This window comes from Streptomyces sp. RKAG337, assembly GCF_023701715.1.
In the GTDB taxonomy this organism is placed as follows: domain Bacteria; phylum Actinomycetota; class Actinomycetes; order Streptomycetales; family Streptomycetaceae; genus Actinacidiphila.
Window position 1 is genome coordinate 5,672,782 of sequence record NZ_JAJOZA010000001.1, and the last position, 114,603, is coordinate 5,787,384.

Here is a 114,603-nt window from a genome sequence, read left to right on the forward strand (position 1 = left end):
GTCCACCCCGGCAGGTCTAGCGTTGGCCGCCGGGACCGGACGGATGCGAGGACGAGGACGACATGGCTGCTGCGCTCGGCACCACGGCGGCGGCTCTGCCGGAACTGACGGTGTCCACGTTCCTCGGCGCCTGGCAGCTGGACGGCGTGGCGCTCGCCGCCGTGGTCCTGCTGGGCGGGTTCTACGTGGCGGGCGTGCGGCGGCACCGTCGCGCCGGCGGCCGCTGGCCGGCCGCACGGACCACGGCGTTCCTCGTGCTCGGCCTGGGTGCGATCGTGGTCGCCACGATGTCCGGCCTGGCGGTCTACGGGCGGGTGCTGTTCTGGCCCGCCGCCGTGCAGAACATCGTGCTGGACCTGATCGCCCCCCTGGGCCTGGCCCTCGGCGACCCACTGGCCCTGGCGGCCCCGGACGGCCCGCTGCACGGCGTCCTGACCGGCCGGGTGGTGCGCCTGCTGACGTATCCGCTGGTCAGCTCGGCGGCGGTACTCGGCTCCGAGCTGACGATCTACTTCACGCCCTACTTCGAGACGGCGCTGCGCCATGACGCCGTCCGCCAGCTGATGCATCTCCAGCTGCTGCTGACCGGCTGCCTGTTCGTCCTGCCGATGCTCACCCACCAGGAACTGCTGCCCCGCTGGTGCACCCACCCGGTCCGGGCCGCCCTGGTCTTCCTCGACGGCCTCTTCGACTCCCTCCCCGGCATCGTCGTCATGACCAGCGGCACCCTGGTCGCCGGCCACTGGTACGCCTCCCAGCCCCGCACCTGGGGCCCGACCCTCCAGCAGGACCAGCTGATCGGCGGCGGCCTGATGCTCACCCTCGCCGAACTGGTCGGACTGCCCTTCCTGATCGCGGTCTTCGCCCAGTGGTGGCGCACGGACCGAGCCAAAACCGCCGAACTCGACGCCCGCCTGGACCTGGAGCTCCTCCCGGCAGCCCCAGCAAAGCCCGCGACCACGACGACGCCCGCGTCCGCCCACGAGCCCGCCCCCGCCGTCCCGGAAATGACCCGCCCCTGGTGGGAGACGGACGCGGGCGAAGTGGGCCAACGAATGAGGCGGCGCTCCTAGGGCCTGCGGGAGCTCAGCGGGTTCGAGGCGCGAACGGCTCGCGGTCGCGGAAGCGGAGGCTGCCGGTGGTATCCGCAGGGTGTTCCGGCAACGGGATCACTCGGTAGGCGACGACGCAGGACCCACAGGCGTACATCGGCCAGCCAGGACCCGACGCGGCCTCCTTGAAGCCGACAGTCACATACGTGTCCTCGTCGAGCTCCAACGTGCAGAACAGGCACCAGCCGACGAAGGGCTCCCTCATCGGACGGCCCCCCGGTGGCTCGGGCAGGCGCAGGCCGCAAGGGTGCAGCGCTCGTGCAGGAACGCGGCGGCCGGTCCGGGCTGCTGGCCGGGGCTGGCGGGGCAGGCGGTCCGGCAGTGCCCGGACATGTGGGTGGGCGGCGTGGGTGCCTGCTCCTTGGTGTCGGTCATGGCCGGTCTTCCTTGTCGATGGTTGCCCACACGTACTGTTCGTCGTCGGTGCGGCCATGCCCATAGCCGTCGGCGTCGGCGAGCGCGGCGAGTACCGCGCTCCGACCAGCCGCGCTGATGTCCTCGGGCACAACTACCTCCAGGCGGATGGCTCCACCGGGAAGCCGGGTGTGCGCAACCTCTTTGCCGCCGGTGGCTGCAAGAAGTCGGGCGGCGATGTGCGAAACCCTTGCGCGCACAGGTATCCCCCTGGTGAACGCGTGATCACGGTGAGTGGTGCCACTTCATTGGCTTGAACCTGATGGAGTAGCTTGTCAATGTCATCAGCAGCCGTACAGCCCGCTCCGACATACCGGGGCAGCACGGAGAGCCGCATGCCGCGAGAGGCGCCCTACCTGCACGTCGCAGATGACCTGCGCCGTCGTATCAAGGCTGGTGAGTGGGCCGTCGGCGAGAAGCTGCCGTCCCGCGCCCAGCTCGCTGAGCACTACGACACCGGCCGCAACGTTCTGCAGCGCGCGATGGAACGCCTGATCATCGAGGGCGTTCTCGAAGGTCGCGCCGGATCCGGTACCTACGTCCGCCAGCCTCGCGAGCGACTGCGCATGGTGCGCTCCCGCCATCGTGAGCGTCGCGGAGGCTCGCCCTTCCGTGCTGACATGAAGGAGCAGGGCCGGGACGGCAGTTGGGAGTCGCACTCCCAAGCCCGGGTTCCCGCGCCTGAGGGCATCGCGCAGCGCTTGGCGATCCAGCCCGGCGACTTGACCGTCCACACCCGGTACGAGTTCCTTGCCGACGGCCTGCCGGTCCAGGTGTCGCAGTCATGGGAACCGATGGCGATCACGGACGGCACCCCGGTCGTGCTGCCGGAGATGGGGCCGCTCGCCGGCGCCGGCGTCGTGGAAAGGATGCGGAGCATCGGCGTCCTCATCGAGACGGCCGTCGAGGTTCCGCGTCCGGCACGGGCTACGCAGGAGCAGGCGAACCTGCTCGGGATCTCCGTCGGCGACATGCTGCTGGAGATCGAGCGCACCTACTACGACACCGAAGGCCGGCCCGTCGAGACGGCGGACATCACGGTCCCGGACGTGCGCTGGGAAGTCGCCTACGAGATGGCGATCGACCAGCCGTAGAACGACCGTCCGGACGTTCTGTCGCGGTAGTGAAATACCGAGATGGGGCCGACCCGTTGCCGGGCAGGCGTACAGCTGGACGTCATCTGTGTGCACCCCTTCGCCGACGCGCACGACGTCGATGAGCCGGGCCCGGTAAAGGCGGGCAGCGCAGTACGCGCAGTCCAAGCCCCGGAGCTGGTCGACGGTGAGCCGCTTCGGGTCGATGGCCGACGGCTGGGATGTCTCGGTGTTGGTGGCGCCACCAGTGCTCATATCCGAGACGGTAGGGAGCTTCGTTGCTGCAATTCCCGGGAGTTGCTCGGTGTTGCTCCGGCTACAGGGAGGGTTGCTGGGTGTTGCTCATGCAGTGTCCAGGGCGGCGCGCGCTCGGGCGATGAGCCGCTGGGCGGCCGGCCCGTACACCGCGGCCTCGTCGAGCCATTCCCAGGCCCGGACGTACAAGGCGATGTCGTCGGCCTCGTCGAGCCACAGTTCCGCGTTGATGTTCTCGACGATGACGAGCCGCTCGTCGTAGATCCAGAACCCGTGCGCCGGTGTGCGGCGCATCGGCACACCGAACGGAATGATCCCCAGCTTCACCGTGTCGATTCCGGCGAGACCCGCCAGTCGGTCGAGCTGCCCGCGCATCGTCTCCGGCGGGCATACGAGGGTCCGCAGAGCTGCCTCGGAGACGAGGAATCGGAAGGCCTTTCCGGGCTCGTACAGGGCTTCCTGGCGGCGCAGGCGGGTGCGTACCGCAGCCTCGGTGTCCCGGGGCGTCTGTCGGAACTCCGCGTTGAGGATGAACAGGCTGCGGGCGTACTCCGCGGTCTGCAGCAGGCCGGGGATGCGGGCGACCTCGAACGCCCGGATCATCCGGGTCTGCTCGGTCTCGCGGATCCCGGCTTCCTGGCGGGAGCGGTGACCGCCGGCCAGCTGCCGGCGCCACGACCGGTAGCGGGTCTCCATGCCCCGCACCCGGCCGGACAGTTCCGGGGCTAGGTCCGGACGGCCCACGGCGGTTACGAACGCCTCGACGTCGGCCAGCGACAGCGTCTGCTTGCCGTTCTCCAGCTTGGACAGCTTCGAGGGCTGCCACCCGCAGGTCAGGGACACCGCCCGCGCGGTCAGCCCGGCCTCGACGCGCAGCTCTCGCAGCCGCACGCCGAGGGAGATCCGGGCGTTCTGGAAATCGGTGCTCACCCGATGGAACGTACCCGCGCGCTGAACTCGGCGGTGGGTACTGCGTGATGCCATGCAGCATCACGGATCCGGCAGGCCGCTACGACACTGGCCGGATCCTCCAGCAGCTCCACGCCCACCGTGCGCTGCTCCTCGTCGAAGTGGAACCGAGCGACCGTGCGGGAGTCGAAGAGCCAGAAGTCGTACCCCGGCAGCGCCAGTCGTTCGGCATCCGCCCGCCACATGTTCCGGATGTCCTCGCCGGCCTCGACGTTGCCCAGGCCGCTGGCGAGCAGGAACCGTTGCCCCTCGGTGGGCGGGCTGTCGACGACCCGCACCCGCTCGAAATGCCTGCCCTCGCGGGTCTGCGCCCGGACGTTGGCGTGCCACGCGTGCCCCGGGTCGTAGCCGAGAGTTTCGCCCCGCTGCCAGCGTTCCCACTTCGGGCCGCCCCGGTCGGAGGCGTACCCGTGCTGCGTTTCCAGCCGCCAAGCCGAGTCCTTGAACTCGGTGAACAGATGGGCGACCTCACGGAAGGGAATGATGTCGGGCACGCCGGCTACTCCTTGGGGGCAAAGCGGACGAGCAGCTCGCGCGGGATGACGACGAACGTCTCCGAATCCTTGACGTCCCGGAGTTGCGCGAGGGCTTCGGGGTCGATGAGACGGTCGCCTTGGACGACGATGTCGCCGGTCTCGGTTGCGTACAGCGTCGGGCAGTCGCCGTCGTCGGACGTGGTTCCGATGAAGGTCAGCTTCACGGGGCCTCCTGGGTCGCCGGTCCTGCGCGTAGTTGTTCCGTTGCGCACCGTAATCGTGGCGGTGCGGTGAGGGAAGGACGCCGACATCGCCCGGACCTGGTGCCACCAGCCGTAGAACGCCCGCCACGTTGCCGGGCGGCCCCGCCGGATCACCAGCCGCGCTTGCGCCACTCCGCGAGGTGCGGGCGCTCGGTGCCGAGGGAGGTGTCGTTGCCGTGGCCCGGGTAGACCCAGGTCTCGTCGGGGAGGGCGTCGAAGAGCTTGGTGGTCACGTCGCCCAGGAGGCGGGTGAAGGCCTCGGGGTCGTCGTGGGTGTTGCCGACGCCGCCGGGGAAGAGGCAGTCGCCGGTCCACAGGTGCGGGTGGCCGTGCGGGTCGTCGTAGACGAGGGCGATGCTGCCGGGGGTGTGGCCGACCAGGTGGCGGGCGGTCAGTTCGATCCGCCCGACCTGGATGGTGTCGCCGTCCTCGACCAGCACGTCGGTGGGGACCGGGATGCCCTCCGCGTCGTAGCGCCCGGCGTAGGTGCGCGCGCCGGTGGCGGCCTTGACCTCGGCGAGGGCGCCCCAGTGGTCGCCGTGCTGGTGGGTGGTGACGACGGAGGCGATTCCGTCGTCACCGATCAGGCCGAGCAGCGTCCGGGGCTCGGCGGCCGCGTCGATCAGCAGTTGGTCGCCGGAGTCCCGGCAGCGCAGTAGGTACGCGTTGTTGTTCATCGGGCCGACCGCGACCTTGGTGATGATGAGGTCGGTGAGCTCGTGCACGTCCGGCGCGCCGCCGACCTTCACTTCTCCGTTATAGGGCATGCCGCCCAGGTTAATGGCGCCCAGGTCAATGGCGTCAGATGAGCGGTGGGAGGACGGGCAGCGGGTGGTCCGGGGCGGTGGTCAGGCCGTCGCCCTTGGCGCGGCCGCTGACCCAGGCCAGCAGGGCGTTGCCGGTGCCGCTGACGGTGAGCTCCGGCTCGGTGGCGGCGCCGAGGTCCCAGGAGGATCCGCTGCCGGTGTCGTGCAGCCGCACGGCGGCGACGCCCTCGTGACCGGAGAGGCCGTCGAGGAGCGCCTCGAGCTGCCGCCCGGTGAAGTCCGCCGGCAGATCGTCGAAGCCGCAGCCGATTCCGAGATCCACCTGGTGGAAGTTGATCTCGACGAGCCGCCGCCACGGGATCTCGGCCGCGGCGATCACCTTGCCGGACCGCATCCGGACCTGGGTGGCCCAGGCCTGCGGCGGAATCTCCCCGGTGGCCAGCGCGAAGCGCTCGGCGGAGCTCCGCAGATCGTCGAGGTGCTCGGCGAGCGGGCGGCCCGCGCCGTCGGCGATGTCCTTGTCGCGGACCTCGGTGCTGATGTACTGCGGGGTCTCCTCGCCGGTGCGCGCCCAGGTGAGGAGGTTGACGAGCGAGTCGGCGTTGCGGGCGAGGTGGGCCAGGACGTGGCCGCGGGTCCAGCCGGGCAGCAGCGAGGGCTCGGCGACCGCGGCGGCGGGAAGCGCCGCGACCGCCTCGATCAGCCGTTCGGTGGCTGCCTGCACGGCGGCCGCATCGCGGGCGGGGTCGGGTCGTTGGACGGACACAGGGCCTCCTGATCGACAACGTGCTCGACAGCTTGATCGACGGTGCACGGACGACGCTAGCGCGATCACTCGGTCGGGTGAACATGGCGGACGCCCTCCGTAAATCGAATGCGCGTGCTATAGGCTCGGTGTGTCACAACAGGAAGAAATGTTGACGGCGCCCCGTTTAGGCTGACTGGGGGTGCCGACCCTCTCCTTTTCTATGAAAGGTGCGCACTGGCGTGGCCGATCGACTCACAGTCCGTGGCGCTCGCGAGCACAACCTCAAGAACGTCTCGCTCGACCTCCCCCGGGACGCGCTCATCGTGTTCACCGGGCTCTCCGGTTCGGGCAAGTCCTCCCTCGCGTTCGACACGATCTTCGCCGAGGGGCAGCGCCGCTACGTCGAGTCGCTCTCCTCCTACGCCCGGCAGTTCCTGGGCCAGATGGACAAGCCCGACGTCGACTTCATCGAGGGCCTCTCACCGGCCGTCTCGATCGACCAGAAGTCCACGTCGCGCAACCCGCGCTCCACCGTCGGCACCATCACCGAGGTCTACGACTACCTCCGGCTGCTCTTCGCCCGGATCGGCAAGCCGCACTGTCCCGAGTGCCGCCGGCCGATCTCGCGCCAGTCGCCGCAGGCCATCGTGGACCGGGTGCTGGAGCTGGAGGAGGGCAGCCGCTTCCAGGTGCTCTCCCCGCTGGTGCGCGAGCGCAAGGGCGAGTTCGTCGATCTCTTCGCCGACCTGCAGACCAAGGGGTACAGCCGGGCCCGGGTGGACGGCGTGACCATCCAGCTGACCGAGCCGCCGGTGCTCAAGAAGCAGGAGAAGCACACCATCGAGGTGGTCATCGACCGCCTCACCGTCAAGGAGAGCGCCAAGCGGCGGCTCACCGACTCCGTCGAGACCGCCCTCGGGCTGGCCGGCGGCATGGTGATCCTGGACTTCATCGACCTGCCCGAGGACGACCCGCAGCGTGAGCGGATGTTCTCCGAGCACCTGTACTGCCCGTATGACGATCTCTCCTTCGAGGAGCTGGAGCCGCGCTCCTTCTCCTTCAACTCGCCCTTCGGCGCCTGCCCGCAGTGCAGCGGCATCGGCACCCGCATGGAGGTCGACCCGGAGCTGATCGTCCCGGACGAGGAGAAGTCGCTGGAGGACGGCGCGGTCGCGCCGTGGTCCGGCGGGATGTCCAAGGGGTACTTCCAGCGGCTCGTCGAGGCACTCGGCGAGGAGCTCGGCTTCCGTACGGACATCCCCTGGGCGGGTCTGCCGGTCCGCGCCAAGAAGGCGCTGCTCCACGGGCACAAGACGCAGATCAAGGTGGCCTACAAGAACCGGTACGGCCGCGAGCGCGCGTACACGACCAACTTCGAAGGCGCGATCCCGTTCGTCAAGCGGCGGCACCAGGAGTCCGAGACGGACTCCAGCCGCGAGCGCTTCGAGGGCTTCATGCGCGAGGTGCCGTGCCCGACCTGTGAGGGCACCCGGCTCAAGCCGATCGTCCTCGCGGTCACCGTCCAGGGCCGGTCCATCGCCGATGTCTCCGCGATGTCGATCAGCGACTGCGCCGACTTCCTCTCCGCGATGAAGCTGGACGCCCGCGACAAGAAGATCGCCGAACGGGTCCTGAAGGAGGTCAACGAGCGGCTGAAGTTCCTGGTCGACGTCGGCCTGGACTACCTCTCGCTCAACCGCGCCTCGGGCAGCCTGTCCGGCGGCGAGGCCCAGCGCATCCGGCTCGCCACCCAGATCGGCTCCGGTCTGGTCGGCGTGCTGTACGTGCTGGACGAGCCGTCGATCGGTCTGCACCAGCGGGACAACCACCGGCTCATCGAGACCCTGGTGCGGCTGCGCGACCTCGGCAACACCCTGATCGTGGTGGAGCACGACGAGGACACCATCAAGATCGCCGACTGGATCGTCGACATCGGCCCGGGCGCCGGTGAGCACGGCGGCAAGGTCGTCCACTCGGGTTCGCTCAAGGACCTGCTGGCCAACGAGGAATCGCTGACCGGCCAGTATCTGTCCGGCAAGCGCTCGATCCCGATGCCGGACGTGCGCCGGCCGGTGGACCGGGACCGGCAGCTGACCGTGCACGGCGCCCGCGAGCACAATCTGCAGGACATCGACGTGTCCTTCCCGCTCGGGGTGCTCACCGCCATCACCGGCGTCTCGGGGTCCGGCAAGTCGACGCTGGTCAACGACATCCTGTACACCCACCTGGCGCGCGAGCTGAACGGGGCGCGCAGCGTCCCGGGCCGGCACACCCGGGTGGAGGGCGACGACCTGGTGGACAAGGTCGTGCACGTGGACCAGTCGCCGATCGGCCGCACCCCGCGCTCCAACCCGGCGACGTACACCGGTGTCTTCGACCACGTCCGCAGGCTCTTCGCCGAGACGATGGAGGCGAAGGTGCGCGGCTATCTGCCGGGCCGCTTCTCCTTCAACGTCAAGGGCGGCCGCTGCGAGAACTGCTCGGGCGACGGCACGATCAAGATCGAGATGAACTTCCTGCCGGACGTCTACGTCCCGTGCGAGGTCTGCCACGGCGCCCGCTACAACCGCGAGACGCTGGAGGTGCACTTCAAGGGCAAGTCCATCTCCGAGGTGCTCGACATGCCGATCGAGGAGGCGCTGGACTTCTTCGAGGCCGTTCCGACGATCTCCCGTCATCTGCGCACCCTGAACGAGGTGGGGCTGGGCTACGTCCGGCTCGGCCAGTCGGCGCCGACCCTCTCCGGCGGCGAGGCGCAGCGCGTCAAGCTCGCCAGCGAGCTGCAGAAGCGCTCCACCGGCCGGACGGTCTACGTGCTCGACGAGCCGACCACCGGTCTGCACTTCGAGGACATCAGCAAGCTCATCAAGGTGCTGTCGGGCCTGGTCGACAAGGGCAACACGGTCATCGTCATCGAGCACAACCTCGATGTGATCAAGACCGCCGACTGGGTCATCGACATGGGCCCGGAGGGCGGCAACGGCGGCGGTCTGGTGGTGGCCGAGGGCACCCCGGAGGAGATCGCGGGGTCGACGGCCAGCCACACCGGCAAGTTCCTGCGGGACATCCTCGGTGACCGGGTGAGCGACGCCGCGGTGTCGCCGCGGAAGAAGCCGGCGGCGAAGAAGGCCCCGGCCAAGCCGGCCAGGAAGGTCACCGCGAAGAAGGTCACGGCGAAGAAGGCCGCGGTCGCGGAGGCCGTCGCGGCTCCCGCCAAGAAGGCGGCGCCGCGCAAGAAGGCAGCGGGCAAGGCCTGACACCGGTACACCGGTACACCGGTAGATCGGGTACAGCGGTACACAGGTAGGCACAGGTTCGGGACGTAGGGTACTGGTCGCAAGATCAGTCCCTGCGTCCCTTTCCGCGTCCTGAGCCTGGAGCACCACGATGACCGAACCGCACGCCGCCTGCCGCCGTACCGTCCTGCGGGGCGCGGCTCTCGCCGGAGTCGCCGGCCTGGGCCTCACGGCCTGCGGCGGATCCGGCAAGGACAAGGCGGCGGCCACCGGTCCCGTCGACCTCGGCCCGGCCACCGAGGTCGCCGTCGGCGGCGCCAAGCTGTTCCGCGACGACAAGGTCGTGGTCTCGCAGCCCACCCAGGGCGCCTACAAGGCGGTCAGCGCGGTGTGCACGCACGCCGGCTGCGTGGTGGACAAGGTCGAGGACGGCATCGTCTCCTGCCCCTGCCACGGCAGCCGCTTCAACGCCACGACCGGCGCCGTCGTCCAGGGCCCGGCGACCGAGCCACTGCCCGCCGTCGAGGTACGCGTCGAGGGCGGCAAACTGATCACCGGCCCCAAGGCCTGACCATCCCAGGGCATGAGGAACCGCACGGCCTCGCAGGCCGGCCCCACCCCGACGGATCCGTCCTGCGTGCGTCGGCACTACCCCTCAGGACCAGTCCCACGCGATCCCCAGCAGGCCCGGCCGTACCGTCTCCTCCACGAAGTGGACGGTGCCGCGGCCGTTGAGGAGCAGTTCGGCCACCGCCTGTTGGGGGGCGCCCTGGGTGGGCTGTTCGAAGCGGCGGCAGCGGACCGGGAGGGTGGTGGGGGCGAAGGCGGCCTGGAGGACGTACTGGCCGCCTCCGAAGGGGAAGCCGCGGACGTACTCGCCGCTCGGCGGGCCGCTGCCGTCGTCGAAGCCGTAGCCGAGCAGGGCGGTGTCGCCGGCGCGGAGCCGGCCGTCGAAGAGCAGCTCGGCGACGACCACGCCGGACTCCTGGTGCCGTCTGACGCGCCCGACGCGGCAGTTGTCGGCCGCCCGCACCCGGACCCGCTCGACATCGCAGCCGGGGTCCCCGTGGTGGATGGCCACATAGCGGTCCACACCGTCGCGGTGTGCGCGGACCACATGCTGTGAGTCGTGGGCGAGCAGCTCGCGTGCCTCCCCGATCCGCACCCGCTCGTAGTGCACGACGGTGTGGAGCCCGCCGTCCGCCGGGGAGCCGAGCTCCGCGAGCAGGGTCTCCAGGGCCGCGGCGGGTTCCATCAGGTACTGGTACGAGCGGGCCGGCGGCCGGTCGGGCGTCGTGCGGGGGACGAGCAGCCGGCTCAGGGAGTGCGCGGGCAGTTCCAGGACGTCCTCCAACGCCTGGACGGCGCGCAGCGATTCGGCCCGCTCCGGTCTGCGGATGCCGCTCTGCCAGTAGCTGAGGCTGGTGACGGAGACCCGCACGCCGCGCTGCGCCAGCCGGTGCCGCACCCGTTCCAGGGCCAGACCGCGGGCTGCGACGGCCGTCCGCAGCGCGTGGTGGAAGGGTCCGGTGCGCAGCGCCTCGGACAATGCGGTTCTCTGCGACATCGCGCTCCTCCGGCCGCGCGGTCTGTGAACGTTCACCCACGTGGTGGCCGGTACGTCTCGCGGCACGCTGCTGACCTGCTGATCCGCGCCCTGTGTTCACACCCGTACCGCGGGCGTTCACACCTGGCTCGCCCCCACATTGAAGCCCGTTGACCGGTCCCCGACAACACCCGATGCTCTGATCCAGCGTCCGGACGCGCTCCTCCACCCCCCACTTCCCGACAGGGAGGAACGCCATGCTCCATCCCCTCCGCATGCGGTTGCGCGGCCGCGGGCGCCTCGCGGCGGTCGTGCTCGCACTCGCCGCGACCCTCGGCCTCGGCATCACCGGCACCCCCACAGCCGGTGCCGCAACCGGTGCCGCACCCGGTCCCGCGTCCCATGCCGCACCCCTCTCCGCACCCCTCTCCGCACCCGCCGCCGCGACCAGCACCCTGGCCGGCGCGAAGCAGCTGAACATCACCATGCAGGCGCAGCAGAACACCAACTGGTGCTGGGCCGCGAGCGGCAACACCATCGCCACCTGGTTCGGCCGCTCCTACTCGCAGAACCAGTTCTGCAACGCGGCCTTCAACCGGGCCCAGGGCTCGACCTGCGGCAACTGGCAGGCGTCGCTGGACAACGTGCAGAGCGCGCTGGACTGGGCCGGCATCAACCCCGGCAGCTACGTCACCGGCTATCTGCGCTACGCCACCGTGCAGAGCGAGATCAGCGCCAACCGGCCGGTGGAGACCCGTATCGCGTGGAGCTCCGGCGGCGGGCACATGCATGTGCTCTACGGCTACGACACCGCCACCAACTTCGTCTACTGGGGAGACCCGTGGCCGTCCAACTACCGCTACAACTGGGCGGATTACTCGTACTACGTCAACAACAGCTCGTTCTCCTGGACCCATTCGCTCTACCGGATCGGAGCGTGAGGCGCCGATGAAGACGAGCACGACACACAAGATCGCGGCAGGCGCCGCCGCCGTGCTGGCGTCCGGCACGCTCACTCTGGCCGCAGTCCCCGTGGCGCACGCCGACGACACACCCGCCGCTTCCGCCGCTTCCGCCTCCACAGCCCCCGCCGCCGCCCGCGAAGCCGCCGCGGCGCCGGCCACCCTCGACACGCTCTCCCGCTTCTTCGCCCGTGACGGCGGCACCGCCCTGAAGGGCGCCACGAAGGCCGCGGCGCCGCACCTCGAAGGCGCGACCGTCACCGTCAACACCCTCAACCCCGGCTTCGTCGCGGGGGACAGGGGCGCGGCCGTCGCGCTCCCGGAGTTCGCCGCCACCAAGGCGGTCTCCGCCGACGGGCACACCGCCTCCGTGTGGACGGTGCGCAGCGGGGCCGGCTGGAAGGTGGTGAACATCGCCACCGGGAGCGACGAGACCGACTACGTCGCCAAGGGCGGTGCGCAGCCCGGTTCCACGGTCTTCCGGGAGCCGCAGATCGACGCCTGGTACGTGGTGCGCGGGGCAGGGTCCTGCCGCTCGATCCGGACGCCGTCAAAGCCGTCGGCGCCGCCGGCACGACCCTGGCCGGCTACCAGCAGCTCGTCCACCGAAGGTACGGGGACAAGCTGCCCGGCTCGGCGTACGACAGGGCGGGTCTGGGCGGCGGCTACGACACGGGGGCCGCTCCCGGAGCCGCTCCCGGAGCCGCTCCCGGGACCGTTCCCGCAGCAGTCGGTCCGGCCGCCGCTCCGGCTGTCGCAGCGGCCCCCGAGGAGCAGGCCGCCGGGGACAGCGCGGCGGACGGGCACCTCGGGAAGGGCGCCCCGCTCGGCGCGGTCGGCGCCGGTCTCGCGCTGATCACCGCCTTCGCCTTCGGCGTACGCCGCCGCACCATGCGGCGTAGCTGAACCGTCATTCCCGGTCCCCGCGCGTGACCCGTGCCGGGACCGGGAATGTCACCGCCCGCCAGTAGGGTGGTGGCATGGCAGACCCCTCCAGTTACAGACCGAAGCCGGGTCAGATCCCCGACTCGCCGGGGGTCTACAAATTCCGGGACGAGCACGGCCGGGTGATCTACGTCGGCAAGGCGAAGAGCCTGCGCCAGCGGCTGTCCTCGTACTTCCAGGACATCGTCAACCTGCACCAGCGCACCGCCACCATGGTCACGACCGCCGCGTCCGTCGAGTGGACCGTGGTCGGCACCGAGGTCGAGGCGCTGCAGCTGGAGTACTCCTGGATCAAGGAGTTCGACCCCCGGTTCAACGTCAAGTACCGGGACGACAAGAGCTATCCGTCGCTGGCCGTCACCATGGGTGAGGAGTTCCCCCGGGTGCAGGTGATGCGCGGGCCCAAGAAGAAGGGCGTGCGCTACTTCGGGCCGTACGCCCACGCCTGGGCGATCCGCGAGACCGTGGACCTGATGCTGCGGGTCTTCCCCGTACGGACCTGCTCCGCGGGGGTGTTCAAGCGGTCCGCGCAGATCGGCCGGCCCTGCCTGCTCGGCTACATCGGCAAGTGCGCCGCCCCCTGCGTCGGCCGCGTCACCCCGGACGAGCACCGCGAACTCGCCGAGGAGTTCTGCGACTTCATGGCCGGCCGCACCGGCACGTATCTGCGCCGCCTGGAGCAGCAGATGCGGGAGGCGGCCGGCGAGATGGAGTACGAGCGGGCCGCCAGGCTGCGTGACGACATAGAAGCGCTCAAGCGTGCCCTGGAGAAGAACGCGGTGGTGTTCAACGACGCCACCGACGCCGACCTGATCGCGGTCGCCGAGGACGAGCTGGAGGCGGCCGTCCAGATCTTCCACGTCCGCGCCGGCCGGGTCAGGGGACAGCGCGGCTGGGTCACCGACAAGGTCGAGGCGGTCGACACCGCCGGCCTCGTCGAGCACGCCCTGCAGCAGCTCTACGGCGACGAGAAGGGCGAGGGCGTCCCCAAGGAGGTGCTGGTCCCGGCGATGCCGCAGACCGCCGAGGCGCTCACCCAGTGGCTCGGCGAGCGGCGCGGTTCGCAGGTCAGCCTCCGGGTCCCGCAGCGCGGCGACAAGAAGGACCTGATGGTCACCGTGCAGCGCAACGCGCAGCAGGCGCTCGCGCTGCACAAGACCAAGCGCGCCTCGGACCTGACCACCCGCTCCCGGGCGCTGGAGGAGATCTCCGTGGCGCTGGAGCTGGAGACGGCCCCGCTGCGGATCGAGTGCTTCGACATCTCGCACCTCCAGGGCGACGACGTCGTCGCCTCGATGGTGGTCTTCGAGGACGGTCTGGCCCGCAAGAGCGAGTACCGCCGCTTCCAGATCAAGTCCTTCGAGGGCCAGGACGACGTCCGGTCCATGCACGAGGTGATCTCCCGGCGCTTCCGCCGCTATCTGCAGGAGAAGCAGAAGACGGGCGAGTGGGACGTCGGCGCGGCCGGCGGCGAGGTCGGCGCCGAGGGCGGCGAGGTCACCGAGGCGGTGGGCGGGCCCATCGACCCGGAGACCGGCCGGCCGCGCAAGTTCGCGTACCCGCCGCAGCTCGTCGTCGTCGACGGCGGACAGCCGCAGGTCGCGGCCGCCCAGCGGGCACTCGCGGAGCTGGGCATCGAGGACGTGGCCGTCTGCGGCCTCGCCAAGCGCCTGGAAGAGGTCTGGCTGCCGGACGACGACGATCCGGTGATCCTGCCCCGCACGAGCGAGGGCCTGTACCTGTTGCAGCGGATCCGGGACGAGGCACACCGCTTCGCGATCTCGTACCAGCGCACCAAACGATCGAAATCGATGAAGGCGGGCGCCCTGGACGCGGTGCCGGGCCTCGGCGAGACACGCCGCCAGGCGCTGCTGAAGCATTTCGGCTCGCTCAAGCGGCTGCGGGCCGCCACGGTGGAGCAGATCTGCGAGGTGCCGGGCATCGGCCGCCGCACGGCCGAGACGGTCGCCGCGGCCCTGGCCGGAGCCGCGCCCGCCGTTCCCGCGGTGAACACCGCCACGGGAGAGATCATTGAGGATGAGTAGACGGCCGCACCCGGGGGCCGCCTCAGTGGAACGGGGGAGACAGCGATGACAGAGAACGACGGAGACGGAGCAACCGTGACGACCGGTGGAGCGGGTGAGGACGCCGAGGCCATCCCCGAACTGGTGATCATCTCCGGCATGTCCGGAGCCGGCCGCAGCACCGCGGCCAAGTGCCTCGAGGACCTCGGCTGGTTCGTCGTGGACAACCTGCCACCCGCCCTGATCCCCACCATGGTGGACCTCGGCGCGCGCTCGCAGGGCAACGTGGCGCGGATCGCGGTCGTCGTGGACGTCCGCGGCCGCCGCTTCTTCGACAACCTGCGGGAGTCGCTGGCGGACCTCGACACCAAGGGCGTCAAGCGCCGCGTGGTGTTCCTGGAGGCCTCCGACGACCTCCTGGTGCGCCGCTTCGAGTCCGTCCGCCGCCCGCACCCGCTGCAGGGCGACGGCCGGATCGTGGACGGCATCGCCAAGGAGCGCGACCTGCTGCGCGAGCTGCGCGGCGAGGCCGACCTGGTGATCGACACCTCCAGCCTGAACGTGCACGAGCTGCGGTCGAAGATGGACGCCCAGTTCGCGGGCGACGAGGAGCCCGAGCTGCGGGCGACCGTCATGTCCTTCGGCTTCAAGTACGGGCTCCCGGTCGACGCGGACCTGGTGGTCGACTGCCGGTTCATCCCGAACCCGCACTGGGTCCCGGAGCTGCGCCCGTACACCGGGCTGAACGACGAGGTCGCCCAGTACGTCTTCAACCAGCCCGGCGCCAAGGAGTTCCTGGACCGGTACGCCGAGCTGCTGCACATCATCGCCGCCGGCTACCGCCGGGAAGGCAAGCGGTACGTGACCATCGCCGTCGGCTGCACCGGCGGCAAGCACCGCAGTGTCGCGATGTCCGAGCGGCTCGCCGCGCGGCTCTCCTCGGACGGGGTGGAGACCGTCATCGTCCACCGGGACATGGGGCGCGAGTGATCCGGACGGCACGGCGCCTGCGTCGCACGAGCCGTCGCTCCGGAGTACCGCCGAAAGTGGTCGCCCTGGGCGGCGGCCACGGCCTGTCCGCGTCGCTGAGCGCCCTGCGCCGGATCACCGGCGACCTGACCGCTGTCGTCACCGTCGCCGACGACGGCGGTTCCAGCGGCCGGCTGCGCGAGGAGATGGGCGTCCTGCCCCCGGGTGATCTGCGCAAGGCGCTGGCCGCGCTGTGCGGGGACGACGAGTGGGGGCGGACCTGGGCGCAGGTGATCCAGCACCGCTTCGTCAGCAAGGGCGATCTGCACGGACACGCCGTAGGCAATCTGCTGATTGTCGCCCTCTGGGAGCAGCTCAACGACGAGGTCGCGGCACTCGAATGGGTCGGCCGGCTACTGGGTGCGCACGGCCGGGTGCTGCCCATGTCCGCGGTGCCGCTGGACCTCCATGCGAGCGTCCGCGGGCACGACCCCGAGAAGCCCGACGAGACCACCACCGTACGGGGCCAGGCCACGGTCGCCCTCACCCCCGGTGACGTGCAGGAAGTCTGGTTGCTGCCCGCCGATCCGCCGGCCGTTCCGGAGGCCGTCCAGGCGGTCCTGGACGCCGACTGGGTGGTCCTCGGACCGGGCTCCTGGTTCTCCTCGGTGATCCCGCATCTGCTGGTCCCGGAACTCGCCGACGCACTGGTGAACACCCGGGCTCGCAAGGTCCTCACACTGAACCTCGCACCCCAGCCGGGGGAAACCGACGGCTTTTCTCCGCAGCGTCACTTGGAGGTTTTGGCCCGACACGCCCCTAAACTCACCATCGACGTGGTGTTGGCCGACGAGGCCGCCGTGCCCGACCGGGAGAGCCTGGCCCAGGCTGCCGAACGGTTGTGCGGCACGGTCGAGCTGGCGCGGATAGCGGCCCCTGACGGGCCGCGGCACGATCCGGAGCTGTTGGCCACCGCGTATGACCGGATTTTTCGTATGCGTGGAAGGATCGGCCCATGGCGATGACGGCAGCGGTGAAGGATGAGATTTCCCGGCTCCCCGTCACCCGGACCTGCTGCCGGAAGGCGGAGGTCTCGTCGATCCTGCGGTTCGCGGGCGGTCTGCACCTGGTGAGCGGCCGCATCGTGATCGAGGCGGAGCTGGACACCGGGATCGCGGCCCGGCGGCTGCGGAAGGACATCCTGGAGATCTTCGGCCACTCCTCCGACCTGGTGGTGATGGCCCCCGGCGGGCTGCGCCGCGGCAGCCGGTACGTGGTCAGGGTGGTCGCCGGCGGTGACCAGCTGGCGCGGCAGACCGGTCTGGTGGACGGCCGCGGCCGCCCCATCCGGGGCCTGCCCCCGCAGGTCGTCTCCGGCGCCACCTGTGACGCCGAGGCGGCCTGGCGCGGCGCCTTCCTGGCCCACGGCTCGCTCACCGAGCCGGGCCGCTCCTCGTCGCTGGAGGTCACCTGCCCCGGCCCCGAGGCGGCGCTGGCGCTGGTCGGCGCGGCCCGCAGGCTGCAGATCCCGGCCAAGGCCCGCGAGGTGCGCAACGTCGACCGGGTCGTCGTACGGGACGGCGACGCGATCGGCGCGCTGCTGACCCGGCTCGGCGCCCATGACTCCGTCCTGGCCTGGGAGGAGCGCCGGATGCGCCGCGAGGTCCGGGCCACCGCCAACCGGCTGGCGAACTTCGACGACGCGAACCTGCGCCGTTCCGCGCGGGCCGCGGTCGCGGCCGGCGCCCGGGTGCAGCGTGCCCTGGAGATCCTCGGCGAGGAGGTCCCCGAGCACCTCGCGGCGGCCGGCCGGCTGCGGATCGAGCACAAGCAGGCGTCGCTGGAGGAGCTGGGCTCGCTCGCCGAGCCGCCGCTGACCAAGGACGCGGTCGCCGGCCGCATCCGCCGGCTGCTGGCGATGGCCGACAAGCGCGCCTCCGACATGGGGATGCCCGGCACCGAGGCGAACCTCACCGAGGAAATGGTCGGCTGACCGCGCCGCCGTTCACCCACCGCACGCCCCGGTGTTCCGCACAGGACACCGGGGCGCGGTGCGTCCGGGTGCCGCCGCCGCGGCGGAACCGGCGGGAAGCCCAACCGCCGTGCGGACGCGGCCCGGTGGCGGCGCCGAACGGTTTGTTGAATTGTGGGACCGGCCGTCTCAGCATCCGGAGCGGTTACCGACGGCTTCCACGGTGACACTCCGTGACAGGCGGGGTGAACTGGGAAAACGGCCGCTGAGCGGGCGCTCAGAGCCCGTCCGGGCGCCGTCGATGTCACTGGGAACACGTGGGCGAGGTAGGGTCGTGGGTGGTCGGGGACATCCCATATTTCGCAGCCGGAGTGTATTCCGGCACATCAGCGAGGAGATCGGTTCGTGACGATCCGGGTAGGCATCAACGGCTTCGGTCGTATTGGTCGCAACTTCTTCCGTGCCGTGCTTGAGCAGGGCGCGGACATCGAGATCGTCGGTGTCAACGACCTGACCGACAACGCGACCCTGGTGCACCTTCTTAAGTACGACAGCATCCTGGGCCGTCTCAAGGCCGAGGTCACGCACACCGACAACACCATCACCGTCGGCGGCAAGACCTTCAAGACGATGGCGGAGCGGGACCCGGCGAACCTGCCGTGGGCCGAGCTCGGCGCGGACATCGTCATCGAGTCCACGGGCTTCTTCACCAAGCGCGACGACGCCGCCAAGCACCTCGCGGCCGGCGCGAAGAAGGTCCTCATCTCGGCTCCGGCCAAGGACGAGGACATCACCGTGGTCATGGGCGTCAACCACGAGAAGTACGACGCGGCGAAGCACAACATCATCTCCAACGCCTCGTGCACCACGAACTGTGTGGCGCCGATGGCGAAGGTCCTCCTGGAGAACTTCGGCATCGTCAAGGGCATGATGACCACGGTCCACGCCTACACGAACGACCAGAAGATCCTGGACTTCCCGCACAGCGACCTGCGCCGTGCGCGGGCCGCCGCGATCAACATCATCCCGACCTCCACGGGTGCCGCCAAGGCCACCGCGCTGGTCATCCCCGAGCTCAAGGGCAAGCTGGACGGCACCTCGCTGCGCGTCCCGGTCCCGACCGGCTCGATCACCGACCTCGTGGTGACCGTCGAGCGCGACGTCACCAAGGAAGAGGTCAACGCGGCCTTCCAGAAGGCGGCCGAGGGCCAGCTCAAGGGCATCCTCGAGTACACCGAGGACCTCATCGTCTCCACGGACATCGTCAACGAGCCGGCCTCGTGCACGTTCGACTCGCAGATGACCATGGTCCAGGGCGACCAGGTCAAGATCTTCGGCTGGTACGACAACGAGTGGGGCTACTCCAACCGCCTGGTGGACCTGACCACCTTCGTCGGCGGCCAGCTCTGAGTCACGGCCTAGCCACGCAGATGTGAGTGACAGGGCTCGGCCGACGCGATGACGCGTCGGCCGGGCCCTGTCCCTTGTCGACCACGAGGAGCCCACCGGATATGAAGACGATCGACGACCTCCTGAACGAGGGACAGGTCGCGGGCAAGCGGGTGTTCGTCCGCGCCGACCTGAACGTGCCGCTCTCCGGCGACACCATCACCGACGACGGCCGGATCCGTGCCGCCGTCCCGACCATCACCAAGCTCGTCGCCGCGGGCGCCAAGGTGATCGTCGCCTCCCACCTGGGCCGCCCCAAGGGCGAGCCCGACCCGCAGTTCTCGCTCGCACCGGTCGCCGCACGCCTCGGCGAACTGCTCGGCACGGACGTCGTGTTCGCGGCCGACACCGTCGGGGACAGCGCGCAGGCGGCCGTGGCCGGGCTGGCCGACGGCGGCGTGGTGCTGCTGGAGAACCTGCGGTTCAACGCGGGCGAGACCGCGAAGGACGACGCCGAGCGCGGCGCCTTCGCCGACCGCCTGGCATCGCTCGCGGACCTCTACGTCGGTGACGGCTTCGGCGCCGTGCACCGCAAGCACGCCTCCGTGTTCGACCTCCCGGCGCGCCTCCCGCACGCCGCGGGCGGTCTGATCGCCACCGAGGTCGACGTACTGAAGAAGCTCACCTCCGAGGTGAAGCGGCCGTACGCGGTCGTGCTCGGCGGGGCGAAGGTCTCCGACAAGCTCGGCGTCATCGACCACCTGCTGGAGAAGGCCGACCGGATCCTGATCGGCGGCGGCATGGTCTTCACCTTCCTCAAGGCCCAGGGCCACGAGGTGGGCAAGAGCATGCTCCAGGAGGACCAGATCCCGGTCGTCCAGGAGTACCTCAAGCGCGCCGAGGCCAAGGGCGTGGAGTTCGTGCTGCCGGTCGACGTCGTCGCCGCCGGCGCGTTCCCCGACCTCAAGGCGCAGGCGCCGACCAACCCGGTGACCGTGGACGTCGACGCCATCCCGGCCGACGTGATGGGCCTGGACATCGGTCCGAAGTCCGGTGCGCTCTTCGCCTCGAAGCTCGCCGACGCGGCCACCGTGTTCTGGAACGGCCCGATGGGTGTCTTCGAGCACCCCGACTACGCCGAGGGCACCCGCGCGGTCGCCCAGGCACTGATCGACAGCCCCGCGTTCACCGTGGTCGGCGGCGGTGACTCGGCCGCGGCCGTGCGCATCCTCGGCTTCGACGAGAACGCTTTCGGCCACATCTCGACCGGTGGCGGCGCGAGCCTCGAATACCTCGAGGGCAAGACGCTCCCCGGCCTCGCCGCACTGGAGGACTGACCCAGCATGAGCACCCGTACCCCGCTGATGGCCGGCAACTGGAAGATGAACCTCAACCACCTCGAGGCCATCGCGCACGTCCAGAAGCTCGCCTTCGCGCTCACCGACAAGGACTACGACGCCGTCGAGGTCGCCGTCCTGCCGCCCTACATCGACCTGCGGTCGGTGCAGACCCTGGTCGACGGCGACAAGCTGAAGATCAAGTACGGCGCCCAGGACCTCTCCGCGCACGATTCCGGTGCGTACACCGGTGAGATCTCCGGATCGATGCTGGCCAAACTGAAGTGCACGTTCGTGGCCATCGGTCACAGCGAGCGACGCCAGTACCACGGTGAGGACGAGGAACTCGTCAACGCCAAGATCAAGGCCGCCTACCGGCACGGGCTGACCCCGATCCTGTGCGTCGGTGAGGGCCTGGACGTCCGCAAGGCCGGTCAGCAGGTCCCGCACACCCTCGCCCAGCTCGACGGCGCGCTGCGGGACATCCCGGCCGAGCAGGCCGAGACGATCGTCGTCGCGTACGAGCCCGTGTGGGCGATCGGCACCGGCGAGGTCGCCACCCCCGAGGACGCGCAGGAGGTCTGCGGTGCCATCCGCGGCCGCCTCGCCGAGCTGTACAGCCAGGAACTGGCCGAAAAGGTCCGTATCCAGTACGGCGGCTCGGTCAAGTCCGGAAACGTCGCGGCGATCATGGCGCAGCCGGACGTGGACGGCGCCCTGATCGGTGGCGCGGCGCTCGACGCGGAGGAGTTCGTCAAGATCGTCCGCTTCCGGGACCAGTAGGACCAGCAGGCGGTGGGCCTAGCGGGCCCGCACGAAGTACCCTGTCGGGGCCGGACCGGCGCACTGGCGCCCGGTTCGGCCCTGCGCCGTCCATTTGTAGTCGAGAGAGTTGGTCCAGCCGTGGTAGTCGGGTTCTCCATCGCCCTCATCATCTTCAGCCTGCTGCTTCTGCTGCTGGTGCTGATGCACAAGGGGAAGGGCGGCGGCCTCTCGGACATGTTCGGTGGTGGCATGCAGTCCTCCGTCGGCGGCTCCTCGGTGGCCGAGCGCAACCTCGACCGGATCACCGTGGTGATCGGTCTGTTGTGGTTTACGTGCATTGTCGTACTTGGTCTGGTGCTCAAGTTCCAGAAGTAACCCCCGCGGCGTACTCCCCTGAGTCCAGGGAGAACTGACGCCTCGTCGCAAACGCGGCTTATCATGGGAGGGCGTCCTACGGGGCCGGGTACACCACCTGCCACTGGACGGCACGTAAGGTCTCCGTAAACTGGGCGACCTCGCAGCACCATCACGCAGGGAGTTACGACCGTGGCAAGTGGCAACGCGATCCGTGGCAGTCGGGTCGGAGCGGGGCCGATGGGAGAGGCCGAGCGCGGCGAGTCCGCGCCACGCCTCCGCATCTCCTTCTGGTGCTCGAACGGGCACGAGACCCAGCCGAGTTTCGCCAGCGACGCGCAGATCCCGGAGACCTGGGACTGCCCGCGCTGTGGTTTCCCGGCAGGGCAGGACGAGGAGAACCCGCCGGCGCCGCCGCGGACCGAGCCGTACAAGACGCACCTGGCCTATGTGCGGGAGCGGCGCAGCGCGGCCGACGGCGAGGCGATCCTCGCCGAGGCCCTCGCGAAGCTCCGCGGCGAGATCTGAGAGATCTCCTCGCGTACGGCACGCGGATATCCCCCTTGTTCGCCGGGCGGGCCCGACCGTGGCCTCAGCCGTCGGCCGAGCTGGACCTTCCCAGCTCGGCCGACGACTGAGGCCGGGAGTCACCCGGCGAACGGGGGTATTTTTTCTGCCCCCTGTCGACCGCTCTCTGCCCTCTGCCGCCTACGGCTGTGCCGGGTCAGCGGCGGCGGGCGCGGGCGGTGTGGCTGTCGGCGATGTGGGCGGTCAGTGCGACCGCCGCGGTGGCCCGCTCGTAGGTGAGCTGGGCGACCCGGGCCGACAGGCAGTCGATGATCAGCAGGACCGAGTGCCGGGTGCCGTAGCCGCCGCGCCGGAAGCTGGTCTCCGCCGAGGCCGAGGTGAGCCGGATGTCTGCGGCCTGGGCGATCGGTGAGCGCGGGTCGCTGGTGACGGCCACCGTGGTCGCGCCGCGCTCCGCGGCCAGCCGCAGCGGGTCCAGGGCCTCGCGCGTCGTGCCGGAGTGCGAGATCGCCACGGCCACGTCGGAGGGCGTCAGCAGTGCCGCGGAGGTCTCCGCCGCGTGCACCTCGGTCCAGCCGCGGGCGGCGCAGCCGATGCCGAACAGCCGGGCCTCGGCCTCCCGGGCGGCGATTCCGGAGCCGCCGACTCCGTACACATCGATCCGGCGGGCCTTGGCGAGCGCCTGGGCGGCCCGTTCCAGGCTCTCCCGGTCCAGTTTGTCGACGGTGTGCCGCAGGGCCCGCAGATCGGCCTGGGCGACCACCGCGACGACATGGTCGAGATCGTCGTCGGGGCCGATGTCCGGGCCCAGCACCGGACTGAGCGGCCCCTCGCCGTCGCGGCCCTGGCTGCGGCCCTGCTCCTGTGCCAGCTCGATCAGCAGATGCTGGTAGGAGTCCAGGCCCAGCGCATGGCAGAAACGCGTGACGGTGGCCTGTGACGTGCCCGTACGGCGGCCCAGTTCGGCCGCGGAGCCACGGGTGGCCGCCACCGGATCCGCCAGCACCAGCTCGCCCACCTTGCGCAAGGAATCGGACATGCGGGGGAGTTCGGAGCGGATCAGGGCGATGACCATGACGACTCGTCTCGGCTGGGGTCTTGTCGGTCAGTGAATCTATCAATCACCATGCGGTGTGATGAATGAAATTCACAACCGAAGCCATCGCGGTGACGACGGCCGCCGGCGCACTCCGGCCGGACGGTCGCTGGTGGTCGGCATCGACGCGGGCGGGACCCGGATCCGCGCCTATCTGGCCGAGGCGACGGCCGGGGCGACGGCCGGGACCGGGCCGGCGGAGACCGACGGGGCCGGCCGCGCCGGCGGGGTGATCGGCGAGGGCGCCGGCGGTCCCGGCAACGCGATGAGCGTGCCGCGGCCGGAGCTGACCCGGCACCTGGCCGCCGCGCTCGGCGCCGCGGTCCCGGTGGAGCTGCGCGGTTCGGTGGCCGCCGTGCTGGGCGGCTTCGCGGGCGCCGCCCCGGACACCGGTCCCGACGCCGGCCACGACCTCGCCCTGTCCTGCCTCGGGGCGGCGCTCGCCGAGACCGGCATCGACGCCGCCAAGGTGGCGGTCCGCGGCGACATCGAGATCGCCTTCGCCTCCGCGCCGGGCATGCCCGCCGACGGACTGCTGCTCATCGCCGGGACCGGCGCCGCTTCGGCACGCATCACCGGGCGCCGGCAGGAGCTGACGGTGGACGGTGACGGGTGGCTGCTCGGTGACGAGGGCGGTGGCTTCTGGCTGGGCCGGGAGGCCGTCAGGGCGGCGCTGCGGGCACTGACCGGGCGCGGGCCCTGGACCTCGCTGGTCGGCGCGGTGGCGGCGCACTACCTGGCGTCCGGCGGCGAAGCGGCGGGCCTCCCCGGGCCGGTGGCGGAGACGGACCGGCAGCGGCTGGGGGAGCTGCGGGATCTGATCGTGCCCCTGGTGTACGCGCAGCCGCCGGTGCGGCTGGCGGCACTGAGCCCGCTGGTCGTCGCCGCCGACCGGGCCGGCGACCAGGTGGCCGGGGAACTGCTCGACGCGGCGGCCGCTGAACTCGGCAGGACCGTCGCCGCGTTGCGTCCCGTGGCGGGCGAACCCCTGGTGGTCACCGGCGGTCTGCTGGCTCCGGCGGGGCCGTTGCTGGGCAGGCTGTCGCGGCGTGCGCTGGCGATGGGGCTGCGGGTCGTCCCGGTGCCGGACGGCGGTGCGGGCGCGGTGGCGCTGGCGAGGCTCTTGACGTGACCACGATAGTCGGCTCATTGTTTCAATGATTCGTCGGAGTGATGGTTAATTCAACCAAGGAGGGTCGGCCATGGCCGAACCACAGCTCAGCGCCGCCCAGTTCGCCGAGCACGGCCGCGCCGCCGTCGAGCGGGCCATCGGAGCCAACACCGACTCCGTCGCCGCCGCGGCCCGCCTCATCGCCGACAGCGTCGCCGCCAACGGTGTCGTCCACGCCTTCGGCACCGGTCACTCGCAGGCCACCGCGCTGGAGATCGCGGGCCGGGCCGGCGGTCTCGTCCCGACCAGCCGCATCGGCCTGTCCGATCTGGTGCTGCGCGGCGGCGAGGACCGCTCCGTGCTCGCCGACCCACTGCTGGAACGCTCCCCGGGCCTGGCCAAACGGCTCTACGAACTGGCCACCCCGCAGCCGCAGGACCTCTTCGTGATCATCTCCAACTCCGGTGTCAACAACTCCATCGTCGACATGGCCCTCCAGGTCAAGGAGTCCGGGCACCGGCTGATCGCCCTCACCTCCCTGGAGCACACCCACGCGGTGCCCGCGCTGCACAGCAGCGGAAAGCGGCTCGCCGACCTCGCCGACGCCGTACTCGACAACTGCGCGCCGGCCGGCGACGCGCTGCTGCCGATGCCGGACGGCGGCGCGCTGTGCGGGGTCTCCACCATCACCTCGGCGCTGCTCGTGCAGATGGTCGTCGCCGAGGCGGTCGGCATCCTGACCGCCGAGGGGCACGAACCGCCGGTCTACATCTCGGCCAACCTGCCCGGCGGATTCGAGCGCAACGCCGTTCTGGAGGCCCGCTACGAGGGCCGGCTGCACCGCGGCGGTTTCTGAACCGGCTATTCCCACCGGCGCCACGGGCGTTGTCAGTGGCCGCCGTTACGGTGCCAGGACCGATCACATCCTGGCCCGGGGGGAGCTTTGACCGCGAACGACAGCGATCTGCGGCCGGCCGTGGAGAGCGCCGTGCCGTCCTGGCGCGGCGGCTTCGGCCGGCTGTGGAGCGCCGCGGTGGTCTCGCGGCTGGGCGACGGACTGCGCACGGCCGCACTGCCGTTGCTCGCGGTCGGGCTCACCGGCTCCCCGCTGCTCGTCTCACTGGTCACGGCGGTCGGATTCCTGCCCTGGATCCTGTTCGGCCTGCTCGGCGGCGCGATCGCCGACCGGGTGGACCAGCGGCGCGCCATGTGGGCCGTCGACGCGGTGCGCTGCGCGCTGATGGCCTGCTTCGCGCTCGCCGTGTGGCTGGACGAGGTGAGCGTCGCCCTGCTGCTGGTGCTGGCGTTCGTCCTGACGACGCTGCAGACCCTCTTCGACAACGCCGCGACCGCGCTGCTGCCGACGGTCGTCCCCACCGCCGGCCTCGGCCGCGCCAACGCCAGGCTGATGACCGGGCAGACCATCGCCGGCACCTTCCTGGGCGCGCCCCTGGTGCCGCTGCTGATCGGCCTCTCCGCCGGGCTGCCGTTCGCGGTGGACGCGGCGACGTATCTGCTCGCCGCGGCGCTGGTCGCCTCCATACGGACGGCCCCACGCGAGCGCGCGCCGCGCCCGCCGGGCCGAACGTTGCGGCAGGACATCGCCGAGGGCATCCGGGTGCTGTGGCGGGACCGGGTCCTGCGGTCACTCTGCACGGCCAACACCGTCGTCAACATCGGGATGGGCGCGCTCATCGCCACCCTGGTCCTGCACGTCACCGGGTGGCTGCACGCCGGGCACTCCGGCTACGCGGCGGTGCTCACCGCCTACGGCGCCGGCAGCGTGGCCGGCGGTCTGGCGGCCGGCCGGATCTCCGAACTCGTGGGCAGGACCCGAGCGCTGGTGGCCGGACTGGTGCTGCAGAGCTGCGCCCTGATCGTGCTCGGCACCGTACGGTCGCTGCCCGTCGCGGTCGTCGTGCTGGCGCTCTTCGGCGCCATGGGGATGCTGTGGAACGTCAACGAGGTCACCCTCATGCAGGAGCGGACGCCCGCCGCCCTGCTGGGCCGGGTCAGCGCCGCCAACCGCACCCTGTCCACCGCCGGGGCCCCGCTCGGCGCCCTGCTCGGCGGCGCGGTGGCGGCGGCGTGGGGACTGAACACCCCGGCGCTCGCCGCCGCCGCGCTCTTCGCCTGCGGGGTGATAGCGCTCCTACCGGCCGTCATCAATTAGTTTGGACCCATGTCCGACACCAATACGCACGGCCGTGCCCGGCTCGACCAGCTGCCCGAATGGCACGCCCTGGGCAAACACCGCGAAGAGCTGGGGGAGGTGCGGCTGCGCGAACTGTTCGACCAGGATCCGCAGCGCGCCGACCGGTACTCCCTGCAGGTCGGTGATCTGCACCTGGACTACTCCAAGCACCTGGTGACCGATGAGACCCTGCGGCTGCTGCGTGAGTTGGCGGCGTCGAGCGGCGTGGCCGAACTGCGCGACGCGATGTTCCGCGGCGAGCGGATCAACGTCACCGAGGACCGCGCGGTGCTGCACACCGCGCTGCGCGCACCGCGCTCCTCCGTCATCCAGGTCGACGGCCATGACGTCGTGCCCGCCGTCCACGCCGTCCTCAGCAAGATGTCCGTCTTCACCGACCGGATCCGCTCCGGCGAGTGGACCGGCCACACCGGCAAGCGCATCACCAACATCGTCAACATCGGCATCGGCGGCTCCGACCTGGGCCCGGCGATGGCGTACGAGGTGCTGCGCCCGTACGCCGACCGCGGGCTGACGCTCCGTTTCGTGTCCAACGTCGACGGCGCGGACCTGCACGAGGCGGTGCGCGACCTGGACCCGGCCGAGACGCTCTTCATCATCGCCTCGAAGACGTTCACCACCATCGAGACCATCACCAACGCCACCTCCGCCCGCAACTGGCTGCTGACCGGCCTGAACGCCGACACCTCCGCCGTCGCCAAGCACTTCGTCGCGCTGTCCACGAACGCGGAGAAGGTCACCGAATTCGGCATCGACCCGGCGAACATGTTCGAGTTCTGGGACTGGGTCGGCGGCCGGTACTCCTTCGACTCGGCGATCGGCCTGTCGCTGATGCTCGCCATCGGCCCGGACCACTTCCGCGAGATGCTGGCCGGCTTCCATCTGGTGGACGAGCACTTCCGCTACGCCCCGCCGGAGGAGAACGTCCCGCTACTGCTCGGCCTGTTGGGCGTCTGGTACGGCGGCTTCCACGACGCGCAGTCGCACGCGGTCCTCCCGTACAGCCACTACCTGTCGCGGTTCACCGCGTACCTGCAGCAGCTGGACATGGAGTCCAACGGCAAGTCCGTGGACCGGCAGGGCAATCCGGTGGCGTGGCAGACCGGGCCGGTGGTCTGGGGCACCCCGGGCACCAACGGCCAGCACGCCTACTACCAGCTGCTGCACCAGGGCACCAAGGTCATCCCGGCGGACTTCATCGGCTTCGCCAACCCCATCGGCGAACTCGGCCCGCTCGCCGGCCAGCACGACCTGCTGATGGCCAACTTCTTCGCGCAGACCCAGGCGCTGGCCTTCGGCAAGACGCCGGAGGAGGTCGCCGCGGAGGGCGTGCCCGCCGAACTGGTGCCGCACAAGACGTTCCGCGGCAACCACCCGACGACCACCATCCTGGCCACCGAGCTCAGCCCGTCGGTGCTCGGCCAGCTGATCGCGCTCTACGAGCACAAGGTGTTCGTCCAGGGCGCGGTGTGGAACATCGACTCCTTCGACCAGTGGGGAGTCGAGCTGGGCAAGGTGCTCGCCAAGCGGATCGAGCCCGCGCTCAGCGAGGGAGCGGCCATTCCGGGCCTGGACGGGTCCACGGCGGCGCTGGTCCGGCGCTACCGGGAGCTGCGCGGCCGCTGAACGGCCGCTGAAGCTGAACGGCCGCCGGCCGGGCCGATGTTCCAGCCCGGCCGGCGGCCGATCACCACACCCGAACGACCGCTACGCCGAAGCCGGCGGGTACAGCTGCGGTGGCAGCTTCGCCGCGGCGGTCCGGTCCAGCAGCCACAGCGTGCGGCGGCGGCCGCGTGCTCCGGCCGCCGGCGCCTGGATCTCGCCCGCGCCGGACAACGCCATCGCGACCGCGTTGGCCTTGTCCGCACCGGCCGCGAGCAGCCACACCTCGCGCGCCGAGCGGATCGCCGGAAGGGTCAGCGAGATCCGGGTCGGCGGCGGCTTGGGCGCTCCGTGCACCCCCACCACCGTCCGCTCCGTCTCCCGCACCGCGGGGTGCTCGGGGAAGAGCGACGCGACATGGGTGTCGGGGCCGACCCCCAGCATCAGCACGTCGAACGTCGGCACCGGGCCGTGGTCCTCCGGCCCGGAGGCCTTGGCGAGCTCGGCCGCGTAGCCGGCCGCCGCGGCGTCGACGTCACGGCCGTGGGCGCCGTCGGACGCGGGCATGGCGTGCACCCGCGCCGGATCGACCGGCACCGCGTCGAGCAGGATCTCCCGGGCCTGGGTGACATTGCGCTCGGGATCACCCTCCCGTTCGAACCGCTCGTCGCCCCACCACAGGTCCAGCCGCGCCCAGTCCACCGCGTCCCGTGCGGGGGACCCGGCCAGGGCGGCGAGCAGCGCGTTGCCGTTGCGCCCGCCCGTCAGGACCACCGAGGCGGAGCCGCGGGCGGCCTGGGCGTCCACGATCTTCGTGATCAGCCGGGCCGCCGCGGCCTGCGCCATCAGTTCCTTGTCGCGGTGGACGACGACCTGCGGGGTGCTCATCAGGAGCTCGTCCCCTTGCCCGTCGCCGCCTTCTTCGCCGGCACGGTCTTCTTGGCGGGAGCCTTGGCCGCTGACTTGGCCGCGGCGGTCCCGGCCTGCTTGGCGCCCTTGGCCGGGGTGATCACCTCGATCGCCTCGACCGGTTCCTCCGAGTCCTTCGGACCGGAGTCGGTCAGCCGGCCGACACCGAACTTCACCGTCGACCGGTAGATGTCGTCCGGGTCCAGCCGCCGCAGCTCCTCGGCGATCAGCTCGGAGGTCTCGCGGCGCTTGAGCGCCACATGACGGTCCGGCTGCCCCGGCATGGCCAGCTCGGCCAGCAGGCCGTCGGCCCGGTCCAGCCGGATCTCGCCGTCGGCGGTGACCAGCTGGACGCCGGTGATACCGGGCCCGTCCGAGACCTTGCGCTCCACCGAGACCTTCAGCCGGTCGGCGAGCCACAGCGCGAGCAGTTCGGTGCTCGGGTTGTAGGCCTCGCCCTCCACCGTCGCGGAGACGATCCTGGAGTGCTTCTGGTCCAGGGCCGCGGCCAGCATGCTGCGCCACGGCGTGATCCGGGTCCAGGCCAGGTCGGTGTCGCCGGGCGCGTACGCCTCGGCACGCTCACCGAGGGCGAGCACCGGGTCCTCGGCCGCGGCGGCGTCGGTGATCCGGCGCTGCGCGAGCCGTCCCAGCGGGTCCTCGGCGGGCTTGTCGGGCGACTCCTCGGGCCACCACACCACGACCGGGGCGTCCGGCAGCAGCAGCGGCAGCACCACGGACTCGGCGTGGTTGGCGAGTTCGCCGTGCATCCGCAGCACGACGGTCTCTCCGGTGCCCGAGTCGGAGCCGACCAGCACCTCGGCGTCCAGCCGCGCCATCGCGCGGTCGCGCGGTGAGCGGCCGGGCCGCTTGATGACGGCCAGGATCCGGGACGGGTGCTCCCGTGACGCGTCGCTGGCCGCCTTGAGGGCGTCGTAGGCGCTGCCCTCGTCGGTGACGATGACCAGGGTGAGCACCATGCCGACGGCCGGGGTGCCGATGGCGCGGCGGGCCTCGATGAGCCCGGCGTTGATGCGGGACGACGTGGTGTCCGTCAGATCGATCCTCATGGCCGGCGCCAGCTCCTACCGTCTCGTGCGAGCATCTCGTCCGCCTCCGCCGGCCCCCAGGTACCCGAGGCGTACTGGGCGGGCTTGCCGTGCGTGTCCCAGTACTTCTCGATCGGGTCGAGGATGTTCCAGGACAGCTCGACCTCCTGGTGGCGGGGGAAGAGGTTGGCATCGCCGAGCAGCACATCGAGGATGAGCCGCTCGTACGCCTCGGGGCTGGACTCGGTGAAGGACTCGCCGTAGGCGAAGTCCATCGTCACGTCCCGGACCTCCATCGAGGTGCCGGGCACCTTCGAACCGAAGCGCACCGTCACGCCCTCGTCCGGCTGCACCCGGATGACCAGGGCGTTCTGCCCCAGCTCCTCGGTGGATCCGGCCTCGAAGGGCAGATACGGGGCCCGCTTGAAGACCACCGCGATCTCGGTGACCCGGCGGCCGAGCCGCTTGCCGGTGCGCAGGTAGAAGGGGACTCCGGCCCAGCGGCGGTTGTTGATCTCCAGCTTGACCGCCGCGAAGGTGTCGGTCTTCGACTTGGGGTCGATGCCGTCTTCCTCCAGGTACCCCACGACCTCCTCGCCGCCCTGCCAGGCGTGCGCGTACTGGCCGCGTACCGTGTGCGCGCCCAGGTCCTTGGGCAGCTCCACGGCGCCGAGCACCTTGAGCTTCTCGGCGACCAGCGCCTTCGGGTGGAAGGAGCCGGGCTCCTCCATCGCGGTCAGCGCGAGCAGCTGCAGCAGGTGGTTCTGGATGACGTCACGGGCCGCGCCGATGCCGTCGTAGTACCCGGCCCGGCCGCCGATGCCGATGTCCTCGGCCATCGTGATCTGGACGTGGTCGACGTACGACCGGTTCCAGATCGGCTCGAACATCGTGTTGGCGAAGCGCAGCGCCAGGATGTTCTGGACGGTCTCCTTGCCCAGGTAGTGGTCGATCCTGAAGACCTCGTTGGGCGGGAAGACGTCGTGCACCAGCTGGTTGAGCTCCTGGGCGCTCTCCAGGTTGTGGCCGAACGGCTTCTCGATGACCGCGCGCCGCCAGGAGTCGCCCTGCCCCTCGGACAGGCCGTGCTTCTTGAGCTGCTGCACGACGTTGGGGAAGAACTTCGGCGGTACGGAGAGGTAGAAGGCGAAGTTGCCGCCGGTGCCGCGCGCCTTGTCGAGCTCGTCGATCGTCGACTTCAGCTTCTCGAAGGCGGTGTCGTCGTCGAACTCGCCCTGCACGAAGCGGCAGCCCTCGGCGAGCTGCTGCCAGACCTCCTCGCGGAAGGGGGTGCGGGCGTGCTCCTTGACCGCGTCGTGGACCTCCTGGGCGAAGTCCTCGTCCTCCCAGCTCCTGCGGGCGAAGCCGATGAGCGCGAAGCCCGGTGGCAGCAGACCGCGGTTGGCGAGGTCGTACACGGCAGGCATCAACTTTTTACGGGACAAATCGCCCGTGACGCCGAAAATGACCAGGCCGGACGGCCCCGCGATACGCGGGAGCCGCCGGTCCTGAGCGTCACGCAGCGGATTGCTGCTGGTCAACTCATGCCTCCACGGGCGTCAGACGCTTGAGTACCGCCGAAGTGGACTCCAGCAGCTCGTTCCAGGAGGCCTCGAACTTCTCGACGCCCTCGTCCTCGAGCAACTGCACCACGTCGTCGTACGAGATACCGAGGGCCGCCAGCGCGTCGAGCTCGGCCTGGGCCTGCTCGTACGTGCCGCGGATGGTGTCGCCGGTGACCTCGCCGTGGTCGGCGGTGGCCTCCATGGTGGCTTCCGGCATGGTGTTGACGGTGTTCGGGGCGACCAGCTCGGTCACGTAGAGCGTGTCCGGGTAGGCCGGGTCCTTGACACCGGTCGAGGCCCACAGCGGACGCTGCTTGTTCGCGCCCGACTTCTCCAGCGCGTTCCAGCGGTCCGAGCTGAAGACCTCCTCGTACGCCTGGTAGGCGAGCCGGGCGTTGGCCAGTGCGGCCTTGCCCTTGAGGGCCTTCGCCTCGTCGCCGCCGAGCTTGTCGAGGCGCTTGTCGATCTCGCTGTCGACCCGCGAGACGAAGAAGGACGCGACCGAGTGGATCTTCGCGAGCTCCAGGCCGGCGGCCTTGGCCTTCTCCAGCCCCGCCAGGTAGGCGTCCATGACCTCGCGGTAGCGGGCCAGCGAGAAGATCAGCGTCACGTTCACGCTGATGCCCCGGCCGATGACCTCGGTGATCGCCGGCAGGCCGGCCTTGGTCGCCGGGATCTTGATGAGGGTGTTCGGCCGGTCGACGAGCCAGGCGAGCTGCTTGGCCTCGGCGATGGTGGCCGCGGTGCTGTGCGCCAGCCGCGGGTCCACCTCGATGGAGACCCGGCCGTCCTGGCCCTCGGTGCGGTCGAAGACCGGCCGCAGGATGTCGGCGGCGTCGCGGACGTCCGCCGTGGTGACCATCCGGATGGCTTCCTCGACCGTGACCTTGCGGACCGCGAGATCGGTGAGCTGGCTCTCGTAACCCTCGCCGCCGACGATCGCCTTCTGGAAGATCGACGGGTTGGTGGTGACGCCCACGACGTGCTGCTGGTCGATCAGCTCGGCCAGGTTCCCGGACGTGATCCGCTTGCGGGACAGGTCGTCCAGCCAGATCGCGACGCCTTCGTCGGAGAGGCGCTTGAGTGCGTCTGTCATGGAAATTACATCTCCTACTGGTCGGGTGCGGGGCGTCAGCGGGTGACCGCGTCGACGGCGTCGATGGACTGCCGGGCGGCGTTGGCGACGGCGTCGGCGGTGAAGCCGAACTCACGGAAGAGGATCTTGGCATCGGCCGAGGCACCGAAGTGCTCCAGGCTGATGATCCGGCCCTGGGCGCCGATGTAGCGGTGCCACGTCAGGCCGATACCGGCCTCGACGGCGACCCGGGCGTGGACGTCCGGGAGCAGCACGCTGTCGCGGTACGCCATGTCCTGCTCCTCGAACCACTCGACGGACGGCATCGAGACGACCCGCGTCGGGATCCCGTCGGCCTGCAGTGCGTCGCGGGCCTCGACGGCCAGCTGCACCTCGGAGCCGGTGGCGATGAGGATGACCTGCGGACGGCCGCCCTCGGAGTCGAACAGCACGTAGCCGCCCTTGGCCGCGTGCTCGTTCGGCGCGTACGTGGGCACACCCTGGCGGGTGAGCGCCAGGCCGTGCGGAGCGGGCTTGGAGTCGTGGCGCTTGAGGATCTCGCGCCAGACGATCGCCGTTTCGTTGGCGTCGGCCGGACGGACGATGTTCAGGCCCGGGATCGCGCGCAGCACGGCCAGGTGCTCGACCGGCTGGTGCGTCGGGCCGTCCTCGCCGAGGCCGACGGAGTCGTGCGTCCACACGTACGTGACGGGCAGCTGCATGAGCGCGGCCAGTCGCACGGCGGGGCGCATGTAGTCGGAGAACACCAGGAAGGTGCCGCCGTAGATGCGGGTGTTGCCGTGCAGCGCGATGCCGTTCATCGTCGAGCCCATGGCGTGCTCACGGATGCCGTAGTGCACCGTGCGGCCGTACGGGTCGGCGCCCGGCAGCGGGTTGCCCACCGGAAGGAAGGACGAGCCGCTGTCGATCGTGGTGTTGTTGGAGCCCGCGAGGTCGGCCGAGCCGCCCCACAGCTCCGGTACGACCGCGCCGAGCGCCTGCAGGACCTTGCCGGAGGCGGCGCGGGTCGCGAGGCTCTTGCCGGTCTCGAAGGACGGCAGCGCCTTCTCCCAGCCGTCGGGCAGCTCGCCCGCGGCGATCCGGTCGAAATCGGCCGAGCGCTCCGGGTTGGCGTCCCGCCACTCCTGGAACCGCTTGTTCCACACGGCGTGCGCCTCGCGGCCGCGGTCGGCCACCTCGCGGGCGTGCTTCAGCACCGCGTCGTCGACCTCGAAGGTCTTCGCCGGGTCGAAGCCCAGCACCTTCTTGGTCGCGGCGACCTCCGCGTCACCCAGCGCCGAGCCGTGCGCGGCCTCGGTGTTCTGCGCGTGCGGGGCCGGCCAGGCGATGATCGAGCGGGCCGCGATGAACGACGGCCGCGAGGTCTCGGCCTGGGCCGCCTTCAGCGCCTTGTACAGGCCCTTCGGGTCCAGGTCGCCGTCGGGCAGCTGCTCGACGCGCTGGACGTGCCAGCCGTACGCCTCGTAGCGCTTGAGGGTGTCCTCGCTGACGGCCGTCTCGGTGTCGCCCTCGATGGAGATGTGGTTGTCGTCCCACAGCAGCACGAGGTTGCCGAGCTTCTGGTGCCCGGCGAGCGAGGACGCCTCGGCGGAGATGCCCTCCTGCAGGCAGCCGTCGCCGGCGATGACCCAGATGGTGTGGTCGAACGGGGAGGTGCCCGCCGCCGCGTCCGGGTCGAACAGGCCGCGCTCGTAGCGGGCCGCCATGGCCATGCCGACGCCGTTGGCGATGCCCTGGCCGAGCGGACCGGTCGTGGTCTCCACGCCGACCGTGTGGCCGTGCTCCGGGTGGCCGGGGGTCTTGCTGCCCCAGGTGCGGAACGCCTTCAGATCGTCCAGCTCCAGGCCGTACCCGGACAGGTAGAGCTGGGTGTAGAGCGTCAGGCTGGAGTGACCGGCCGAGAGGACGAAGCGGTCACGGCCGGTCCAGTCGGGATCCGACGGATCGTGCCGCATCAGCTTCTGGAACAGCAGGTACGCGGCGGGCGCGAGGCTCATGGCCGTGCCGGGATGGCCGTTGCCGACCTTCTGCACGGAATCCATGGCCAGGACACGAGCGGTATCAACGGCCCGCTTGTCCAGATCGGTCCACTCAAGGTCTGTGGTGGTCGGCTTGCTGCTCACCCTGGTTCAGGGCTCCTCTCCACATGTCGAAATGCCGGTGACGTGGCGCCTACCCGGCGTTGTCGAGCCTACCGCCGCAGGCGCGTGCACCTTTTCGAGCGTTCGACCCTCGGGACGACGGCCGGACCGCTGCTCGGGGCAGCGTTCCCGGCGGCACTCCCGGCAACCAGGACCCTGGCACGGCCATTCCCGGCATGCCGGGATACTGACAGCCTGCCCCGGCCCGGCCGCGTTCGCCTCCTGAACACCCGGCGAAGGACGGGCGGCAACACGGGTCACCCCCCGGGGCAGGCGGAGTATTCCGTACGTCTACAGTGGCGTGGTACGCGCAAGGACTTACCGGACCTTCACGTCCGGGACCGGGACTTGCTGGACTTAATCCTCTCCAGGGGTGTTTGTGACGGCCGTCGAATCCCGACCCGCAGGGGTCATCGGGACGAGCTCCGGACAGCGGCCGTTCGCGGCTCGTGTCATGGCGTTCGTGGCGCTGACCAAGCCACGCATCATCGAACTGCTGCTCATCACGACCGTTCCGGTGATGTTCCTGGCGGCGGGTGGCGTCCCCGATCTGTGGCTGGTGCTGACGACCGTCGTGGGCGGTTATCTGTCGGCGGGCGGTGCCAACGCGCTCAACATGTACATCGACCGCGACATCGACGCCCTGATGCACCGCACCGAGCAGCGTCCGCTGGTCACCGGCATGGTGTCGCCGCGCGAGGGGCTGATCTTCGGCATCACGCTCTCGGTGGTCTCCACCGTCTGGTTCGCGGTCCTGGTCAACACGCTCTCGGCGGCGCTGTCGCTGACGGCCATCCTCTTCTATGTCTTCGTGTACACGCTCGGCCTCAAGCGCCGCACCGCGCAGAACATCGTGTGGGGCGGCATCGCGGGCTGCATGCCGGTGTTCATCGGCTGGTCCGCGGTCACGAACTCCGTCTCGTGGGCCGCGCTGGTCCTCTTCCTGGTGATCTTCCTGTGGACGCCGCCGCACTACTGGCCGCTGTCGATGAAGGTCAAGGACGACTACGAGCGGGTGGGCGTGCCGATGCTGCCGGTCGTGGCCGGCAACCTGGTGGTCGCGCGGCAGATCGTCATCTACAGCTGGGCCATGGTGATCGTCTCGCTGGCCCTGTGGTGGCCGCTGGGCGAGACCTCCTGGCTGTACCCGGTGGCCGCGGTGCTGCTCGGCGCGATGTGGCTCAAGGAGGCGCACGGCCTGTACAGCCGGGCGAAGGCCGGGGTCAGCGGCGCGAAGCTCAAGGAGATGCGGCTGTTCCACTGGTCCATCACCTATCTGTCGCTGCTCTTCGTCGTCGTGGCCGTGGATCCTTTCCTTCACTGATTACCGACGGGTAGCATCTGCCTCATGGCTGAGACCGCGCAGAACACCGTGGAAGAGACTCCGAAGGCGGACCCGCGCGCCGAGCGCCGCACCGCCAGGCTGGCGAAGCAGATCGGTGCCTTCGCCAAGAGCCACGGCGGCGGCGCCGAGGCGAACATCGCCTACATCGGTGAGATCGGCGCCCGGATCGTCCTCGTCGGCGAGAACGGCGAATGGGGCGACCTGGTGGCCCCGACGTACGCCATGGCCGTCGCGGCCGTCGAGCGCGCCGGAGTCACCGTGCACGAGGACTTCGACGGCGAATTCGCCGCCAAGGTGCGCACCGGCCCGTACGAGTGGTCGCGGATGGCCGGAATCCAGATCGGCGGTCCCAGCAACACCTGACGCCCCGCCCGCCCGTTAGGGACCATGGGAAACGGTCCCGGCCGGCGGTGCGAGGAGTCAGTGATGCTGGAGCTGCCACCTTTGGTGGACGCGCACTGCCACGGGGTCGTCCCCGGGGAGCTGGGCCTCGGCTCGTTCGAGGCGCTCCTCACGGGGGCCGCCGCGCCCGGCACCACGCTCTTCGACAGTCCCGCCGGCTTCGCCGTCCGCCGCTGGTGCCCGCCCCTGCTGGGCCTGGAACCGCACTGCACCCCCGCGCACTACCTGGCGGGGCGCCGGGAGCTGGGCGCGTACGAGGCCACCCGGCTGCTGCTGCGCGGCACCGGGATCGGCGGCTATCTGGTGGACGCCGCGGTGGGAGCCGGAGCCCGGGACGGCGCCGCTGGTCCGGGGTCCGCCGCACTGCCCGCCGACCTCACCTCGCCCAAGGAACTGGGCGCGGCGGCCGCCGCCGCGGCGTACGAGATCGTCCGGCTGGAACCGCTGGCGCAGCAGGTCGCCGACACCTCGGGGACCGCGGGTGCGTTCCTCACCAATGTCGCCGAGGCGGTGCACGGAGCGGCACGGACGGCCGTCGCGTTCTCGGTGTCCGACACCTGTCCGCCCGGATTCCCGGCCGGGCCGCCCGACGCCGGCCTGGTACGGCGCGCGGCCGGCGCCTGGCTGGCGGGACGTACGGCCGGTGAACCGCTCGACGACCCGGTGCTGCTGCGCCATCTGGTGTGGAACGCCGTCGCGACCGGCCTGCCGCTGCAGATCCGCGGCCCGGCGGGCGCCGACCCGCTGCGGCTCACCGGGTTTCTGCGCGCCACCGCGGGTCTCGGCACCGATGTGGTGCTCTTACGGAGCTTCCCGAACCACCGGCCGGCCGCCCGGCTGGCGGCCGCGTTCGCGCACGTCCACACGGACATCGGCTCCGCGCCGGCGGCGCCGGCCCTGGCCGAGACACTGGAGCTGGCGCCCTTCGGCAAGGTGCTCTTCTCGACCGGGGCGTACGCGCTGCCCGAGCTGTACGTGACCGGGGCCCGGTTCTTCCGCGAGGCGCTGGAGCGGCTGGTCACCGACCGGGTGGCCGACAGGGCCTGGACGCCGTCCGACGCGCGGCGCGTCGCGGGCATGATCGCCGCGGGGAACGCGCGGCGGGTCTACGGGCTGGAGCGGCGCGCGGACCGCGCCGGGTCAGGCCGTGGACGCGAGCGCTGACCCGGACTGCGCCGGGCCCGGGATGCCGGGCTGTACCGACGGGCGTTCGCGCATCGACAGCACGACCCGCAGCACCCCGATCCAGATCAGCGCCGAACCGAGCATGTGCAGCCCGACCAGCACCTCCGGCAGGTGCGTGAAGTACTGCACATAGCCGATGACGCCCTGCGCCATCAGTACGACGAACAGGTCCCGGGTACGGGCCTTCGGCCCGGCCGGCGCGTCCACGGCGCGCAGCACGAACCACAGCGCGAGCGTGAGGGCCACCACGACCCAGGCGAGATCGGCGTGCAGCTGCGCGACGGTCTTCCAGTCGAGGTCGATCCGGTGCACCTTGGACGAGGCGCCGGGGTGCGGGCCCGCACCGCTCACGATCGTGCCGGCCGCGATCAGCGCCGCGCTCGCGGCGGTCAGCACCCAGGCCAGCTGCTGTACCGGCTTGCCGACCAGCGGGCGGGGCTCCGCATCGCCCTCACGGGCCCGCTGCCACATCAGGACCGCGACGGTGATGAGCGCGGTGCTGAGCAGGAAGTGGGTGGAGACGATGTACGGGTTGAGCTTGGTCAGCACGGTCAGGCCGCCCCACACCGCGTTGCCCATCACCACCCAGAACTGCGCCCAGCCCAGCCGGGTCAGGCTGCGCCGGTGCGGTTTCGCGCAGCGGGCGGCCACGATCGCCCAGCCGACGGCCGCGCTGAGCACGTACGTCAGCAGGCGGTTGGTGACTTCGATCGTGTGATTGATGCCCATCGCACGGGTGCCCAGCAGGCTGTCCCCGTTGCAGGTGGGCCAGGTCGGGCAGCCCAGCCCCGAACCGGTCAGCCGCACCGCGCCACCGGTGGCCACGATGACCACCGACATCACCAGGGCGGCCAGCGTCGCCCGGCGGACCGTCACGGCGGACGGAGTCCAGCGCTGGTCGAGATAGGCGAGCGGATTACGGGCGACTTCGGGCAACTTCGGCACGCGCCCATCGTAAGCGGCGGCTTGTGCAACTTTTCACGAGGGGGTCGGGAGGCGCCGGGCACACTTAACATCGAGCGGAGGATCCGCGACTGGGGGAAATATGACAACCGACAAGAGCGGTTCGGTCAACCGGCGGAGAATGCTCTACGGGGGCGCCGCGGTGGTCGCGGGAGCGGGCATCGCGGGATACGCGAGCGGGGAGTGGAACGCCCCCGCGGCGGCGTCGGAGAACTCCGACCATCCCGGTGTGGCGGACGTCATGGCGGACTTCGGGGCCAAGGGCGACGGCAGGACGGACGACAGCGCGGCCTTCGCCGCCGCGTACGCCTACGCCGAGTCACGGATCTCGAACGGTGTGGGGCACACCGTGATCGACGTGCCGCCGGGGGTGTACCTGATCACGAAGCCGGGTGCGCTGCTCGCCGGTGACAAGGCGGACAAGCGCGCGAGCGGCCTGCGATTCCGCGGCGGCGGGATGCGGATCAGCGAGATCGTCTTCGCGCCGAAGTCGCCCAAGGACGCCTACCTGTGCCGCAACAACAACATGTGGAGCAACATCTCGTTCGAGGGCCTGCGCTTCACCTCGGGCACGCCCGGCGCCTCGTTCTTCTCCTCGTACTCCACCGGCTGGGCCCAGAACTACCGCTTCTCCGAATGCGAGTGGATGGGGGAGTGGGAGTACGGCCTCGCCCTGGACGGCAGCAACAACAACTCGGAGATGCGCTGGGAGGCCTGCCGGGTGGGCGGCGCCTACCGCAAGGCGTTCCTGTACTCCGGGCTCTCCCAGCGGTCGGAGAAGCGCGAGCAGCAGGACCAGTTCCTCAACTACTGGTTCACCGACATGACGGTCACCTACGAGTGGGGCAACTTCCTGGAGTTCCCCTACGGCGGCTCGATCACCTGCCGCAGCGGCAGCTACATCATCACCGGCCGCCGCCCCACGCCGCACCCGGAGTACGGGTTCGAGAGCGCCTTCTTCCGCTTCCCGCGCGCCTCGCACTTCGACTCCGTGCAGCGCTTCCACGCCGAGGACATCCGCTTCGAGATACGCGACCCCTCGGTCGTGGTCATCGACTGCGAGTGGAGCAGCGGCACGGTGCACTTCAACGACTGCGACGACACGTCCCAGTCGTACAAGCAGTACTCCGACGGCCTCACCGCGCACCGCTACAACATCGGCGCGAGCGGCCCGCTGGTGCGGTACGACATGTGCCAGCTCTCCGGGGCCCACCAGTACCGGCCCGCCGCGGGTGCGCAGCTGCCGACCAGCGTCCGTTACGACATGTGCCGGATCGTCGACCACCCGGCCGACGCGTTCGTCGCCGCGGGCTCGCACGACAAGAAGTTCGCCCGCTTCGTCGACTGCATCATGCCGGGCTGAACGGGCTCCGGACGGGGGCGGCGCCGGCCCCCGTCACTCCCACTTGAAGAAGCGCGCCGCCGCGCCGAGCCCCACGACCGCCCAGGCCAGCAGGATCGCGAGATTGCCCCAGGGCATGCCCGCGCCGTCCCGCAGCACGTCCCGCAGCCCGTCGGACAGGGCGGAGACCGGCAGCAGCGCCAGCACGTCCTGCGCCGGGCCGGGGAACTTGTCCAGCGGCACGATGATCCCGCCGCCGACCAGCAGCAGCAGGAAGACGAGGTTCGCGGCGGCGAGCGTCGCCTCCGCCTTGAGCGTGCCGGCCATCAGCAGGCCGAGCCCGGAGAAGGCGGCGGTGCCCAGCACGAGCAGCAGCACCACGAAGAGCGGGTTTCCGTGCGGCGACCAGCCCAGCGCGAACGCGATCGCCGTCAGCAGCACGATCTGCAGCACCTCGGTGACCAGCACCGAGCCGGTCTTCGCGGTCATCAGCGCCCAGCGCGGCAGCGGCGAGGCGCCGAGCCGCTTCAGCACGCCGTAGCGGCGCTCGAAGCCGGTCGCGATGGCCTGGCCGGTGAACGCGGTGGACAGCACGGCGAGCGCCAGGATGCCGGGAGCCAGGAAGTCGACGGCCTTGCCGGTACCCGTGTCGACGATCGAGACGGCGCTGAACAGGACGAGCAGCAGGGCCGGGATCACGACGGTCAGCAGCAGCTGCTCACCGTTGCGCAGCAGCATCTTCGTCTCGAACGCCGTCTGCGCGCCGATCATGCGGGACAGCGGCGCCGCGCCCGGGTCGGGAACGAATGTTCCGCCCGCTCCGGATGCCGTGTCCGCTGCCGTGTTCTCTGCCGTCGTCACGCCCGCAGCTCCTTGCCGGTCAGATCGAGGAAAACGTCCTCAAGGGTGCGGCGCTCGACCGCCAGCCGGTCCGGCATGACGCCGTGCTGCGCGCACCAGGAGGTGACGGTGGCGAGCAGCTGGGGATCGACGGCGCCCTCGATCCGGTAGCTGCCCTGCGTCAGCTCGGCCGCCGCGGTGCCGTCCGGCAGCGCCTTGAGCAGCGAGACGAGGTCGAGGCCGGGGCGGCCGGTGAAGCGCAGGGTGTTCTCGGCGCCGCCCCGGCACAGCTCCTCGGGCGTGCCGTGGGCGATGGACCGGCCGTGGTCGATGATCACGACCTGGTCGGCGAGCTGTTCCGCCTCGTCCATGAAGTGGGTGGTGAGGACGACGGTCACCCCGTCGGCGCGCAGCTCCCGTACGAGGTCCCAGGTGGCGCGGCGGGCCTGCGGGTCGAGGCCGGCGGTGGGCTCGTCGAGGAAGACCAGTTCCGGCCGGCCGACGACGGCCATGGCGAGTGCGAGCCGCTGCTGCTGCCCGCCGGACAGCCGGCGGTACGGGGTGCGGCCGCAGGACTCCAGGCCGAGCCGCTCGATGAGCAGCGCGGGATCCACCGGGCGGGCGTGCAGCGCGGCGGTGTGCCGCAGCATCTCCTCGGCGCGCGCCCCGGGGTACACGCCCCCGGACTGCAGCATCACTCCGATGCGCGGCCGCAGCGCGGCGCCCTGGGTGGCCGGGTCGAGGCCCAGCACCCGGACGCTCCCGGCGTCGGCGCGCCGGTAGCCCTCACAGGTTTCGACGGTGGTGGTCTTGCCCGCGCCGTTCGGCCCGAGCACGGCGGTCACCGAGCCGGCCGGCACCGTCAGGTCCAGACCGTCCACCGCGGACTTGTCTCCGTACCGCTTGACCAGGCCGGCGATCTCGACCGCCGGTGACTGACTGGTGCTGCCGCTTCGCATGCCTGTGAGTCTAAGGAGCGCCGGTCGGTGCCCAGAACCCGCCCGGGGCGGGACGCCCGGCGGCCGGACGGAAAGCGCGGAGAAAAGATCTTGATTCAGCAATTCCGCAGGTAAACTTAGGTTTACCTAAGTGACGAACTCCACCGGGAGTGGAATCCGGCATGGGTTGCCGGGGCCTGATGAATTACGCAACAATGAAGTTGTGAAAAACGTCGGCGCGGCCCAGGAGGAGCAGACGACCGGGGAGCGGAGTACCCGCAACCGGGTCGCCCGGTCCATCCTGGACCACGGTCCTTCGACCACCGCCGACCTGGCGGAGCGGCTGGGCCTCACCCAGGCCGCCGTCCGCCGCCATCTGGACCACCTCGTCGCGGAGAACATCGTCGAGCCGCGTGAGCAGCGGGTCTACGGGGCACGCACCCGAGGACGCCCCGCCAAGGTCTTCTCGCTCACCGACTGCGGGCGCGACGCCTTCGACCAGGCCTACGACCAGATCGCGGCCGACGCGCTGCGCTGGATCGCGCAGTCCGCCGGTGGCGGGGAGCTGGGCGATGCCGCGGTCACCGCGTTCGCCCGGGCCCGGGTCGCCAAGCAGGCGGACCGCTACCGTGCCGCCGTCGACGCGGCGGACCCCGCCCAGCGCACCCAGGCGCTCGCCAAGGCCTTGAGTGAGGACGGGTACGCTGCTACCACCCGCAGTGCGTCGGCCGTCTCCGGCGCGCGGGAGCCCGCCGGCGAGCAGCTGTGCCAGCACCACTGCCCGGTGGCGCACATCGCCGAGGAGTTCCCGCAGCTGTGCGAGGCGGAGGCCGAGGTCTTCTCCCACGTGCTGGGAACCCACGTCCAGCGGCTGGCCACCATCGCCCACGGCGACGGCGTCTGCACGACGTACATCCCGCAGCACCCGCAACACCAGCAGAGACAGCAGGCCGGTACCGCAGTGAATACCGATACCGCAGTGAACAACGCATCCGCCAGTACGGCCGGGAGGAACCCCGCATGACTGCTCCCACGGAGACCACGCACCCGGAACTCGATGGGCTGGGCACGTACGAGTTCGGCTGGTCCGACTCGGACGACGCCGGCACCAACGCCCGGCGTGGAATCAACGAGGATGTCGTGCGCGACATCTCCGCGAAGAAATCCGAGCCGGAGTGGATGCTGAAGCTGCGGCTCAAGGGTCTGAAACTGTTCGGCAAGAAGCCCATGCCGACCTGGGGCTCGGACCTCAGCGGCATTGATTTCGACAACATCAAGTATTTCGTGCGCTCCACCGAGAAGCAGGCCGCTTCCTGGGAGGATCTGCCCGAGGACATCAAGAACACCTATGACCGGCTGGGCATCCCGGAGGCCGAGAAGCAGCGTCTCGTCGCCGGTGTCGCCGCCCAGTACGAGTCCGAGGTCGTCTACCACCAGATCCGTGAGGACCTGGAGGAGCAGGGCGTCATCTTCCTCGACACCGACACGGCGCTGAAGCAGTACCCGGAGATGTTCCAGGAGTACTTCGGCACCGTCATCCCGGTGGGCGACAACAAGTTCGCCTCGCTGAACTCGGCCGTGTGGTCCGGCGGATCGTTCATCTACGTCCCCAAGGGCGTCCACGTCGACATCCCGCTGCAGGCCTACTTCCGTATCAACACGGAGAACATGGGCCAGTTCGAGCGGACGCTGATCATCGTCGACGAGGACGCCTACGTCCACTACGTCGAGGGCTGCACCGCGCCGATCTACTCCTCGGACTCGCTGCACAGCGCCGTGGTCGAGATCATCGTGAAGAAGGGCGGCCGCTGCCGCTACACGACCATCCAGAACTGGTCGAACAACGTCTACAACCTGGTCACCAAGCGCGCGGTCGCCTACGAGGGCGCCACGATGGAGTGGGTCGACGGCAACATCGGCTCCAAGGTGACCATGAAGTACCCGGCCGTCTACCTGATGGGCGAGCACGCCAAGGGCGAGACCCTGTCCATCGCCTTCGCGGGCGAGGGCCAGCACCAGGACGCCGGCGCGAAGATGGTGCACATGGCGCCGAACACGTCGTCCAACATCGTCTCCAAGTCCGTGGCGCGCGGCGGCGGCCGTACCTCCTACCGCGGTCTCATCGAGATCGGCGAGGGCGCGGCCGGAGCCAAGTCCAACGTGCTCTGTGACGCCCTGCTCGTCGACACGATCTCCCGCTCGGACACGTACCCGTACGTGGACGTCCGTGAGGACGATGTCTCCATGGGCCACGAGGCGACCGTCTCCAAGGTCTCCGACGACCAGCTCTTCTACCTGATGAGCCGCGGTATGACGGAGTTCGAGGCGATGGCGATGATCGTGCGCGGCTTCGTCGAGCCGATCGCGCGTGAGCTGCCGATGGAGTACGCGCTGGAGCTGAACCGCCTGATCGAGCTGCAGATGGAAGGCTCCGTCGGCTAGTACGACGTCCCCGTCCGGGTGCGCCCGCGCACCCGGACGGACCGACGGCCTGCCCACCGGCGACGCGACGACGTTCCTCCAGAAAGAGAGCAGTACGACAAGCCATGGCTGACAACATCCCTGCCGGCAGCACCACCGAAGGTGCCATCACGGTGGGTCACCCCGCCGATGCCCGGGTCAGCGCCGCGCCGTCCTACGACGTGGCCGACTTCCCGGTGCCGCACGGTCGCGAGGAGGAGTGGCGTTTCACTCCCCTGGAGCGGCTGCGCGGCCTGCACGACGGCACCGCGAAGGCGAACGGCGGCCTCCGGGTCGACGTGACCGCCCCCGAGGGCGTCACCGTCGAGACGGTGGACCGCACCGACGCCCGCGTCGGCAAGGCCGGCAAGCCCGCGGACCGGGTCGTGGCCCAGGCGTTCAGCTCCTTCGAGAAGGCCTCGGTCGTCTCGATCCCCAAGGACCTCGTGCTCACCGAGCCGGTCCGGATCGCCGTGCACGGCGAAGGCGGCACCGCCTACGGCCACCAGATCATCGAGATCGGTGCCTTCGCCGAGGCCGTCGTGGTCATCGACCACACCGGTGACGCCACGCTCGCCGCCAACGTCGAGTACCTGATCGGCGACGGCGCCAAGCTCACCGTCGTCTCGGTCCAGGACTGGGACGACAGCGCGGTGCACGTCGCCCAGCACACCGCGCTGGTCGGCCGCGACGCCCGGTTCAAGTCCGTGATCGTCACCTTCGGCGGCGACCTGGTCCGGCTGCACCCGCGGGTCGTCTACGGCGCCCCGGGCGGCGACGCCGAGCTGTTCGGCCTGTACTTCACCGACGAGGGCCAGCACCAGGAGCACCGGCTCTTCATCGACCACGACACGCCGCACTGCCGCAGCAACGTCACGTACAAGGGCGCGCTGCAGGGCAAGGACGCGCACGCGATCTGGATCGGCGACGTCCTCATCCGCGCCGCCGCCGAGGGCACCGACACCTACGAGCTCAACCGCAACCTGATCCTCACGGACGGCGCGCGGGTCGACTCGGTCCCGAACCTGGAGATCGAGACCGGCGAGATCGCCGGTGCCGGCCACGCCTCCGCGACCGGCCGCTTCGACGACGAGCAGCTCTTCTACCTCATGTCCCGCGGCATCCCGACGATCGAGGCCCGCCGGCTGGTCGTGCGCGGCTTCTTCGGCGAGCTGGTCCAGCAGATCGGTCTGCCCGACCTCGAAGAGCGCCTGATGGCGAAGATCGACGCGGAGCTGGAGGCGTCCGTCTGATGACCACGGCTCAAGGTGCCCAAGGTTTCGTCGTCGCCTGCTCGCTGAGCGAGCTGGAGGACGACACGCCCAAGCGCGTCGAAATCGACAGCACACCGGTATCCCTGGTGCGCACCGCGGGCGAGGTGTTCGCGATCAACGACATCTGCTCGCACGCGAACGTCTCCCTCTCGGAGGGCGAGGTCGAGGACTGTCAGATCGAGTGCTGGCTGCACGGCTCCAGCTTCGACCTGCGCACCGGCAAGCCGTCCGGGCTGCCGGCCACGCGGCCCGTACCCGTATACCCCGTAAAGATCATCGGCGACGACGTGCTCGTCTCCGTCACCCAGGAGTCCTGAGGCACCCATGGCAACGCTTGAGATCCACGACCTGCACGTCTCCGTCGAGGCCGAGAACGGCCCCCGCGAGATCCTCCGCGGCGTCGACCTGACCGTGAAGCAGGGCGAGACGCACGCCATCATGGGCCCCAACGGCTCCGGCAAGTCGACCCTGGCCTACTCGGTGGCCGGCCACCCGAAGTACACGATCACCAGCGGCACCGTCACGCTCGACGGCGAGGACATCCTCGCGATGACCGTCGACGAGCGCGCCCGCGCCGGCCTGTTCCTCGCCATGCAGTACCCGGTCGAGGTCCCCGGAGTCTCGGTCTCCAACTTCCTGCGCACCTCGGCCACCGCGATCCGCGGCGAAGCTCCCAAGCTCCGCACCTGGGTCAAGGAGGTCAAGTCCGCGATGGAGCAGCTCCAGATGGACCCGGCCTTCGCCGAGCGCAACGTCAACGAGGGCTTCTCCGGCGGTGAGAAGAAGCGCCACGAGATCCTTCAGCTGGAGCTTCTCAAGCCGAAGATCGCGATCCTCGACGAGACGGACTCCGGTCTGGACGTCGACGCGCTGCGCCAGGTCTCCGAGGGCGTCAACCGCGTCCGCGAGACCGGCGAGGTCGGCACGCTGCTGATCACCCACTACACCCGCATCCTGCGCTACATCAAGCCCGACTTCGTTCACGTCTTCTCGAACGGCCGCATCGCCGAGTCCGGCGGCGCCGAGCTGGCCGACAAGCTGGAGAACGAGGGCTACGAGGCATACAGCACGAAGGGCGGCGCTTCCGCGTGACACCACTGCATGGCCTCCTCGACACCGAGGCGATCCGCAAGGACTTCCCGATCCTGGACCGCATGGTCCACGACGGCAAGAAGATCGTGTACCTGGACAACGCTGCGACCTCGCAGAAGCCGCGCCAGGTGCTCGACGCGCTGAACGCGTACTACGAGCAGCACAACGCCAACGTCCACCGTGGCGTGCATGTGCTCGCCGAGGAGGCCACGGCGCTCTACGAAGGCGCGCGCGACAAGGTCGCCGCGTTCATCAACGCGCCGAGCCGTGACGAGGTGATCTTCACCAAGAACGCCTCGGAGTCACTCAACCTCGTGGCGAACATGCTGGGCTGGGCCGACGAGCCCTACCGGGTGGACCGCGAGACCGAGATAGTGATCACGGAGATGGAGCACCACTCCAACATCGTTCCGTGGCAGCTGCTCTCGCAGCGCACCGGCGCGAAGCTGAAGTGGTTCGGGCTGACCGACGACGGCCGGCTCGACCTCTCCAACATCGACCAGGTGATCACCGAGAAGACGAAGATCGTCTCGTTCACCCTGGTCTCCAACATCATGGGCACCATCAACCCGGTCGACGCGATCGTCCGGCGTGCCCAGGACGTCGGCGCGCTGGTCCTCATCGACGCCTCGCAGGCCGCGCCGCACATGCCGCTCGACGTGCAGGCGCTCGGCGCCGACTTCGTGGCCTTCACCGGCCACAAGATGTGCGGCCCGACCGGCATCGGCGTGCTGTGGGGCCGCCAGGAGCTGCTCGAGGACCTGCCGCCGTTCCTCGGCGGCGGCGAGATGATCGAAACCGTCTCGATGCAGTCCTCCACGTACGCCCCGGCGCCGCACAAGTTCGAGGCGGGTACGCCCCCGATCGCCCAGGCCGTCGGCCTCGGCGCGGCCGTGGACTACCTCAACGCCATCGGCATGGACAAGATCTGGGCCCATGAGCACGCCATCACCGAATACGCGGTGCAGCGCCTGCTGGAGGTCCCGGACCTGCGGATCATCGGTCCGACGACGGCCGAGGACCGGGGCGCCGCGATCTCCTTCGTGCTGGGGGACATCCACCCGCACGATGTGGGCCAGGTACTGGACGAACAGGGCATCGCGGTCCGCGTCGGACACCACTGCGCACGCCCGGTCTGCCTGCGCTACGGAATTCCGGCGACCACGCGGGCGTCGTTCTATCTGTACTCCACCCCCGCGGAGGTCGACGCCCTCGTCGAGGGACTGGAGCACGTACGGAACTTCTTCGGGTGAGGGCTGACTGGTGAAGCTGGATTCGATGTACCAGGAAGTGATCCTGGACCACTACAAGCACCCGCACGGGCGTGGCCTGCGCGACGGCGACGCCGAGGTGCACCACGTCAATCCGACGTGCGGCGACGAGATCACGCTGCGGGTGAAGCTCGACGGCTCGAAGATCGTGGACGTCTCCTACGAGGGCCAGGGCTGCTCGATCAGCCAGGCCAGCGCCTCGGTGATGAACGAGCTGGTGGTCGGGCGCGAGCTGGACGAGGCGATGAAGGTCCAGGAGGTCTTCCTGGAACTGATGCAGTCCAAGGGCAAGCTGGAGCCGGACGACGCGATGGAGGAGGTGCTGGAGGACGCTGTCGCGTTCGCCGGCGTCTCCAAGTACCCGGCGCGCGTGAAGTGCGCCCTGCTGAGCTGGATGGCGTGGAAGGACGCGACCGCACAGGCGCTGTCCGAAAGGGAGTCAGCATGACCGACAACGCAGAAGTGGCCGAGGCCGCGGTCGAGACCGCGTCCGTAGTCACCACCAAGCCGGCCTCCGAGGAGGAGGTCCGCGAGGCGCTGTACGACGTCGTCGACCCCGAGCTGGGCATCGACGTCGTCAACCTGGGCCTGATCTACGGCATCCACATCGACGACTCGAACGTCGCGACGCTGGACATGACGCTGACCTCGGCGGCCTGCCCGCTGACCGACGTCATCGAGGACCAGGCGCGTTCGGCGACGGACGGACTCGTCGCCGACCTCAAGATCAACTGGGTCTGGATGCCGCCGTGGGGCCCGGACAAGATCAGCGACGACGGTCGCGAGCAGCTGCGGGCGCTCGGCTTCAACATCGGCTGAGCACGCAGCGCTGCACCCGCACCGCCCGCACCACCGGACGGCCCGCACGCCTCGCGCGTGCGGGCCGTCCGCCGTTGTTCGCCGGATGTATGCCCTGCGGGTGTCCCTCGTTGGCGGCTGTGCCCGAGGGTTTGCCACGACATCAGCGACGTCGAAGGGCACTCCTCGTGCAGCCTTACGTTTCCCCGTCCGTCCGCAGGGCCGGTCTGGCCGCGGGTGCGGCTCTCGCCCTGGGCGCCATGGGCCTCGCCGCTCCCGCCCACGCGCACGCCGCGAGCTACGGCACCCCGGTCATCACGCTGTCCGCCACGTACCTGTCGGGCGCCGTCGGCGCGACCGGCGACCCGGTGGTCACGGCGACGGTCTCGCAGAGCGGCGCCGACGCCTCGGCGCTCACGGTGGCCGCCTCGGCCAGCTCGAAGTCCGCCGTCGCGGGCACGGGCGACGTCACGGTGACGGGGACCGGCGGGGCCCGCCGGGTCGCGGTGGCCGCGCACGGCTCCGGCTACACCGATCTGACGCTGAAGGTCACCGGTCTCGGCGGCAAGACCGCGACCAAGACGCTGCACTACGCGGCCTCGCCGGCGGTCCAGTTCGCCGCGGACTCCCGCTACTTCACCGGTTCGAGCGACGCCTCGGCCGCGGTGGACGTCGGCGGCGGCTACGCCGTCGTGGCCGATGACGAGTCCAACACGCTGCGGCTGTACGACCGCGCCGCGTCCGGCGCGCCGGTGCGCACCTGGGACTTCAGCTCCTCGCTCGGGGTCTCCAAGGAGATCGACATCGAGGCGGCGGCCCGGGTCGGCAACACGATCTACTGGACCGGCTCGCTGGGCAACAACAAGGACGGCGAGATCAAGGCCGACCGCGCCACGCTGTTCACCACGACGGTGACCGGCTCGGGCGCCGGCACCCAGCTCGCGCTGGGCGGCAAGTACAAGAACCTGCGCGCCGACCTGATCGCCTGGGACAAGGCCAACGGCAACCACTACGGCTTCGCGGCCGGCGCCGCCTCCGGCGAGGTGCCCAAGCAGATCGACGGGTTCAACGTCGAGGGCCTGGAGTTCGCGCCCGGCAGCACCACCACCGCGTACATCGGCTTCCGTGCCCCGCTGGCCCCGCACGTGCCGGGCGGCAAGGCGCTGATCGTGCCGGTCACCAACATCGACAAGGTGATCACCGGCACCAAGGCCGCCTTCGGCGCCCCGATCGAGCTCGACCTGGGCGGCCTCAGCATCCGCGACATCCGCAAGAACGCCGCCGACCAGTATCTGATCGTGGCCGGCTCCTGGGCCGCCGACGACAACAGCGACCCGTACGCGCTGTACTCGTGGGACGGCGTCCCGGGCCACGCCCCGGTCCAGCGCGTGCAGTTGCCGACCACCGACGCGGGCGGCTGGGAGGCCGTCGTGGACGTCCCGGACCTGACCGTGCCGGGCGCCCGCGCGCAGCTCGTCACCGACGACGGCTCGGCCGACCTGTACGGCGACGGCACCGAGGCCAAGGACCTCACGCACCCGGAGTGGAAGAAGTCCCGCGCGACCTGGTTCACCGTGAGCTGACCCGGCGGAACGGCGCCCATGTGTACGGGCGTACGCATCGTTGCGTACGCTTGTACACATGGGCTACATCATGCTGGGCGGCGCCATCCTCGCCGAGATACTCGGCACCACCGCGATGAAGTACAGCGAGGGCTTCAGCAGGCTGTGGCCGTCGGCGATCACGATCACCGGCTACGTCATCGCCTTCACGCTGCTCGCGCAGACCCTGAAGACGATCGAGGTCGGCACCGCGTACGCGATCTGGGCGGGCGTCGGCACCGCGACCATCGCGGCGATCGGGATGGTCTTCATGGGGGAGACGGCGAACGCCGCGAAGGTCCTCGGGGTGCTGCTGGTGATCGCGGGCGTCATCGTGCTCAACCTCGGCGGGTCGCACTGATGGCCCGCCGCTACGACCCCGACCGGCGCCGCCGCATCATCGACGCCGCGATCCGGGTGGTCGGCGAACGCGGCATCGCCGGGCTCAGCCACCGCTCGGTCGCCGCCGAGGCGGACGTCCCCCTCGGCTCGACCACGTACCACTTCGCGACCCTCGACGACCTGCTCGTCGCCGCCCTCCGCCAGTCCAACGAGGGCTTCGCCCAGTCCATCAGGGACAGCCCGCTGTTCGCGGCACCGGACCCGGGATCAGAAGCCGGACCGGGATCGGGAGCCGGGCCTGGATCAGGAGCCGGGCCTGCCACGTCGGCCGCTCTCGCGAACGAGCTGTCCCGGCTGCTGGAGGTGTGGCTCTCCGGCGACCGGACCCTGATCGAGCTGGACTACGACCTCTACCTCGCCGCCCTGCGCCGCGAGGCGGTCCGCCCCATCGCGGCGGAATGGGTCGACCAGGCCACCGCCCTGCTCGCCACCCACACCGACCCGGCCACCGCCCGCGCCCTGATCGCCCTCATCGACGGCATCTGCCTCCAGGTCCTCCTGACCGGAGGCACCTACGACCGCGCCTACGCCCGCGAAATGTTCACCCGCCTGCTCGGCTGACGCACGGGCCGGCGCCTTGCGCCCTGAAAGGCGTGACGGACCGCCTTCGCGCAGCCCCCGGCCACGACGCCTCCGGCGGAATCCCCGTTCCGCATGCCGGGCCGGTTGGGCATCGGGCGTGACCAGCGGCTAGCGTGCGAGGCATGACTGACACGACCGCTTCGACCGTTAACCGCTCCACCGGCGCCGTTGCCGCCGGCCTTGCCACCATCGCCGATGACGGCACGGTCCTGGACACCTGGTACCCCGCCCCCGAGCTCGTCGCCGACCCCGGTCCGGCCGGCACCGAGCGGCTGACCGCCGAGCGCGCCGCCGAGCTGCTGGGCGCCGCCGCGCCGAAGGCGCTCGGACCGGACCCGCGCCGCGGGGTGGAGGTCGTCGCCGTACGTACCGTCATCGCCTCGACCGACGACAAGCCGCTCGACGCGCACGACGCCTACCTGCGCCTGCACCTGCTCAGCCACCGTCTGGTGCGCCCCAACGGGCAGAACCTGGAAGGCCTGTTCGGGCTGCTCGCCAATGTCGCCTGGACCTCCATCGGCCCGGTACCGATCGCCGGGATCGAGGCCGCGCGCCTCGCCGCCCGCGGTGAGGGCCTGCACCTGTCCGTCTACGGCGTCGACAAGTTCCCGCGTATGACGGACTACGTCACCCCCGCCGGCGTCCGTATCGCCGACGCCGACCGCGTCCGCCTCGGCGCGCACCTCGCCGCGGGCACCACCGTCATGCACGAGGGCTTCTGCAACTTCAACGCCGGAACGCTCGGCACCTCCATGGTCGAGGGCCGGATCTCGCAGGGCGTCGTCATCGGCGACGGTTCCGACATCGGCGGCGGCGCGTCGATCATGGGCACCCTCTCCGGCGGCGGCAAGGAGGTCGTCTCCATCGGCGAGCGCTGCCTGCTCGGCGCCGAGTCGGGCATCGGCATCGCGCTCGGCGACGACTGCATCGTCGAGGCCGGCCTCTACGTCACCGCCGGCACCCGCGTCACGCTCCCGGACGGCCGGATCGTCAAGGCCCTGGAGCTCTCCGGCGCCGACAACATCCTCTTCCGCCGCAACTCCACCACCGGCACGGTCGAGGTCCTGCAGCGCACCGGCTCGTGGGGCGGCCTCAACGAGCTGCTGCACAGCCACAACTGACGCACCGGAACAACGGAACAGCGCGACGGCCGGCCCCTTCACGACAGGGGCCGGCCGTTCTGCATGCTCTTTCAGTTGTAGATGTTGTCGGCGTACCGGGGGCCGTAGTAGACCTCCAGGTCCGCCAGCTCCTCGTCCTTGCGTTCCAGGCTCTTCGCGATCCGGGCCCGGGACGGCGCCGCGTCCGGGTTCCAGGCCTCGTGCTTCCAGAGCGCGGAGCGCAGCAGCGCCTTCGAGCAGTGGTAGAAGACCTCTTCGATGTCGACGACGAGCGCGAACTGCGGGCGGTGGCCCTTCACGATCATGTCGTCGAAGAACGCGGCGTCACGCACCAGCCGGGCGCGGCCGTTGATGCGGAGCGTGTCGCCGCGCCCCGGGATCAGATAGATCAGGCCGACGTGCGGGTTGGCCAGGATGTTGTGGAAGCCGTCGGCCCTGCGGTTCCCCGACCGCTCCGGAAGGGCGATCGTGGTGTCGTCGAGGACCAGCGTGAACCCGGCGGGGTCGCCCTTGGGGGAGACGTCGCAGTTGCCGTCCGCGTCCGAGGTGGCGACCAGGCAGAAGGGCGAGGCGGCCAGCCACGCCCTGTCGTGCTCGTGCAGGCCCGGCCGCTCCTTCGTCGCGTCCCGCCGCGACGGCTCCCCGAGCAGTTCCCGCAGTTCCGCCGCCGAAGTGATCTCCCGCATCTCCAACGCCCCCTGTGAGTCCCGTCGAGGAACCCCCACGCTACCGGAGCACTCGGCGACGAGAAGGGCGCGGGACGCCCGCCGATACCGGCGGGCGTCCCGGTCCTCATGCCGCTACGGGCACGCACATGCCGCTACGGGCGGATGCGGACGACCTGCGGGTCGTGGTCGCTCGCCTGGTCGGCGAACTCGGAGTTGATGTGGACGACGTCGTAGTCGGGCGAGCCGAGGGAGGGGCTGACGAGGATGTGGTCCAGCACCTGCGAGTTGCCCTGGAAGACGTACGAGTAGCGCTCGCTGGGACGCAGCGTCAGGACGAGGTCCTTCAGTGCGCGGCCCTCGGTGAGCCGCAGGCCGGCGGCGGAGAACTCGTAGTCGTTGATGTCACCGAGGACGACGACGCGGGCGTCCTTCTGGACCGCCTGGATCTGCCGTACGAAGGTGTTGACCTGGACGGACTGCTGCAGGCGCTTGGTCTCGGAGCTGCGCACCACCGGCTGGGTGCGGCTGGTCAGCGGGTTGTCGCCGCCCTTGGAGGCGAAGTGGTTGGCGATGACGATGACGGGCTTGCCGCGGAAGGTGAACTCACCGGCGAGCGGCTTGCGGCTGTCGGCCCAGGCGCTGTCGCCGGGGGCGATACGGCCGGGGGAGACGCTGAGCGCGGCCTTGCCGTGGTTGCTGGAGACCCAGACGGGGGTGGTGGCGTCGCCGCCGGGCCGGTCGGTGAAGGAGACCCGCGCCGGGTTGTAGAGGAACGCCTGGCGGATGTTGCCGCCGGGCTCGCCGCCGTCGGTCCCGTTCGTCGGGTCGATGGAGCGCCACTGGTAGCGCGGGCCGCCGGCGGCGACGATCGCGTCGATGAACTTGTTCACCGTCTGGTCGGCGGCGACCGTACCGTCGTTGACGGCGCCGTTGTTGTCCTGGATCTCCTCCAGGGCGACGATGTCGGGCGAGGCGAGGTGCGTGACGACGCCGACGGCGAGCCGGTCGAACTTGGTCTGCGGGTCGGACGGGTCCAGGTTCTCGACGTTGTACGTCGCGACCGCCAGCTCGTCCTTCTTCTGCTTGCGGGTGGTCTCCGGCTGCAGACCGCCGGAGGTGACCGTGCCGATGGTGCGCGCGGTGAGGGTGTAGCCGCCGAACTGGTTGAAGTCCAGCGGGCCTTCGGTGGTGCCGGTGAGCACATCGCCGACGTTCGCGGTCGGGAAGGGCTGCTGGGCGAGCGGGATCAGCGACTGGATCTGCAGCCGGCCGGAGTTCTGGTTCGCGTAGCCGCCGTAGACGGTGCCGCCGCGCGGGGTCGGGTTCTCCTTGGGTCTGACCGTCACCCACAGCTCGGAGTACGGGTCGGTGGCGCCGACCACGCGCGTGTCGGCGACCTGGACGTTCATCCCTTCCAGGGATTCGTACAGGTCCAGGGCGTACGTCGCGGGCCGCAGCGGCAGCGCCTCGATGCTGTTGGCGGCCGCCGCGTCGCCGGCCGGGGCGTACGCGGCGGGGACGTTGGCGCTGTTCAGCACCACCGGGGCGGGCAGCGCGTTGCCGGCGGAGACGACGGTCACCACCGGCTTGGTGATCTCGGTGACGGACTGGTCGCCGATGGTCTTGCCGCCCGGGTAGTACTCGCTGACCGTGCCGGAGACCGTCACCGAGTCACCGACCGCCACCGTGGGGTTGGAGCTGGTGAAGACGAAGACGCCTTCGCTGGTCGCCGGGTCCGCGTCCGGCGTCGGGTCCTGCATCCAGAAGCCCTTGGAGGAGCCGTAGGCGCGGACGCCGGTGACGATGCCGGGCACCGAGGTCACGGCCTGGCCGGACAGCGGGGACAGCCGGGTGGCGCCCTGGAGGTCGTGAATGCGCACGCCGTCGGCGGCGGTCGTGTTCGCGGTCGCGGACTGCGGCATGGCCAGCAGTCCGGCCGCGAGCGCGGCGGTGGCTATGGCGCCGATGGAGCGAGGGGTGGTCAACGTGGCCTCCGTGAGGGATACGGGCGAGCGCGTCACTGAGTGCGATCAACGGTCTCCGGTATGAGTTCTACGCGCGTCAATTTCCTTGTACGGCAGGTGTGTTGTCAAGAGCCCGACAACGGACGAAAAGCGAACGAACCTTGACCGGAAGGTGAACCGGACGTGCCGCGTGCCGACGCGTCTAGGCTGGGTTCGCGCTGCCCCACTGGCGCGGCGCCGTCACCCCCCACCGCTGTTGAGGAGAACCCCGCCATGGCCGCTGACCGCCTCGCCCTGCCGCCGGTGCGGCTGCTTCCCGAGGACGAGCTGGCACGCCTCGCGCTCGCCGTACCGCTGCTGGAGCGCGCGGTCCGGCTGGCCCGCTGGGCCGGTCCCGGCACCCGGGTCGACGTCATGGGCGAGCTGACCGCGGACGACCGGCTGCGCGCCGCGGCCGAACTCGGCCTCACCGCCGACCAGGACGGGCTGGCCGAGACCTCGCAGGCCTGGGGCATCGCCATCGACACCGGCATGGTCGAGCTGGAGATCGACGAGGCCGCCGGTGAGGCCACCGAGCCCGGCGACCCCGCGGGATCGGCACTGCCCGGCGAGGCGCTCGCGCAACTGGCCGCCGGCGAGCCGCAGGACGTCCTGGAGGTCTGGCTCGCCACCGCGGAGACCGCCCTCGCCGAAGCCGCTTCGCCGGACTTCGAGGGGCTGCGCGCGGCCATCGGCGGCGACCTGGACGACGACGGGGTCCTGGACCTCGACGCGCTGGACTGGGACCCGGAGGAGGAGGCCGAGTTCCTCGACACGGCGCTCGCCAACCTGTACGCGTACAGCGCGATGGAGGAGGCCGGGTACGAGTCCGTGCCGCTGCCCGTCCTGGCGGCCTCGCTCGTCGTCCCCGAGGACATGGGCGAGCCGACGGACGCCGTCCTCGAGGAGGTCACCGAGGTCATGATGCGGCTGGACGACCACTTCCGGCTGCTCGCACCCACCGGCCTGATCGAGTACCGGCCGGTCGACGACGCGCTCATCGAGGAGACCGACGAGGACGAGAGCGCGGGCGACGTGGCCCTGCCGGCGGAACTCGACCCGGAGGAGATCTCCCGCTACGGCCTGGTCCGGCTCACCCCGCTCGGCGTGTTCGGCGTCCGCGCCCGGCTGCTCGACGCGGGCGCGCACGCCCCCGCCACCGGCGACCTCGCCGACCGGACCGCGGCCGTGCTCCTGGACGCGATGACCGACTACCCGGACCAGGCCGCCCGCGCCGAGGCCGAACTGTGGCTCGACGGCCGCAAGCCCGACGACGCGGCGCGCGAGCTCCTCACCGCCTCCACCGGCGACGACCTGGGCGCGCCCGGCCGCCGGCTGATGTGCCAGCAGACCCTCAGCCTGCTCGGCCCGGACGCGGAACCGGCGCTGCGCGAGGTGCTCGGCGACCGCCAGCTCGGCGGGCTGGCCCGGGTGTGGCTGACCGAGCGCGGAGCGCGGGACGTGCCGGCGCCGGACGAGGCGATGGTGTTCTGGCTGACCGTCGACACGCTGGCAGCGCAGCTCGACTCGGACAGCGGACCCGAGCTGCTCGCCGAACTCGTGACCGGCCTCGTCGCCCAGCACGACGGCTTCTTCGACGCGGTGTGGCGCGTCGACCACCCGGCCACGTCGGACGTCCTGGAGGCGATGGGACGGCTGCACCCCGACAAGACGGTCGCCAAGACCGCCCGCAAGGCCGCGTTCAAGGCCCGCTCCAAGGCGAACGGCTGAGGCAGGCGACGCGGGGTCCACACCGCGCCGACGGCCGTCGTTCCGGGCCGCACGGCGTCGCGCAGGATGGTGCGGCGCCCTGCGGCCCGCGCGGCGAGGCGCCGTTGCGCTGAGGGGCGGGGCGCCGCTATACCGGGGTGGGGCGCCGTCGCGCCGGGTGCCGGCCGGGCCGGAGGAAGCCGGTCCGGTCGCGTTGTCGAGCTCATCCGTACGTGGCCCGCCCGTGGCCGGACGCAGTTCACACGGAGTTCTTGTCGGGGCAGGAGCGTAACCGCCGCAGCCCGCGACAGAAGGAGCCCAGAGTGCCGCTCACCCGAAGAGACTTCGTTCAGCGCACGGCGATCACCGGTGCCGGTGTAGTCCTGGCCGGTGCCGTCGACGTACTCGCCACCGCCCCGGGCGCGCTCGCCGCGGACACCCCGGCCACGACCGCCGCCAAGGGGGCCGCCGCCGGGCACCACGCGCCCGAGCTCGGCTACGGACCGATCGTCGAGGACCCTCAGGGCCTGCTCGGGCTGCCGGCGGGCTTCGCGTACCGGGTCATCACCCGCACCGGCGTCACCACGCTGGAGACCGGTGAGTCCACCCCCTCCAACCACGACGGCACGGCCACCTTCGAGGGCGTGCGCGGTGCCACGCTGCTCGTCACCAACCATGAGCTGAAGGGCAAGAGGGCCGCCTGGCCGAACCCGGTGCCGCTCATCGAAGGCCTGGTCTACGACCCGGCGGCGGCCGGCGGCTGCACCGTCGTCGAGGTCGCGAAGCACGGCGGCCATGTCGCCGAGTGGGTCGGCATCGCCGGTACGTCCACCAACTGCGCGGGCGGCGCGACTCCCTGGGGCACCTGGCTGACCTGCGAGGAGACCGAGGACAAGGCCGGCCAGAACGGCATGACCAAGGACCACGGCTACGTCTTCGAGGTCGACCCGTACAACCGCAGGGCCAACCGCGACCCCAAGCCCATCAAGGCGCTGGGCCGGTACGCGCACGAAGCGGTCGTCGTCGACCCCAAGCGCGGCCACCTGTACCTCACCGAGGACGCCTCCGGCCCGAACGGGCTGCTGTACCGCTGGACGCCGCCGGCCGGCTTCCACCACGGCCGCGGGCACCTGGACTCCCTGGGCGAGACCGCCGGCGTGCTGCAGGCGTTCAAGTGCTTCGACTCCGGCGGCAAGTTCGTCGACGACCTGTCGCGGGCGACGAAGACCGGCACGGTCTACGGCGTGGACTGGGTCGACGTCCCGGACCGCGACGCGAAGACCGTGTCGGTGCGCAAGCAGTTCGCGGCGGGCGAGGTCACCCGGGCCCGCAAGCTGGAGGGCATGTGGTGGGGCGACGGCGGCACCTACATCGTCTCGTCCTACGCCCGTGACGAGAGCCCGGTGCAGCACGACGGGGCGGTCTGGTTCTACGACCCGAAGCGCCGCACCCTGACCCTCAAGGTGCTGCTCGGCGTCAACGCCGACCCGGGCGCCGACGGCCCGTTCGACGGCCCCGACAACATCACCGTCTCGCCGTACGGCGGCCTCGTCATCGCCGAGGACGGCGCCGGCATCCAGCACCTCTTCGGTGCCCTGGACGACGGCCGGACCTACCCGATCGCCCGTAACGAGCTGAACATCGGCACCGACCTGGAGCCGGCGTACAGCGAGTTCACCGGGGTGACCTTCTCGCCCGACGGACACACGCTGTTCGCCAACATCCAGGAGCCGGGGATCATGCTCGCGATCACCGGCCCCTGGCGTCGGCAGAAGCACTGCTGACCCGCCGCCCCGGCCGACCCTGCTGATCAGGTGACCAGCCGGCCGTTGTGGCGCTACAGCGCCGCGGCGGCCGGCTTCACCATGCCCTTGGCGCTGCGGGAGTCGATGAAGTCGCCCAGGGCGGTCATCTCCCACTCGCCGGAGAACTGCTTGACCATCTTGCACATGAGGACCCCGGTGCGGGCCTCGCCGTTGGTCAGGTCGAAGCGCACCAGCTCCTCACCGGTGGCGCCGTCCAGCAGCCGGCAGTACGCCTTGGCGACCTTGTTGAACTTCTGCCCGGAGTAGGAGTTGACGGTGAAGACGAGGCCGGTGACCTCGGGCGGCAGCCCGCCGAGGTGGACGGTGATCGTCTCGTCGTCGCCCGCGCCCGCGCCGGTGAGGTTGTCGCCGGAGTGCTGGATGGCGCCGTTGATGATGCTGAGCCGGCCGAAGTAGCAGGTCTCGATGTGGTTGCGGGTCGGGCCGTACGCGATGACGGAGGCGTCCAGGTCGATGGCCCGGCCGCCGAAGGCGGGCTCCCAGCCCAGGCCCAGCCGCACCGAGGACATCAGCGGCTTGCCGCCCTTGACCAGCGAGACGGACTGGTTCTTCGTGAGGCTGACCCGGCCCTTGTCCAGGTTGATCTTCGTGGGAGCGGCGGGCGCTGCCGGAGCGGCGGGCGCGGCCGGGGGCTGCGGCGGGGGCGAGCTCGGCATGACGGGCGGCGGGCCGAAGCCCTGCGGAGCGGCGGGCGGTGTCTGGGGGGCTGCGGGTGCCTGCGGTGCTGCGGGTGCCTGCGGGGCGGCCGGAGCGGCGGTGGCGGGCTCCTCCACGCTCACCCCGAAGTCGGTGGCGATCCCGGACAGCCCGTTGGAGTACCCCTGGCCGACCGCGCGCACCTTCCACGCACCGCCGCGCCGGTAGACCTCGGCGACCACGAGCGCGGTCTCCGAGCCCAGCCGGGGCGGGGTGAACGTCGCGATGACGCTGCCGCTGTCGGCGTCCCGGACCGTGGCCGTCGGTTCGGTGCCGGCGAAGGTGGCTCCCGCCGCGTCCAGGCTCGCCGTCACGACGATCTTCTCGATGCCGTCGGGCACGGCGCCGGTGTCCACGGTGATGGAGTCGGGTCCGGTGCCGCGGCCCGACTGGTGGGTCACGCCGGGGCCGTTCGGCTGGTTGTAGAAGACGAAGTCGTCGTCCGAGCGCACCTTGCCGTCGGCGGTGAGCAGCAGGCCCGATACGTCGAGCCGCACGGGTGCGGTGACGTCCACCGCTACGCGCGGTACGGAGAGCGGGACATTCGAGCCGGGTGTCATTGCGGTCATGCCCGGGTAACGATCGACCCGGCTTTGCGGTTCCATTACCTTGCGTCATCCGTGGAGAACGTGCCGGGCGCGCGGTCCGCTTCCGCCGTCAGTACGGCCAGACCGGGGGATTGGTGCAGAAGGGGCCGCCCAGGTGGGCGTGGTCGGGGTTGGCCGGGTCGAGTTCGCCCTGCTCGGCGATGAGGGCGGCCGCGTAGGGCTCGGAGTCGTCCTGCGGCTCGTAACCGAGCGTGCGGGCCGTGGCCAGATCCCACCAGAGGCGGGTGTTCGCCGAGCTGCCGTAGGCGACGGTGTGCCGGACGTCCTCGGCGGTCAGCGCGGCGTGCAGCAGCCGGGCGCAGTCGGCGGGGCTCATCCAGACCGAGAGCATCCGCACGGAGGTCGGCTCGGGGAAGCAGGAGCCGATCCGCAGGGAGACGGTCTCCAGGCCGTGCAGGTCCCAGTAGAGGGAGGCGAGGTCCTCGCCGAAGCACTTGGACAGCCCGTAGAAGGTGTCCGGGCGGTGCGGGGTGCCGATCGGGATCAGCGGGTCGTCACCGGTGGGGCGCGGGGTGAAGCCGACCGCGTGGTTGCTGGACGCGAACACGACGCGCCGTACGCCTTCCTGGCGCGCCGCCTCGTAGAGGTGATAAGTCCCTTCGATGTTGGAACGGAGGATCTTCTCGAAGGGTGCTTCCAGCGAGATGCCCGCGAGGTGGATGATCGCGTCGACGCCCCGGACCGCCTCGCGCAGCGCGTCGGCGTCCGTGAGATCGGCCGTGACGGCGTCCGGTGCCCCTGCTACGGGCCGGACGTCCAGCAGGCGGAGCTCGTAGCCGTACGCGGGCAGCAGTTCGCGCATCAGGGTGCCCACGCCGCCCGCGGCGCCGGTGAGCAGGATGGTGCGGGGAGCAGGCATCGTTCTCCTCCGTGGACATCATTCATATCTATGGACAGGCTAAAGAGCGCCCCTGGCACCGTCAAGGCATGCCCGTTCGCTTGACCGGCGCGGCTGGACTCGCTTAGCGTGGCAGCGTTCACGAATATGGACGTGAATCAGAAGAGCGCACAGCCAGAAGAGCGCACAGAACTTCAAGGGGATCCGATGACCTCAGCCTCACTTGCCGAGCGCCTCGACGGCCTGCTGTTCTTCCCCGTCACCGCCTACGGCCCGGACGGTGAGCTGGATCTCGACATGTTCCGCGCGCACGTGCGCGAAGGCATCGAGGCGGGCGCGGCGGCGGTCTTCGCGTGCTGCGGCACCGGCGAGTTCCACGCGCTGACCCCCGAGGAGTTCCGGGCCTGTGTCGCCGCGGCCGTCGAGGTCTCGGCCGGCCGGGTGCCGGTGGTCGCGGGCGCCGGATACGGGACCGCGCTCGCCGTGCAGTTCGCGCGGCTGGCGGAGGACGCGGGCGCGGACGGGCTGCTCGCCATGCCGCCCTACCTCGTGGTCCCCGACCAGGCCGGTCTGCTGCGCCACTACTCCGGCCTCGCCGCGGGCACCGGGCTCGACATCATCGTCTACCAGCGCGACAACGCCGTCTTCGAACCCGAGACCGTCGTCGAACTGGCCAGGATCCCCAACATCATCGGCCTCAAGGACGGGCTCGGGGACCTCGACCTGATGCAGCGCATCGTCAGCGCGGTGCGCAGCGAGCTGCCCGAGCGCGACTTCCTCTACTTCAACGGCCTGCCCACCGCCGAACTCACCGGACTCGCCTACCGCGGCATCGGCGTGCTGCTGTACTCGTCGGCGGTCTTCTGCTTCGCGCCCGAGATCGCCCTCGCCTTCCACAAGGCGCTGAACACCGGCGACGACAAGACCGTCAACCGGCTCATCGACGGCTTCTTCCGGCCGCTGGTCTCGCTGCGCAACCAGGGGCGCGGTTACGCGGTATCGCTGGTCAAGGCGGGCGTCCGGCTGCGCGGTCTGGACGTCGGCGAGGTGCGGTCGCCGCTCGTCGAACCCTCGCCCGCACACGTCAAGGAGCTTGCCGAACTGATCGAGCGCGGAATGGCGCTGCTGAGCGACAGCTGACGAACGGGCGCCCGGTGCGGCAGCATCGGGCCCGCGTGTGCCGACCCGCTGCTTGAGGAGCCAAGTTGAGAGCCTCCGCCTTCGTCTACCCGTGGGACGTCGTCGGTGACCCGGACGCCCCGCGCCGGATCGCCGGTCTCGGCGTCCAGCAGGTCACGCTCGCCTCCGCCTACCACTCCACCCGCGCCCTGACCCCCCGCCATCCGCGGCAGCGCATCGTCACGGCCCGGCACGCCGCGGTGCTCTACCCGCCGGACCCCCAGCGCTGGAGCGGCCGCTCGCTGCGCCCGTACCCGCAGACGTGGGTGCCGGCGACGGACGCCTACGGGGAGGCGGCGGCCGCGCTGTCGGCCGCCGGGCTGTCCGTCCACTCCTGGGTGGTGCTCGCACACAACTCCCGGCTGGGCGAGGAGTTCCCGCGCACCTCGGTGCGCAACGCCTACGGTGACCGCTACCCGTGGGCGCCGTGCATCGCCCAGCCGGAAGTACGTGCCTACGCCGTCGATCTCGCGGTGGAGGCGGCGGTCCGGCCGGGGACCGACGGCACCGAGCTGGAGTCCTGCGGCTGGTACGGGGTCGGCCATCTGCACGCGCACGACAAGATCGGCGGAGTGCCGCTGGGCGGTGCCGCCCAGTACCTGATGTCGCTGTGCTTCTGCCGCACCTGCCGGGACGGCTACGCGGGGCTCGGGCAGGACCCCGACGCCCTGCAGAGCGCCGTGCGGACGGCGTTGGTGCCCGTGTGGTCCGGCGAGCGGGAGCCGGGGCCCGCCGACCGCGCGGCCGAGTGGGCCGAGGTCGAGAAGCTGCTCGGCGTGGACCTGGCCGGCGCGACGCTGTCCTGGCGCGCCATGGTGGCCCGGCACTTCCAGCGGGAGATCGTGTCCTCGGTACGCGCCGGGTCCGGCCCCGGCTTCCAGATCCTGCTGCACGCCGACCCCGGCCCGCACCGGACGGGCGCGAACGTCGGCGTCGACGCGGAGGACGTGCTCTCGCACGCTGACGGACTGGTCCTGCCCTGCGCCGGTGGCGCGGCAGAACGGGCCGCCGTGCTGAGCCCCTTCGCGCCCCACCGCCGACCGGACACCGTCCTCGCCGCCAACTTCCCCGTCGTGGCCGGCATGGGCGGCAGCCCCCGCACCCTGGCCGCCGACGTGGCCCACGCGGCGGCCCTCGGCGCCACCGAACTACGGCTCTACCACGCGGGCCTGGCGTCCGGCGCGGATCTCGAGGCGGTCCGCTCGGCCCTCGGCGCCCTGCGCTCCAGGACCGATTTGTAGGGTGCGCGGTCGGCCTGTAGAACTGCCCTCACGTGCCGAAACAGCCTGTGGGGGGCCTACCGTGACCACCGAACCACCCGCTTCCGGGGACAAGTCCGCCATACCGGACGACGTCTGGGAGAAGTTCGTCCAGGACACCGAACAGGACATCAGGGCGCAGGCTCCCAAGGAGCCCTCGGCACGCGCCCGGATGGTCACCGAACGGCTCCGGCGCGAGGCCGAAGTGGCCGCGCGGCAGCAGAAGAAGAACAAGCGGTGGGGGCGGGCGGCGAAGGCGAAGCCGGGCGAGCCCGCGGGCTGGCGCACCGGACCCGCCTGGCAGGACAGGGAAAGCCGGGCGACCCGCCGTCGGCTGCGCGGAGCGCTGGGCGTGGCTCTGGCGGTGGTGGTCCTGCTGGTGGTGCTCAATCCGTCCACCGCGCTGGACTGGTTGCACGGCGACTTCAGCGGCTCCGCCGACACGACGGGGTACCGCTCCGACGACTCGGGCCGGCCCGCCACCCTCCCGCCGGAGACGGCGCCGCCCACGGCCGCCCCGTCCGCCGACCCGATGGCGGACGCCCCGACGCTCGCGGAGCCCTTCCGCGGCTCGCCCGCCCTCCTCTACGCGGACGGCGAGGCCGGGATCGTCCTGCCCGCGGCGAAGCCGGTGGGCCGGATGACGCGTGAGCAGGTGGAGGGCGCGCTGGACCGGACGAAGCAGTTCCTCATCGACACGAACCTCAACCCGGCGACGCTGCGCGGGGAGCGTCCGCGGATCGCGATGGGCCTGGTCGACCCCCGGCAGACGGAGGGCATCGCACTCTGGGACACCTCCTTCCGCACACCTGACAAGGATCACAACCCGCTGACCGTGGCCACCCGGTTCGACCCGGCCGAGGTGAGGCTGGTGGGCGGCGTGGTCAAGACGCGCGGCCTGATCACGTTCAAGGAGGGCAAGGGCGGTTCGGTGGCCGTGCACGCCGACGTCACGTTCGTCTACGGGGTGACCGCCGCGGACGGTCACTCGACGGCCGTCTCCCGCACCATCGTGCGGCGCGTGCTGGATTTCGGCGTCGCCGACCCCAGCACCGCGCAGGTGACCGAAGGCAAGCTCTGGGTCACCGACTACCGCCAGGACCTCGGCAATTCGGCCTGCGACATCACCGACGGCTTCCTGCACCCGAACATCGACCCGACCGACGGCGCCACCACCCCTGACCCCTCCGCCTCTGCCGTCGACCCCTACGACCGCAGCAAGCCCCTCGACGCGAGGAAGGGCTGCGGCCAGGTCACCCGCGTCTGAACCGGGTCCGCCGCGGCCGCGCGGGTCTGCCGCGGCTACCCGGGACGCGTGACCAGCGGGGCGAAGGCCGCCAGCGACATCTCGAGATCCTGCCGGCCGGCGTCGTCCGCCGGCAGGAGGGGGAGCTGAACATCGGCGAACTCCCTGGCCGCCGCCCACACCGCGGTGACGACAGCCCGTACGCCGGACCGGTCGACCGGCCCCCCGGGTGCCCGGGTGGTGATCGTCCCGTCCTTCGTCAGGGAGAACTTCAACGAGAAGGACGAGTCGGCCGCGCCGAACACCCGGCCGCCGCGGCCGGCTTCGACGAGCGAGCGCAGACCGTCGAGAAGCAGGGAGACGGAAACGTAGATCATCATCGCCTGGTCCGGCGTACGGCCGCGCGAGGAGTACGAACCCAGGTTCCCCGTCACCGCCATGTGCCCGAGGTCGAACCCGGAGGGCGGCGGCAGATCGTCGACGGAGAACGCGAATTCCGCTTCCACGGTGCTCCGTCGGGTCACAGCCGGCGGGTGGCCAGGGTCAGGCGGTCGCGGGCGTCGAAGAGGGCGTCCTTGATCATCTGTTCGTGGGCGGGGGTGAGCCGGGCCACCGGGACGGAGCAGCTGACCGCGTCGCGGGCCGGGGTGCGGTACGGGATGGCGATGCCGAAGCAGCGCAGGCCCAGGGTGTTCTCCTCGCGGTCGACGGCGAAGCCCTGTTCCCGGATGACCGCGAGTTCCGCGATGAGCTTCTCGCGGTCGGTGTGGGTGTGCTCGGTGAGGGGTTCGAGGGTCTCGGGCAGGAGCTTGCGGACCTGCTCGTCGGAGTACGTGGCGAGCAGCGCCTTGCCGAGCGAGGTGGAGTGGGCCGGGAGGCGGCGGCCGACCCGGGTGAAGGGCCGCAGGTAGTGCTGGGACTGGCGGGTCGCGAGATAGACGACGCTGGTGCCGTCCAGCCGGGCGAGGTGGATCGTCTCGCTGGTGTCGTCGGAGAGCCGGTCGAGGGTGGGGCGGGCCGCGGCGACGACCTCGTCACCGTCGATGTACGAGGTGCCGACGAGCAGCGCCCGGACACCGATCCCGTAACGCGTTCCGGTGGCATCGGTTTCGATCCAGCCGAGCTCGACTAGGGTGCGGAGCAGCATGTACAGGCTGGACTTGGGGTAGCCGACGGATTCCTGTACGGCCGCGAGGCTGTGCATTCCGGGTCGTCCCGCGAAGAATTCCAGCAGTTCGACCGTGCGGACCGCGGACTTGACCTGAGAACCGCCACCGTCGCCAGCAGACATCGTCCTGACCCCTCTTGTTCGGCCCCGGACCCTGCAAGTAGGCTCCGGAATGGTTCAAAGATTCATAAGTGAAGACGCTGTTCAGCATATCGAACAGTGGCTGATCCGCATGAGGCAAATCTGGAGGTTCCCCCGGTGGCTGTTCCAGTCTGGTCCGTCGACCCCCGTACCGGGAAGCAGCGGGAGCAGGTGGCGGACGAGGCCACCACGGCGGAGATCGACGGCGCCGTACGTGCCGCGGCCGCCGCGGCGCCCGCGCTCGCCGACCGCAGCGTACGCGCCCTCCTGCTGCGTACCGCCGCGGACCTCCTGGAGGAGGCCGGCCCACAGGTGCTGGAGGCGGCCGACGCCGAGACGGCGCTCGGCCCCGGCCGGCTGACCGGCGAGCTGGCCCGCACCACCTTCCAGCTGCGCGCGTTCGCCGACATCGTCGACGAGGGCGCCTTCCTGGACGTCGTCATCGACCACGCGGACCCGGCCGCGAAGCCCGCTCCCCGCCCCGACCTGCGGCGCTACAAGATCCCGCTCGGTGTGGTCGCGGTCTACTCGGCCAGCAACTTCCCGCTGGCGTTCTCCGTCCCCGGCGGCGACACCGCGAGCGCGCTGGCCGCCGGCTGCCCGGTCGTCGTCAAGGCGCACCCGGACCACCCCGCCACCTCGGAGCTGTGCGCGAGCGTGCTGCGCCGCGCCGCCGTCCGGGTCGGGCTGCCCGCCGACGTCGTCGCCGTCGTGCACGGCTTCCAGGCCGGTATCGACCTCATCAAGCACCCGCTGGTCAGCGCCGCCGGATTCACCGGCTCGGTGCGCGGCGGGCGGGCGCTCTTCGACGCGGCCGCAGCCCGTCCCAAGCCGATCCCGTTCCACGGCGAGCTGGGCAGCCTCAACCCGGTCGTGATCACCGAGGCCGCGGCGGACGAGCGGGCCGAGCAGATCGGCGCGGGACTCGCCGGGTCCATGACGCTGGGCGTCGGCCAGTTCTGCGTCAAGCCAGGACTGGTGCTGGCCCCGGCCGGCGCGGCGGGCGACCGGCTGCTCAAGGCCGTCACCGCAGCCGTCAGCGACTCGGACGCGGGCGTCCTGCTCGACGTCCGGATGCGTGATGCCTTCGTCGCCGGCGTCGAGGCCAGGGCCGCGCTCCCCGGCGTCGAGGCCCCGGTGACCCCGGGCTCCGGCGGCGAGCACACCGTCAGCGCCGGATACCTCACCGTCCCCGCCGACCGGCTGGCCGCCGAAGGACCGCACGATCTGCTGCTCGAGGAGTGCTTCGGCCCGGTGACGGTCGTGGCGCGCTACGAGGACCGCGCCCAGATCACCGCCGTGCTGGAGCGGCTGCCCGGCAACCTCACCGCCACCGTCCACATCGGTGAGGAGGAGGCGGGACAGGAGGACGGCCCGGCCACCGCGCTGCTCGCCGAACTCACCCCGCTGGCGGGCCGGCTGCTCGTCAACGGCTGGCCGACCGGCGTCGCCGTCGCCCCCGCCCAGCACCACGGCGGCCCCTACCCGGCGACCACGTCGACCTCGACCTCCGTCGGCGGGACCGCCATCGAGCGCTGGCTGCGGCCGGTCGCGTACCAGGACACCCCGGTCGCCCTGCTCCCCGCGGAGCTGCGCGACGAGAACCCGCTCCACCTGCCGCGCCGCTTCGACGGCCGGCTGGAGATCTGAGCGGAGCTGAAGGAGCGGAGCCGCAGGAGTGGAGCTGCAGGGAGTGGACCTGAAAGAGCTGCCGTTCGGGCTGCGGGCCTACGGTCCGGCCGCCGAACCGGGCTACGAGGACGGCGTGCTCGTCCTCACCGCGGGACCCGGCCAGGACCGCTTCGTCCACCCCGGCCGGGAGCCGAGGGTGCCGGCCGCCGACGCGCCCCGGCTGCTCGGCACCCCGCCGGCGGGCGACTTCCAGCTGATCGCCCGGGTGACGGCCCGGCTGCGGGCCGCGGGCGACGCCGGAGCGCTCTGTCTCCAGGTGGCCGACGAGCAGTGGGCCAAGCTCTGCCTGGAGCTGTCGCCCGCCCGGTACACCGTCGTCTCGGTCGTCACCCGGGGCAGCTCCGACGACGCCAACAGCTGTGAGGTGGCAGGGGATCACGTCTGGCTGCGGATCACCCGCACCGGCCGGGCCTTCGCCTTCCACGCCTCGGACGACGGCGAGCGGTGGACGTTCGTCCGGCTCTTCGCCCTCGGCACGGAACAGGAGGCGGCGGCCGCGAGCGTCGGCTTCATGACGCAGTGCCCGTCCCCGGACGCCGACGGGTGCACGGCGGTCTTCGACCGGATCGCCTTCCGGTCCGGCGCGCCCGCCGACCTGCGCGACGGCAGCTGACATGCCGGCGGGGGCCGGGCCGCCCGAAGCAGCCCGGCCCCCGCGGGGCGTGCCCGCTAGCGCACCGGGGTGAAGTCCCGCGCGCCGATGAACTCCGGCCGCCGCACCGGCGCCGCGAACGGCTCGACCGCCGCGTTCTCGACGCTGTTGAAGACGATGAAGACGTTGCTGCGCGGGAACGGAGTGATGTTGTCGCCGGAACCGTGCATGCAGTTGCAGTCGAACCAGGTCGCCGAACCCGCCGCGCCCGTGAAGAGCTTGATGCCGTGCTCCCCGGCGAGTTCGGTGAGCGCCTCGTCGGACGGGGTGCCGGCGTCCTGCATCTGCAGCGACTGCTTGTAGTTGTCCTTCGGCGTCTCGCCCGAGCAGCCGAGGAACGTACGGTGCGAGCCGGGCATGATCATCAGCCCGCCGTTGGTGTCATGGTTCTCGGTCAGCGCCACCGAGACGGAGACCGTCCGCATCCGGGGCAGGCCGTCCTCGGCGTGCCAGGTCTCGAAGTCCGAGTGCCAGTAGAACCCCGACGCCCCGAAGCCCGGCTTGACGTTGATCCGGCTCTGGTGGACGTAGACGTCGGAACCGAGGATCTGCCGCGCGCGGTCGGCGAGCCGTGGGTCGCGGACCAGCTCGGCGAAGACCTCGCTGATCCTGTGCACCTCGAAGACCGAGCGGATCGACCCGGACTTCGGTTCGACGATCGCGCGGGGGTCGGCCCGGACCGCCGGATCGGCACAGAGCCGGTCCAACTCCTGGCGGTAGCGGCCCACTTCGCCCGGCATCAGCAGCTGGTCGACGGTGAGGAAGCCGTCCCGGTCGTAGCCGCGCAGCTCGGCGGGCTGGATCGGGCCCGGGGTGCCGTACTCGGACCACACGACCGGGTCCTGGCGGGGAGTGCTGACCTCGGACGCGCCGCGGGTCGGGTACCGGCTGGTGATGGTGTCGGTGGTGGTCGTCATGGCGTCAGGCTCCCTCGGTCTCGGTCTCGGTCCGGGTCTTGGTACGGGTCGCGGTGGTGCCCCCGGTCTCGGTCAGCAGCGGGTAGACCCCGTTCTCGTCGTGCACCTCCCGCCCGGTGACGGGCGGGTTGAAGACGCAGACGAACCGCAGATCGGTCTTGGGGCGCATGGTGTGCCGCTCGTGGCCGTCGAGCAGGTAGAGCGTGCCCGGGGAGATCCAGTGGGTCTCGCCGGTCTCGTCGTTGGTCAGCTCGCCCTCACCGTCGACGCACAGCACCGCCTCGATGTGGTTGGCGTACCACATGGACGTCACGGTCCCGGCGTACATCGTGGTCTCGTGCATCGAGAACCCCACGCCCTCGGCGGCCAGGATGATGCGCTTGCTGCGCCAGGTGCCGGTCTCGGCGGTCACATCGCGGTCGGTGCCCTCGATGTCCTTGAAGGATCGGACGATCACGTGGTTGCCTCTGCTTTCTTTCCGTTCGAAGTCAGGCCCGGGTGCGGGCTCAGAGGGTTTCGCTGATGACGTCGCTCACGGCCCGCGTGAGGGTGCGCAGACCCTCGTCCAGCTCGTCGGGGGTGATGGTCAGGGCCGGCAGCAGCTTGACGACCTCGCTGCGCGGGCCGGAGGTCTCCAGCAGCATCCCCAGCTCGAAGGCGCGGGCGCAGACCCGGCCGGCGATCGACGGGTCGATGAACTGCAGGCCCCAGGCCAGACCGCGGCCCCGGTACTCGGCGCCGGCGCGGGCCTGGGCGGTGCAGATCTCCCGCAGCGCCGTCTCGACCTGCTCGCCGCGCATCACCGTCTGCTTCTCCAGCTGGCCATCGGCCCAGTAGGCGTCCAGCGCGGCGGTGGCGGTGACGAACGCCGGGTTGTTGCCGCGGAAGGTGCCGTTGTGCTCGCCCGGCTCCCAGACGTCCAGCTCCGGCTTGAAGAGCGCGAGGGACATCGGCATGCCGTAGCCGCTGATGGACTTGGAGAGCGTGACGATGTCCGGCGTGATCCCGGCCTCCTCGAAGGAGAAGAACGCGCCGGTGCGGCCGCAGCCCATCTGGATGTCGTCGACGATCAGCAGCATGTCGCGGCGCTTGCACAGGTCGGCCAGCGCCCGCAGCCACTGCGGACGGGCGACGTTGATGCCGCCCTCGCCCTGGATCGTCTCGACGATCACGGCGGCCGGCTGGTTGAGACCGGAACCCTGGTCCTCCAGCAGCCGCTCGAACCACAGGAAGTCCGGCACCCGGCCGTCGAAGTAGTTGTCGAACGGCATCGGGGTGCCGTGCACCAGCGGGATGCCCGCGCCGGCCCGCTTCATCGAGTTGCCGGTGACGGCGAGCGAGCCGAGCGACATCCCGTGGAAGGCGTTGGTGAACGAGACGATCGACTCGCGGCCCTTGACCTTACGGGCCAGCTTGAGCGCCGCCTCGACGGCGTTGGTGCCGGTCGGGCCGGGGAACATCACCTTGTAGTCCAGGCCGCGCGGTTCCAGGACCACCTGCTGGAAGCGCTCCAGGAAGGTGCGCTTCGCGGTGGTGCTCATATCGAGACCGTGGGTGACGCCGTCGCGTTCGAGGTAGTCCAGCAGCGCGCGTTTGAGCACCGGGTTGTTGTGCCCGTAGTTGAGCGCGCCGGCGCCGGAGAAGAAGTCGAGATACGCGTGACCGTCCTCGTCGTACATCACGCTGCCCTGTGCGCGGTCGAAGATGACGGGCCAGCTGCGGCAGTAGCTGCGGACCTCCGACTCCAGGGACTCGAAGACGGTCATGTCGGGTGCGGTGATGGTCACTGTGCCTGCTTTCCGGGAGACGGTGCGGTGGAGGCGGTGCGAAGTCAGGGGGTGGGGCGAAGCGGAACGCGGTGGCGTCAGACCGTCGGGCCGATGCGGAACAGCACCTCGGAGTCGTGCCCGTCGGGGAACAGGGCACCGGGGAAGAGGACTTCGCGTTCGACCGGAACGTCGTGGCGCTCGGCGAAGGAGGTGAACAGCCGCTGCGAAGCGGCGTTGTCCGGCGTGATCGTGGTCTCGATCCAGCGGACGTCGTCGACGGCGACGCGTGCGGCGAGATGGTCGAGCATGGCCGCCGCCACACCGCGGCCGCGCTGCGCCGCGTCGACGGCCACCTGCCAGACGACCAGCGTCTGCGGCTCATCGGGACGGAGGTATCCGGTCACGTAGCCCACCGGGGACCCGTCGGCGTCGCGGGCCACCACCGAGGTGCCGGCGAAGTCGCGGCACCACAGGAGATAGCTGTACGAGGAGTTGAGATCGAGCGTCCGAGAATCGCGGGCGATGCGCCACATCGCTCCGCCGTCGTCGACTGTGGGGGTGTCGAGGAATGCGCGAGCGAGTGGTGCCTTCAATTCCGTAGCGGCGTTCATGCGGAATGAACCTACCGAGCAGAAAGTGGAATTGCATGGGGCAGAGGTCTTTACGCGGCCGACTCGTCGTGTTATCGCGCGGGCGGGGGCGGGTGGCCGAATCCGCAGCGAGACCTGCGGTTATATACGGATATAACCGGGCGATTTGATCTTGGTGTGGAGTCCGTCACATTCCCGGAGACGCCCCGGAAACCTTAACGAAATCCGTGCGTTTAGCCTTCGGAAGGCTGGGCAGAAGCTATTCGGGAGAATACTTCCCGGGAATTCGGTCCTGATGGGCCACCGAAAGGCCGAATTCCCCGGAAGTGCTTTCTTGTCCTTTATCGTGCTTACGCTCTGCAGTATCGGGTGACGCAGCGCTATACGGAAAGCGCCGAACCCAGCGCGGCGAGGCTCCGTGCGACCACGGCGGGATCCGCGTCGGGACCGTAGTGGTTGACGCGGACCATCTCCTCGGCGAGCGCGCCACCGCCCGCGACGAGCGGAACAGACGGGTCCAGGGCGAGCGCCCGTGCCACCAGCGCGGTGGCGTCGGTGCCCGCGGGCACCCGCAGCGTCGTCGCCACCGGCGCGGCGTCGCGCGCCTCGTACACGTACGGCTCCAGACCGCCGCCGAGCGCGAGCGCGCCCTCGCGGGTCGCGGTGGCGGCCGCCCGGTGCCGGGCGATCACCGCGTCGAGGCCGTCGGCGTCGATCCGCTCCAGACACGCCTCCAGCGCCAGCATCTCCAACTGCGCGGGCGCGTGCGGCAGCGCGGTGCGGCCGGTGTCGATCCAGCGCTCCTTCCAGTCCAGCAGGGAGAGGTACGAGCGGCGCGGCGCCGCCGGGTTGGCAGCCATCCGCTCCCAGGCGCGGGCGCTGACCGAGACCGCCGACACGCCCGCGGGGCCGCCCATCGCCTTCTGCGCGCCGATGACGCACAGGTCCACGCCCCACGCGTCCGGCAGCAGCGGTTCGGCGGCTACCGACGCGACCGCGTCCAGCATGAACAGCGCGCCGTGCGCGCGCACCACCTCGCCGATCTCCGCCACCGGGTTGGTGTTGCCGGTGGCCGCCTCGGCGTGCACCAGCGAGACGAAGTCGATCTCCGGGTGCTCCGCCAGTGCGCGCTCCACCTGCTCGGCGGTGACCGCCCCGTGGAACGGCACGGCCAGGTCGGTGACCTCGGCGCCCGCGTCGCGCAGCCAGTCGCCGAACGTCTTCCCGTAGGGGCCGGTCACCACGTTGAGCGCCGCCGAGCCGGGCCTGGCCCCGCCGCGGATGCAGCCCTCCAGGGGCAGCAGCGCCTCGCCCTGGGTGATGACGACGTCCTGCTCGGTGTCCAGCAGCGCCGCGACACGCCGTTCGATCCCGGCGAAACGGGCGGCGGTCAGCGGGGGCAGGTCCAGGAGGGGGTGCGTCACGATGCGTCTCTTCCGTACGGATGAAGGTCTGGGGCCGGCCCGGGGCCCTGTCGGGCCCGAGGGTGCCTTCGCGAGCGTACCTCCGACCTTTTAGGGTGCTGGGCATGAGTGTCATGGGTGATCGCGGTGCGCTGCACGTCAAGGGCCGGGTGCTGGTCGGCCCCGAGGACGTCCGGGACGAGGTGTGGGTGCTGGACGGCCGGATCTCGTACGACCGGCCCGCCGGACCGCTCGAGGTGACCACCGTCGAGGGCTGGGCGCTGCCCGGCCTCGTCGACGCGCACTGCCACGTCGGCCTCGACACGCACGGCCCGGTGGACGCGGAGACGGCGGAGAAGCAGGCGCTGACCGACCGCGAGGCCGGCACCCTGCTGCTGCGCGACGCCGGGTCGCCGTCCGACACCCGCTGGGTCGACGACCGCGAGGACCTGCCGCGGATCATCCGCGCCGGCCGGCACATCGCGCGCACCCGCCGCTACATCCGCAACTACGCGCACGAGATCGAGCCGGGGGACCTGACGGCGTACGTCCGCCAGGAGGCGCGGCGCGGCGACGGCTGGGTGAAGCTCGTCGGCGACTGGATCGACCGCGAGGCCGGTGACCTGACGGCCTGTTGGCCGCGCGGCGCCCTGGAGGAGGCCATCGCCGCCGCCCACGAGGAGGGCGCGCGGGTCACCGCGCACTGCTTCGCGGAGGACTCGCTGCGTGACCTCGTGGAGGCGGGTATCGACTGCGTCGAGCACGCCACCGGGCTGACCGAGGACACCGTCCCGCTGTTCGCGGAACGCGGTGTCGCCATCGTCCCGACCCTGGTCAACATCGCGACGTTCCCGGCGATGGCGGCCGGCGGCGAGGCCAAGTTCCCGCGCTGGGCGGCCCATATGCGGCGGCTGCACGAGCGCCGGCACGCCACGGTGGGTGCCGCGCACGACGCCGGCATCCGGATCTTCGCCGGCACCGACGCGGGCGGCTCGCTGGCCCACGGCCTGATCGCCGACGAGATCGCCGAACTCGTCACGGCGGGCCTGTCGCCGGTCGAGGCGCTGTCCGCCACGACCTGGGGCGCCCGTGAATGGCTCGGCCGCGACGGGCTCACCGAGGGCGCCTCCGCCGACCTGGTCGTGTACGCGACCGATCCGCGGGTCGACGTACGGGTGCTGGCCGATCCGCGGCGCATCGTGCTGCGCGGACGGGTGGTGGGTTGACGCAGCGTTACCCGGAGCGGGTGCCGGTCGTTGAGCACCACCGCGTACGCCTCGGCGCGTCAACAGAGGTGGGGGCCGTCATCACGTGGCACGGGTGACGGGTGGGAACGGGCGTGCAGCAAGATTCGAAGATAGTGCCGGAAACCACCCGTATGGGTGAACTCGCTGCAGGTAGTCGCCAGTTCACTCTCAGTGCGTAAATATGGCGGGACCGAGGTCACCGGCGGCCGCGTTGTCCCCTCAAGCGGCGCCGCTGACTCCAAGCCACTCGTGGGGGTTCCACCGTGTACAGCTCCAACTTCAGCCTGCCCGCACGCCGTTCGGCCGCCGCCATCGGCGCGGCCGTCGCGCTTGCGGCAGGTGCGCTGGCCGTCGCCCCGGCGGCCCAGGCGCATCCCTCCGGGAACGCCGGGGGCACCTCCGGCGGCAGCTCCGGGGGCGGCAGGTCGACCGCGACCGTCCTGCGCGCCGGTCTCGACGTATCGCTGGTGAACAAGACGGTCCATGTGCCGCTGAACGTCTCGCTCAACGATGTGAAGGCGCCGGCCGACGCCGCCGAGACCGCGCTCACCGCCAAGCTGGACGGCGTCGACCACGGCAAGCCGTTCAGCATGCTGCGGGCGGATGTCGCCACCGCCAAGGCGACGGCCGACGCGCACAAGGCGGAGGGCTACGCGAACCTGGCCCGCGCCGAGGTGCATCTGCCCGGCCTGCCGCTGCTGTCCCTGATCCGGATCGAGGCGGTCACCTCCAAGGCGACCTGCGAGGCGGGCCGGAAGCCGGCCGCGTCGGCCACCCTGGCCGGTGTGTGGGTGCTCAACAAGAAGGTCACCCTGACCGCCACCGGGACGACGAAGGTGGCGGTGCCCGGGGTCGGCGAGGTCAGCCTCGACCTGACGAAGACCCAGACCACGTCGCGCACCGCCGCCGCCACCGGGCTGGAGCTGAAGGTGAAGGTCAATCCGCTGAAACTGAACGTCGCGGTCGTGACCGGCACCGTGACCCTGGTCGAGGCGACGTGCGAGACACCGAAGGTGGTCGACCCGACGACCGGCGGCACCTCCAACGGCGGCGCCACCCATGGCGGTACCACCAACGGGGGAGCCGACAACGGCGGCGCTGCGAACGGCGGCGGCACGAACGGCGGTGCCTCCGCCGGTGGTGCCTCCACCGGGGGAGCGTCGTCCGGCGGGTCCTCGACCGGCGCCGACTCCGGTGGCGCGTCGGGTGGCAGCTCCGGCGGCAGCGGCGGATCGAGCGGCGCGAGTGGCTCGGGGGGCACCGGCGGCAGCGGTGGTTCGGAGCCGCAGACCGGCCCCACCACCCAGAACCTCGCCGAGACCGGCAGCGGTTCCAACACCCCGCTGCTCGCCGCGGGCGCGGGCGCGCTCGTCGTGGTCGGCGGTGGCGCGCTGTATCTGACGTCCCGCCGCCGCAAGGCGGCCGCCCAGGCGGCGGAAACGGACGCCTAGACGTCCGGTTCCGACCGGATTGGGACCCGAGGGGGGACTGAGGGTCCGAGGGGGAATGGGAGAGGGCGGCGCCGTTGTCGGCGTCGCCCTCTACTGTTGTGTTCAGGGGAAAGCAGACAGAGTTCGCAGGGTTCGTTTCAGGGGTCACAGGGGTCACGGGGTCCGCTGGACGGGCCGGGGTCGGGGGACACGATGGACAGCGCGCTGTTCGGGGGCAGATACGAGATCCGGGAGCTGCTCGGCTCCGGAGGCATGGCACGGGTCCATCTCGCGTACGACACCCGGCTCGGCAGGACCGTCGCCGTCAAGACCCTCCTGCCGGAACTGGCCCGGGACGCCGAGGCCCGGCGCCGCTTCGCGCGCGAGGCCCGCGCCGCCGCCGGGCTCAACCACCCCGGCATCGTCACCGTCCACGACCAGGACGAGATGCGGACGGACGAGGACATCGTGCCGTACCTCGTCATGGAGTACGTGGACGGCAGCACCCTCGCCGAACTGGCCCGCAGCCAGGTCAGGCTGGACATCGAACGGGCGGTCAGGATCACCTGCGACATCCTGGACGCGCTCGCCCACGCCCACGCCCGCGGGCTGGTCCACCGGGACGTCAAACCGTCCAACGTCCTGATCACGTCGACGGGTTCCGTCAAGGTCGCCGACTTCGGGATCGCCCGGGTCGTGCACTCGCTGACCCGGATCACCGGTACCGGCTCCGCCCTCGGCACCCCCGGCTACATGTCACCGGAACAGATCGAGGACCGCGAGGTCGACGCGCGCAGCGACCTGTACGCGGTCGGCTGCATGCTGACCGAACTGCTCACCGGCACCGTCCCGTTCCCCGGCCCGACGCCGCTCACGGTGATGTACGCCCACATCCACTCCACCCCGGAGCCGCCCTCGGCGCGGAACGCGGCGGTACCGCCCGAGCTGGACGCGATCGTCATCTCCGCCCTCTCCAAGAACCCCGCGCTGCGCCCGCGCAGCGCGGCCGTCATGCGCGACGACCTGAACGGCTGGCTCGCGGCACCCCGGGGCGGCGCCACCCCGGCCCTGCCGCCCGCCCCCGCCCCGCGGCCGGTCGTGCCGCTGCACCCTGCGTACAACCCGCCGCACACCCCGCCGCACACCCCGGTCCCGCCGCCGCTGCCGCAGCTGATGCCACCGGCCTCCGGGCGGCCCGGCGAGTCGTACACCTCCCAGCAGTGGGGCACGGCGCCGGCCGATCCGCGCCGCGGCAAGGGGCGGCGGCGCGCCCTCATCGCCGTCTCGGCGGCCGTGGTGCTGACGCTCGGCACGGTGCTCGCCGTCCGCCTCGGCTCCTCGGCGCGCCCGGACGAGAACACCGTCACGGCCCTGGACCTGATCGCCAAGCGGACCGTCGGCCGCGGCTACGACGGGGCGGTCAACGGCACCGTCAACCCGTCCACGGCCAAGGGCGGCACGCTCAAACTGATGTCGTACTACGCCCCCGACTCCCTGGACCCGGCGCGCTCCTACTCACCGCTCGCCTGGAACCTGGACCGGCTCCTGCTGCGCAAGCTCGTGGACTTCGCCCCCCAGCCCAGCGGGGCGGGCGCCGAACTCGCGCCGGACCTGGCCACCACCACCGGCACGGTCAGCGACGGCGGCCTCACCTACACGTACACCCTCAAGAAGGGCGTGACGTTCGAGGACGGCACGGGCATCACGTCCAAGGACATCAAGTACGGCATCGAGCGGACGTTCGCGACCGACCTGTTCAGCGGCGGTCCGACGCATCTCAGGGACCTGCTCGACCAGGGCCAGTCCTATCCGGGCCCGTACAAGGACACCGACCCGGACCAGCTGGGCCTGAAGAGCGTGCTCACACCGGACGACAGCACCATCGTCTTCCATCTCGACGCGCCGTTCGCCGACTTCCCCTACGTGCTCGCACTGCCGATGTCCTCGCCCGTGCCGAAGGCCAAGGACACCAAGGACAACTACGAGAAGCAGCCGGTCGCCAGCGGGCCGTACAAGATCGCGTCCTACGATCGCGACAAGAAGCTGCGCCTGGTGCGCAACGACAAGTGGGACCCGGCCACCGACGGCATCCGCACCGCCCTGCCGGACGCCGTCGACTTCACGGTCGCGGCGAGCGCCGACGTGGTCGACGCCGCGCTGCTCAGCGGAGAGGCCGACCTGGACCCGGCCCAGGCCGGTGTCCAGGACGCCACCCGCACCAAGATCCTCGGCAGCGACAGCCTCAAGGCGAACGCCGACTCCGCGCTGATCGGGGCCGTCCGGTACTTCTCCCTGCAGACCGCCGTCGCGCCGCTGAACGACTACCGCTGCCGCTGGGCGGTGCAGTACGCGGCGAACCGGACCGCGCTGCGCGACGCGGGCGGCGGCAAGGACGCGGGGGACGTCGCGGGCGGGATGCTGCCACCGACGGTCGGCGGCTACGACCCGCATCTGAACACGTACGGCACGGCCGCCGGCCGCACCTATCCCGACCTGGCCAAGCGCCAGCTGTCCGACTGCGGGCACGCGTCCGGTTTCTCGACCACCATCGTCACGGCCAGCGGCAACCCCAGGACCAAGGCCATGGTGGAGAATCTGCGCACCCAGCTCGCCGCCGTCGGGATCACCGCCAAGACCGAGTACCCCGAGGCCGCGGACCTGTACGCGACCCTGCCCGACCAGAAGAAGATCAAGGAGCGTGGGTGGGGCATCATCCTCACCACCTGGCAGTCCGACTGGCCCACCCCGGCCGGTTTCCTGCGCCCGCTGCTGCTGGCCGGCAGCCCGTCCAATTACGCGGCCCTCGCCGACCAGCAGCTGAAGGACCTGATGGACGAGGCCGACGCCAAGACCGACCGCAACTCCGCCGACAGCGTCTGGCGCACCGTCGACTCCACCTCGCAGGACCGGGGCACCCTGATCCCGTTCATGTACGTGCGGCAGCTCAACTACCGTTCGGCGCGGCTGACCAACGTCTATCTCCACCCCGCGCTGGGCGGGGTGGACATCCAGGCGCTCGGCATCAAGAACTGACCTTCGGGAACTCTGGATCCCGCATACTCCGTGCTTTGGCCAGCGCTTCGACGAAGGCGTCCGTCGTGGCGGCGTCGCGGACGGCGATCCGCAGCCACCGCCCGTCGAGCCCCGGGAAGGTGTCCGCGCGGCGGACCGCGAAGCCGAGGCCGCGCAGCCGCTCACGGACGGCCGTCGCGTCCGGCAGCTCGACGAGGACGAACGGCCCGGCGGGCGTGCCCGCGACCTCCAGGTCGTCGAACTCGCCCAGCCGGGCGAGCAGATACGCGCGGCAGACGGCGATCCCGGCCGCGGCCCGTTCCGCCTCGGCCAGCGCGTCCGGTGTCACACACGCCTCGATGGCGGCCAGCCCCGGCGACGAGACCGCCCACAGCGGCTGCGCCCGCTCCAGCAGGGCTATGTGCTCAGCACCGGCGAGCACATAGCCGATCCGCAGCCCGGCCAGGCCCCAGGTCTTGGTGAGGCTGCGCAGTACGACGAGACCGGGCACGTCGCGGCGGGCGGCCAGTGAGGCGGACTCGCCGGGTACGGCGTCCATGAACGCCTCGTCGATCACCAGGGTCCGGCCGGGCCTGGCCAGCCGTGCGACCACCTCGGACGGGTGGAGCGCCGAGGTCGGGTTCGTCGGGTTGCCGAGCACGACGAAGTCGGCGTCCTCGGGAACGGCCGCCGGATCGAGCCGGAAGCCGTCGGCGGCGTGCAGGACCACCCGGTGCACGGCGTGTCCGGCGGCGCGCAGCGCCGCCTCGGGCTCGGTGAACTGCGGGTGCACCACGACCGCGTGACGCGGTGCGAAGGCCCGCGCCAGCAGCACGAAGGCCTCCGCCGCGCCTGCCGTCAACAGCACCTCGTCCACCGGCCGGCCGTGCCGCCGGGCGACGGCGGCCCGCGCCGCCCGACCGTCGGGGTAGGCGGCCAGACCGTCGAGCGACGCGGCGATCGTCGCCTTCAGCCAGGCCGGCGGCGTACCGGCACGGACGTTGACGGCGAGGTCGGTCAGTACCCCGCCGTCGTCGCGTACCTCCGCGTCGCCGTGGTGCCGCAGGTCGTAACCGTCGGCGCCGTCGACTCCGGGAGTGCCGCCGGCACCGGAAGCGCCGTCAGTGGGAGTGGGCATGGGGACCGTGGTGGTGGTCGTGGCCGTGGTCGCCCGAGGGGTCGTCGGGGTGGTGGTGCGGCTGCTGCGGCAGGCCGACCCGGTCCTCGAAACCGGGCAGCTTGACGCGGTAGACGCAGGAGTCGCAGTTCATCCGCAGATCGCCCTTGAGCGTCTCGCGGTAGCGCTCCATCACCAGGTCGGCCAGCTCCGGCTCCGGGCCGATGACGGCCGCCTGCCGCACCTCGGTCGCCGGATGCGCGGCGGCCCATTCGGCGGCCTGGTCCCGGACCCGGTCCGGCAGGATGCCGGTGAACAGGAAGTACGGCAGCACGACGATGCGGCCGGCGCCCAGCTTGCGGCAGCGCTCAAGGCCCGAGGGCACGTCCGGCGCGGCCAGCGACACGAACGCCGTCTCCACGCCCGCGTAGCCGCGGCCCTCCCACAGCAGCCGCGCGACCTTGTATATCTCGGCGTTGGCGTCCGGGTCGGTCGAACCGCGGCCGACGAGCAGCACCGTGGTGTCCGAGCGGTCGTCGTCGCCGAGCACCTCGTCCAGCCGCCGCTCCAGGATCGTCAGCAGGCCCGGGTGCGGGCCCAGCGGCCGGCCGTAGGTGTACGTCGTACCCGGGTGCCGCTGCTCCTCGCGGGCCAGGGCGGCCGGGATGTCGCCCTTCGCGTGCCCCGCGGAGACCAGCACCATGGGGACCGCCGCGAAGCTGCGGACGCCCTGGCCCACCAGCTCCGCGACCGAGTCGGCGAGCGGCGGCGGCGACAGTTCGATGAACCCGCCGCCGACCGGCAGCCCGGGGTTGTGCTCGCCGAGCTGCCGGACGAACGCACGGAAGGCTTCGGCTCCGGCCTCGTCACGGGTTCCGTGGCCGACGAGCAGGAGTGCGGGCGGGATCACAGGGAGTTCTCCTTGGTGAGGGGTGCGAGGGTCTCCACGGCGGCGGGTCCGCCGGGACGTTCGGTGGGACGTCCGGTGGGACGTCCGGTGGGACGTTCGGTGTAGAGCAGGGCGTTGAGCGCTGCGGACGCCACGGCGGAACCGCCCTTCTCGGAGATGTTGCTGACGGCGGGCAGGCCGGAGGCGCGCAGCGCGGCCTTGCTCTCCGCGGCTCCCACGAAGCCGACCGGCAGACCGATCACCAGCGCGGGCGCGGCGTCCAGCGTCAGCAGTTCCTCCAGCGCCGTCGGCGCGCACCCGATCACCCAGATCGCACCGGGACCGACCTGTTCGTAGGCCAGCCGGATCGCGTGCGCGCTGCGGGTCAGCCCGGGACCCGAGCGGCCGTCCTTGAGCCGGCAGACGACCGGCCGGGTGGTGATCCCGGCGGCGACCATCTCGACGTCCGCGACGATCGGGGCGCCCGCGTGCAGCGCGGTGTGGGCGGCCAGCAACTCGTCCTCATCACAGACGAGTTCCCCGGCGTACTCCAGATCGGCGCTGGAATGGACGACCCGCTCGACCACGGCCCGCGTCAGCGGCGGGAAGTGCGAGGTGTCGAGCCGGGAGCGCAGTCTGCGGAACGACTCCTGCTCGATGGGGTGAACGGTGCGGGTCACAGGGAACCTCCCGGTCGTCGGACGGGCTGCGGGCCGGTCATGCCTGCCACCGGTAGCCGCGCGGGGTCACCATGCGGCCGGCCACGTTGCGGGTGGCGGTGTTGCCGACGGTCACGACGGTCACCATGTCGACCGTCGTCACATCCAGCGCCGCGATGGTCGTCACCTCGCTGCGCTCGTCCGGCCGGGACGCGGCGTGCACGACGCCGACCGGGGTGCCGGGCTCCCGGTGCTCCGCGAGCAGCGACAGCGCCTTCGGCAGCTGCCAGTCGCGGCCGCGGCTGCGGGGGTTGTAGAAGGTGACGATCAGATCGGACTCGGCCGCCGCCCGGACCCGGCGCTCGATGACGTCCCACGGCGTGTGCAGGTCCGACAGGCTGATCGACACATGGTCGTGGCCCAGCGGCGCACCCAGGATCGCGGCGGCGGCGAGCGCGGCCGTCACCCCGGGGACCCCGACGACGTCGATGTCGTCCGCGGCCTCGGCGAGCGCGGGGGAGGCCATCGCGTAGACCCCCGCGTCACCGCTGCCGATCAGGGCCACCGCATGGCCCGCGCGGGCCTGCTCCACGGCGGTACGCGCGCGCTCCTCCTCGGCGCCCAGACCGGATTCCAGGATCCGGGTGCCGGGCCGCAGCAGGTCCCTGATCTGGTCGACGTACTGGTCCAGGCCGACGATCACCGACGCCCTGCGCAGCTCCTCGCGGGCCCGCGGCGTCAGCAGATCACGTGCGCCGGGACCGAGCCCGACCACCGAGAGCCGGCCGCGCGGACGGCGCCGCGCCACGGCGGCGGTCGCCATCGCGGGACCCTCCGGCGGCGCGGACTTCCGCTTGGGCACCAGCAGTTCGCCGCCCGGCGCCGCCGCGAGCGCCGCCGCCTCGGCGACGGACGGAGTGCCGACGGCGGCCAGCGGAGCGTCCGACGGGTTCGGTACGTCGATCCCGGCGAGCCGGTCCGCGGTGTACGTCAGCAGTGGCACCCCGAGCCGCTCGGCGGCCTCGACGATCCCCGCCTCGTCCGCCTTCGCGTCCACGGTCGCCAGCGCCGCGACCGAGCGGGGCGACAGACCGGCGTCGGCGAGCGCGCTCCCGATCAGCGTCAGCACCTCGTCGGCCGGCACTCCCCGGCTGCCGCCCACACCGACCACCAGCGACGGCGGGCGGAGCAGCACGGTGGCTCCGGCGGTCGTATCGGCGCCGGTCACACGGTCGGTGACGATCAGTGAGACGTCACTGTCAGTGGCGGCGGTTACGTTGGGTGGCAGAGCAGGAAGGGGGTGGACGCCATGGGAGGTGTCCAGACGTACGGGGTCGCCGTCGAGGATCGCGCGGCTGACGGCCGCGACCGCGCCTTCGACGGGCCAGCCCAGCATGTCGAGTCCCGGCACCCCGGCGGCGTCGGTGGCGGTGCTGATCACCGGACGGCAGCCCAGTGTGTCGGCGACGCGCTGCGCCAGCTCGTTCGCACCACCGCCGTGGCCGCCCAGCAGGGCTATCGCGTGCTGGTGCGTCTCGTCCACCGTGACGACGCCCGGATCGGTGTCCTTGCCCCGCAGCAGCGGGGCGATCAGGCGGACGACGGCGCCGGTGGCGAGGAAGCACACCAGCTGCTCGCATTCGGCGAAGGCGCGGCCGACCGCCTCGCGGACCGGCCCGTCGTAGACCCGGACCTCGTCCGGCCAGGCGGCGGCCAGGTGTTCGCAGCCGCGCTGCCCCGCCGAGGTGGCGGAAATCAGGCCGATCACAGAATTGCTCCTTCGGTGCCGGGCCGGGTGGCCCACAGGACGAAAACGGGATTGTTGGCGGCGAGCCGGGTGACGCCACCCGGCAGCGGTGCCAGCCGGGAGGACTGCAGCAGCAGACCGTCCGGTTCGAGGCCGGCCGCGGACAGGGCGGCACGTACGTCGCCGACGCGGTCGACGGCCGCGAGGGTCACGACCACGGTCCGCCGGGCGCGCCTGGCGCAGGCACCGACGATGGCGGGCAGGTCGCGCCCGCCGCCGCCGATGAAGACGGCGTCCGGGTCCGGGAGCTGGGACAGCACGGTCGGGGCGGCGCCGTGCACGATCTGTACGTCCACACCGTGGGCCGCCGCGTTCGCCCGGATCCGCTCGATGCCGTCGGGGGTCTGCTCGACGGCGACCGCGGCGGCGCCGAAGCGGGCGCACTCCACGGCCACGGAACCCGATCCGGCTCCTATGTCCCACACGAGGTCACCGGTGCGCGGGGCGAGCCGGGACAGGGCCAGGGCACGCACCTCGAACTTGGTGATCATCGAGTCGCGGTACCCGAACGCCTCCTCGGGCAGCGCCCATCCGGCCGGCGCGGGCGGCGGTCCCGCGACGATCCGCTGGACCGGCGACAGCACCCGCGCCTCGTCCAGGCAGAGCACGACGCTCACACCGGTTCCCGTCCAGTCGCGGACGGCGGCGTCGGCGGGGGAGACCCGCTCGACGGTCTCGTCCGCCGTGCCGAGGGCCGCCGCGACCACCAGCGTGCGCTCGATACCGGTCCGGGCCAGCGCGGCGCCCAGCTCGGCGGGCCCGGCCCCGGGACCGGTCAGCACCGCCGTCTTGGGGTGCGCGCGGCACACGTTGACGGCCGCCCGCGGATCGCGGCCGTGCGCGCTGACGACGACCGCGTCGTCCCAGGACAGTCCGAGCCGGGCGAAGGCCACCGCGATGGAGGGGGAGGACGGGCGGACGTCCAGGGCTTCCGGGCCGAAACGCGCCCCGAGGGCCCGGACGATGCCGAAGAACCCCGGATCACCGGAGGCGAGCACGGTCACCCGCCGGTCCTGGTGGTCCAGCGAGCCCAGGTGCCGCTCGATGCCGTCGAGGGCCGGGGCGAGCGGGCCGAGGACGATCCGCTCCACGCCGGCCGGCAGCCGCGCCGCCTCCAGATGCCGCCGTGCGCCGACGACGAGCGTGGCACCGGCCGGAGCCGTGGCGGGCCCGTCGGTGCCGGTGCTCGTGCCAGTGCTCGTGCCGGTGGTGCCGGTGCCGATGACGGTGATCGCGCCGGGCGCGGGCGGGCCGGCGGTACGCGGCAGTTCCGGCTCGCGCGGGCCGGGCTGGGCGTACGGCTCGTACGGCGTCCGGCTCAAGGCCGTCCCTTCCTTCCGGGGTCGTGTGGCTGGTGGGGGTGGCTTACGCCTTGGACTCGCGCAACGCGCGCCGGGCCGCCGGGTCCGCCCGGCGGAAACCGTGGAAGTGCCCCGGGTGGTAGAGGTGCGAACGGGTGCCGGACGCCGCGAGCGCCGGGCCGACGAGGAAGAGGGTGTGCTTCCAGAGCTTGTGCTCCTTGACCGTCTCCTCCAGCGTCGCGATCGTGCAGCGCAGCACGAGCTCCTCCGGCCAGGTCGCCTGGTAGGCGATCACGACCGGCGTCTCCGTCGGATAGCCGCCCTCCAGCAGCTCCGTGACCAGCTGGCCCGACCGGGCGGCCGACAGGAACAGCGCCATCGTCGTGCCGTGCCGGGCGAACTCCCGTACCTCCTCGCCCGGCGGCATCGGCGTCTTGCCACCGCCCAGCCGGGTCAGGATCACGGACTGCGCGACCTCGGGGATCGTCAGCTCGCGCTGCGCGATCGCCGCGACCGCGGAGAAGGACGAGACGCCCGGGATGATCTCGACCTCGATGCCGAGCGTGTCGCACCGGTCGACCTGCTCCTGCGTACCGCCCCACAGGGCCGGGTCGCCGGAGTGGATCCGCGCCACCTTCAGATCCTCGGCCTGCGCCCGCTCGTAGACCGCGACGACGTCCTCCAGCGACATCGTCGCCGAGTCCAGGATCTCCGCGCCCTCACGGGCGTGCTCCAGTACTTCCGCCTGCACCAGGCTCGCGGCCCAGATGACGATGTCGGCGGCCGCGATGGCGCGGGCCGCCCGGAACGTCAGCAGGTCGGCGGCGCCGGGCCCCGCCCCCACGATGGTCACCTTGCCGGTCACAGCTTGCCTCCACGGGTGTCCCGGCGGGCGGGAGCGATCAGTGTCGAGAGATAGGGGAGCGGGCCTTCGAGCAGCTCGGAGGCGGGGCGGATGGATTCCTCGGGCAGCCCGAGCGCGGAACCCCACACGGCGCCCTCGGTCCTGCCGGTCTCCCGCAGCGCGGTCGCCACTTCCTCCGCCAGCCGGCCGAACTTGTACGCCACGACGGTGCCCGGCCCCTCCAGGGCCTCCTTCAGCACCGCCGCCCCGGCCGTGACGGGCACGAGCGTCAGCGGCTCGGTCCCCTCGGCCAGCACCGCTCCGCTGCGCGCGGCCAGGTCCTGCATCGCGGTGATGCCGGGCACGGTCTCGACGGCGACGCCGTCGACCAGCTCCCCGACGGTCAGCGCGAGATACGTGAACGTCGAGTAGACGTTGGGGTCGCCGATCGTCGCGAACGCCACCGTGCCGTGCGTCCGCAGCAGTTCGGCCACCTGCCCGCCCGCCGCGTCCCACGCGGCCTCACGCCGTGCCCGGTCGGTCCGCTCGTTCAGCGCGAACACGATCCGGACCACCTTCTCCTGCTCCACGTAGTGCAGCACCGTCGCCTCGGCCCTGCCGCGTTCGAGGGTGTCCATCACGGGGACGACCACCACCGCCGCCGCCCGCAGGGCGTTCACACCCTTGACGGTCACCAGCTCCGGATCGCCGGGGCCCACCCCGACCCCGATCAGCCGCCCGCTCATTCGGAACACCTCTCCACCAGTCTTCGGGCCACGCTCGGAACCGCGGCCCAGTGCACATGCAGGTACGAGGCGTGCACGCCCCCGTGGACGAATCCTTCGACGCGGCGCTCCGGCCGCGTCACCCCCCATGCGGGCGTGGCGCCCGCGCCCGGCTCGATGACCGTGCGGTGGAACTCATGCCCCCGCACGCGGGTGCCGGCCTCCGCCAGCACGCTGTCCGAGACCGCCACCGCCTCGCGGTACCCGAGGGTCAGCCGCTCCGACATCCGCGCGGTCGCGTCGAGCACGCCGCACATCGGCCTGCCGTCCAGCTCCCGCGCCAGGTAGAGCAGCCCCGCGCACTCGGCGGCGACCGGCGCCCCGGAGGCCGCCAGTTCCGCCACGGCCTTGCGCAGCGGCTCGTTCGCCGACAGCTCCGGCGCGTAGACCTCCGGGAAGCCGCCACCGATCACCAGCGCGGCGGTGTTGTGGGGGAGTTGCTCGTCGCGGAGCGGGTCGAAGGTGACGACCTCCGCTCCGGCGGCCGTCAGCAGTTCCGCGTGCTCCGCGTACGAGAACGTGAACGCGGGCCCGCCCGCGACGGCGACCAGGGGGCGCCTGCGGCGGGCCTTTTCCCCCACCCCGCCCCTTCCCGAAACCAAGGGCTCCGCCCCTGGACCCCGGTCCTCAAACGCCGGACGGGCTGAATCATCGCCCTGTTGTGGGCAATCGTTCCGCAGGGCGGAACGGGTGGGCACAACTGGGTCCGGGGCAGCGCCCCGGTTTCGGGAAGGGGCGGGCCTGGGGAACAGCCCCGCAGGGTCCCACGGGTCGGCGTCCAGACCCGGGGCGCTGCGCGCCAAAGCCAGCAGCGCTTCCATGTCGCAGCCCGCCCGGACCTGGGCGGCCATCGCCCGCACCGCGCCGACCGCGTCGGCGCTGCGCTCGGCGACCGGGACGAGGCCCAGGTGCCGGGAGGGGACACTGACCTGTTCGGCTCGGCGCAGCGCGCCGAGAACCGGCACGCCGGACTCGTCCAGCGCCTCGCGGAGCAGCGCTTCGTGCCGGTCGGAACCGACCTTGTTGAGGATGACGCCCGCGACCCGCACCTCCGGGTCCCAGGACGCGAAGCCGTGCACCAGCGCGGCCACCGACCGGGACTGCGACGAGGCGTCGACGACCAGCACCACCGGTGCGCGCAGCAGCTTCGCCACATGTGCCGTCGACGCCAGTTCGCCCTGCCCGGCGGCCCCGTCGTACAGGCCCATGACGCCCTCGACGACCGCCAGGTCCGCTCCGGCCGCACCGTGCAGGAAGAGCGGGGCGATCAGTTCGGGACCGCACATGAAGGCGTCGAGATTCCGCCCCGGGCGGCCGGTGGCGAGCGCGTGGTAGCCCGGGTCGATGTAGTCGGGGCCGACCTTGTGCGGGGACACGGCGAGGCCGGCCCCGGTGAAGGCCGCCATCAGCCCGGTGGCCACGGTGGTCTTGCCGCTGCCCGAGGAGGGCGCGGCGATGACCAGACGGGGGAGGGACGTCACCACTCGATGCCCTTCTGGCCCTTCTGGCCCGCGTCCATCGGGTGCTTGACCTTCGTCATGTCGGTGACGAGGTCGGCGGCCTCGACCAGCTTCTCCGGCGCGTTGCGGCCGGTGATGATCACATGCTGGGTGCCGGGACGGTCGTTGAGGACCTGGATCACCTCGTCGGTGTCCACCCAGCCCCAGTGCATCGGGTACGCGAACTCGTCCAGCACGTAAAGCTGGTACGTCTCGGCGGCCAGGTCCCGCTTGACCTGCTCCCAGCCCTCCTTGGCCGCTTCCTCGCTGTCGGCGATGTCGCGCTGCACCCAGGACCAGCCCTCGCCCATCTTGTGCCAGGCGACGGTGCCGCCCTCGCCGGAGTCGCCGAGGACCCGCAGCGCCCGCTCCTCGCCGACCTTCCACTTCGCCGACTTGACGAACTGGAACACCCCGATCGGCCACCCCTGGTTCCAGGCGCGCAGCGCGAGCCCGAAGGCGGCCGTCGACTTCCCCTTGCCGATACCGGTGTGCACGATGGTCAGCGGCCGGTTGCGGCGCTGGCGCGTCGTGAGCCCGTCGTCCGGCACGCTGCTCGGCTGTCCCTGCGGCATTACGCGGCCCTCCGCACATCACGTACGAGCGCGGACACGGTGTCCGCGCGCAGTTCCTCCAGCGTCACGGCGGTCCCGGCGAGGTCGAGCGCCAGCGCGCCCGCCAGGCCGAGCCGCACGGGACCCGACTCGCAGTCGACGACGACCGACGCCACGCCCTCGGCGTTCAGCAGCCGCGCCGCCCGCGCCGCCAGCTGTACGGGTTCGGGTCCGCCGGTCGCCCGGCCGTCCGTCACCACGACCAGCAGCGGCCGGCGGGACGCGTCCCGCAGCCGCTCGATCCGCAGCACCTCGCGCGCCTTCAGCAGCCCGGCCGCCAGCGGCGTCCGGCCGCCCGTCGGCAGTACCCGCAGCCGCGCCGCGCCCGCCTCGACCGACGACGTCGGGGGCAGCGCCAGCTCGGCGTCCGCGCCGCGGAAGGTGATCATCCCGATCTTGTCGCGCCGCTGGTAGGCGTCCATCAGCAGCGACAGGACGGCGCCCTTGACGGCGGTCATGCGCTGCCGGGCGGCCATGGAGCCGGAGGCGTCGACGACGAACAGCACCAGATTCGACTCCTTCCCCTCCCGCACCGCCTGCCGCAGATCGTCCTTCCGGATCACCAGACCGGGACCGCTGCGCCCGCGCGCCCGCTGGTGCGGGGCCGCCGCGTGCACCGTCGCCGCCAGATGCAGCTTCGTCAACTGGCCCTGCGGCCGCCGGGCGCTGGTCGTCCTGCCGTGCGCGGTCCGCGCCCGCGACCGGCGCCCGGCCGCGCCCTCGCCCATGCCGGGGATGGTGAACGCCTTGGTCTTGAACGGCTCGCCCGCCGGAGCGGCACTCTGCTCGCCACCGCCCGACGACCCGCCCTGCTGCTGCCCGGCGGGCTCATCGGGCGCGGAACCCTCCTCGGGACCCTCCTCGGACCCGTCCTGCGGCCCGTCGTCCGGACCGCCCTCCGGCGGCTGCCCGCCGCCGTCGTCGGGGCCGTCCGGATCCGGGTCGTCCTCCGGGTCCGGGCCGCCGCTGTTCTGCTCCAGCGTGTCGTCGAGCTTCGACTCGTCGAGGCCCGGCGCGTCGAACGGGTTGCGGCGCCGCCGGTGCGGCAGCGCCAGCAGCGCCGCCTGCCGGACGTCCTCCGCGATGACCTCGGTCCGCCCGTCCCACGCCGCCAGCGCGGTCGCGGTACGCGCCATCACGATGTCCGCGCGCATCCCGTCGACCTCGAACGCCGCGCAGGTCGCCGCGATCTGGCGCAGCGCACGGTCCCCGAGCACCACGGACGGCAGCAGCGCCCGCGCCGCCACTATCCGCGCCCGCAGCGCGTCCTCGTCGCCCGACCACTTGCCGGCGAACGCCGCCGGGTCCTCGTCGTACGCGAGCCGGCGCCGGACGACCTCGACGCGCTCGTCCGTCTCGCGGGACGCCGCGACCTCCACCGTCAGCCCGAACCGGTCGAGGAGCTGCGGGCGCAGCTCGCCCTCCTCCGGGTTCATGGTGCCGACGAGCAGGAAGCGGGCCGCGTGCCGGACGGAGACGCCCTCGCGCTCGACGTAGGAGGCGCCCATGGCCGCGGCGTCCAGCAGCAGGTCGACCAAGTGGTCGTGCAGCAGGTTGACTTCGTCGACGTAGAGCACGCCGCGGTGCGCGTCGGCCAGCAGCCCCGGCTCGAACGACTTCTTGCCCTCGGACAGCGCCCGCTCGATGTCCAGCGAACCGACCAGCCGGTCCTCCGACGCGCCGACCGGCAGCTCCACCATCCGCGCGGCGCGGGCGGTGCCCGCACCGACCGCGTGCGGGCCGTCCGGGCACGCCGGGTCCGGGGCGGCCGGATCGCACGAGAACCGGCACCCGCCGACGACGGCGACATCCGGCAGCAGCGAGGAGAGCGCCCGCACGGCCGTCGACTTGGCGGTGCCCTTCTCACCGCGCACGAGCACACCGCCGACCGCCGGCGATACGGCGTTCAGCAGCAGCGCGAGCCGCAGGTCGGTCATCCCGACGATCGCGGTGAACGGGTACGGGGTGCTCATGAGTCGCCTTCCAGGTCGCCTTCGAGCTGCAGATAGATCTCGCGGAGCCGGTCCAGGGTCTCCGGGTCGGGCTCGGCCCACAGCCCGCGGTCGGCGGCCTCCAGCAGCCGCTCGCTGATGCCGCGCAGCGCCCAGGGGTTGGACTTCTTCATGAAGTCCTGGTTCTCCTTGTCGAACACGTACTCCGCCGCGAGCCGCTGGTACATCCAGTCGTCCACCACGCCGGCCGTCGCGTCGTACCCGAAGAGGTAGTCGACGGTCGCGGCCATCTCGAAGGCGCCCTTGTAGCCGTGCCGGCGCATGGCCGCCATCCAGCGGGGGTTGACCACCCGGGCGCGGAAGACGCGGTGCGTCTCCTCGCCCAGGGTGCGGGTCTTGACCTGGTCGGTGGTGGCGCTGTCGCCGACGTAGGCGGCGGGGGAGACGCCCGTCAGGTGGCGCGTCATCGCCACCATGCCGCCGTGGTACTGGAAGTAGTCGTCGGCGTCGACGATGTCGTGCTCGCGGGTGTCGACGTTCTTCGCGGCCACCTGGATGCGGCGGAACGCCTGCTCCATGTCACCGCGCGCCGCGCGGCCGCCCAGGCCGCGGCCGTACGCGTAGCCGCCCCAGACCGCGTAGACCTCGGCGAGGTCGGCGTCCGAGCGCCAGTTGCGGGCGTCGATCAGCGGCAGCAGACCGGCCCCGTAGGCGCCCGGCTTGGAGCCGAAGATGCGGGCCGTCGCGCGGCGGCGGTCGCCGTGCTCGGCGGTGTCCTCGTCGGCGTGGGCGCGGACGTAGTTGGACTCGGCGGGCTCGTCGAGTTCCGCGACGGCCTGGACGGCGTCGTCGAGGAGCTGGATGACGTGCGGGAAGGCGTCGCGGAAGAAGCCGGAGATGCGGACCGTCACATCGATGCGCGGGCGGCCCAGCTCTTCCAGGCCCACCACCTCGAACCCGGTGACGCGGCGCGAGGCGTCGTCCCAGACCGGGCGGCAGCCCAGCAGGGCGAGGATCTCGGCGATGTCGTCGCCCTGGGTGCGCATGCAGGACGTGCCCCACACCGTCAGGCCGACGGACTTCGGGTACACGCCGGTGTCGGTGAGGTGCCGCTCCAGCAGCGAGTCGGCGAGGGCCGTGCCGACGTCCCAGGCGAGCCGGGACGGGATCGCCTTCGGGTCGACGGAGTAGAAGTTGCGGCCGGTCGGCAGGACGTTGACCAGACCGCGGGTCGGGGACCCGGACGGGCCGGCCGGTACGTAGCCGCCGCGCAGCGCGCGCAGGATGTTGTCGATCTCGTCGGTGGTGCGCTCCAGCCGGGGCACGACCTCCTCGGCGGCGAACTCCAGGATCCGCACGGCGTCCTGGACGGGCGAGCCGAGCACCTCCGTCACGATCCCGGGGGCCGCGGCCCGGCTCCAGCCGGACTCCTCCATCGCCCCGGCCAGCCGGCGCGCGAGCGTCTCCAGCAGGTCGACGGCGTCGGCGGCGGTCCTGGCGGGTCCTTCGGCCAGCGCCGTCAGCGCGGCGGGCACCGCGAGCCGGGCGCCGGGTTCGGCGAGCAGCGCCTTCTCGTTGAGGCCGAACGCCTCGGCCATCGCGGCCCGCAGACCGGGCAGTGCCGCGCCGACGCCGCCCCACACCTGGGAGGAGCGCAGGATGGCGAGCACCAGGTTGACCCGGGCCTCGCCGACGGGGCCGCCGCCGAGGATGTGCAGACCGTCGCGGATCTGGACGTCCTTGATCTCGCAGAGCCAGCCGTCGAGGTGCAGGACGAACTCGTCGAAGGCCTCATCGTCGGGCTGGTCGTCGACGTGCAGGTCGTGGTGGAGCTCGGCGGCCCGCACCAGCGTCCAGATCTGGCTGCGGACGGCCGGGGTCTTCGTCGGGTCCAGGTCGGAGACGAGCGCGTACTCGTCGAGGAGCTGTTCCAGCTTGGCGAGGTCGCCGTAGGTGTCGGCGCGCGCCATCGGCGGCACCAGGTGGTCGACGACGGTGGCGTGGCCGCGCCGCTTGGCCTGGGTGCCCTCGCCCGGGTCGTTGACGATGAACGGGTAGACGAGCGGCAGTTCGCCCAGCACCGCGTCCGGCGCGCAGCCCGCCGACAGACCGAGGCCCTTGCCGGGCAGCCACTCCATGGTGCCGTGCTTGCCCATGTGGACGATCGCGTCGGCGCCGAACGTGTTGTCGAGCCAGCGGTAGGCCGCCATGTAGTGGTGCGACGGCGGCATGTCCGGGTCGTGGTAGATCGCGATCGGGTTCTCCCCGAATCCGCGCGGCGGCTGGATCATGACCACGACGTTCCCGAACTGCAGGGACGCCAGGACGATGTCCTCGCCGTCGAGGTAGAGGGTGCCCGGCGGCTCCCCCCAGTGCTCCAGCATCCCCGCGCGCAGCTCGGGTTCGAGGGTCGCGAACCACCGCTGGTAGTCGGCGAGCGGGACCCGGGCCGGGGCGGCGGACAACTGCTCCTCGGTGAGCCATTCGACGTCGTGGCCGCCCGCGGCGATCAGCCGGTGGATCAGCTCGTCGCCGTTGTCCGGGTACCCGTCGACGGCGTATCCGGCGCCGCGCAGCGCGTCCAGCAGGCCGACGGCCGAGGCGGGGGTGTCGAGGCCGACCGCGTTGCCGACCCGCGAGTGCTTGGTGGGGTAGGCGGTGAAGACGACCGCGAGCTTCTTCTCCGGGTTCGGCTTGTGCTTGAGCGCGGCGTGCCGGACCGCGATCCCGGCGACGCGCGCGGCGCGTTCGGGGTCGGCGACGTACACCGGTACATCGCCCTCGCCGGTCTCCTTGAACGAGAACGGGACGGTGATCAGCCGGCCGTCGAACTCCGGGATCGCCACCTGCATCGCCGCGTCCATCGGCGACAGCGCCGCGTCGGAGGCCGCCCAGGCCGCGCGGGACGAGGTCAGGCACAGACCCTGGAGGACCGGGATGTCCAGATCGGCGAGCGCGCCGATGTCCCAGGCCTCGTCGTCGCCGCCCGCCGAGGCGTCGGAGGCGCGGGTGCCGCCGGACGCCAGGACGGTCGCGACCAGCGCGTCCGCCCGGCCCAGCAGCGCGTACAGACCGGCGTCGGCGCCGCGCAGCGTCCCGCAGTACACGGGCAGCGCGTTGGCGCCCTTCGCCTCGATCGCGGCGCACAGCGTGTCCACGAAGCCGGTGTTCCCGGACAGTTCGTGGGCGCGGTAGAAGAGCACGCCGACGGTCGGGCGGCCCTCGGTGAACGGGTACCCGCCGTGCGTCCCGTACTGCGGCATGGTGGCCGGGGGTTCGAAGCCCTCACCGGTCAGCAGCACCGTGTCCGACAGGAAGCGGGCCAGCTCCACCAGGTTCGCCGAGCCGCCCTCGACCAGATAGCGCAGCGCCTCGGCGACGACGCCCGCCGGGACCGAGGACTCCGCCATCAGTTCGGCGTCCGGCACCGACTCCCCGCCGAGCAGCACCGTCGGGATGCCGGACGTGCGCAGCGCGGCGAGTCCGTCCTCCCAGGCGCGCTTGCCGCCGAGCAGCCGCACGACGGCGATGTCCGCGCCCTCGGTCAGCGCGGCCAGGTCGCCGGGTCCGACCCGGGTCGGGTTGCCGATCCGGTAGTCCGCACCGGAGGCGCGGGCCGCCAGCAGGTCGGTGTCGGCGGTGGACAGAAGCAGAACGGTGGTCACGGTGCCCCCGGAGCAAGGAAGGGTAGGCCGGCGGGTGCGCCGTCCTCGATGAGCCGCATGAGCGCGGCGGTGTCCGCGTGTTCTTCGATCAGGTCGCCGAGGCGGTCGAGCTGTTCCTCGCGCAGCGTCCCGAAGGAGGTGTCGGGGGCCGGGACGAAGCGGCGGCCGGCCTGTTCGGCGATCCGGCGCAGGAAGGCGCGGCGGAAGCCGTCACTCTCCAGCGAGCCGTGCCAGTGGGTGCCCCAGACGGCGCCCGACCGGCAGCCGTCCAGCGCCCGCCCGTCGTCGCCGGTCATGAACGGCCCGTCGCCGCCCAGGACTTCCGCGACCCCGTGGTGGATCTCGTACCCCTCGACGGGTTCGCCGAGCGCCTCGCCGACCGGCCGGGCCAGCGTCTTCTCCGCCGCGAACCGGACCCGGACGGGCAGCAGCCCGAGCCCGTCCACCCGGCCGGCCCGCGACTCGATCTCGTCCTCGATCGTCCCGCCGAGGATCTGGTAGCCGCCGCAGATGCCCAGCACCGGACGGCCTTCGGCGGCCCGCCGGACGATCGCGTCGGCGAGCCCGCGCTCGCGCAGCCAGGCCAGCGCCCTGACGGTGCCCCGGGTGCCGGGCAGCACCACCAGGTCGGCGTCGGCGAGTTCCTGCGGACGGTCGACGAAGCGCACGACGACGCCCGGTTCTGCGGCCAGCGCGTCGACGTCCGTGAAGTTCGACATCAGCGGCACGGCGACGACCGCGACCCGCAGGATGTCCTCGCCGTGCGGCGGGGTGACGACCGACTCCCGTACGGCGCCGCGCATCGAGACCCGCAGCCCGTCCTCCTCGTCGATGCCCAGCCCGTGCGCGAACGGCAGCACGCCGTACACGGACCGGCCGGTGAGCCCGCGCAGCATGTCCAGGCCCGGCTCCAGCAGCGAGACGTCGCCGCGGAACTTGTTGACGAGGTAGCCGCAGACCAGTTCCTGGTCCTCGGGGCTCAGCAGGGCCGTCGTGCCGAAGAACGAGGCGAAGACGCCGCCCCGGTCGATGTCCCCGACCACCACGACCGGCAGCCGCGCGGCGCGGGCCAGGCCCATGTTCACGATGTCGTTGTGCCGCAGGTTGATCTCGGCCGGACTGCCCGCCCCTTCACAGATCACCGCGTCATACGTGCCCCGCAGTTCGGCCAGGCACTCCACGACGACGGGGAGCAGCGTGGACTGCTTCCCGCCGAACGGTGTTCCTCCGGCGGACGACGACCCCTCGGGCCCACCGTGATAACCGCGGGCGCTCATCTCTCCCACCGGCTTGCCGAGCAGCACCACTTGGCTGCTGCTGTCGCTGCCGGGCTTGAGCAGCACCGGGTTCATCAGCGCCGTCGGCTCGACCCGGGCCGCCTGCGCCTGCATGGCCTGCGCCCGCCCGATCTCGGCGCCCTCGCGGGTCACGAACGAGTTCAGCGACATGTTCTGCGCCTTGAAGGGCGCGACCTTCACGCCCTGCCGGACCAGCCAGCGGCAGATGCCCGCCGTGACGACGCTCTTGCCCGCGTCGGACGTGGTCCCGGCGACCAGCAGCCCTCCGCCGGTGCGGCGCACGCCGCGTGTACCGCTCATCGGGTTCCCTCCTCGGTGGATGCCGACAGCGCGGTGACGGCCAGCCGTCCGCCGGCGCAGACCGCCAGCGCCAGCAGGCCGACGCGGCGCGAGAGCCGTACGGCGCGGGCGATGTCGGCGACTTCGGGCGGCCGGTTGCCGGCGCCCAGTACGGCGCGGTGCTCCACGCGGCCGGCGTAGGCGAGGGTGCCGCCGAGCCGGACGCCCAGTGCGCCCGCGAAGGAGGCTTCCACCGGGCCCGCGTTGGGGCTGGGGTGGCCGGCGGCGTCCCGGCGCCAGGCGCGCAGTGCGCCGCGCGGATCGGGTCCGGCGAGCGTGGCGAGGACGGCGGTCAGCCGGGCGCCGGGCCAGCCGGCGACGTCGTCGAGGCGGGCGGAGGCCCAGCCGAACCGGCGGTAGCGCGGCGACTTGTGACCGGCCATCGCGTCCAGGGTGTTGACGGCACGGAAGCCGACGAGCCCCGGCACGCCGGCCGCCGCGCCCCACACCAGGGCGCCGACGACCGCGTCCGAGGTGTTCTCGGCCACGGACTCCACGACTGCCCGCGCGATCTGCCCGGCGTCCAGGGCCTGCGGGTCGCGGCCGCACAGGTTCGGCAGCCGCTCGCGGGCCGCTTCGAGGTCGCCCGCCTCCAGCGCCGCGGCGACGGCCAGCGCTTCACGGCCCAGCGAGGTGCCGCCCAGCACCGACCAGGTGGCGGCCGCGGTCAGGGCGATGGTGGCGGCGGGGGAGGGGCGTACGGCCCGTGCGGCCAGCGCGGCGGCGGCGGTCGCGCCGCCCGCGCACAGCGCGGTGTACAGCGCGCCGTGGCCGCGGTGGTCGCGCCACAGCCGGCGTTCGGCGGCGGTCGCGGCGCGGCCGAACACGGCGACCGGGTGGCCGCGGCGTGGATCGCCCGCGATCAGGTCGCCGAGCTGGCCGAGAGCGGCGCCGCACGCGAAGGCGTGTCCGGCTCGCACGGCGTCAGCCCGCCGTCACGCCTCGACGGGACAGGGCCTGGGGATCCGGTGGAGTACGACGGCGGCCGGGCATGGCAGGAGTCCTCACTCAGGGTCCGCGCCCTGGTTCGACGTGACCGGCGGTTGAGAGTCTCCTGGCTCCCGGATCCGCGCACCCCCGACCGTCCGGCCGATCGCTCGGCGCTGACGTTCTGGTGGGGGTGCACTCCCCGGTGACAGTGGCGGGACCGCGCCGGATTCACACCGGACTTCCTCTCCTACCGCCGTATGGCACCGGGCAGTCCACCACGTGCCGCGAACCCCGTCAACTCGCTGTTGACCTGCGACGGAAGATGTGCGAAGGCCCACACCCGCGGGTTCGCGGATGCGGGCCTGCGCCGTCGGCGCGCGGTGCTCGGAAGAGGATCAGGCGACGATCAGGAAGATGCCGTACGCCACCGCCGCCGCGCAGAGCGCGAAGCACGCGTAGGCGCCGGTCCTGGTCAGGACGGCGGAACCGCCGGAGGCGGCCGTTCCGTCGGTGGCGGACCCGCGCTTGGCGAGCCCGACGATGCCGAGGGTGAAGACGCCCACCAGCCCGATGGTCACCGCGAGGGTGACGCCGAGGACGGTACCGAGGGCCTGCCAGTCGATCTGCATGGTGCTGATTCCTTCCGGGCCGGGATCAGGCCGTGGCCGGTGCGGCGTCGACGGGGGTGGCGACGGCCGCGGGAGCCGGGATGGTCGCGGCGAGCGGTGCGACGGGTCCGGCGGGCGGCGGGCTGACGGCCGCGATGGCGGCGGTGACCGCACCCTGCGGCTCGACCGGGAGCTCGTTGACGTTGCTGTGGTCGATCGGCTTGCGGCGCGAGGCGAGCCAGATCGCGGTGCAGGCGACGAGCGCCAGGACGGCGACCCCGGCGATGCCCCACGCGCCCTGGCCGGCCAGCAGCGCGGCACCGGCGGCGACCAGGCCGGCGGCGGGCAGCGTCAGGCCCCAGGCGGCGACCATGCGGCCCGCGGTGCTCCAGCGGACCACCGCGCCCTTGCGGCCGACACCGGAACCCATCACGGAGCCCGAGCAGACCTGGGTGGTGGAGAGCGCGAAACCGAGGTGCGAGGAGGCCAGGATGGTGGCCGCGGCGCCGGTCTGGGCGGCGAAGCCCTGCGGCGCCTCGATGTCGGTGAGGCCCTTGCCCATCGTGCGGATGATGCGCCAGCCGCCGAGGTAGGTGCCGAGCGCGATGGCGGTGCCGGCCGAGACGATGACCCACATCGGCGGGTCGGCGTGCGGGGCGACGACTCCGCCGGTGATCAGGGCGAGGGTGATGACGCCCATCGTCTTCTGCGCGTCGTTGGTGCCGTGCGCGAGCGAGACCAGGCCGGCCGAGGCGATCTGCCCGGCCCGGTAGCCCTTGGCGGTCGCCTTCGGGTCGCTGTTGCGGCCGATCCGGTAGGTGAGCTTGGTGGCGAGCATCGCCGCCAGGCCCGCGACGACCGGGGCGGCGAGCGCCGGGATCAGGACCTTCATGACGACCTTGTCGCCGTTGACGCCATGGGCGCCGACGGAGACCAGGGTCGCGCCGATGAGGCCGCCGAACAGTGCGTGGGAGGAGCTGGACGGGAGCCCGGCCAGCCAGGTCAGCATGTTCCAGACGATGGCGCCGACCAGGCCCGCGAAGATGACTTCCGGCCGGATCCCCGCGCTCTCGTCGATGATGCCGCCGGAGATGGTCTTGGCGACTTCCACGGACAGGAAGGCGCCGACGAGGTTCAGCACGGCGGACATGGCCACCGCCGTCTTGGGCTTGAGTGCGCCGGTGGAGATGGTGGTGGCCATCGCGTTGGCGGTGTCGTGGAAACCGTTCGTGAAATCAAACACGAGAGCGGTCACGATCACGATTCCGATCAGGAGCGTGATGTGTTCCATGTACCCAGGCAATCGTTTGATCGGACAGTGGCGGTGGCGACCGTACGGAGTCCGGGTGAACGGAAGGTTAACTGGCGGCGGCTGCATGGTGCCGCCCCTCGTGGACCGGATTCTTCAGGCCATGCCGGGTGTTGGGGCGGCTGCGCCATCGCCCGGGATCCGGCTCGGCACCGCCCCCGGAATCCGTTTCAGTGCCGCCCGGAGATCCGGTCCGCGACGCGTGCCACCGGGTCCGTTTCACTGCTGCGCCCGGACAGCTCACGGCGGTCCGCGCCGCGGTAGGCCGCGTACATTCCGTGCACCCCGATCCAGCGGAACGGCTCCGGCTCCCAGCGCCGTACCCGGTGGCCCACCCAGGGCAGCGCGGTGAGGTCGGTGCCGTGGCCCTGACCCGAGTCCAGCTGCACCAGATCGCGCAGCGTCCGCGCCGCCAGGTTCGCCGTCGCGACGCCGCTGCCGACGTAGCCGCCCGCCCAGCCGAGCCCGGTCGCCCGGTCCAGCTCCACGCTCGCACACCAGTCGCGCGGCACGCCCAGCACCCCTGACCAGGCATGTTCGATCGCCACGCCGGCGGTCGCCGGGAAGAAGCGGACCAGGATCTCGCGCAGCGCCTCGACCGTGGCCGGCTGCGTACGCCCGTCGTTGTCCGTCCGCGAACCGAAGCGGTACGGCACCCCGCGGCCGCCCAGCGCGATCCGGTCGTCGGCCGTGCGCTGCGCGTACATGTAGGCGTGCGCCATGTCGCCGAGCGTCTCGCGGCCCTCCCAGCCGATGGTGTCCCACACCTGCTGGGGCAGCGGCTCGGTGGCGATCATCGAGGAGTTCATCGGCAGCCAGGACCGCTTCTGCCCCTTGAGCGAGGCCGTGAAGCCCTCCGTGCAGCGCAGCACGTACGGGGCGCGCACCGTGCCGTACGGGGTGATCGCGTGTTTCGGCTTGATCTCGGTCACCGTGGTGGACTCGTGGATCACCACACCCAGCGCCTCGACGGCCTTCGCCAGCCCCTGCAGAAGCTTCACCGGATGTATACGGGCGCCGTGCGGCGTCCAGGTGCCGCCGGAGGTCCCCGCGACCCGGATCCGCTCCGCGGACTCCCGCGCGCCCAGCAGCAGCCGGTCCTTCTCGCCGAAGGCCAGCTCCGCCGCGTGGAACGCCTTCAGCCGGGCGAGCTGCGCGGGGGAGTGCGCGACCTCCAGCACCCCGCCCTTGACGATGTCGGCGTCGATGCCCTCCTCGGCGGCGACCCGCACCACCTCGTCCACCGTCTCGTTCATCGCGTGCTGCAGGGCGACCGCGGCGTCATGGCCGTGCAGCTTCGCGTACCGGTCGCGGCCCGCGATGCCGTTGTACAGCCAGCCGCCGTTGCGCCCGGACGCCCCGTAGCCGCAGAACTTCTGCTCCAGCACCGTGATCCGCAGGAACGGCACGGCCTTCTTGAGGTAGTAGGCGGTCCACAGGCCCGTGTAGCCGCCACCGACGATGCAGACGTCCGCGGTCGTGTCGCCCGGCAGGGGCTCGCGCGGCACGGGGATGCCGGTCTGCGAGTACCAGAAGGAGATGCCGCCGTTGACGGTGGTCATGATGCCCCTGCAATCCGTGATGCGATCCGGTGCGGCCGTGGTGTGCGGCCGGTGGTGTGCGGGACGCTACTGCGCCCCGCGAGGACGCGGCAACGCCCAACCTGTAAGGATCGACGGATGCGCGATGCCATGGAGAAAGCCTGGTCGGAGCTGGTGGCCACGGCCCGGCGCAGTGTCACGGACGGCCTGGTGGTCGGTACGTCCGGCAATGTCTCGGTCCGGGTGGGCGACCTGGTGCTGGTGACGCCGACCGGCGTCCCGTACGACCGGCTCGGCCCCGTCGACGCCGTCGCCGTCGATCTGGACGGCCGGCAGGTCTCCGGACGGCTGCGCCCCACCAGCGAGCTGCCGATGCACCTGGCCGTCTACCGCGGCACGGGCGCGCGGGCGATCGTGCACACCCACGCGGTGCACGCCACGGCCGTCTCGACCCTGGTGGACGAGCTTCCGGCGATCCACTACATGGCGGCGGCGATGGGCGGCCGGATCCGGGTCGCCGGCTATGCCCCCTACGGCACGGACGAACTGGCCGCGCAGGTGCTGCGGGCCCTGCGGGACCGCAGCGCGTGCCTGATGCGCAACCACGGAACGCTCGTGTACGGCGCCACACTCGATCAAGCGTACGACCGTACGGCGCAGCTGGAGTGGATGTGCCAGGTCTGGCTCACCGCCCGCTCGGTGCCCGGACTGACCCCCGCCCTGCTGTCGGACGCCGAGCTGGACGACGCGGGCGGGCGGCTGCGCGGCTACGGCCAGCCCGGCTGACACCGCCCGGCCGACTTGGCCCGGCCGACGGCGCACGGCTGACGCAGCCCGGCCGCCACCGCCCGGGGCCACGGCCGGCCGCTGTCCACTGGCCGCATCGCGCCGCCCCGCCGACACTGGAACCGATGCGTATACGAACCGTGGCGGCCGTGGCCGCCACCACCGTGCTCGGTGCCGGCGCGGCCGCTGTGGCGGCCGGACGGTACGTGTCCGACCTCGCCCTCAAACCGTCCCCCGACGGCCCGGAACCCGACGAGCGGGTCACCGTCCACGCCACCGCGCCCGGCCAGGTCAGCATGACCCGCGCCCTGGCCTCCCTGCGGCCGGGCGTCTACGGGCTGTCCGGCGACGGAGTGCACGCCGCGGTCGGCGAGGTGCTGTGGACGACGCCGGACACGGTGGCCCGGCGCCTCGACCGGGTCTACAGCGGCGCCCTCGACCCCGGCACCCGGGTCCGGATGACGGCCCAGGTCCACGCGGGCGACCCGCGCGGCGCCCTCGGTCTGGACTACGCCGAGGTGCTGGTGCCCGGCGAACTCGGTCCGATGCCCGCCTGGTTCGTCCCCGGGGCCCGCTCGACGTGGGTGATCACCGTGCACGGCCTCGGCGCGACCCGCGAACTCCCGCTCAACGTCCTGCCGGCCCTGCACGGCCACCGCTTCCCGGTGCTCGACCTCGCCTACCGCAACGATCCCGGCGCCCCGCCCTCACCGGACGGCCTCGGACACCTCGGCGACACCGAATGGCGCGACCTCGACGCGGCGATGAAGTACGCCGCGGAGTACGGCGCCGAACGGTTCGTGCTCTACGGGTGGTCGACGGGCGCCACGATGGCGCTGCGGGCCGCCGACCACTCGGCGCTCCGGGACCGGATCAGCGGGCTGATCCTCGATTCACCCGTCCTGGACTGGAAATCGACCGTGCGCGCCGCGGCGTTTTCCCACGGTGTGCCGGGGGCGCTCGTACCGCTCGGCGTGCGCGCCGCCGAGGGCCGCACCGGGCTGCATGCGGAACGTATCGCGGACGCCGCGGACCCCGCCCGGCTGAGCGTCCCCGTGCTGGTCGTGCACGGCCCGGACGACACCCTCTCGTCCTGGTCAGGATCGCGACAACTCGCCGCGAAGCGACCGGATCTGGTCACGCTCCACACCGTTCCCGGCGCCTCCCACAGCGCTATGTGGAACGTCGACCCGGCGTCGTACGAAGAGGCCCTGCGACGCTTCCTGACCCCTCTGATGTAGCGCTCGGCGCGGAGCCGGGAGCGCAGCGTGAGGGGCGCCGCCCCGGAGCGCGTTTGGGATTCTGGGGCCTCACCCGGGACACTGCTCCAGTGACGTCCCGTACTTCGCGAGACACTCCGCTCCGCCTTGTCCCCCGACGACCCTCCCTGGCCTTCGCGGTGGGGGGCTCCGCCGCCCGCCCCACGGCGACAGCGCGGCGCTCCCGCCCGCCGCGGCCGCCCGAGGGCACCCCCGCGCTGTCCGAGCTCGCCCGCCAGGCGCGCGCCGAACTCGCCGACACGGTCCGCCTCGCGCGGTGGGCCGAAGCGGGACCCGGTACCGCAGGTCCGACCGGGATACTTCCGGACGCCGACGTCCAGCAGGCAGCCGCCGAGCTGGAGTTGACGGAACGGCAGATCCGGTCCGGCTGGGACCGGGCCCGGCTCGCGGGCCTGATCGAACTCCACCAGGGCGCCGCCCGCCCCGGCTGGCGGCTGCGCGCCTGGGACCGCGACAACACCGCCGTACTGCGCGGCTGGGTCGCGCTCTTCGACGCCTGGTCCCTCGCGCACCCCCCCGGCGACCCCGCCGAGGCGGACCCCTCGCTGGTGGCCGAGGTCGTCGAGGCCACCCCGCAGCTGCTGTCCTTCCTGCACCTCTCCTCGGGCCCGGTACCGGTCGACACCCTGCTGGACCTGCTGCGCCAGCGGGTCGCGGAGCTGCGGACCGAACGGCACGAGCCGCCCGCCGACGGTGCCCACGACCCGCTGCCCGCCCTGCTGAACTGGGTGCTCGACGCGGTTGCCGGGGTCGGGGCGCTGCATCCGCGCGACGCCTCCTGCGACACCCAGGAGGCCGCGCTCACCCCGCTCGGCAACTGGGCGGTCTGGGTCAAGCTGGAACAGATCTGTGTGGCCGCCCAGGGCCCGGCCGGCCATATCGAGCAGTCCGCGGAGAAGATGCTGCGCGCCTGCGCGCGGCTCTCCCCGGGCCCGGCCCGCGCCGAGTACCGCGCCTGGCTCGCCGCCCGCCCCGTCGGCCTGGCCGTCGCCGAGCTGCTGGAGACCGCCCGCGGTGAGGACGCGCTGCTGCGCGGCCTGGCCTTCGAGGCGCTCCGGGTGGTCGGTGCGCCCGCCGAGCCCGCCGTCCGCGCCTCCTCCGAGGAGCCGACGCTGCGGCCCTACGCGCTGCTGTGGCTGGCCGAGCAGGACGGCGGTGACCCGGAGGCCGTCGCGGGACTGCTGACCCGCGAGGAGACCGCCTGGCTGTGGGTGGACACCGCCGCGGCCGTCGCCGACCACGGCGAGGGCCAGCTGCTCGTGAGCCATCTCGACGCGGCGGTGGAGGGCTCGGTGCGGTCGCTCCTGGTGGAGATCCGCGGCGCGGGGCACCCCCGTACCGTCCAGGTGCTCGTGGCGCTGGCCGCCGCGCACCCGGACCCCGCGGTCGCCAAGGCCGTCCGCAGGGCCGCCTTCCAGGTGCACACCGGCGGCGCCTGACCGCTCGGGCACCGGACGACGACGATCGGCGACGGCCCGGCGGGAACACCCGCCGGGCCGTCGCCGTCCCTCCCTGCCGGGGGGTCATCCGAAGGTGTCGCAGCGCGCCAGGTCGCCGGTCCGCAGACCGGTGGCGAACCACTGCTGACGCTGCGCCGACGAGCCGTGCGTCCAGTTGTCCGGGGTCACCCGGCCCTGCGCGCGGGACTGGATCGTGTCGTCGCCGACCGCGGCCGCCGCGTCCAGGCCGCGGGTGATGTCGTCCGCCGTCACCGCGGTGATCAGCGGCCTGCCGGTGGCCGGGTTGATGGTCATGGTGGCGTTCTTCGACCACAGGCCCGCGTAGCAGTCCGCCTGCAGCTCGACCCGTACCGACTTGCTGGTGGCCCCGGTGCGCCCGTCCTGGGCGGCGCGCAGCGTCCCCAGCAGGTTCTGCACATGGTGCCCGTACTCGTGGGCGACGACGTAGCTCTCCGCGAACGGCCCGCCCTCGGCGCCGAACTGGCTCTGCAGCGTCGCGAAGAAGTTCAGGTCGATGTAGACCTTCCGGTCGACGGGGCAGTAGAACGGCCCGGTCCGCGGATCGGCGGCCCCGCAGCCGGTGCGCATCGGCCGGTCGAAGAAGACGGTCGGCGCCGGCTGATAGGTGCCGCCGCGCTGCCGGAACTCGTTCGTCCAGTACGCCTGGACGCTGTTGACCACCGCGACGATCCGGCACTGCTCCTGGGTGTTGGCGTCCCGGCCGGTCGCGCACGTCTGCGCCAGGTCGGCGGCGGCGCCGGTGCGCGGCGCGGTGTCCGTGGCGCTGCCGGACAGGCCCATCTGGTTGGGGCTGATGCCCAGGACGATCCCGATCACGACCACGATCAGGCCGACGATGCCGCCGCCGACCACCTTGCCGCTGGGAGCGCCGCCACCGAACGGTCCGCCGCCGGACGAGCCGCCACCGCGCTGGTCCTGCACCTGTGACGTGTCCAGTTTCGCGTTGTCGTCGAACTGCATACGACGAGTATGGGTGATTTGCCCCACACCGGCCCTCCAGGCCCGAACGGGCGGAGGCCGCCGCGGGCCACCGTCGCCGATCGTGGCCGACGGCCTCGGGCGCGTAGCACCTCATCGCCCTCCCCTGGGCAACAACCGGCTTGCCACACCCCGGTAGACTGGCCTGTATGGCAGTCCCTCTCGTTCATTAGCCGGCGGCGTACGACCTCCCCCGCGCCCCTTTCTGTCGTTCGCCATGCCCTGGAGCTTTTCCCGTGATTACTGCCACTGGCCTCGAGCTGCGTGCTGGAGCCCGCATCCTCATCGAGTCCGCTTCCTTCCGTATCGCCAAGGGCGACCGCATCGGCCTCGTCGGCCGCAACGGCGCCGGCAAGACCACCCTGACCAAGGTCCTCGCCGGTGAGGGCCAGCCCGCCGGCGGCACCGTGACCCGGTCCGGCGAGGTCGGCTACCTCCCGCAGGACCCGCGCACCGGTGACCTGGAGACCCTCGCCCGCGACCGCATCCTCTCCGCCCGCGACCTGGACTCCGTCCTGCGCAAGATGCGGGAGAACGAGGAGCGGATGGCGAACGGCAAGGGCGCCACCCGCGAGAAGGCGATGCGGAAGTACTCCAACCTGGAGACCGAGTTCCTCACCAAGGGCGGCTACGCGGCCGAGGCCGAGGCGTCCACCATCGCCGCCGCCCTCGGACTGCCCGACCGGGTGCTCGGCCAGCCGCTGTCGACCCTGTCCGGCGGTCAGCGCCGCCGGGTGGAGCTGGCCCGGATCCTGTTCTCCGACGCCGACACCCTGCTGCTCGACGAGCCGACGAACCACCTGGACGCAGACTCCATCGTCTGGCTGCGCGACTACCTCAAGACGTACCGCGGCGGCTTCATCGTGATCTCCCACGACATCCAGCTCGTGGAGACGGTCGTCAACAAGGTCTTCTACCTGGACGCCAACCGCACCCAGATCGACGTCTACAACATGGGCTGGAAGCTCTACCAGGCCCAGCGCGAGGCCGACGAGAAGCGCCGCAAGCGCGAGCGCAGCAACGCCGAGAAGAAGGCCGCGTCGCTGAACTCGCAGGCCGACAAGATGCGCGCCAAGGCCACCAAGACGGTCGCCGCGCAGAACATGGCCAAGCGCGCCGACCGGCTGCTGGCGGGCCTCGACGCCGTCCGCGTGTCGGACAAGGTCGCCAAGCTCCGCTTCCCGGACCCCGCGCCCTGCGGCAAGACCCCGCTGATGGCGAGCGGGCTGTCGAAGTCGTACGGCTCGCTGGAGATCTTCACCGACGTCGACCTGGCCATCGACCGCGGCTCGCGGGTCGTCATCCTCGGTCTCAACGGCGCCGGCAAGACCACGCTGCTGCGCCTGCTGGCGGGCGTCGAGACGCCCGACACCGGGAAGATCGAGCCGGGCCACGGCCTCAAGCTCGGCTACTACGCCCAGGAGCACGAGACCCTGGACCCGGACCGCACGGTCCTGGAGAACATGCGCTCGGCCGCCCCGGACACCGACCTGGTCGAGATCCGCAAGATCCTCGGCTCGTTCCTGTTCTCGGGCGACGACGTCAACAAGCCGGCCGGCGTGCTGTCCGGCGGTGAGAAGACCCGGCTGGCGCTCGCCTCGCTGGTGGTCTCCAGCGCCAACGTGCTGCTGCTCGACGAGCCCACCAACAACCTCGACCCGGCCAGCCGCGAGGAGATCCTCGGCGCGCTGCACACCTTCAGCGGCGCCGTCGTCCTGGTGACGCACGACGAGGGCGCGGTGCACGCACTGGCCCCCGAGAAGATCATCCTGCTGCCCGACGGTGTCGAGGACCTCTGGGGCGAGGACTACGCGGATCTGGTCTCGCTGGCCTGACCGCCCCGCCGCCCGGATCGGCCGTGCCGTCCGATCGGCCCGCCTGATCACCTGGCAGTGGATCATTCGGCCTATGGGTGATCCATCATCTGTGTGAGACGAGCTCATACCGCGCCACCGGGTGGCGCGGTATGACCGCCGCCCTGAGTCGATCAGTGGTGTGACGTCGGGAAACTCCTTACCGACCATGGATGACCTGCCGCTTTTCGCGGCGCCCGGACAGCTGTCCGGAAAGCGCCGGACGAATTCGGGGATCTTCGTGTGCCACCCGGCCGCCGGAAAAAGGTCCCCGGTTCAAATGTTGTCGTACGGACCTTGCCGAATGGGTGGCCAGGAAGGCGCCGAGGGGTGATCATGAGAGTCCAGAGCGCACTTCCCTAGAGGAGGCACGGGTGGCCGAGACTCTGAAGAAGGGCAGCCGGGTAACCGGCGCCGCGCGCGAGAAGCTCGCGGCAGACCTGAAGAAGAAGTACGACTCCGGTGCGAGCATCCGGGCGTTGGCCGAGGAAACCGGCCGCTCCTATGGATTCGTGCACCGGATGCTCAGCGAGTCCGGCGTGACCCTGCGTGGTCGCGGCGGTGCAACACGAGGCAAGTCGAAGGCCGCTACGGCCTGACGGGCAGGGCATCTCCCGCGACCCGGATTCCCCAGCGTGCCCACCCGGTCGACGACTGTGTCGACCAGGTGGTTACTCTTCGGTAATCAATTCCGCGGTTCGCTCGGAGGTGCCCGATGCCCGACCCCACCGTGCTGCTCGAGCGTGACGGAGTGCGGCTCACCGCCGACGACTCCGTCGCGACCGTCACACTGTGCAATCCGGCCAAACGCAATGCCCAGTCACCCGCCCTGTGGCGGGCCCTGGTCGAGGCAGGCCGGCTCCTGCCGGGCAGCGTGCGCGTTGTCGTGCTCCGCGGCGAAGGGCAGTCCTTCTCCGCGGGGCTCGACCGGCAGGCCTTCACGCCCGAGGGCTTCGACGGCGAACCGTCGTTCATCGACCTCGCGCGCGGTTCCGACGAGCAGCTCGACGCGACCATCGCCGAGTACCAGGAAGCGTTCACCTGGTGGCGGCGCAGCGACATCGTGACCATCGCCGCCGTACAGGGCCATGCGATCGGTGCCGGCTTCCAGCTCGCTCTCGCCTGCGATCTGCGGGTGTGCGCGGACGACGCGCAGTTCGCCATGCGCGAGACCAGCCTCGGACTGGTGCCCGACCTCGGTGGCACCAAGCCGCTGGTCGACCTCGTCGGCTATGCGCGGGCCCTGGAGATCTGCGCCACCGGGCGCTTCGTGCACGGGTCGGAGGCCTGGCGCATGGGCCTCGCCAACGTGGTGGTCCCGGTGGCCGAGCTGGACGAGACCGCTCTGGCTCTCGCCGCTGAGCTGCTCGCCGCGCCCCGTGACGCCGTCATCGAGACCAAGGCCCTGCTGCAGGGTGCCGCCGCCCGTTCGTACGAGGAGCAGCGCCCCGCCGAGCGCGCCGCCCAGGGCCGCCGGCTGCGCGACCTCGCCGGCGTCGGCGAGTAACTCCGCCCGATGACTCCGCTCGATCGATGTCCGGTCGATGTCCGGTCGATGTCCGGTCGTGGTCACCCGATGGCGGTGACCACGACCGCCGTCGTGACGGGGCCCGGGGAACCGGGCTCCGCGGCCGCGGTGACCGCCGCGGCCACCGCGCGGGCCACATCCAGCGCGCGGTGGCCGGGCACGACCGCGATCTGCACCCGGACCTCCCGGGCCGGTGGATCGCCGCCGTCGGCCGTGCGGAGTCCGGACGCGAAGCCGCCGAGCCGTGAGGTCACCCGGGCCACCCCCGGCACCAGGAGCGCCGCGGCGACCACCCCGTTGCCGGCCGGCGGCGGGTCCTCGCCCGCAGCGAGCGCGGGGACGGGGGCGGGAGCGGGATCGAAGCCGGGGAGGGCACCCGGTCCGGCCGGGGGATCCATCAGGCCGGTGACGTCGAGGTCCACCGAGGTGACCGCCAGCCCCAGCAGATCGTGGGCCGCACTCCACAGAGCGGTCCGCAACCGCTCCGCGGTGGCGGGCAGCGGCCGGTCGATGGCGGCCTCGAAGGCCGCGGCCACGCACAGCGGGCCGTACGGCACCGCACTCGGCGGTACGAGCGGTACGAGCGGAACGACCGGTACGAGCGGCGCGCCGCCCGCATCCGTATCCGTATCCGCATGCGTGGCCGGCTCCGCCACCGCCTCCGGGCCGATGCGCAGAGTGCCGACCCGGACGCCGGTGAGCCCGGCCACCGCCCCGCGCAGCGCGTCGGCGGCCGCGTTCTCGGTGATCCAGACCCCGTCTCCCGCCCCGCCGAGCGGCAGCACGCGCCCGAACGCGATCTGCTCCCGTACCGCACGGGCCAAACGGTCCACAGTCACCGGTCTCCGCCTCCTTCGCCGCGCACCACCCGAACGGCGGCCCGCTCCGCGCTTCCTGACCGCATCTCCACGGCGCGGCAGGGCATGCGCACATAGTGTGGTGCACGGAGCAGCCCAGACGAAGGGACGACTCGCGATGACCGAGGCGGCACAGCGCAACCTGTCCGAGCCGGAGGGCCCCGATTCCGTGGGCGAGGGCAGGACATTGGAGAAGGGCACGAGCGCGGGTGCCGGGACGCCCGGCCGGCGGGCGCCGCTGGGCGACCCCGCTACCCGCGGCCGGACCACCATCGCGGACGGAGTGGTCGAGAAGATCGCCGGGCTGGCGGCCCGTGATGTGCTGGGCGTGCACGCGATGGGCAGCGGCTTCGCCCGCACCTTCGGCGCCGTGCGCGACCGGGTGCCCGGCAGCAAGTCCGTCACCCGTGGGGTGAAGGCGGAGGTCGGCGAGGTGCAGACCGCGCTCGACCTGGACATCGTCGTCGAGTACGGGGTGTCCATCGTCGAAGTGGCCCGCGCGGTGCGGGAGAACGTGATCGCCGCGGTCGAGCGGATGACCGGCCTTGAGGTCGTCGAGGTCAATGTCGCGGTCGGCGACGTGAAGCTGCCGGACGAGGACGACGAGGACGACCGCGAGCAGAGGGTCCAGTGACGACCCCGCGGACGGGTGGGACGGCGGCCGGCGGTGCCGGCGACAGCGGTGAGGCGAGGACGGTGAGCGGACGATGAGAATGTCGCTGGTCGGACTGATCGTGGGCATGGCGCTCGGATTCGCCGGGTACTTCGGCGGGTTCGGCGCGTTCCTGCTGGTGGCCGCGCTCGGCGCGGTCGGGTTCGTTGCCGGGAAGTTCGTGGACGGCGATCTGGAGCCCGGAGAGTTCTTCCGCAGCCGCGACCGGCGGCGGTGATGGCCGCTGCGGCCCCGGTCACCCTGCCGGCCGCGGAGCGGGGCGCGCTCAGGATCGCGGACCGGGTGGTGGCGAAGATCGCCGCGCGGGCCGCGTCCGAGGTGCTCGCGGACGTCCCGGAGCACGGGCTCGTGCCGCCGGACCGTACGCCGCACGCGTCGGTCTCGGTGCGCAAGGAGAGCGCCCGGGTGCGGTTGTCGGTGGAACTGGGCTATCCGGGTGATCTCGGGGCGGTCTGCGGCTCGGTGCGCCGCCATGTCGCGGACCGGGTGACGTCGCTGACGGGTATGGAGGTACCTGAGGTCGCCGTCGAGATCGAGCGGCTGCACTCCGCGACGGCGCGGCGGCAGAGCGAGGGGAGGGTGCGGTGACCGGGACCGGTACGGAACCCGAACCCGAGGGCACGACACGGCAGCTGCCGGTCATCGGGCCCTACGAGCCGGACGAGCCCGACGGATCCGGCGGGTCCGCCGCCGAACGCCCCGCCGAGCCGCCGGCGGGCCGCGCGGCCCGGTTCTGGTCGGAGCGCCGGGTGCCGTCGGCGCTGACCGCGCTGGTGGTGCTGGGGGCCGCCGGGATCCTGCTCTACGACATCGCCGCGGTCCGCACCGACCGCGCCGCGATGAGCTGGCGGCCGCGGCTGGCCCACGAACTGGCCACCAGGCCGCTGGACAACGCGCTCGTCATCACCGCCGCCGCGGCCGCCGCGGTGATCGGTCTGTGGTTGATCGTCCTGGCCGTCACCCCCGGCCTGCGCGACATCCTGCCGATGCGGCGCAGCATCACCGGGGTGCGCGCGGGGCTGGACCGGCATGCCGCCGAACTCACGCTGCGCGACCGGGCGATGGAGGTCTCCGGCGTGCACACCGTCCGGGTCCGCGTCGGCCGCCGCCGCATCACCGCCCGCGCGGCGTCCCACTTCCGTGACCTGGACGAAGTACGGGCCGACCTGGACACCGCCCTGGCCGAGGGCGTCGTCCAACTCGGGCTGGCCCGCCCGCCCAGCCTGGGCGTCCACGTCCAGCGTGCCCAGAAGGGCTGATCCGCCGATGCGCAGCTCCCTCAACCGGACCCTGCTGGCCCTGACCGGCCTGCTCCTGCTGATCGCCGGTCTCGCGGTGCTGGTCGGCAGCCTGGACCTGCAGCGCCGCTGGGGATTCACCCTGCCGGACCGGTGGCCGTTCGACGGCCCCAAGGACGTGCTCCTCACGGCCCGGGACCGCACCCGCTACCGCGGCGACGGCTGGTGGTGGCCCACCGTCATGGCTGCCCTGGGGGTGCTGGTGCTGACGGCCCTGTGGTGGTTCCTGGCCCAGTTCCGCAGCCACCGGCTGCGCCAGCTGCGCATCGACAGCCGCGACGGCCAGGACGCCGTCCTGCGCGGCCGGGCCCTGGAGGACGTCCTGGTCACCGAGACCGAGGCGCTGGAGGGGGTGGACCGGGCCGGCGCCGTGCTGACCGGCAAGCGCTCCGCGCCCCGCGCGCGCCTCACCCTCGCCCTGGCGCCGCACGCGGCCCCGGACACCGTCGTCTCCCGGCTGGACACCGAGATCCTGCAGCGCGCCGGCGGTTCCGCGGGACTCGACCACCTCCCGGCCGAGGCGCGGCTGCGCGCCGTCAAGCACCGCGCCAGCCGCGTCAACTGACCGGCGCCCCGGGCGCCGGGCGTCGTACGCCGTCCGTCAGAAGCCGTGCTGGGCGCCGCCGTCGACCGGGAGCATGACGCCCGTCAGATACGAGGCGGCGGGGGAGAGCAGGAAGGCCGCGGCCCGGCCGAACTCCTCCGGGGTTCCGTAGCGGCGCAGCGGGATGGCGGCGCTGTGCCGGGCGCGGGCGGCCGCCGCGTCGCCGCTGAGGGCGTCGAGCTGCGCCACCCGCTCGGTGTCGATCCGGGAGGGCAGCAGCCCCACGACACGGATGCCGCGCGGGCCCAGCTCGTTGGCGAGGTTCTTGGCGAATCCGGCCAGCCCCGGCCGCAGCCCGTTGGAAACGGCCAGGCCGGGGATCGGCTCGTACACCGACCCGGACAGCACGAAGCCGATCACGCCGCCCTCGCCGAGCGCCGCCGCGGCGGCCCGGGCGAGCCGTACCGCGCCGAGGAAGACCGTCTCGAACGCGTCCCGCCACTGGTCGTCCGTGATCGTCTCGGAGAGGCCGACGGCCGGGCCGCCGACGCTGATCAGTACGCCGTCCAGCCGGCCGAACTCCTCGCGGGCGGCGCCGATGAGCCGGTCGGGGGTGTCCGCGCCGGTGTTGTCGGCGGCCATCCCGATCGTGTTCCCCGGGCCGCCCAGCGCGGTGGCCGCCGCGTCCGCCGACTCCTGCGAGCGCCCGGAGACGACCAGCTTCGCGCCGTCGGCCGCCAGCTCACGGGCGGCCGCCATGCCCAGCCCGCGGGTGGCGCCGGTGACGACGTACACCCGGTCCTTCAGTCCCAGATCCATGCGCTCATGCTCCCTTACGGACTCCGGACAGGCTCAGCGCGGTGTTGACGAGCCCGATGTGGCTGAAGGCCTGCGGGAAGTTGCCGAGCTGGCGGCGGGAGACCGGGTCCCACTCCTCGGCGAGCAGCCCGACGTCGTTGCGCAGGCTCAGCAGGTGCCCGAACAGTTCGCGGGCCTCCCGCTCGCGGCCGGTCGTGTGCAGCGCGTCGGCCAGCCAGAACGAGCAGGCCAGGAAGGCGCCCTCGTCGCCGGGCAGGCCGTCCACGGCCTTCTCGTCCAGGGTGTAGCGGCGGACGAGCCCCCCGTGGTTCAGCTCCCTGCGCACCGCGTCGACCGTGCCGATCACCCGTGGATCGGAGGAGGGCAGGAAGCCGACCTGGGGGATGAGCAGCGTCGCCGCGTCCAGTTGGGTGGAGCCGTAGAACTGGGTGAACGTGCTGCGCTCGTTGTCGTAGCCGCGCTTGCACACCTCCAGATGGACCTGGTCGCGCATGGCGCGCCAGCCGGCCAGGTCGCCGCCGCGCTTCGGCTGGGCCTCCAGGGTGCGGACCGCGCGGTCCGCGGCGACCCACGCCATCACCTTGGAGTGCACGAAGTGCCGGCGCGGCCCGCGGACCTCCCACAGGCCCTCGTCCGGCTCGCGCCAGTTGGACTCCAGGAAGTCCATCAGGGCGCGCTGCAGGCTCCAGGCGTGCTTGTCGTCGGAGAGCCCGCTGTTCCGGGCCAGGTAGAGCGAGTCGAGCACCTCGCCGTAGACGTCGAGCTGCAGCTGCCCGGCCGCGGCGTTGCCGATCCGGACCGGGGCGGACGCCTCGTACCCCTCCAGCCACGGCACCTCGTACTCGGGCAGCCGCCGCTCACCGGAGATCCCGTACATGATCTGCAGGTCGGCGGGGTCCCCGGCGACCGCGCGCAGCAGCCAGTCCCGCCACTTCGCGGCCTCCTGGAGGTAGCCGCTGGAGACCATCGCGTTGAGCGTCAGAGTGGCGTCGCGGAGCCAGCAGAAGCGGTAGTCCCAGTTGCGCACCCCGCCGATCTCCTCCGGCAGCGAGGTGGTGACGGCCGCGGCGATACCGCCGGTCGGCGCGTAGGTCAGCGCCTTGAGGGTGATGAGGGAGCGCAGCACGGCCTCCCGCCAGGGGCCGTCGTAGGTGCACTGCGCCGACCACTTCTCCCAGTCCTCGATGCTGGTTTCCAGCGCGTTGTACGGGTCGATCCGGCGCGGCCGGGTCTCGTGCGACGGGTGCCAGGTGATGACGAAGGCGACGCTCTCGCCCGCCGACACGGAGAAGTCGGCGTAGGTGCAGAAGTCCTTGCCGTACATGGGCAGCTGCGGCGGATAGCTGCGCAGCCAGACCGAGTCGGGCCCCGCGACCGCGATGCGGTGGCCGTCGGCCCGCCGCATCCAGGGCACGATGCTGCCGTAGTCGAAGCGCAGCCGCAGCTCGCTGCGCATCTGCACGGTGCCGGAGACGCCCTCCACGATCCGCATGACATCGGGGGCGCGGTCGCGCTGCGGCATGAAGTCGATGACCTTGACCATGCCGGTGGCGGTCTCCCAGAACGTCTCCAGCACCAGGGTGTCACCGCGGTACGCCCGCCGGGTGCACTGGTCGGCGCCGGCCGGGGCGATCCGCCACTGGCCGTTCTCCTCGTCCCCGAGCAGCGCCGCGAAGCACGCGGCGGAGTCGAAGCGCGGCAGGCACAGCCAGTCGATGGAGCCGTCCTTGCCGACCAGCGCCGCGGTCTGGAGATCACCGATGAGCGCGTAGTCCTCGATCAGTCCTGGCACGGGGCCGCCTTTCGTCCACACTCCTGCTCGTAGCGTGCCGGGGACGCCGTTAGACCGCGACCGGAACGCTCTTCCGTGACTCCTGCCCGGTGACCCGCTCCTTGCGCTCGCGGCGCACCAGGATGACCCAGCCGACCGGGACCATCGCCGAGAACAGCCACCACTGGATCGCGTAGGCCATGTGCGGGCCGATGCTGGAGTCGTCCGGCTCGGGGATCAGTTCCGGCTGGGCGCCGGAGGGCTTGGGCGACGTGGTGGCCAGCTCCAGATAGCCGCCGAGCAGCGGCTGCGCACTGGTCTTCGCCATATCCGTGGAGTTGATCAGCATGATCATGCGGTCCGGCAGCCCGCTCTTGTTCCTGATCCCGGTGCTGGAACTCGTCTCGTCGGGGCGCAGCCGCCCGGTGACGGTGATCTCGCCGGACTCGGCGGCCGGGATCTTCGGCAGCGCGGTGAGCCCGCCGTCGGCGTCGATCCAGCCGCGGTTCACCAGGATCGCCCGGCCGTCGTCCAGCACCAGCGGGGTGATGACGTGGTACCCGTTCTTCTGCCCGTCGGCCGCGGTGCGCTGGCGGGCGACGACCTCGTGCGCGGTGTCGTAGTGACCGGTCGCGCTCACCGACCGGTACAGGTCCTTGCGCGGTACGGCCTTGCCGGGCGCGGCCAGCCGCTCGACCGGGACGGCGGCGGCCTTGACGTTCTGGCTGATCAGGTGGTTGTTGGCCACCCGGTGCTCGTGACGGTGCAACTGCCAGTAGCCCAGCTTGATCATCGTGGGAATCATGACCAGGCCGAGCAGCGTGAGGATCACCCACTGGCGGGAGAGCAGAAAGCGGTACACCCCACGACCGTACTCGGTCGCGGGGTGCCCGCCGGTAGGGGGTCGGTGGGGGACGGATCAGGAGCTGGGGACGGAGCCGACACGGTCGACGAGACCGTGCACGCCCTCCGCCTTGGCGCAGTGCGCACTGCAGTACC

Annotated in this window: 106 protein-coding genes and 1 riboswitch (1 of these 107 only partly in view); of the genes, 56 read left to right on the forward strand and 50 right to left on the reverse strand. The window is 71.7% G+C overall.

Translation table 11 applies throughout. From position 1 onward, the window contains the following. Positions 1-62 precede the first annotated feature (62 nt). Complete coding sequence (locus LNW73_RS25160) at positions 63-1,073, forward strand: cytochrome c oxidase assembly protein (protein ID WP_250991471.1); 1,011 nt, start codon at positions 63-65, stop codon at positions 1,071-1,073. A 240-nt stretch (positions 1,074-1,313) separates the two neighbouring features. On the opposite strand, the gene LNW73_RS25165 is transcribed toward LNW73_RS25160, so the two are convergent. After that, positions 1,314-1,487 carry a hypothetical protein gene (locus tag LNW73_RS25165; protein ID WP_250991472.1) on the reverse strand — a complete coding sequence of 58 codons (174 nt, stop codon included), beginning with the start codon at positions 1,485-1,487 and terminating at the stop codon, positions 1,314-1,316. After that, positions 1,484-1,618, reverse strand: a complete 135-nt coding sequence (locus LNW73_RS36065; protein ID WP_285391593.1) for a hypothetical protein — start codon at positions 1,616-1,618, stop codon at positions 1,484-1,486. The genes LNW73_RS25165 and LNW73_RS36065 overlap by 4 nt, the downstream gene beginning before the upstream one ends. A 243-nt stretch (positions 1,619-1,861) precedes the next feature. Here LNW73_RS36065 and LNW73_RS25170 point away from each other — a divergent pair, with 243 nt between their 5' ends. Continuing rightward, a complete protein-coding gene (locus tag LNW73_RS25170) occupies positions 1,862-2,620 on the forward strand; it encodes a GntR family transcriptional regulator (RefSeq protein WP_250991473.1) in 759 nt (252 codons plus the stop codon). Positions 2,621-2,962: 342 nt separating this feature from the next. On the opposite strand, the gene LNW73_RS25175 is transcribed toward LNW73_RS25170, so the two are convergent. From LNW73_RS25175 to LNW73_RS25195, 5 genes are all read right to left on the reverse strand, one after another. Continuing rightward, complete coding sequence (locus LNW73_RS25175) at positions 2,963-3,805, reverse strand: helix-turn-helix domain-containing protein (protein WP_250991474.1); 843 nt, start codon at positions 3,803-3,805, stop codon at positions 2,963-2,965. Next, on the reverse strand, positions 3,802-4,338 hold the full coding sequence (locus tag LNW73_RS25180) for a DUF6879 family protein (protein WP_250991475.1): 537 nt from the start codon (positions 4,336-4,338) through the stop codon (positions 3,802-3,804). The genes LNW73_RS25175 and LNW73_RS25180 overlap by 4 nt, the downstream gene beginning before the upstream one ends. Before the next feature lie 5 nt (positions 4,339-4,343). Further along, a complete protein-coding gene (locus LNW73_RS25185) occupies positions 4,344-4,544 on the reverse strand; it encodes a hypothetical protein (protein ID WP_250991476.1) in 201 nt (66 codons plus the stop codon). A 149-nt stretch (positions 4,545-4,693) separates the two neighbouring features. Beyond that, positions 4,694-5,350, reverse strand: a complete 657-nt coding sequence (locus tag LNW73_RS25190; protein WP_250991477.1) for an MBL fold metallo-hydrolase — start codon at positions 5,348-5,350, stop codon at positions 4,694-4,696. 34 nt (positions 5,351-5,384) lie between these two features. Beyond that, positions 5,385-6,116, reverse strand: a complete 732-nt coding sequence (locus LNW73_RS25195) for a maleylpyruvate isomerase family mycothiol-dependent enzyme (RefSeq protein ID WP_250991478.1) — start codon at positions 6,114-6,116, stop codon at positions 5,385-5,387. A 221-nt stretch (positions 6,117-6,337) separates the two neighbouring features. Here LNW73_RS25195 and uvrA point away from each other — a divergent pair, with 221 nt between their 5' ends. Beyond that, positions 6,338-9,355 (forward strand): excinuclease ABC subunit UvrA, encoded by a 3,018-nt coding sequence (gene uvrA, locus LNW73_RS25200; RefSeq protein WP_250991479.1) that lies wholly within the window; start codon positions 6,338-6,340, stop codon positions 9,353-9,355. Positions 9,356-9,485: 130 nt separating this feature from the next. Further along, positions 9,486-9,905: a Rieske (2Fe-2S) protein gene (locus LNW73_RS25205; RefSeq protein ID WP_250975343.1), complete on the forward strand. Its 420-nt coding sequence runs from the start codon at positions 9,486-9,488 to the stop codon at positions 9,903-9,905. A gap of 84 nt (positions 9,906-9,989) precedes the next feature. On the opposite strand, the gene LNW73_RS25210 is transcribed toward LNW73_RS25205, so the two are convergent. Continuing rightward, positions 9,990-10,901 carry a hypothetical protein gene (locus LNW73_RS25210; RefSeq protein ID WP_250975339.1) on the reverse strand — a complete coding sequence of 304 codons (912 nt, stop codon included), beginning with the start codon at positions 10,899-10,901 and terminating at the stop codon, positions 9,990-9,992. Between the two features lie 236 nt (positions 10,902-11,137). Between LNW73_RS25210 and LNW73_RS25215 the strand changes: the two genes are divergently transcribed. The 11 genes from LNW73_RS25215 to LNW73_RS25265 all read left to right on the forward strand — a co-directional run bounded on the left by LNW73_RS25215 (position 11,138) and on the right by LNW73_RS25265 (position 22,125). Next, entirely contained in the window at positions 11,138-11,821 is a 684-nt protein-coding gene (locus LNW73_RS25215) for a papain-like cysteine protease family protein (RefSeq protein ID WP_250991480.1), read from the forward strand. A 7-nt stretch (positions 11,822-11,828) separates the two neighbouring features. Then, positions 11,829-12,698, forward strand: a complete 870-nt coding sequence (locus LNW73_RS25220) for a hypothetical protein (RefSeq protein ID WP_308407726.1) — start codon at positions 11,829-11,831, stop codon at positions 12,696-12,698. Positions 12,699-12,822: 124 nt separating this feature from the next. Next, positions 12,823-14,832, forward strand: a complete 2,010-nt coding sequence (gene uvrC / locus LNW73_RS25225; RefSeq protein ID WP_250991481.1) for an excinuclease ABC subunit UvrC — start codon at positions 12,823-12,825, stop codon at positions 14,830-14,832. Positions 14,833-14,877: 45 nt separating this feature from the next. Beyond that, positions 14,878-15,801 (forward strand): RNase adapter RapZ, encoded by a 924-nt coding sequence (gene rapZ, locus LNW73_RS25230; RefSeq protein ID WP_250991482.1) that lies wholly within the window; start codon positions 14,878-14,880, stop codon positions 15,799-15,801. Next, positions 15,798-16,805, forward strand: a complete 1,008-nt coding sequence (locus LNW73_RS25235; RefSeq protein ID WP_308401922.1) for a gluconeogenesis factor YvcK family protein — start codon at positions 15,798-15,800, stop codon at positions 16,803-16,805. Before rapZ ends, LNW73_RS25235 begins: the two co-directional genes overlap by 4 nt. Next, a complete protein-coding gene (gene whiA, locus LNW73_RS25240) occupies positions 16,796-17,773 on the forward strand; it encodes a DNA-binding protein WhiA (RefSeq protein WP_250975334.1) in 978 nt (325 codons plus the stop codon). The genes LNW73_RS25235 and whiA overlap by 10 nt, the downstream gene beginning before the upstream one ends. 384 nt (positions 17,774-18,157) lie before the next feature. Beyond that, entirely contained in the window at positions 18,158-19,162 is a 1,005-nt protein-coding gene (gene gap, locus LNW73_RS25245; RefSeq protein ID WP_138356328.1) for a type I glyceraldehyde-3-phosphate dehydrogenase, read from the forward strand. 101 nt (positions 19,163-19,263) lie between these two features. After that, on the forward strand, positions 19,264-20,478 hold the full coding sequence (locus LNW73_RS25250) for a phosphoglycerate kinase (RefSeq protein WP_250991483.1): 1,215 nt from the start codon (positions 19,264-19,266) through the stop codon (positions 20,476-20,478). Positions 20,479-20,484: 6 nt separating this feature from the next. Continuing rightward, positions 20,485-21,261, forward strand: a complete 777-nt coding sequence (gene tpiA, locus LNW73_RS25255) for a triose-phosphate isomerase (protein WP_250991484.1) — start codon at positions 20,485-20,487, stop codon at positions 21,259-21,261. A gap of 120 nt (positions 21,262-21,381) precedes the next feature. After that, a complete protein-coding gene (secG, locus tag LNW73_RS25260; protein ID WP_138356331.1) occupies positions 21,382-21,618 on the forward strand; it encodes a preprotein translocase subunit SecG in 237 nt (78 codons plus the stop codon). Positions 21,619-21,789: 171 nt separating this feature from the next. Continuing rightward, positions 21,790-22,125 (forward strand): RNA polymerase-binding protein RbpA, encoded by a 336-nt coding sequence (locus LNW73_RS25265; RefSeq protein ID WP_073497103.1) that lies wholly within the window; start codon positions 21,790-21,792, stop codon positions 22,123-22,125. Positions 22,126-22,321: 196 nt separating this feature from the next. On the opposite strand, the gene LNW73_RS25270 is transcribed toward LNW73_RS25265, so the two are convergent. Beyond that, positions 22,322-23,200 carry a MurR/RpiR family transcriptional regulator gene (locus LNW73_RS25270; protein WP_250991485.1) on the reverse strand — a complete coding sequence of 293 codons (879 nt, stop codon included), beginning with the start codon at positions 23,198-23,200 and terminating at the stop codon, positions 22,322-22,324. Positions 23,201-23,261: 61 nt separating this feature from the next. Here LNW73_RS25270 and LNW73_RS25275 point away from each other — a divergent pair, with 61 nt between their 5' ends. The 4 genes from LNW73_RS25275 to pgi all read left to right on the forward strand — a co-directional run bounded on the left by LNW73_RS25275 (position 23,262) and on the right by pgi (position 28,173). Beyond that, a complete protein-coding gene (locus LNW73_RS25275; RefSeq protein ID WP_250991486.1) occupies positions 23,262-24,353 on the forward strand; it encodes an N-acetylglucosamine kinase in 1,092 nt (363 codons plus the stop codon). Positions 24,354-24,423: 70 nt separating this feature from the next. Beyond that, a complete protein-coding gene (locus tag LNW73_RS25280; RefSeq protein WP_250975330.1) occupies positions 24,424-25,188 on the forward strand; it encodes a sugar isomerase domain-containing protein in 765 nt (254 codons plus the stop codon). Between the two features lie 87 nt (positions 25,189-25,275). Further along, the gene (locus LNW73_RS25285; protein WP_250975329.1) at positions 25,276-26,505 is read left to right on the forward strand and encodes an MFS transporter; all 1,230 of its coding nucleotides are present in this window, start codon (positions 25,276-25,278) and stop codon (positions 26,503-26,505) included. A gap of 9 nt (positions 26,506-26,514) precedes the next feature. Further along, positions 26,515-28,173, forward strand: a complete 1,659-nt coding sequence (gene pgi / locus LNW73_RS25290; protein ID WP_250991487.1) for a glucose-6-phosphate isomerase — start codon at positions 26,515-26,517, stop codon at positions 28,171-28,173. An 81-nt stretch (positions 28,174-28,254) separates the two neighbouring features. Here the strand turns inward: pgi and pgl are convergent, their stop codons facing one another. The 5 genes from pgl to tkt are packed head-to-tail and all read right to left on the reverse strand — an operon-like array spanning position 28,255 to position 34,891. Then, the gene (gene pgl / locus LNW73_RS25295; protein ID WP_250975327.1) at positions 28,255-29,037 is read right to left on the reverse strand and encodes a 6-phosphogluconolactonase; all 783 of its coding nucleotides are present in this window, start codon (positions 29,035-29,037) and stop codon (positions 28,255-28,257) included. Beyond that, positions 29,037-30,128, reverse strand: coding sequence for a glucose-6-phosphate dehydrogenase assembly protein OpcA (gene opcA / locus LNW73_RS25300; protein WP_250975326.1), 1,092 nt, complete (start codon positions 30,126-30,128; stop codon positions 29,037-29,039). Before opcA ends, pgl begins: the two co-directional genes overlap by 1 nt. Continuing rightward, the gene (zwf, locus tag LNW73_RS25305) at positions 30,125-31,648 is read right to left on the reverse strand and encodes a glucose-6-phosphate dehydrogenase (RefSeq protein ID WP_250975325.1); all 1,524 of its coding nucleotides are present in this window, start codon (positions 31,646-31,648) and stop codon (positions 30,125-30,127) included. Before zwf ends, opcA begins: the two co-directional genes overlap by 4 nt. 1 nt (position 31,649) lies before the next feature. Beyond that, a complete protein-coding gene (tal, locus tag LNW73_RS25310; protein WP_250975324.1) occupies positions 31,650-32,768 on the reverse strand; it encodes a transaldolase in 1,119 nt (372 codons plus the stop codon). 35 nt (positions 32,769-32,803) lie between these two features. Continuing rightward, positions 32,804-34,891 carry a transketolase gene (tkt, locus tag LNW73_RS25315; protein WP_250975323.1) on the reverse strand — a complete coding sequence of 696 codons (2,088 nt, stop codon included), beginning with the start codon at positions 34,889-34,891 and terminating at the stop codon, positions 32,804-32,806. Between the two features lie 397 nt (positions 34,892-35,288). Here tkt and LNW73_RS25320 point away from each other — a divergent pair, with 397 nt between their 5' ends. The 3 genes from LNW73_RS25320 (at position 35,289) to LNW73_RS25330 (ending at position 37,820) form a co-directional block, all read left to right on the forward strand. Beyond that, positions 35,289-36,233 (forward strand): heme o synthase, encoded by a 945-nt coding sequence (locus tag LNW73_RS25320; protein WP_250975322.1) that lies wholly within the window; start codon positions 35,289-35,291, stop codon positions 36,231-36,233. Positions 36,234-36,257: 24 nt separating this feature from the next. After that, positions 36,258-36,617, forward strand: a complete 360-nt coding sequence (locus tag LNW73_RS25325) for a hypothetical protein (protein WP_138356343.1) — start codon at positions 36,258-36,260, stop codon at positions 36,615-36,617. Between the two features lie 63 nt (positions 36,618-36,680). Beyond that, positions 36,681-37,820: an amidohydrolase gene (locus tag LNW73_RS25330; RefSeq protein ID WP_250991488.1), complete on the forward strand. Its 1,140-nt coding sequence runs from the start codon at positions 36,681-36,683 to the stop codon at positions 37,818-37,820. On the opposite strand, the gene LNW73_RS25335 is transcribed toward LNW73_RS25330, so the two are convergent. Continuing rightward, on the reverse strand, positions 37,797-38,786 hold the full coding sequence (locus LNW73_RS25335) for a COX15/CtaA family protein (RefSeq protein ID WP_250975320.1): 990 nt from the start codon (positions 38,784-38,786) through the stop codon (positions 37,797-37,799). The genes LNW73_RS25330 and LNW73_RS25335 overlap by 24 nt on opposite strands. Positions 38,787-38,886: 100 nt before the next feature. Here LNW73_RS25335 and LNW73_RS25340 point away from each other — a divergent pair, with 100 nt between their 5' ends. After that, positions 38,887-40,167, forward strand: coding sequence for a glycoside hydrolase family 55 protein (locus LNW73_RS25340; protein ID WP_250975319.1), 1,281 nt, complete (start codon positions 38,887-38,889; stop codon positions 40,165-40,167). A gap of 33 nt (positions 40,168-40,200) precedes the next feature. On the opposite strand, the gene LNW73_RS25345 is transcribed toward LNW73_RS25340, so the two are convergent. Both LNW73_RS25345 and LNW73_RS25350 read right to left on the reverse strand, forming a co-directional pair. Then, on the reverse strand, positions 40,201-40,917 hold the full coding sequence (locus LNW73_RS25345; RefSeq protein WP_250980110.1) for an ABC transporter permease: 717 nt from the start codon (positions 40,915-40,917) through the stop codon (positions 40,201-40,203). A gap of 86 nt (positions 40,918-41,003) precedes the next feature. Then, positions 41,004-41,945 carry an ABC transporter ATP-binding protein gene (locus tag LNW73_RS25350; protein ID WP_250975318.1) on the reverse strand — a complete coding sequence of 314 codons (942 nt, stop codon included), beginning with the start codon at positions 41,943-41,945 and terminating at the stop codon, positions 41,004-41,006. A 202-nt stretch (positions 41,946-42,147) separates the two neighbouring features. On the opposite strand from LNW73_RS25350, the gene LNW73_RS25355 reads away from it, so the two are divergent. From LNW73_RS25355 to dapD, 12 genes are all read left to right on the forward strand, one after another. Beyond that, the gene (locus LNW73_RS25355) at positions 42,148-42,948 is read left to right on the forward strand and encodes a helix-turn-helix transcriptional regulator (RefSeq protein ID WP_250975317.1); all 801 of its coding nucleotides are present in this window, start codon (positions 42,148-42,150) and stop codon (positions 42,946-42,948) included. Then, positions 42,945-44,366, forward strand: coding sequence for a Fe-S cluster assembly protein SufB (gene sufB, locus LNW73_RS25360; RefSeq protein WP_250975316.1), 1,422 nt, complete (start codon positions 42,945-42,947; stop codon positions 44,364-44,366). The genes LNW73_RS25355 and sufB overlap by 4 nt, the downstream gene beginning before the upstream one ends. A 104-nt stretch (positions 44,367-44,470) precedes the next feature. Continuing rightward, positions 44,471-45,637 carry a Fe-S cluster assembly protein SufD gene (gene sufD, locus LNW73_RS25365; protein ID WP_250975315.1) on the forward strand — a complete coding sequence of 389 codons (1,167 nt, stop codon included), beginning with the start codon at positions 44,471-44,473 and terminating at the stop codon, positions 45,635-45,637. Beyond that, complete coding sequence (locus LNW73_RS25370) at positions 45,637-45,975, forward strand: non-heme iron oxygenase ferredoxin subunit (RefSeq protein ID WP_250975314.1); 339 nt, start codon at positions 45,637-45,639, stop codon at positions 45,973-45,975. Before sufD ends, LNW73_RS25370 begins: the two co-directional genes overlap by 1 nt. Before the next feature lie 7 nt (positions 45,976-45,982). After that, positions 45,983-46,750 carry a Fe-S cluster assembly ATPase SufC gene (gene sufC / locus LNW73_RS25375; protein ID WP_138356351.1) on the forward strand — a complete coding sequence of 256 codons (768 nt, stop codon included), beginning with the start codon at positions 45,983-45,985 and terminating at the stop codon, positions 46,748-46,750. Then, positions 46,747-48,003 carry a cysteine desulfurase gene (locus LNW73_RS25380; protein WP_250975313.1) on the forward strand — a complete coding sequence of 419 codons (1,257 nt, stop codon included), beginning with the start codon at positions 46,747-46,749 and terminating at the stop codon, positions 48,001-48,003. Before sufC ends, LNW73_RS25380 begins: the two co-directional genes overlap by 4 nt. Positions 48,004-48,013: 10 nt before the next feature. Further along, entirely contained in the window at positions 48,014-48,469 is a 456-nt protein-coding gene (gene sufU, locus LNW73_RS25385; RefSeq protein WP_138356353.1) for a Fe-S cluster assembly sulfur transfer protein SufU, read from the forward strand. Then, on the forward strand, positions 48,466-48,840 hold the full coding sequence (locus tag LNW73_RS25390) for a metal-sulfur cluster assembly factor (RefSeq protein ID WP_250975312.1): 375 nt from the start codon (positions 48,466-48,468) through the stop codon (positions 48,838-48,840). Before sufU ends, LNW73_RS25390 begins: the two co-directional genes overlap by 4 nt. 239 nt (positions 48,841-49,079) lie before the next feature. Then, positions 49,080-50,402: a hypothetical protein gene (locus LNW73_RS25395; RefSeq protein ID WP_250993033.1), complete on the forward strand. Its 1,323-nt coding sequence runs from the start codon at positions 49,080-49,082 to the stop codon at positions 50,400-50,402. A gap of 58 nt (positions 50,403-50,460) precedes the next feature. After that, positions 50,461-50,781 (forward strand): DMT family transporter, encoded by a 321-nt coding sequence (locus LNW73_RS25400; protein ID WP_250975311.1) that lies wholly within the window; start codon positions 50,461-50,463, stop codon positions 50,779-50,781. Beyond that, positions 50,781-51,383: a TetR/AcrR family transcriptional regulator gene (locus LNW73_RS25405; RefSeq protein ID WP_250991489.1), complete on the forward strand. Its 603-nt coding sequence runs from the start codon at positions 50,781-50,783 to the stop codon at positions 51,381-51,383. The genes LNW73_RS25400 and LNW73_RS25405 overlap by 1 nt, the downstream gene beginning before the upstream one ends. Positions 51,384-51,526: 143 nt before the next feature. Continuing rightward, entirely contained in the window at positions 51,527-52,525 is a 999-nt protein-coding gene (dapD, locus tag LNW73_RS25410; RefSeq protein WP_250991490.1) for a 2,3,4,5-tetrahydropyridine-2,6-dicarboxylate N-succinyltransferase, read from the forward strand. Between the two features lie 71 nt (positions 52,526-52,596). Here dapD and LNW73_RS25415 read toward each other — a convergent pair whose 3' ends face one another. Both LNW73_RS25415 and LNW73_RS25420 read right to left on the reverse strand, forming a co-directional pair. After that, positions 52,597-53,211: a pyridoxamine 5'-phosphate oxidase family protein gene (locus LNW73_RS25415; protein WP_250991491.1), complete on the reverse strand. Its 615-nt coding sequence runs from the start codon at positions 53,209-53,211 to the stop codon at positions 52,597-52,599. Between the two features lie 134 nt (positions 53,212-53,345). Continuing rightward, the gene (locus LNW73_RS25420) at positions 53,346-55,178 is read right to left on the reverse strand and encodes an endonuclease/exonuclease/phosphatase family protein (RefSeq protein WP_308407728.1); all 1,833 of its coding nucleotides are present in this window, start codon (positions 55,176-55,178) and stop codon (positions 53,346-53,348) included. Positions 55,179-55,430: 252 nt separating this feature from the next. On the opposite strand from LNW73_RS25420, the gene LNW73_RS25425 reads away from it, so the two are divergent. Both LNW73_RS25425 and LNW73_RS25430 read left to right on the forward strand, forming a co-directional pair. Continuing rightward, complete coding sequence (locus LNW73_RS25425) at positions 55,431-56,927, forward strand: hypothetical protein (RefSeq protein WP_250991492.1); 1,497 nt, start codon at positions 55,431-55,433, stop codon at positions 56,925-56,927. 302 nt (positions 56,928-57,229) lie between these two features. Continuing rightward, positions 57,230-58,690 carry an alkaline phosphatase PhoX gene (locus LNW73_RS25430; RefSeq protein ID WP_250991493.1) on the forward strand — a complete coding sequence of 487 codons (1,461 nt, stop codon included), beginning with the start codon at positions 57,230-57,232 and terminating at the stop codon, positions 58,688-58,690. A 53-nt stretch (positions 58,691-58,743) separates the two neighbouring features. Here the strand turns inward: LNW73_RS25430 and LNW73_RS25435 are convergent, their stop codons facing one another. Together LNW73_RS25435 and LNW73_RS25440 are read right to left on the reverse strand one after the other, a co-directional pair. Then, complete coding sequence (locus LNW73_RS25435) at positions 58,744-59,988, reverse strand: TerD family protein (protein WP_250993035.1); 1,245 nt, start codon at positions 59,986-59,988, stop codon at positions 58,744-58,746. A 97-nt stretch (positions 59,989-60,085) separates the two neighbouring features. Next, positions 60,086-60,895 carry an NAD-dependent epimerase/dehydratase family protein gene (locus LNW73_RS25440; protein ID WP_250975306.1) on the reverse strand — a complete coding sequence of 270 codons (810 nt, stop codon included), beginning with the start codon at positions 60,893-60,895 and terminating at the stop codon, positions 60,086-60,088. A 186-nt stretch (positions 60,896-61,081) separates the two neighbouring features. Here LNW73_RS25440 and LNW73_RS25445 point away from each other — a divergent pair, with 186 nt between their 5' ends. From LNW73_RS25445 to LNW73_RS25455, 3 genes are all read left to right on the forward strand, one after another. After that, positions 61,082-62,014, forward strand: a complete 933-nt coding sequence (locus tag LNW73_RS25445) for a 5-dehydro-4-deoxyglucarate dehydratase (RefSeq protein WP_250975305.1) — start codon at positions 61,082-61,084, stop codon at positions 62,012-62,014. A 65-nt stretch (positions 62,015-62,079) separates the two neighbouring features. Then, on the forward strand, positions 62,080-63,294 hold the full coding sequence (locus LNW73_RS25450) for a hypothetical protein (protein WP_250991494.1): 1,215 nt from the start codon (positions 62,080-62,082) through the stop codon (positions 63,292-63,294). A gap of 61 nt (positions 63,295-63,355) precedes the next feature. Continuing rightward, on the forward strand, positions 63,356-64,579 hold the full coding sequence (locus LNW73_RS25455; RefSeq protein WP_250991495.1) for a hypothetical protein: 1,224 nt from the start codon (positions 63,356-63,358) through the stop codon (positions 64,577-64,579). Positions 64,580-64,614: 35 nt separating this feature from the next. Here LNW73_RS25455 and LNW73_RS25460 read toward each other — a convergent pair whose 3' ends face one another. After that, positions 64,615-65,064 carry a hypothetical protein gene (locus tag LNW73_RS25460; RefSeq protein ID WP_250991496.1) on the reverse strand — a complete coding sequence of 150 codons (450 nt, stop codon included), beginning with the start codon at positions 65,062-65,064 and terminating at the stop codon, positions 64,615-64,617. 14 nt (positions 65,065-65,078) lie between these two features. Next, positions 65,079-65,849 carry an IclR family transcriptional regulator gene (locus LNW73_RS25465; RefSeq protein WP_250975302.1) on the reverse strand — a complete coding sequence of 257 codons (771 nt, stop codon included), beginning with the start codon at positions 65,847-65,849 and terminating at the stop codon, positions 65,079-65,081. Positions 65,850-65,984: 135 nt separating this feature from the next. On the opposite strand from LNW73_RS25465, the gene LNW73_RS25470 reads away from it, so the two are divergent. Further along, complete coding sequence (locus LNW73_RS25470) at positions 65,985-67,517, forward strand: aldehyde dehydrogenase (NADP(+)) (RefSeq protein WP_250991497.1); 1,533 nt, start codon at positions 65,985-65,987, stop codon at positions 67,515-67,517. 34 nt (positions 67,518-67,551) lie between these two features. After that, positions 67,552-68,172 (forward strand): DUF1349 domain-containing protein, encoded by a 621-nt coding sequence (locus LNW73_RS25475; protein WP_285393391.1) that lies wholly within the window; start codon positions 67,552-67,554, stop codon positions 68,170-68,172. A gap of 56 nt (positions 68,173-68,228) precedes the next feature. Here the strand turns inward: LNW73_RS25475 and thpD are convergent, their stop codons facing one another. The 5 genes from thpD to LNW73_RS25500 form a co-directional block, all read right to left on the reverse strand. Further along, on the reverse strand, positions 68,229-69,128 hold the full coding sequence (gene thpD / locus LNW73_RS25480; protein WP_250991498.1) for an ectoine hydroxylase: 900 nt from the start codon (positions 69,126-69,128) through the stop codon (positions 68,229-68,231). 4 nt (positions 69,129-69,132) lie between these two features. Continuing rightward, entirely contained in the window at positions 69,133-69,585 is a 453-nt protein-coding gene (locus tag LNW73_RS25485; protein WP_250991499.1) for an ectoine synthase, read from the reverse strand. A gap of 49 nt (positions 69,586-69,634) precedes the next feature. Continuing rightward, positions 69,635-70,915, reverse strand: coding sequence for a diaminobutyrate--2-oxoglutarate transaminase (gene ectB, locus LNW73_RS25490; RefSeq protein WP_250991500.1), 1,281 nt, complete (start codon positions 70,913-70,915; stop codon positions 69,635-69,637). A gap of 77 nt (positions 70,916-70,992) precedes the next feature. Continuing rightward, positions 70,993-71,508, reverse strand: a complete 516-nt coding sequence (ectA, locus tag LNW73_RS25495) for a diaminobutyrate acetyltransferase (RefSeq protein ID WP_250991501.1) — start codon at positions 71,506-71,508, stop codon at positions 70,993-70,995. A gap of 359 nt (positions 71,509-71,867) precedes the next feature. Continuing rightward, on the reverse strand, positions 71,868-72,911 hold the full coding sequence (locus LNW73_RS25500; RefSeq protein WP_250991502.1) for a pyridoxal-phosphate-dependent aminotransferase family protein: 1,044 nt from the start codon (positions 72,909-72,911) through the stop codon (positions 71,868-71,870). A gap of 113 nt (positions 72,912-73,024) precedes the next feature. Between LNW73_RS25500 and LNW73_RS25505 the strand changes: the two genes are divergently transcribed. From LNW73_RS25505 to LNW73_RS25515, 3 genes are all read left to right on the forward strand, one after another. Further along, the gene (locus tag LNW73_RS25505) at positions 73,025-74,116 is read left to right on the forward strand and encodes an amidohydrolase family protein (protein WP_250993037.1); all 1,092 of its coding nucleotides are present in this window, start codon (positions 73,025-73,027) and stop codon (positions 74,114-74,116) included. Positions 74,117-74,400: 284 nt separating this feature from the next. Next, positions 74,401-75,588, forward strand: coding sequence for an SCO1860 family LAETG-anchored protein (locus LNW73_RS25510; protein ID WP_250991503.1), 1,188 nt, complete (start codon positions 74,401-74,403; stop codon positions 75,586-75,588). A 192-nt stretch (positions 75,589-75,780) separates the two neighbouring features. Beyond that, positions 75,781-78,600, forward strand: coding sequence for an ABC transporter substrate-binding protein (locus LNW73_RS25515; protein ID WP_250991504.1), 2,820 nt, complete (start codon positions 75,781-75,783; stop codon positions 78,598-78,600). On the opposite strand, the gene cobC is transcribed toward LNW73_RS25515, so the two are convergent. The 16 genes from cobC to LNW73_RS25595 all read right to left on the reverse strand — a co-directional run bounded on the left by cobC (position 78,590) and on the right by LNW73_RS25595 (position 99,757). Next, positions 78,590-79,717, reverse strand: a complete 1,128-nt coding sequence (gene cobC / locus LNW73_RS25520; RefSeq protein ID WP_250991505.1) for an Rv2231c family pyridoxal phosphate-dependent protein CobC — start codon at positions 79,715-79,717, stop codon at positions 78,590-78,592. The genes LNW73_RS25515 and cobC overlap by 11 nt on opposite strands. Further along, positions 79,701-80,606 carry a sirohydrochlorin chelatase gene (locus LNW73_RS25525; RefSeq protein WP_250975293.1) on the reverse strand — a complete coding sequence of 302 codons (906 nt, stop codon included), beginning with the start codon at positions 80,604-80,606 and terminating at the stop codon, positions 79,701-79,703. The genes cobC and LNW73_RS25525 overlap by 17 nt, the downstream gene beginning before the upstream one ends. Then, positions 80,603-81,265 carry a precorrin-8X methylmutase gene (locus tag LNW73_RS25530; protein WP_250991506.1) on the reverse strand — a complete coding sequence of 221 codons (663 nt, stop codon included), beginning with the start codon at positions 81,263-81,265 and terminating at the stop codon, positions 80,603-80,605. Before LNW73_RS25530 ends, LNW73_RS25525 begins: the two co-directional genes overlap by 4 nt. 37 nt (positions 81,266-81,302) lie before the next feature. Then, on the reverse strand, positions 81,303-83,012 hold the full coding sequence (cobJ, locus tag LNW73_RS25535; protein ID WP_250991507.1) for a precorrin-3B C(17)-methyltransferase: 1,710 nt from the start codon (positions 83,010-83,012) through the stop codon (positions 81,303-81,305). Continuing rightward, complete coding sequence (gene cbiE, locus LNW73_RS25540) at positions 83,009-84,283, reverse strand: precorrin-6y C5,15-methyltransferase (decarboxylating) subunit CbiE (RefSeq protein WP_374118281.1); 1,275 nt, start codon at positions 84,281-84,283, stop codon at positions 83,009-83,011. Before cbiE ends, cobJ begins: the two co-directional genes overlap by 4 nt. 133 nt (positions 84,284-84,416) lie before the next feature. Beyond that, positions 84,417-85,217, reverse strand: a complete 801-nt coding sequence (gene cobM, locus LNW73_RS25545; protein ID WP_250975289.1) for a precorrin-4 C(11)-methyltransferase — start codon at positions 85,215-85,217, stop codon at positions 84,417-84,419. Continuing rightward, a complete protein-coding gene (cobI, locus tag LNW73_RS25550) occupies positions 85,214-85,942 on the reverse strand; it encodes a precorrin-2 C(20)-methyltransferase (RefSeq protein ID WP_250975288.1) in 729 nt (242 codons plus the stop codon). The genes cobM and cobI overlap by 4 nt, the downstream gene beginning before the upstream one ends. Then, positions 85,939-87,462: a cobyrinate a,c-diamide synthase gene (locus LNW73_RS25555; RefSeq protein WP_250991509.1), complete on the reverse strand. Its 1,524-nt coding sequence runs from the start codon at positions 87,460-87,462 to the stop codon at positions 85,939-85,941. Before LNW73_RS25555 ends, cobI begins: the two co-directional genes overlap by 4 nt. Next, a complete protein-coding gene (gene cobO, locus LNW73_RS25560; RefSeq protein ID WP_250975286.1) occupies positions 87,459-88,055 on the reverse strand; it encodes a cob(I)yrinic acid a,c-diamide adenosyltransferase in 597 nt (198 codons plus the stop codon). The genes LNW73_RS25555 and cobO overlap by 4 nt, the downstream gene beginning before the upstream one ends. Continuing rightward, a complete protein-coding gene (locus LNW73_RS25565; RefSeq protein WP_250991510.1) occupies positions 88,055-90,067 on the reverse strand; it encodes a putative cobaltochelatase in 2,013 nt (670 codons plus the stop codon). Before LNW73_RS25565 ends, cobO begins: the two co-directional genes overlap by 1 nt. Then, positions 90,064-93,711 carry a cobaltochelatase subunit CobN gene (cobN, locus tag LNW73_RS25570; RefSeq protein ID WP_250991511.1) on the reverse strand — a complete coding sequence of 1,216 codons (3,648 nt, stop codon included), beginning with the start codon at positions 93,709-93,711 and terminating at the stop codon, positions 90,064-90,066. Before cobN ends, LNW73_RS25565 begins: the two co-directional genes overlap by 4 nt. Continuing rightward, the gene (locus tag LNW73_RS25575; protein ID WP_250991512.1) at positions 93,708-95,309 is read right to left on the reverse strand and encodes a cobyric acid synthase; all 1,602 of its coding nucleotides are present in this window, start codon (positions 95,307-95,309) and stop codon (positions 93,708-93,710) included. Before LNW73_RS25575 ends, cobN begins: the two co-directional genes overlap by 4 nt. Further along, a complete protein-coding gene (locus LNW73_RS25580; RefSeq protein ID WP_250975282.1) occupies positions 95,306-96,268 on the reverse strand; it encodes a cobalamin biosynthesis protein in 963 nt (320 codons plus the stop codon). The genes LNW73_RS25575 and LNW73_RS25580 overlap by 4 nt, the downstream gene beginning before the upstream one ends. A gap of 107 nt (positions 96,269-96,375) precedes the next feature. Further along, a riboswitch (cobalamin riboswitch) is annotated at positions 96,376-96,570 on the reverse strand. A 103-nt stretch (positions 96,571-96,673) separates the two neighbouring features. Beyond that, positions 96,674-96,907, reverse strand: coding sequence for a hypothetical protein (locus LNW73_RS25585; protein WP_250975281.1), 234 nt, complete (start codon positions 96,905-96,907; stop codon positions 96,674-96,676). Between the two features lie 25 nt (positions 96,908-96,932). After that, positions 96,933-98,177, reverse strand: coding sequence for an inorganic phosphate transporter (locus tag LNW73_RS25590; RefSeq protein WP_250991513.1), 1,245 nt, complete (start codon positions 98,175-98,177; stop codon positions 96,933-96,935). Positions 98,178-98,365: 188 nt separating this feature from the next. Further along, on the reverse strand, positions 98,366-99,757 hold the full coding sequence (locus LNW73_RS25595; RefSeq protein WP_250991514.1) for an NAD(P)/FAD-dependent oxidoreductase: 1,392 nt from the start codon (positions 99,755-99,757) through the stop codon (positions 98,366-98,368). A 117-nt stretch (positions 99,758-99,874) separates the two neighbouring features. On the opposite strand from LNW73_RS25595, the gene LNW73_RS25600 reads away from it, so the two are divergent. The 3 genes from LNW73_RS25600 to LNW73_RS25610 all read left to right on the forward strand — a co-directional run bounded on the left by LNW73_RS25600 (position 99,875) and on the right by LNW73_RS25610 (position 103,241). Further along, positions 99,875-100,522: a class II aldolase/adducin family protein gene (locus LNW73_RS25600; RefSeq protein WP_250991515.1), complete on the forward strand. Its 648-nt coding sequence runs from the start codon at positions 99,875-99,877 to the stop codon at positions 100,520-100,522. A gap of 125 nt (positions 100,523-100,647) precedes the next feature. Continuing rightward, entirely contained in the window at positions 100,648-101,763 is a 1,116-nt protein-coding gene (locus LNW73_RS25605; protein WP_250991516.1) for an alpha/beta hydrolase, read from the forward strand. Between the two features lie 89 nt (positions 101,764-101,852). Beyond that, positions 101,853-103,241 (forward strand): hypothetical protein, encoded by a 1,389-nt coding sequence (locus tag LNW73_RS25610; protein ID WP_250991517.1) that lies wholly within the window; start codon positions 101,853-101,855, stop codon positions 103,239-103,241. Positions 103,242-103,325: 84 nt separating this feature from the next. Here LNW73_RS25610 and ypfJ read toward each other — a convergent pair whose 3' ends face one another. Next, on the reverse strand, positions 103,326-104,243 hold the full coding sequence (gene ypfJ, locus LNW73_RS25615; protein WP_250991518.1) for a KPN_02809 family neutral zinc metallopeptidase: 918 nt from the start codon (positions 104,241-104,243) through the stop codon (positions 103,326-103,328). 254 nt (positions 104,244-104,497) lie between these two features. Between ypfJ and LNW73_RS25620 the strand changes: the two genes are divergently transcribed. From LNW73_RS25620 to LNW73_RS25630, 3 genes are all read left to right on the forward strand, one after another. Next, on the forward strand, positions 104,498-106,096 hold the full coding sequence (locus LNW73_RS25620; protein WP_250975274.1) for an ABC-F family ATP-binding cassette domain-containing protein: 1,599 nt from the start codon (positions 104,498-104,500) through the stop codon (positions 106,094-106,096). Positions 106,097-106,488: 392 nt separating this feature from the next. Continuing rightward, positions 106,489-106,713 carry a helix-turn-helix domain-containing protein gene (locus LNW73_RS25625; protein WP_187144825.1) on the forward strand — a complete coding sequence of 75 codons (225 nt, stop codon included), beginning with the start codon at positions 106,489-106,491 and terminating at the stop codon, positions 106,711-106,713. 116 nt (positions 106,714-106,829) lie between these two features. Beyond that, on the forward strand, positions 106,830-107,621 hold the full coding sequence (locus tag LNW73_RS25630) for an enoyl-CoA hydratase/isomerase family protein (RefSeq protein WP_250991519.1): 792 nt from the start codon (positions 106,830-106,832) through the stop codon (positions 107,619-107,621). A gap of 62 nt (positions 107,622-107,683) precedes the next feature. On the opposite strand, the gene LNW73_RS25635 is transcribed toward LNW73_RS25630, so the two are convergent. Continuing rightward, positions 107,684-108,481 carry a hypothetical protein gene (locus tag LNW73_RS25635; RefSeq protein WP_250991520.1) on the reverse strand — a complete coding sequence of 266 codons (798 nt, stop codon included), beginning with the start codon at positions 108,479-108,481 and terminating at the stop codon, positions 107,684-107,686. Positions 108,482-108,617: 136 nt separating this feature from the next. Between LNW73_RS25635 and LNW73_RS25640 the strand changes: the two genes are divergently transcribed. From LNW73_RS25640 to amaP, 5 genes are all read left to right on the forward strand, one after another. Continuing rightward, positions 108,618-109,133 (forward strand): Asp23/Gls24 family envelope stress response protein, encoded by a 516-nt coding sequence (locus LNW73_RS25640; RefSeq protein WP_250975271.1) that lies wholly within the window; start codon positions 108,618-108,620, stop codon positions 109,131-109,133. 73 nt (positions 109,134-109,206) lie between these two features. Next, the gene (locus LNW73_RS25645) at positions 109,207-109,389 is read left to right on the forward strand and encodes a hypothetical protein (protein WP_138354999.1); all 183 of its coding nucleotides are present in this window, start codon (positions 109,207-109,209) and stop codon (positions 109,387-109,389) included. Then, a complete protein-coding gene (locus tag LNW73_RS25650; RefSeq protein ID WP_250975270.1) occupies positions 109,389-109,760 on the forward strand; it encodes an Asp23/Gls24 family envelope stress response protein in 372 nt (123 codons plus the stop codon). Before LNW73_RS25645 ends, LNW73_RS25650 begins: the two co-directional genes overlap by 1 nt. Beyond that, positions 109,757-110,431 carry a DUF6286 domain-containing protein gene (locus tag LNW73_RS25655; protein WP_250975269.1) on the forward strand — a complete coding sequence of 225 codons (675 nt, stop codon included), beginning with the start codon at positions 109,757-109,759 and terminating at the stop codon, positions 110,429-110,431. The genes LNW73_RS25650 and LNW73_RS25655 overlap by 4 nt, the downstream gene beginning before the upstream one ends. A 7-nt stretch (positions 110,432-110,438) precedes the next feature. Beyond that, positions 110,439-111,035, forward strand: a complete 597-nt coding sequence (gene amaP / locus LNW73_RS25660; RefSeq protein ID WP_250991521.1) for an alkaline shock response membrane anchor protein AmaP — start codon at positions 110,439-110,441, stop codon at positions 111,033-111,035. A gap of 36 nt (positions 111,036-111,071) precedes the next feature. Here amaP and LNW73_RS25665 read toward each other — a convergent pair whose 3' ends face one another. The 4 genes in view from LNW73_RS25665 to LNW73_RS25680 are tightly spaced (at most 57 nt apart) and all read right to left on the reverse strand, a layout consistent with a single transcriptional unit that may run on beyond the window. Beyond that, positions 111,072-111,833 (reverse strand): SDR family oxidoreductase, encoded by a 762-nt coding sequence (locus LNW73_RS25665; protein WP_250991522.1) that lies wholly within the window; start codon positions 111,831-111,833, stop codon positions 111,072-111,074. Positions 111,834-111,837: 4 nt separating this feature from the next. Continuing rightward, positions 111,838-113,646 (reverse strand): glycoside hydrolase family 15 protein, encoded by a 1,809-nt coding sequence (locus tag LNW73_RS25670; protein WP_308407729.1) that lies wholly within the window; start codon positions 113,644-113,646, stop codon positions 111,838-111,840. Between the two features lie 28 nt (positions 113,647-113,674). Continuing rightward, positions 113,675-114,466, reverse strand: a complete 792-nt coding sequence (locus tag LNW73_RS25675; protein ID WP_250991524.1) for an SURF1 family cytochrome oxidase biogenesis protein — start codon at positions 114,464-114,466, stop codon at positions 113,675-113,677. A gap of 57 nt (positions 114,467-114,523) precedes the next feature. Continuing rightward, positions 114,524-114,603 carry the 3' end of a hypothetical protein gene (locus tag LNW73_RS25680; RefSeq protein WP_250975264.1) on the reverse strand. 172 nt of this gene lie beyond the right edge of the window, so the window shows 80 of its 252 coding nt (coding positions 173-252); its start codon lies off the right edge, out of view; its stop codon occupies positions 114,524-114,526.

Excerpts from the sequence above, each read along its gene's own strand:
- LNW73_RS25630 (WP_250991519.1), top strand. The coding sequence starts at position 106,830 with ATGCCCGACCCCACCGTGCTGCTCGAGCGTGACGGAGTGCGGCTCACC.
- LNW73_RS25330 (WP_250991488.1), top strand. The coding sequence starts at position 36,681 with ATGCTGGAGCTGCCACCTTTGGTGGACGCGCACTGCCACGGGGTCGTC.
- LNW73_RS25665 (WP_250991522.1), bottom strand. The coding sequence starts at position 111,833 with ATGGATCTGGGACTGAAGGACCGGGTGTACGTCGTCACCGGCGCCACC.
- LNW73_RS25350 (WP_250975318.1), bottom strand. The coding sequence starts at position 41,945 with ATGCGAAGCGGCAGCACCAGTCAGTCACCGGCGGTCGAGATCGCCGGC.
- LNW73_RS25645 (WP_138354999.1), top strand. The coding sequence starts at position 109,207 with ATGAGAATGTCGCTGGTCGGACTGATCGTGGGCATGGCGCTCGGATTC.
- LNW73_RS25415 (WP_250991491.1), bottom strand. The coding sequence starts at position 53,211 with ATGCGGGAGATCACTTCGGCGGCGGAACTGCGGGAACTGCTCGGGGAG.
- LNW73_RS25165 (WP_250991472.1), bottom strand. The coding sequence starts at position 1,487 with ATGACCGACACCAAGGAGCAGGCACCCACGCCGCCCACCCACATGTCC.
- sufD (WP_250975315.1), top strand. The coding sequence starts at position 44,471 with ATGGCTGACAACATCCCTGCCGGCAGCACCACCGAAGGTGCCATCACG.
- tal (WP_250975324.1), bottom strand. The coding sequence starts at position 32,768 with ATGACAGACGCACTCAAGCGCCTCTCCGACGAAGGCGTCGCGATCTGG.
- LNW73_RS25190 (WP_250991477.1), bottom strand. The coding sequence starts at position 5,350 with ATGCCCTATAACGGAGAAGTGAAGGTCGGCGGCGCGCCGGACGTGCAC.
- opcA (WP_250975326.1), bottom strand. The coding sequence starts at position 30,128 with ATGAGGATCGATCTGACGGACACCACGTCGTCCCGCATCAACGCCGGG.
- LNW73_RS25345 (WP_250980110.1), bottom strand. The coding sequence starts at position 40,917 with ATGATCGGCGCGCAGACGGCGTTCGAGACGAAGATGCTGCTGCGCAAC.
- LNW73_RS25640 (WP_250975271.1), top strand. The coding sequence starts at position 108,618 with ATGACCGAGGCGGCACAGCGCAACCTGTCCGAGCCGGAGGGCCCCGAT.
- LNW73_RS25325 (WP_138356343.1), top strand. The coding sequence starts at position 36,258 with ATGGCTGAGACCGCGCAGAACACCGTGGAAGAGACTCCGAAGGCGGAC.
- pgi (WP_250991487.1), top strand. The coding sequence starts at position 26,515 with ATGTCCGACACCAATACGCACGGCCGTGCCCGGCTCGACCAGCTGCCC.
- cobC (WP_250991505.1), bottom strand. The coding sequence starts at position 79,717 with ATGCCCACTCCCACTGACGGCGCTTCCGGTGCCGGCGGCACTCCCGGA.
- LNW73_RS25600 (WP_250991515.1), top strand. The coding sequence starts at position 99,875 with ATGCGCGATGCCATGGAGAAAGCCTGGTCGGAGCTGGTGGCCACGGCC.
- ectA (WP_250991501.1), bottom strand. The coding sequence starts at position 71,508 with ATGAACGCCGCTACGGAATTGAAGGCACCACTCGCTCGCGCATTCCTC.
- LNW73_RS25170 (WP_250991473.1), top strand. The coding sequence starts at position 1,862 with ATGCCGCGAGAGGCGCCCTACCTGCACGTCGCAGATGACCTGCGCCGT.
- LNW73_RS25585 (WP_250975281.1), bottom strand. The coding sequence starts at position 96,907 with ATGCAGATCGACTGGCAGGCCCTCGGTACCGTCCTCGGCGTCACCCTC.
- LNW73_RS25605 (WP_250991516.1), top strand. The coding sequence starts at position 100,648 with ATGCGTATACGAACCGTGGCGGCCGTGGCCGCCACCACCGTGCTCGGT.
- sufB (WP_250975316.1), top strand. The coding sequence starts at position 42,945 with ATGACTGCTCCCACGGAGACCACGCACCCGGAACTCGATGGGCTGGGC.
- LNW73_RS25160 (WP_250991471.1), top strand. The coding sequence starts at position 63 with ATGGCTGCTGCGCTCGGCACCACGGCGGCGGCTCTGCCGGAACTGACG.
- LNW73_RS25650 (WP_250975270.1), top strand. The coding sequence starts at position 109,389 with ATGGCCGCTGCGGCCCCGGTCACCCTGCCGGCCGCGGAGCGGGGCGCG.
- thpD (WP_250991498.1), bottom strand. The coding sequence starts at position 69,128 with ATGACGACCACCACCGACACCATCACCAGCCGGTACCCGACCCGCGGC.
- LNW73_RS25440 (WP_250975306.1), bottom strand. The coding sequence starts at position 60,895 with ATGCCTGCTCCCCGCACCATCCTGCTCACCGGCGCCGCGGGCGGCGTG.
- LNW73_RS25435 (WP_250993035.1), bottom strand. The coding sequence starts at position 59,988 with ATGACACCCGGCTCGAATGTCCCGCTCTCCGTACCGCGCGTAGCGGTG.
- LNW73_RS25515 (WP_250991504.1), top strand. The coding sequence starts at position 75,781 with ATGGACAGCGCGCTGTTCGGGGGCAGATACGAGATCCGGGAGCTGCTC.
- LNW73_RS25400 (WP_250975311.1), top strand. The coding sequence starts at position 50,461 with ATGGGCTACATCATGCTGGGCGGCGCCATCCTCGCCGAGATACTCGGC.
- LNW73_RS25565 (WP_250991510.1), bottom strand. The coding sequence starts at position 90,067 with ATGAGCACCCCGTACCCGTTCACCGCGATCGTCGGGATGACCGACCTG.
- LNW73_RS25205 (WP_250975343.1), top strand. The coding sequence starts at position 9,486 with ATGACCGAACCGCACGCCGCCTGCCGCCGTACCGTCCTGCGGGGCGCG.
- LNW73_RS25270 (WP_250991485.1), bottom strand. The coding sequence starts at position 23,200 with ATGGTCATCGCCCTGATCCGCTCCGAACTCCCCCGCATGTCCGATTCC.
- LNW73_RS25445 (WP_250975305.1), top strand. The coding sequence starts at position 61,082 with ATGACCTCAGCCTCACTTGCCGAGCGCCTCGACGGCCTGCTGTTCTTC.
- rapZ (WP_250991482.1), top strand. The coding sequence starts at position 14,878 with ATGACAGAGAACGACGGAGACGGAGCAACCGTGACGACCGGTGGAGCG.
- cobO (WP_250975286.1), bottom strand. The coding sequence starts at position 88,055 with ATGCCGCAGGGACAGCCGAGCAGCGTGCCGGACGACGGGCTCACGACG.
- uvrC (WP_250991481.1), top strand. The coding sequence starts at position 12,823 with ATGGCAGACCCCTCCAGTTACAGACCGAAGCCGGGTCAGATCCCCGAC.
- LNW73_RS25275 (WP_250991486.1), top strand. The coding sequence starts at position 23,262 with ATGAATGAAATTCACAACCGAAGCCATCGCGGTGACGACGGCCGCCGG.
- whiA (WP_250975334.1), top strand. The coding sequence starts at position 16,796 with ATGGCGATGACGGCAGCGGTGAAGGATGAGATTTCCCGGCTCCCCGTC.
- LNW73_RS25210 (WP_250975339.1), bottom strand. The coding sequence starts at position 10,901 with ATGTCGCAGAGAACCGCATTGTCCGAGGCGCTGCGCACCGGACCCTTC.
- LNW73_RS25395 (WP_250993033.1), top strand. The coding sequence starts at position 49,080 with ATGGGCCTCGCCGCTCCCGCCCACGCGCACGCCGCGAGCTACGGCACC.
- pgl (WP_250975327.1), bottom strand. The coding sequence starts at position 29,037 with ATGAGCACCCCGCAGGTCGTCGTCCACCGCGACAAGGAACTGATGGCG.
- tpiA (WP_250991484.1), top strand. The coding sequence starts at position 20,485 with ATGAGCACCCGTACCCCGCTGATGGCCGGCAACTGGAAGATGAACCTC.
- ypfJ (WP_250991518.1), bottom strand. The coding sequence starts at position 104,243 with ATGCAGTTCGACGACAACGCGAAACTGGACACGTCACAGGTGCAGGAC.
- LNW73_RS25575 (WP_250991512.1), bottom strand. The coding sequence starts at position 95,309 with ATGAGCGGTACACGCGGCGTGCGCCGCACCGGCGGAGGGCTGCTGGTC.
- LNW73_RS25425 (WP_250991492.1), top strand. The coding sequence starts at position 55,431 with ATGGCCGCTGACCGCCTCGCCCTGCCGCCGGTGCGGCTGCTTCCCGAG.
- LNW73_RS25340 (WP_250975319.1), top strand. The coding sequence starts at position 38,887 with ATGACAACCGACAAGAGCGGTTCGGTCAACCGGCGGAGAATGCTCTAC.
- dapD (WP_250991490.1), top strand. The coding sequence starts at position 51,527 with ATGACTGACACGACCGCTTCGACCGTTAACCGCTCCACCGGCGCCGTT.
- LNW73_RS25590 (WP_250991513.1), bottom strand. The coding sequence starts at position 98,177 with ATGGAACACATCACGCTCCTGATCGGAATCGTGATCGTGACCGCTCTC.
- cobI (WP_250975288.1), bottom strand. The coding sequence starts at position 85,942 with ATGAGCGGGCGGCTGATCGGGGTCGGGGTGGGCCCCGGCGATCCGGAG.
- LNW73_RS25505 (WP_250993037.1), top strand. The coding sequence starts at position 73,025 with ATGGGTGATCGCGGTGCGCTGCACGTCAAGGGCCGGGTGCTGGTCGGC.
- LNW73_RS25250 (WP_250991483.1), top strand. The coding sequence starts at position 19,264 with ATGAAGACGATCGACGACCTCCTGAACGAGGGACAGGTCGCGGGCAAG.
- amaP (WP_250991521.1), top strand. The coding sequence starts at position 110,439 with ATGCGCAGCTCCCTCAACCGGACCCTGCTGGCCCTGACCGGCCTGCTC.
- LNW73_RS25405 (WP_250991489.1), top strand. The coding sequence starts at position 50,781 with ATGGCCCGCCGCTACGACCCCGACCGGCGCCGCCGCATCATCGACGCC.
- LNW73_RS25215 (WP_250991480.1), top strand. The coding sequence starts at position 11,138 with ATGCTCCATCCCCTCCGCATGCGGTTGCGCGGCCGCGGGCGCCTCGCG.
- LNW73_RS25595 (WP_250991514.1), bottom strand. The coding sequence starts at position 99,757 with ATGACCACCGTCAACGGCGGCATCTCCTTCTGGTACTCGCAGACCGGC.
- sufC (WP_138356351.1), top strand. The coding sequence starts at position 45,983 with ATGGCAACGCTTGAGATCCACGACCTGCACGTCTCCGTCGAGGCCGAG.
- LNW73_RS25220 (WP_308407726.1), top strand. The coding sequence starts at position 11,829 with ATGAAGACGAGCACGACACACAAGATCGCGGCAGGCGCCGCCGCCGTG.
- LNW73_RS25370 (WP_250975314.1), top strand. The coding sequence starts at position 45,637 with ATGACCACGGCTCAAGGTGCCCAAGGTTTCGTCGTCGCCTGCTCGCTG.
- LNW73_RS25465 (WP_250975302.1), bottom strand. The coding sequence starts at position 65,849 with ATGTCTGCTGGCGACGGTGGCGGTTCTCAGGTCAAGTCCGCGGTCCGC.
- LNW73_RS25390 (WP_250975312.1), top strand. The coding sequence starts at position 48,466 with ATGACCGACAACGCAGAAGTGGCCGAGGCCGCGGTCGAGACCGCGTCC.
- LNW73_RS25280 (WP_250975330.1), top strand. The coding sequence starts at position 24,424 with ATGGCCGAACCACAGCTCAGCGCCGCCCAGTTCGCCGAGCACGGCCGC.